Raw genomic sequence first — 115,343 nt, 5'->3', positions numbered from 1 at the left:
CTGTTCGGTGGACACTTGCGGCATCAGCAGACGCGCGCAGCTGCGTTGCATGCGCAGAGCGTTCTGATCCGGACGGAACAGGTTGATCGAACCGTCCTTGCAACGATAGGCCTTCATGCCTTCGAAGCATTGCTGGCCATAGTGAAGGGCAGTGGAGCCTTCGCTGATGTGCAGCACGTTGTCTTCGGTCAGGGTGCCTTTGTCCCACTCGCCATTACGCCAGTGCGACAGATAGCGCTTGTCTGTTTTGATGTAGTCAAAACCCAGCTTGTCCCAATTGATGCTTTCGTTACCCATGACACCCTCTATCACTTAACAACCGCCGAAACGGTTCAAGGCTTCTGACATTTTTCTGGATGGGGACAACAATACTTCATTCCGGGCCTAAATCGCAGCCCGGATTACGAACTCCGCGACCATCGATGCACCTCGTTGTAGCAGCTGTCGAGCACCGCGAGGCAGCGTTCGGCGACGAAGTCGTCGTAATCCGCCTGACGCGGTCTGCCTGAAAGAATGCGATGACCGGTTTTGCGACGGCTTCGCCGCCGAACGCTGCCTCGCGGTGCTCGACAGCTGCTACCAAGGGTTGCGTTAGTCTTTAAAGGTGCAGCGCGTGGCCCAACGCACGCAACGCCGCTTCCTGCACCGCCTCGCCGAGCGTCGGATGCGCGTGGATGGTGCCGGCGATGTCTTCCAGCCGGGCGCCCATTTCCAGGCTCTGACCGAACGCCGTCGACAACTCCGAAACACCCACGCCTACCGCCTGCCAGCCAACAATCAGATGATTGTCACGCCGCGCCACGACCCGCACGAAGCCGCTTTTCGACTCCAGCGTCATCGCCCGGCCATTGGCGGCGAACGGGAAGCTCGACACGATGCAGTCCAGCCCCGCAGCCTTGGCCTCGTCCGGGGTCTTGCCGACCACCACCAGTTCCGGGTCGGTGAAACACACGGCGGCAATGGCGGTCGGGTTGAATTCGCGGTGTTTGCCGCTGATCAGTTCGGCAACCATCTCGCCCTGGGCCATGGCCCGGTGGGCGAGCATCGGTTCGCCGCTGAGGTCGCCGATGGCGTAGACGTTGCGCATGCTGGTCTGGCAACGGTTGTCGATCTTGATCGCCGAACCGTTTATGTCCAGGTTCAAGGCTTCGAGGTTCCAGCCCTGGGTGTTGGGTTTGCGACCGACGGCCACCAGCACCTGATCGGTTGCAAGATTCAGGATGTCGCCGTTCGGGTCACGAACTTGTAGAGAATTTATATATGAATCAAAGCCTTCAACGCTGTGCTTCAAGTAAAGTTTCACGTCGAGTTGTTTGAGTGCTTCGTGCACCGGATGGGTCAGTTCGGCATCGTAGGCCGGCAGAATACGATCCTGCGCCTCGACCACGCTGACCTCGGCGCCGAGTTTGCGATAAGCAATCCCCAGCTCCAGACCGATGTAACCGCCACCGACCACGACCAGTCGTTTCGGCACGCTTTTCGGCGCCAGTGCTTCGGTGGAAGAGATGATCGGCCCGCCAATCGGCAGCATTGGCAGGTTGACGCTTGTCGAACCGGTGGCCAGCACCAGGTGCTCGCACTGAATCCGCGTGTCGCCGACTTCAACGGTTTTGCCGTCGATCACTTTCGCCCAGCCGTGGATGACCTGGACCTTGTGCTTCTTTAATAGTGCCGAGACGCCAGTGGTCAGGCGATCGACGATGCCGTCCTTCCACTCGACGCTTTTGCCGATGTCCAGGGTCGGCGCCGATACGCTGATGCCCAGCGCCGAGTATTGGCTGTGGTGCTGTGTCTGATGGAACTGTTCGGCGACGTGGATCAACGCCTTGGACGGAATGCAGCCGATGTTCAGGCAGGTGCCGCCCAACGATTGGCCTTCCACCAGAATGGTCGAAATGCCCAACTGACCGGCACGGATCGCTGTCACGTAACCGCCAGGGCCGCCGCCAATGATCAGCAGCGTGGTGTTTAAAGTTTGCATGCCTGACTTACTCCACAAACAGGGTAGCGGGTTGTTCGAGCAAGCCACGAACGGCCTGGATGAATTGCGCCGCGTCCATGCCATCGACCACGCGGTGATCGAAGGAGCTGGAGAGGTTCATCATCTTGCGGATCACGATCTGGCCTTTGATCACCATTGGTCGTTCGACGATTTTGTTCACGCCGACGATCGCCACTTCTGGCAGGTTCAGCACCGGCGTGCTGACGATGCCGCCCAGGGCGCCGAGGCTGGTCAGGGTGATGGTCGAGCCGGACAGCTCATCGCGGCTGGCCTTGCCAGTGCGTGCAGCCGTGGCCAAACGGGAGATCTCCGCGGCGTTGTCCCACAGGCTGCGGGCTTCGGCGTGACGCACCACCGGCACCATCAAACCGATGTCGGCTTGCGTGGCGACGCCCACATGCACCGCGCCGAGGCGGGTGATGACCTGGGCCTCGTCGTCGTAACGGGCGTTGATCTGCGGGAAGTCGCGCAGGGCCACGACCAAGGCGCGCACCAGGAACGGTAGCAACGTCAGTTTGCCGCGGGTCGCACCGTGTTTTTCGTTCAGGTGTGCGCGTAGCTCTTCGACGGCCGTGACGTCGATTTCTTCGACGTAACTGAAGTGGGCGGCACGCTGGGTGGCGTCCTGCATGCGTTGGGCGATCTTGCGGCGCATGCCGATCACCGGGATTTGCTGTTCGTCGTTACGCTGGGCGTAAGCGGAGCTGGCGGTCGATGCGTTCGACTGACCCTGAGCCAGATAAGCCTCGAGGTCTTCGTGCAGAATCCGCCCGGCAGGGCCGCTGCCACGCACCAGACGCAATTGAATGCCGAGGTCCAGCGCATGTTTGCGCACGGCCGGGGAGGCCAGCGGACGTTCATCGGCTTCACGCGCGACCATCGGTCCTTGGCAAGCGGCAGCCGGACGCGGGGCCGCTGCAGCCGGTGTGCTTTCTACGACGGCTTCAACTTTCGGCGCCGCCACAGGTGCTTCTTTAATAACAGCCGCTGGCGCAGTCGATTCCTTAACGTTGCCCGCGCCTTCGACTTCAATGCTGATCAACACGCTGCCGACCGCCATGACTTCGCCTGGCTGTCCGCCCAGTGCAATCACCTTGCCGTTCACCGGCGAGGGGATGTCGACCATCGCCTTGTCGGTCATGACATCGGCCAGCACCTGATCTTCGACGACCATGTCGCCGACCTTGACGTGCCACTGAGACAATTCAACTTCTGCAATGCCTTCGCCAATGTCCGGCATTTTAATAACGTGCGTGCCCATTCAGACCTCCATAACCCGATGCAAAGCCGCGCCCACACGGGACGGACCAGGGAAATACGCCCACTCTTGCGCGTGCGGGTAGGGGGTGTCCCAACCGGTCACGCGCTCGATTGGCGCTTCCAGGTAGTGGAAGCAATGCTCTTGCACCAGCGCGACCAGCTCGGCGCCGAATCCGCAGGTACGGGTCGCTTCGTGAACAACTACGCAGCGTCCGGTTTTCTTCACCGACTTGACGATGGTTTCCAGATCCAGCGGCCACAGGCTGCGCAGGTCGATGACTTCGGCGTCGATGCCGGTTTCTTCAGCGGCGACTTGCGACACATAAACCGTGGTGCCGTAGGTCAGGATGGTCACATCCTTGCCCGGACGGGTGATGGCGGCAACATCCAGCGGCACGGTGTAGTAACCGTCCGGCACTTGCGCGGCCGGGTGCTTCGACCATGGGGTCACCGGGCGCTCGTGGTGACCGTCGAACGGGCCGTTGTACAGACGTTTTGGCTCGAGGAAGATCACCGGGTCATCGTTTTCGATGGAGGCGATCAGCAGGCCTTTGGCGTCGTAAGGGTTGGATGGCATGACGGTGCGCAAGCCGCAGACTTGGGTGAACATCGCCTCGATGCTCTGGCTGTGAGTCTGGCCGCCATAGATGCCGCCGCCGCAGGGCATGCGCAGGGTCATCGGCGCGGTGAACTCGCCGGCCGAGCGATAACGCAAGCGCGCCGCTTCGGAAATGATCTGGTCCGACGCCGGGTACACGTAGTCGGCGAACTGGATCTCGGCCACCGGCCGCAAACCGTAAGCACCCATGCCCACGGCGACGCCGACGATGCCGCTTTCGGAAATCGGCGCATCGAATACGCGGGAGGTGCCGTACTTGGTCTGCAGGCCTTCGGTGCAACGGAACACACCACCGAAATAGCCCACGTCCTGGCCGAACACCACGACGTTGTCGTCACGCTCAAGCATCACATCCATGGCCGAGCGCAGGGCCTGGATCATGGTCATGGTGGTCGTGGTCATGGCGGTTTCCAACTGAATATTATTGTTGTGATCGTTCATGTCAGATCCCCAACTCCTGACGCTGGCGCTTCAAATGCTCCGGCATCTCTTTGTAGACGTCTTCGAACATGGTCGCGGCGCTCGGAATCTGACCGCCGGCGAGGGTGCCGTACTGCTCGGCTTCTTTCTGCGCGGCGATCACTTCGGCTTCCAGTTCGGCGCTGACGGCGGCGTGTTCCTCTTCGGACCACTGACCGATTTTGATCAGGTGCTGCTTGAGGCGTGCAATCGGGTCACCCAACGGGAAGTGACTCCAGTCGTCGGCAGGACGGTATTTGGAAGGATCATCGGAGGTCGAGTGCGGGCCGGCACGGTAGGTGACCCATTCGATCATGGTCGGACCGAGGTTGCGCCGCGCGCGTTCGGCAGCCCAGGCGGATGCAGCGTAGACCGCGTAGAAATCGTTGCCATCGACCCGCAGGGAGGCGATGCCGCAACCGACGCCGCGTCCGGCAAAGGTGGTGGCTTCACCGCCGGCAATCGCCTGGAACGTCGAGATCGCCCACTGGTTGTTGACCACATTGAGGATCACCGGCGCACGGTACACATGGGCGAAGGTGAGGGCGGTGTGGAAGTCCGATTCAGCAGTGGCACCGTCGCCGATCCACGCCGAGGCGATTTTGGTGTCGCCCTTGATCGCCGAGGCCATGCCCCAGCCCACCGCCTGGACGAATTGGGTGGCGAGGTTGCCGGAAATGGTGAAGAAACCGGCCTCTTTGACCGAGTACATGATCGGCAACTGACGGCCCTTGAGCGGATCGCGCTCGTTGGACAGCAGTTGGCAGATCAGGTCCACCAGCGGTACTTCGCGAGCCATCAGGATGCTTTGCTGACGGTAGGTGGGGAAACACATGTCGTCGATGTTCAGGGCCAGGGCCTGGGCGCTGCCGATGGCTTCTTCGCCGAGGCTCTGCATGTAGAACGACATTTTTTTCTGGCGCTGGGCGACCACCATGCGGTTGTCATAGATCCGCGTCTTGAGCATGGCGCGCATGCCTTTACGCAGGATCTCGACGGGTACGCCTTCAGCCCATGGGCCGAGGGCATTGCCCTGGTCGTCGAGCACGCGAATCAGGCCTTTGGCCAGATCAGCGGTATCGGCCGGTTCTACGTCGATTGGGGGTTTGCGCACCGTGCCGGCATCGGTCAGATGCAGGTAGGAGAAGTCGGTTTTGCAGCCGGGACGGCCCGAAGGTTCGGGAACGTGCAGGCGCAGCGGTTCGTACGCTTGGTTCATGGCTTCTACGCTCGATCTTGTGAATTTCTTGTAGTGAGCTGGCAGTCATTCTTCGGTAAAAGAATTCTTGTCCTACAACAATCATAGGCCGGGCCAAGAAGAATATTTCTCTGTGTTTCGTTGCACTGAAGGTCATTTGAGGATAAAAAATCTGCATAAACATAAAAAACAGGTGTTTTTATCTCATGCGCAAACTGGACCGTACCGACATCGGCATTCTCAACAGCCTTCAGGAGAACGCGCGCATCACCAACGCCGACCTCGCGCGCTCGGTGAACCTGTCGCCCACGCCGTGCTTCAATCGGGTCAAGGCGATGGAAGAATTAGGGCTGATTCGCGAGCAGGTGACGTTGCTGGATGCCGACTTGCTGGGGCTGCATGTGAATGTGTTCATTCACGTCAGCCTGGAGAAGCAGGTGGAAGAGGCGCTGCAGCATTTCGAAGAGGCGATTTCGGATCGCCCTGAAGTGATGGAGTGCTATTTGATGGCCGGCGACCCGGACTATTTGATCCGCGTGCTGGTGCCGACCATCCAGTCGCTGGAGCGCTTCATGATGGACTTCCTGACCAAGGTGCCGGGGGTGGCGAACATTCGTTCGAGCTTTGCGCTCAAGCAGGTCAGGTACAAAACGGCGCTGCCGTTGCCGGCGAATGGCCTGACCCTGGCCAATTGAAGATCAAAAGATCGCAGGCTTCGCCAGCTCCTACATTGACCGTGTGCACCGTGATCTTGCGGATGCACCCGACCCCGTAGGAGCTGCCGAAGGCTGCGATCTTTTGATCTTGATTTACAGCTTATTAATCGGGATTTTCAGGTAGGTCACGCCATTATCTTCCGCCGGCGGCAGATTCCCCGCCCGCACATTCACCTGAATCGCCGGCAGCAACAGCGTCGGCATGCACAAACCGGCGTCACGCTGGGTGCGCATCGCGACGAAGGAGGCTTCGTCGACGCCGTCGTGAATATGAATGTTGCTTTTGCGCTGCTCGCCAACCGTACTCTGGCATTGCGGGGCGCGGCCCTCGGGCGGGTAATCGTGGCAGACGAAGAGGCGCACGCTGGCGGGGAAGGCCAGCAGCTTACGGATCGAGGCAAACATCTGGTTGGCGTTGCCACCGGGGAAGTCGCAACGCGCGGTGCCGACGTCCGGCATGAACAACGTGTCGCCCACCAGAATCACATCGCCGTCGATCAAATAAGCCATGTCTGCCGGAGTATGCCCTGGCACATGCAGGGCCGTGGCCTTGAGGTTGCCGATGCGGAATGACTCGTCCGGCGCGAACAGGTGATCGAACTGCGAACCGTCGACCCTGAATCCCGGTTCAAGATTGAACAGCGTTTTGAACACGCCCTGAACCTGGCTGATCGACTGACCAATCGCAATCTTGCCCCCCAGTTCCTGACGCAGGTACGGCGCGGCCGACAAGTGGTCGGCATGCGCATGGGTTTCCAGCAGCCATTGCACCTGCAACTGGTGTTGGCGAACGAAGTCGATAATCTTGTCGGCCTGGACGGTCGAAGTGCGCCCGGCGGCGGCGTTGTAATCGAGCACCGGGTCGACAATCGCGCATTGCCCGCCGTCGTGCTCGTAGATCACGTAGCTGTAGGTCTTGGATGCGGGGTCGAGGAAGGCTTCAATCAAGGCGAGCATGGTGGCCGTTTCTTCTTGGACAGGTCTTGAGGGTAGTTTCATTTTCCCTGCATTGGCCAGCCCCGCATCCATTCAGTTGATGAAAAAAACTGTGCGGGCTCTATCCTGTCACTCAATCGATACCGGGCGTACCCGGCCTTTTTTCGCGGATCATGAGTGTTTTATGTTGTTGGCAAGTTTTTTTGGCCTGGTCATGGGCCTGGTGCTCGGCTTGACCGGAGCCGGTGGCGGTATTCTTGCGGTGCCGGCCTTGGTGCTTGGGCTGGGTCTGACCATGACCCAAGCGGCGCCCGTCGCCTTGTTCGCGGTGGGCAGTGCGGCGGCGGTTGGTGCGATCGACGGTTTGCGCCATGGCCTGGTGCGCTATCGCGCGGCGTTGTTGATTGCTTTGCTCGGCGCGGTGTTTTCGCCGGTGGGCATCTACTTCGCGCATCAGTTACCGGAAAAGATCCTGATGATTCTGTTCAGCCTGCTGATGGTCATGGTGGCCTGGCGGATGCTGCGCCCGGAAAAGCTCGACGCCGGCCCGAGCGATCACGGCCACGCCAACTGGGGCCAGAAAAACTGCATGCTCGATCAACAGACCGGGCGTTTCTCCTGGACCGCCAAATGCACTGCGACCCTTGCAACGCTTGGCGCGGTGACCGGTGTGGTCTCGGGGCTGCTCGGGGTCGGTGGCGGTTTTCTGATAGTGCCTGCGTTCAAACAACTGACCGATGTGCAGATGCGCGGGATCGTCGCCACGTCGTTGATGGTGATCAGCCTGATCTCGGTGATCGGGGTGATTGGCGCGTTTCACGCCGGGGTGCGGATCGATGGTTTGGGCGTGTCGTTCATCGTCGCCAGCATCGTCGGGATGATCCTCGGTCGAAAACTCTGCGCGCGGGTGCCGGCCCGGGGGCTGCAGATGGGCTTTGCCAGCGTCTGTGTGGTGATCGCCGTTTACATGCTGTTTAGAGCGCTCGCCTAGCGGCCACCAGTTCCTGTGGACGCCAGTCGGGTCCACAGGCTTACGTCCTAAGTTCCGGGCCTGGCCGACGGGCGGTCTTACGCCGAATTTGCCGCGCGCTACCGGCCAGCCCAAAGCACCTGACAACCGCCCCCAAGGCAGCGTATGACGCCGCCTGTCCGCTTTCGATAATCGCCTCCGACATCAAGTCCCCGTAGCGGAGCGCGTCATGCACAACAATAAGAATTTCAAGCATCGTTTCTTGCCGGCTTTCATCGTTAGTCTGTCATCCCTGGGCCTGAGCTCAATGGCCCAGGCCGAGATCATGCTGTACGACAAGGACCAGACCACATTCTCCACCGATGGCTACATCAACGCCTTCTACGTCAACAGCAACGTGGACCGGGCCGGCGATCAGTACGACCGGCGCCAGGCGCGGGTGAAGATGGGCTTTTTACCTAACTATCTGGGTTTCAACATGGGCAAGCAGGTCGATGACCTCAAGCTCGGCGCCCGGGCCTCGTTCTGGGTGACCATCAACGACAGCGAAACCAACGGCACCGACACCGCCATCGACGTGCGGCAGTTCTACGGTACGGTGGCCAACCTGGAGTGGGGCGAGGTGCTGATCGGCAAGGATTTCGGCCTGTTTGCCCGCTCCAACATCCTGCTCGACGAACTGCTCGCCGGTTACGGTCAGGTCAGCGATACGTTGGGCCTGGTGGACGGCGGCGGGGTGTCGTTCGGCAATATCGGCAGCGGCTATCCGTACCCGTTCCCGACGTCGCAGATTACCTATCGCACCCCAATGATGGACGGCTTGCGGGTCGCGGTGGGGATCATGGACCCGGTCGACACCAACGACAGTAGTGCAACCGGCAAGGCCTACCAGAAGAACCCGCGCACCGAGAGCGAGATCACCTATCAGTTCGACGTTGGCGGAGCGAAGATTTACAGCTGGCTCAACGGCAGCTACCAGACCTCGGACAACACCGACTCCAACGTCGAGTCCGTCACTTCCAAAGGTGTCGGTTACGGTGTGCAGGCGAAGATGGGCGGGCTGTCGCTGACCGGTTCCGGTTTCCAGGCCAAAGGCATCAACCCGTTCTTCACCAACAACGCCGGCGAACCGACCCTGCGCAATGTCGACAGCAACGGTTACTTGTTGCAGGGCTCCTACAAACTGGGCAAAAACCGCCTGGCCTTGTCTTACGGCAAGACCAAGGACGACGGTAACGGCGTGGTCGGCAGCGGCGCTGATTACGAAACCCGCGGCGTTGCGCTGTTCCATGACGTCAACGACAACCTCAAGCTGGTGGCCGAGTACAACCAGTTCGAAATCAACGGCCACGACACCAGCGCCCAGAATGAGAACACCGATACGTTTGCGGTGGGGGCGGTGTTGACCTGGTAACTGGCTGACTGAGCACCACTTGTGGCGAGGGAGCTTGCCTGTGGCTAGAGGGCTTGCCTGTGGCGAGGGGGCTTGCCCCCGTTGGGTCGCGAAGCGACCCCCGATTCTGGTCGCGCATCGGCCAATTTTGGGGACTGCTGCGCAGTCCAACGGGGGGCAAGCCCCCTCGCCACACGCAAATCCCCCTCTCATCCCATCGAACCACCCACCCGCTACCCAAGTAGCATTCGTCACCACCCGCAGGCTTCGTACACTCGAAGCTCATACAGGCGAGGGGCGACGATGCAGCAGGTTCAGAGCGACGGTGTGGTCAGTGCCATGTCCCAGGCCATCGATGCCCAGCAAGCGGCGCAGGATCTGGCGCGACAACTCTTGCACCCGCATTTGGGCTTCGTGCTGTTCTTCTGTTCCGCCGAGTACGACTTGCAGGCACTGGGGCAGGCGTTGCAGCAGAGCTTCGGCGGCATTCGGCTGGTGGGTTGCACCAGTGCCGGCGAAATCACCCCCCAAGGTTATGGCCGCAGCTGCGTGACCGCGGTGGGCTTCGATCATCGGCACTTTTCCATCTCTACCGAACTGATCGATGAGATGGAGCATTTCAGCCTGATCGATGCCCAGCAAATGGTCGAGCGCCTGGTCAGTGGCTGTCGTAGCAACACCCTGGCGCCGATCAAAGGCAACAGCTTTGCCCTGACCCTGCTCGATGGCTTGTCCAGCCGTGAAGAAATGGTGCTCGCCGCCTTGAGCGCGGCATTGGGCGATATTCCGCATTTCGGTGGTTCGGCCGGCGACGACAATTACCTGACCCACACCCACGTGTATTTCGGCGGCGAGTTTCACAGCGGTGCGGCGGTGGTGGTGCTGGTCAATACCTGGCTGGACTTCGAAGTCTTCACCACCCACCACATCCTGCCCAGGGCTGAAAAACTGGTGGTCACCGCCGCCGACAGCACTTCGCGCCGGGTATTCGAGCTCAACGCCGAACCGGCCGCCGAGGAGTACGCCCGGCATATCGGCGTGGCGGTGGCCGACCTCGATTACCGGACCTTTGCCGCACACCCGTTGGCGGTGCGGATCAACGATCAGTATTACGTGCGGGCGATCCAGCAGGTTCACCCAGACCTGAGCCTGAGTTTCTACTGTGCGGTGGAAAACGGCATCGTCCTCACCGTCATGAAACCCGGCCCCATGTTGCCGAATCTGCAAGGCCTGTTCGAGGGTTTGCGCGAGCGTCTCGGGGACTTGTTGCTGACCATCGGCTGCGACTGTTTTCTCCGGCGCCTGGAACTGGAAGACGCCGGCAGTCTCGAGCAAATCGGCGCGTTTTTGCGGGACCAGCGGGTGATGGGTTTCAACACCTACGGAGAACAGTTCAATGGCATGCACATCAACCAGACCTTCACCGGGGTTGCCATTGCCCGAGGACGCGCCCCTGGACAGCGCTGACCTTCAGGCGCAAATCGCCAGCCTGCGGCACGAAAACCAAAAATTGCAGCGCATCAATGACGCGCTGATCGAACGCATCGAGTCCGGCATCACCCGGGGCAACGACCCGTATGCGGCGTTCCAGCATTCGGTGGTGCTGGCCGAACAGGTGCGTGAGCGCACCGACGCCCTGAACCAGGCCATGGCCGAACTCAAGGCTGGCAACCATTTGCTCAGCGAAGCGCGGCTACGAGCCGAAACCGCCCATCAACACTTGATCGACGCCATCGAAAGCATCTCCGACGCTTTTGTGCTGTTCGACGCCGAGCAGCGGATCGTGCTGTTCAACAGCCGTTTCAAGGCGTTTTGGGGTAACAGCCGGGTACGGATCAACGCAGGCATGCGCCTGAGTGAGGTCAAACGGTTGATGACTTCTACCGGGTTGTTCAGTGAAGAACCCCGGTCGCCTGTCGACGAAAGCCTGCTCTATCGCCTGCACAATGGCCGCTGGCTGCAAGTCAGCGAGCGGCCGACCCAGGAAGGCGGGCGGGTGATTCTGTTCACCGACATTACCGACGTCAAACTCAGCGAAACCCTGCGCCGCGAGCAGGCCGTGGCGCAAAAGTCGCACCTGTTGCAACGGGCGGTCGACAACCTGTCCCAAGGGGTGGCGATGGTCAACGCCGAGGGCATTCTGGAGTTGTGGAACCGGCGCTTCCTGGAACTCAGCGGCCTGGCCCCGGTGGCGGCTCATCGGCCGTTCGCCGAAGTGATCGCCGACAGCGAATTGAACCTGCTGACCCCGGCCAGTCGTGATGCCAACGGGCGATACGTGCAGGAATGCGAGCAGCGCCTCTACGATGGCCGGGTCCTGGAAATCCGCACCCATCCGTTGCCCACCGGCGGCTTCGTCAACACCTTCACCGACATCACCGAACGCTACCAGCACGCCGAAGCCCTCAGCGAAAGCGAGCGCTGGATTCGCTTGATCACTGACCACGTGCCGGCGCTGATCGCCTACCTGAATGCCGATCTGGTCTATGAATTCACCAACAAAGTCTACGAAGAATGGTACTGCTGGCCCCGGGGCGTAATGCTCGGGCAGAGCCTGCGCGAAGTGCACAGCGAGCAGCACTATCAGCGCCTCGAGGCCTATGTGGCTCGTGCCTTGGCCGGCGAGAGCGTGACGTTCGAGTTCGCCGAAACCAACATCAACAATCAGGAGCGCTACATGCTGCGCTCCTACGTGCCCAACCGCCTGGCCAGCGGGGAAGTGGTGGGGATTTTCGTGTTGATCCGCGACATCACCGAGCGCCGCCGTACCGCCGAGGCGCTGCATCAGGCCTATCAGAACCTTGAGTTGCGGGTACGCGAACGCACCACCGAACTGACCACCCTCAATGACCAATTGCTGCGTGAAATCGACGAGCGTCGGCGCGTGGAATCACGCTTGCGCGAGGCCAAGCTGGAGGCCGAGCAGGCCAACCTGTCGAAGACCAAATTTCTCGCCGCCGTCAGCCACGACCTGCTGCAACCGCTGAACGCCGCGCGGCTGTTTACCAGCGCGTTGCTGGAGCGCCGGGAGCCAGTGGCCAACGAGAATTTGGTGCGCAACGTCAGCAATTCCCTGGAGGACGTGGAAAACCTGTTGGGCACACTGGTGGACATTTCCAAACTGGATGCCGGGGTGATCAAGGCCGACATTGCGCCGTTCGCCCTCAGCGAATTGCTGGAAAACCTCGCCGCCGAATACACCCAAGTAGCCCGCAGTGAAGGCCTCGAGCTGCATTTCATCCCGTGTTCGGCGCTGGTGCGCAGTGACATTCAATTGCTCGCACGGATCCTGCGCAACCTGCTGAGCAACGCCATTCGCTATACCTACAGCGGGCGGGTGGTGCTCGGTTGCCGGCGCCATCACCAGCGGCTGACCATCGAAGTCTGGGACAGCGGCATGGGCATTGCCGAGAACCGTCTGGAGGAGATTTTTCAGGAGTTCAAACGCGGTGACGTACAGCGTCCGGATCAAGATCGCGGCTTGGGGCTGGGCCTGGCGATCGTCGAGAAAATCGCGCGTATTCTTGGCCACCGGATTCACGTGCGTTCATGGCCGGGCAAGGGCTCAATGTTTTCCGTCGAAGTGCCTTTGAGCGCCACGGCGCCGAAGGCATTGCCGAGTTTGTTGATGAGTGAACCGATGCTCGAGCGCCTGCGCGGTGCACGGGTGTGGGTGCTGGACAACGACGCGGCAATTTGTGCCGGGATGCGCACCTTGCTCGAAGGTTGGGGCTGCCGGGTGGTCACGGCACTCTCGGAGGAGGACCTGGCGCGGCAAGTGGATAATTATCACGCCGAAGCCGACCTGCTGATCGCCGACTATCACTTGGATGACGAGCAGAACGGCGTCGACGCTGTGGCCCGCATCAACGCCCGTCGCGCCTCGGCGATCCCGGCGATGATGATCACCGCCAACTACAGCAACGAACTCAAACAGCAGATCCGCGAACTGGGCCACACCCTGATGCACAAACCGGTGCGGCCGATGAAGCTCAAGACGGCGATGAGTTATTTGCTCGGCCCATCCAGATAACACCTAACCTGTGGCGAGGGAGCTTGTCGGAACGCCGCACCGCCCCGTTCGGCTGCGAAGCAGTCGTAAATCCAGGCGACTCGGTGCATCTGAGAATTTGCAGGGGGCCGCTTCGCGACCCAACGGGGGCAAGCCCCCTCGCCACAGGTCAGCTTTCAGACCGGGCAGTTACCGCCGAAGATACGACCCGAAATCAATATCCCCGGCACTCAATATTGCCTGCACCCGGTTGTGCACATTGAGTTTGCGCAAGATCGCCGAGACGTGGGCCTTGACCGTGGTTTCGGCGATTTCCAGGGTGTAGGCGATCTGTTTGTTCGACTCGCCCTTGGTCATGCGCTCAAGCACCAGCAGCTGTTTGCGGGTCAGCGCCTGGAGCAGCTCCGGCGGGAAGCTCGGGGTCTCGCTCAGGCGCCGGCTGGCGCCACTTTTTTGCGTGCGGATGATGTCTGGCGGCAGGTACACATTGCCATTGAGAATCTGCTGGATGGCCTCGGTCATCTGCACCCGTGGCGAGGACTTGGTGATGAACCCCACCGCGCCATAGGTGATGGCTTGCAGCACGATCTGCTTGTCCTGTTCGGCCGAGACGATCACCACCGGAATGGTCGGCGCCTCGTTGCGCAGGTTGATCAGGCCATTGAGGCCATGCATGCCGGGCATGTTCAGGTCGAGCAGGATCAGGTCCAGGTCGTCGTGTTCCTGGGTCAAGGCCAGGGCGCTGTCGAGGTCGGCGGTTTCCATGACCTCGCTGCCGGGGAAACCGTCGCTGATGACGTTATGAATGGCTTCGCGAAACAGCGGGTGATCGTCGGCAATCAGAATTTTGTACATGGCCTTTCACCTCATTATTTTTTTTCAGGGTGTGGCAACAACACGCAAGTGCTCAAGTCAGGGAAAAGGCTCGGGCTTCGCCTGCGTCACGGGCAGATTCGCCGCTTGCCAGGCATCCAGTCCGTCGCGGTACCAATACAGTGTTTTATAGCCCATGGAAGCAGCGCGTTTTACCGCGTTCCAGCTCAACCAGCAATCGGAGCGGCAGTAAAAGACCAACGGTTGCGTGTGATCGCCAGCGGTCAATGTGTTCAGGTTACGTGCAAAATAGTCTTGCCAGTCGGGCGTCAGATCGCCGTCACCGGTATTGGCCAACCAATGGCTGCCGGGCAGGTTTTCGTGGGGCTGGTCTTCGATGAAACGGCCCTGTAGCCATTGCCGACGGTAGACATCGATCAGCACCGGCCGGGGCGTCTGCTTGAGCAGGTCTTGCAGGGCGGGCGTGTCGATGATGTTCGCGCCCTGGAGCTGAGTCGGGGTCGGGCTGCGGTACAGGCCGATGCGATAACCGTCGGCGGAGAACAGCGCTGTTTCGGCCTGCGCGGTGCCCAGCAACAGGCTCAGCGACAGCGCAGCGAGAGAAGGGCGCAACAGAACACGTCGGGCACGCGGCATGGGGGTCAGTCCTTATAGTTATGGACCCATTACATGCCAGTAGCGGTGCGTTGTGAATGCGACGATAGACAGGTAAACCAGTACCAAAGTAGTAATTTTGTCCTGTTGATCGTTCCCACGCTCTGCGTGAGAACGTTCCGGAGTAGTCAGCCGGTTTTGCGCAAGGCCGCATGTTGCGGGTTGAAGGTGAGCACGGCGAGCAGGGCGAACACCAGCGTCAGCCCCGCGCACACCGCCAGCGCCAACGGGTTGAAGCGTTCGTACAGCGCGAATCGCACCAGCTCCACCGCATGGGTGAACGGGTTCAAGGCGCACAGCCAATACAGCCACTCGCTGGAGTCGCGCATTTTCCACAGCGGATACAGCGCCGACGACAGGAAAAACAGCGGGAAGATCACGAAATTCATCACCCCGGCAAAGTTCTCCAGTTGGCGAATCGCATTGGACAGCAGCAGGCCCAGCGCACTGAGCATCAACGCCACCAGCAGCAACGCCGGCAACGCCAGCAACAGGCCCATGGCCGGCGGTTGCACGCCGTACAGCCAGGCAATCGCGAGGAAGGCGTACACCTGCAACAGCGAAATCAGCGACGTCGCCAGTAATTTGCTGCACAGCAGAAAGGTCCGGGGCAGGGGGCTGGTCAGCAGCACGCGCATGCTGCCCATCTCCCGGTCATACACCATCGACAGCGAACCTTGCATGCCGTTGAACAGCAGGATCATGCAGGCAAGGCCCGGGATGATGTAAACCTCATAGGGAATGTAGGTGTCGTAGGGCTCGATGATGGCGATGCCCAGTGCCGCGCGGAACCCGGCAGCGAACACCAGCAGCCACAGCAACGGCCGCACCAGCGCACTGAGAAACCGCGTGCGCTGCAACACGAAGCGCAGCCATTCGCGCAGCACGATACCGCTGAAACATTGCCAGTAAGCGTTCATCGGATGACTGCCTCTGAAGAGACCGAGGTGGTCAGGCGAGCGAAGGCCGAATCGAGGTCGCCGCCATGTTCCAGGCTCAGCGCATCAGCTTGTCCGCTGGCGACCAAACGGCCTTGATGCAGGATCAGCAAGTCGTCGTTGGGTTGCACTTCATCCAGCAAATGAGTGGTCCAGAGTACGCTGATGGTTTGCTCGCGGCACAGGCTGCGGATGTGCTGGTTGAGCGCCAGGCGACTGGCCGGGTCAAGGCCGACACTCGCCTCGTCAAGCAACAACAGGCGTGGTTCGTGCAGCAACGCGCGGGCGATTTCCACCCGCCGGCGATGGCCGCCATTGAGTTCGCGGACCCGCTCGCGACGGCGCTCGGTCAGGGCCTGACGCGCCAGCTCAGCGTCGACCCGCAGCCCGGTCTGGCGTCGGGACAGACCATGCAGCGCCGCGTGATAACGCAGGTTCTGCTCGACACTGAGGTCCAGATCCAGCGTGCTTTGCTGAAACACCACCCCTAATTGCTTGAGCGCCGGGCGTGCCGCGTCGCGCAACGAGCAGCCGCCGACCCGGATATCACCGCGTTGCAGATCATAGAGGCGGGTGAGCAGGGCGATCAGGGTTGATTTGCCCGCGCCATTAGGCCCAAGCAGTGCCGCAAAACGCCCCGGTGCCAGGCTGAAACTCAACTTGCGCAAGGCCTCGCGCGGGCCGTAGGCGAAACTCAGGTCGCTGACCTCGAGGGCGTTCATGGCGTCACCACCACGCCCCACGGATAGCGCCCGACCTTCACCGATTTGCTGACTTTGAGGGTGTCGACATCGATCACCGACACATCGCCACTGACACCATTGGTGGCCAGCAGTTGCCGTTGATCCGGGGTGAACGCCATCTGCCAGACCCGTCGGCCCACCAGCAGGTAATCAACAATCTCGAAGGTCTTGGCGTCGATCACTGCCACATGGTTGGCCGGACCGAGGGCGACGAAGCCGTACTTGCCGTCGGCGCTGAGTTTGATGCCGACAGGCTGGACTTTGTCCGGGTGCACGCCTTTGATCTGAAAGCTCAGGGTCTTGAGGATTTTGCGGCTGGCGACATCGAGAATCGTCACCGTGCCACCGATTTCCGCCGAGGCCCAGAGCTGCGAGCCATCGGGATTGAACTCGACAAAACGCGGTCGTTGATCCACCAGCGTATTGTCGGCCAGGGTCTGGGTGCCGGTGTCGATCCAGTGCAGCATGTTGGTGGTTTCGCTGGTGTTCACCGCCCATTTGCCATCGGGGCTGACGGCCATGCCTTCGGGCTCGACGCCAACGTTGATCTGCCCGAGCACTTTGGAGGTTTCGGTGTCGATCACGGTTACCAGCGCATCGTCTTCGTTGGAGACATACAACCAGCGATTATTAGGGTGCAGGGCGAATTGTTCAGGGTCTTTGCCCGAGGGCAGTTCCTTGATGATCTTGCGCGTGGCGACGTCCATCACCTGGACCCGGTCCGAATCACTGGCGCAGATGTACAGCAGCTTGTTGTCGTGGGACAGCAACAGGCCGCGTGGACGCTGGCCGACGGGCAGGGTTTCGGTGACCTGCAGGGTCTGCATGTCGATCAGGCTCAGGCTGTTGTCCTTTTCGTTGGAGACCCAGGCGGTGCTGGCCGCCGCATGCCCGGCGGCGAGCAGTAGAGCGCATGAAAGCAGGGTGCGGCGCATGGCAGATTCCTTCTTATTGTGGTGGTAGGGCTGTCAGGGAAAGCGGCAGCTGACCTCGGCTTTGTCGTAACCCAGGCTGTCCATTTCGTTGAAGGGGTGCAGGAAACCGTCTTGCGGCGAGGTGCTGACCAGCGCCCGGGGCTGCACGATGGGGATCGGCTGGCGCAACTGACCGTTCCACGGCCGATAACTGAGCTTGCGGCCCTTGAAGCCGTCCAGCGGCAATTGCTCGCTGATTTCAAGCGTACGAATCGCCATGGCATCGGCCTGACGCAATTTGCCCACCGCGCTGGCAATGCTGCGCACCGCCATCCATGCGGCGAAATCCCGATCGTTCATCCAGCGCCCGGCCAGGGCTTCAAAGCGTTTTTGCAACTGCGCGGCGCCATAGGTTTCCACGGTCTTGTGCCAGCCCACCGGGGTCAGGCCCTGGGTGCCGGCGACCGGGCGTGGGTACCAGGTCTGGTAGGGCACGTACTCGCCGAAGTCGCCGCGTTCATCGGCGACCAGCACCACGTCGTATTCGGCGGTTTGGGTGAACAGCGGCATGTCGGCCTGGGCGCTGCGCCGTTGATCGTTATCGAAGCTCCAGGCTTTCTCCGCCACCAGTTGCAGGCCGAAGCGTTTTGCGGCCCGGCGCAGGGCGGCGGCATAGGCTTGATCGTCGGCGGTGGGGCCGACGATCAGCAGCGCCCGTTGCCATTTGCGCAGCACCAGAAATTGCGCGAGTGCATCGGCCAGCATCGCCCGGCTCGGCAGGCTGTGCAGCACGTTCGGCAGGCAATCGGTAGTGCGCAGGCTGTCGTCGGGGCTGCCGGCATTGAACAGCAGGCTGTCGGGGAGCACGGTGCTGAGTCGGCGCAGGTTTTCCGCCGGTGCATTCACCACAAACAGGCGCAGGCCTTGTTCGTGTTGGGCTTTGGCCGCGTCGATCAGCGCATCCGGATTGTCGACGCTGGCGCTGACCAGGCTGTAGCTGTGGTTGAGGAAACGCCCGGTACTGTTGCTGTCGATGATCGCCAGTTCCGCGCCACGCAAGCCGGCATCGGTTGGCTCGGGAATGACGTTTGACAGCAACGGCCCGGGATCGGGGCGATACCCCAGATAGCCGATCCGCACCTGCAACGGCGCATCCGCCGCCTGACTCTGGGTCGCCAGCCCGGCGGCGCAGGCAATCGCCAGCAGGTAGATCAAGGCATAAGGGGCGAGCTGGCGCATAAGGCACTCCATCACAGGTAGCGCCAGCATAGGAACCCATGACGGGTGGGGAAATATGCAGAAAGTATCGATGGGCCAGTACCAAGGTAGTAACGGCGTGTGAAACGCACCTGGGTGGTTCACCACAAGCCCTACTACCAAGGAAGTAGGCCGCGGCCACCAAAGCAGCATAGGGCTGGTACGACGGGGTTCCTAAGATGGCTGCCATAGCCTCTGCAAAGAGGTTTTGCGTGCAATCTTGAGGGCATAACAATGACAACAAAACGCAACGCCTTGCTCGTCGCCGGACTGCTGGCCGGCTTCCTCAGCGCAGGTTCTGTCTGGGCTCACGGCAACGTGGTACCCCAGGCCGTCGAAACCAAGGGGTTGACCCCGATCAAGGATGCCGGCGTGCAGGTCAATGCCGATGGTTGGGCGGCGGTGAACCCGTATCGTTCTTCTCCAGAACACGATAAAGCGTTGGAGATCGGTTCTTCGGCCTACAACCAGAACTGCGCGGCCTGTCATGGCCTGGAAGCCAAGTCCGGCGGCATTGCCCCTGACTTGCGCATGCTCGATGTCGGCGAGGCTGGTGATGAGTGGTTCGTCGAACGGGTGCGTAATGGTGCCGTGCGTGATGGCCGGGTGTACATGCCGAAGATGGCCGACTACTTGAGCCAGGAAGCCTTGTGGGCGGTACGCACCTACCTGGACAGCGTGCACGTCGAGGAGTGACCCATGCGCCTGCTCGCGGTGTTGATCAGCGCTGTGTGGTTGTGCTGCCAGGCAGCGCAGGCACAGGTCCGAACCTATGACGAAATGATCGCCGCCGCCGAGCTGAAAGTCGCGGTCTACAAGGACTTCGCGCCCTACAGTTTCGAGGACGCCGGCCAGCCTCGCGGAGTCGATGTCGAACTCGCCCAGGCCTTGGCCAAGGCCATGGGGGTAAACCTGAAACTGATCTGGGCACCCGCCGGGGAGAAGCTCGACGACGACCTACGCGATTACATCTGGCGGGCCAGTCAGCTGCACAACCAGCAACTGGCCGACCTGATGATGCGCGTGCCCTACGACCGCGATTACTCACAGAAACGCAATGAGCTGGGCGAACTGGAGAACGGCCATGTGGTGATGTTCGGGCCGTACCAGACCGAACAATGGCAAGTGGCGTATGACCGTCGCCGACTGGACTCGGTGGCCAGCGTCGCGGTGTTCCAGCAGCACCCGATCGGCGTCGAAGTCGACAGTGTGCCCTCGTTTTACCTGACCTCGGTGTTCAACGGCATGCTAGCCGCCAAGACCCACCATTACCCCGGCGTGCCCCAGGCGTTTGCCGCGATGAAGGCCGGTGAAGTCGACGCGGTGATGGCGATGCGCGGCGAGATCGACTGGCAGGTTCATCAGGCCGCCGACCCGCAAGTGGCGCTGGCGGAAAACGCCTATCCGAACATGGGCAAGCAACGCTGGGAGATCGGCATGGCGGTGCATGAAAGCAACCGGCAACTGGCCTATGCCGTGGAAGAGGCGCTGGAAACGTTGATTCGCGAGGGCACGGTCAAAAGCATTTATGCCCGTTACGGCCTGCGCTATGACGTGCCCGAGATGTATCAACAATGAACTGGCGCGCGCGTTGGCTGTTGGCCTGTTGGTTGCCCTTGGCCGCGCAGGCGATTGAGGTCGATCCGGTGCCGTCGGTGATGTGGGCGTTCTATCACAAGCAGATGCTTGGCGACGCACCGTTCGTGTTCGACGAGCGGGTCAAGCTGCTGGCACCGCCGTTCGCCGAAGACGCCCGGCAAGTGCCGTTGGAAATCGACGCTCGGGCGTTCAAGGGCGAAGTGGTGCGAATCCTTGCCTGGGCCGAACTCAACCCGCTGCCGAAAATCGTCGACTTCGAGCCTTTGACCGGTGTGCTGCCCTGGCTGTCGATCCGCATCCGCGTTGAACAGGCCACGCCATTGCGCGCGGCGGTGTTGACCCGCGACGGGCTGTGGCATGTCGGTTCGACCCTGATCGACGCGGCCGGCGGCGGTTGCACGGCGCCGAGCGTGGTGCGCACCCAGCCGGGCTGGGAAGAACACATCGGCGAAGTGCTCGGCGGTCGTTATCCCCGTGGCGAATTCAGCCGCGTGCGTTTGCAGGTGGCGCATCCGATGGACAACGGCATGGTCAGCGGCATCCCGGAATTTTTCCTCAACCAGGCCGAGCTGCGGGACTCAGACAACCGGGTACTGGCGCGTCTGGAGCTGTTCCCGGCGGTCAGCGAGAACCCCAACCTGGCTTTCGACATCGAAGGTGCGGGGCGGACGCGCCTGATATTGCGCGACAACAGCGGCAATCAATTCGATGCGGCCATACCCTGACCCAAGGAGCGTGTGATGCGCTGGATGCTGTTGTTGTTCATCTGTGTGAGCCTGCCGACCCTGGCCGATCCCGATTACGCACTCAAGCCTCGACAGATTGCCGAAGACACTTGGCTGCTGGAGGGCAGCACCGATAACTTCGCCAAGAACAACGGCGGCAACATCGTCAACACCGCGTTCATCGTCACCGGGCAAGGGGTGGTGGTGATCGACACCGGGCCATCGAAGCGCTATGGCGAAGCCCTGCGCCAAGCGATTGCCGCAACCACCGATAAGCCGGTGATCCAGGTGTTGCTGACCCATCACCATCCCGACCATGTGCTGGGCAGTCAGGCCTTCACCGACGTGCCGATCGGCGCACTGGCCGGCACCACCGAGCTGTTGCATCAACAGGGTGATGCGATGGCCGAGAACATGTATCGGCTGGTGGGTGACTGGATGCGCGGCACCGAAGTGGTGTTGCCGACGCAGACGCTGACGCCTGGCGTGCAAAGTTTTGGGAACCACGATCTGCGGCTGCTGAGTCTGGGTGGGCACACCGGCGCGGATCTGGCTATTCTCGACCAGAAAACCGGCGTGCTGTTTGCCGGGGATCTGGTGTTTTATCAACGGGCCCTGACCACGCCGAACAGCCCGGGGTTGTCGGTGTGGCTGGCGGATATCGCCACGCTTCAGGGCCTGCCGTGGACGCTGATCGTCCCCGGTCATGGCCCCGTGGCAACGGACAGCAAACCGTTCGAGCAGATGCGCGATTACCTCTCCTGGCTTGATCAACTCATGCGCGACGGTGCGGCGAACGGCAGCGACATGGCCGAGATGATCCGCAGCCCCATTCCTGAACGTTTCGCCGGGATCAGCCTGAGCCGCTATGAGCTGATCCGTAGCGTCAGCCATTTGTACCCGCGCTATGAGCGCGCGCTGATGACGCGGGTGGATTCCGGCAAGGATCAGTAATCCATTTCAGATGCGACGCATCTTTTGTAGCAGCTGGCGGAGCCTGCGTTCGGCTGCGTAGCAGTCGTGAATCCGGCCGACACGTTCTGCCTGATGTACTGCAAGCTTCGGTTTTACGACTGCTGCGCAGCCGAACGCAGCCTCGCGGGCTCGGCAGCTGCTACAGCCGAACGCAGGCTCCGCCAGCTGCTACAAATGGTGAGCCTTCGTTGGTTGGCATCATCCGACCCGCTACCAAGGAACTAGAAATCTCCGCATTGCGGGCAATTGTTGCAAGGGCGGCGGCGCCCAAGAATCTGCACCAGACCGGGAAAATTTCCCGGGTATAACAAAAACCGCAGAGGTAGCCGTCATGACCCAACCCGCACGTCGCCAACCCTTCGTCTTGAGCGTGCTGCTCAGTGCCATGCTGTTGTCCGGCCAGGCAATGGCCGCAGTCTCCGATCAAGACATCCTCCAGGATCCGAAGAATCCGGAACAGGTCGTCACCAATGGCCTGGGCGTCCAGGGTCAGCGCTACAGCCCGCTGGATACGCTCAACGTCGACAACGTGAAGGAGCTGCGTCCAGTCTGGGCGTTCTCCTTCGGCGGTGAAAAACAGCGCGGTCAGCAAGCGCAGCCGATGATCAAGGACGGCGTGATGTACATGACCGGCTCCTACTCACGGGTGTTCGCGGTGGATGCGCGCACCGGGCGCAAGCTTTGGCAATACGATGCGCGCCTGCCGGATGACATCCGTCCGTGCTGTGACGTGATCAACCGTGGCGTGGCGCTGTATGGCGACCTGGTGATCTTCGGCACCCTCGACGCCAAGCTCGTGGCCCTGAATAAAGACACCGGTAAAGTGGTGTGGAGCAAGAAAGTCGCCGACCACAAGGAAGGCTATTCCATCAGCGCCGCGCCATTGGTCATCAACGGCAAACTAATCACAGGCGTGGCCGGCGGCGAGTTCGGGGTGGTGGGCAAGATCGAAGCCTACGACCCTAAAAACGGCGATCTGCTGTGGACCCGGCCAACGGTCGAAGGCCACATGGGTTACGTCTACAAAGACGGCAAGGCCGTAGAGAACGGTATCTCCGGCGGCGAAGCGGGCAAGACCTGGCCGGGCGATCTGTGGAAAACCGGCGGCGCGGCGCCGTGGCTGGGCGGCTACTACGACCCGGAAACCAATCTGCTGCTGTTCGGCACCGGCAACCCGGCACCGTGGAACTCGCACCTGCGTCCGGGCGACAACCTTTACTCGTCCTCGCGCCTGGCGCTGAACCCGGACGACGGCACGATCAAATGGCACTTCCAGAGCACCCCTCACGACGGCTGGGACTATGACGGCGTGAACGAACTGGTGTCGTTCAACTACAACGAAGGCGGCAAGGAAATCAAAGCCGCAGCCACCGCGGACCGTAACGGTTTCTTCTACGTGCTGGATCGCACCAACGGCAAATTCATCCGCGGCTTCCCGTTCGTGGACAAGATCACCTGGGCCAGTGGCCTGGATAAAAACGGCCGGCCGATCTACAACGAGGCCAGCCGTCCGGGGGCGCCGGGTTCCGAGGCCAAAGGCAGTTCGGTGTTTGTAGCGCCAGCGTTCCTCGGCGCGAAAAACTGGATGCCGATGGCCTACAACCGCGACACCGGCCTGTTCTATGTGCCGTCCAACGAGTGGGGCATGGACATCTGGAACGAAGGCATCGCCTACAAAAAAGGCGCGGCGTTCCTCGGCGCCGGTTTCACCATCAAACCATTGAACGAAGATTACATCGGCGTGCTGCGCGCCATCGACCCGAAAACCGGCAAGGAAGTCTGGCGCCACAAGAACTTCGCGCCGCTGTGGGGCGGGGTACTGACCACCAAGGGCAACCTGGTATTCACCGGTACGCCTGAAGGCTTCCTGCAGGCGTTCAATGCCAAGACCGGCGAGAAAGTCTGGGAATTCCAGACCGGCTCCGGTGTGCTCGGCTCGCCCATCACCTGGGAAATGGACGGCGAACAATACGTTTCGGTGCTCTCCGGCTGGGGCGGCGCGGTACCGCTGTGGGGCGGCGAAGTGGCCAAGCGCGTCAAGGACTTCAACCAGGGCGGGATGCTGTGGACCTTCAAGCTGCCGAAGGACCTGGTTGCCAAGCACTAACCCTGGCAACCACAACCTGAGTGGCGATGAATGAACTGTGGCGAGAGAGCTTGCTCCCGCTGGGCTGCGAAGCAGCCCCCAACGTTCCCGGCCCCAACCGAGTCGTTTGGATTTACGACTGCTTCGCAGCCGAACGGGAGCAAGCTCCCTCGCCACAAAAGCCTGCTGACACAGCGGCGCCTTCTACTACCAAATAACGAGAGTCCCCCTGCCAACGGCGCATTCGTCTGGCAGGCGGGGCTCTCTACTATCGGTTCATCGCCTGTTGGCCTGACAGGCATCGACCCAGACAGAGGCCCATCATGATCTACGCACAACCTGGAACACCCGGCGCCATCGTTTCCTTCAAACCACGCTACGGCAACTTCATCGGCGGCGAGTTCGTCGCCCCGGTCAATGGCGAGTACTTCACCAATACCTCACCGGTCACCGGTGAAGTGATTGCCGAGTTCCCGCGCTCCAGCGCCGCCGACATCGAAAAGGCCCTCGACGCCGCCCATGCCGCCGCTGATGCCTGGGGCAAAACCTCGGCGCAGGACCGCTCGCTGGTGCTGCTGAAAATAGCTGACCGCATCGAACAGAACCTGGAAATCCTCGCCGTCACCGAAACCTGGGACAACGGCAAGGCCGTGCGCGAAACCCTCAACGCCGACGTGCCGCTGGCCGCCGACCACTTCCGTTACTTCGCCGGTTGCATCCGCGCTCAAGAGGGCGGTGCCGCTGAAATCAACGAACTGACCACTGCCTATCATTTCCACGAACCGCTGGGTGTGGTCGGGCAGATCATTCCGTGGAACTTCCCGCTGCTGATGGCCGCGTGGAAACTCGCCCCGGCTCTGGCGGCCGGCAACTGCATCGTGCTCAAACCGGCGGAACAAACGCCGCTGTCGATCATGGTGTTCGCCGAGCTGATCGCCGACTTGTTGCCAGCCGGTGTGCTGAACATCGTCCAGGGTTTCGGTCGCGAAGCCGGCGAGGCCTTGGCCACCAGCAAGCGCATCGCCAAGATCGCCTTCACCGGTTCCACCCCGGTGGGCGCGCATATCATGCATTGCGCCGCCGAGAACATCATTCCAAGCACCGTTGAACTGGGCGGCAAGTCGCCGAACATCTTCTTCGAAGACATCATGAACGCCGAACCTGCGTTCATCGAAAAAGCCGCCGAAGGCCTGGTGCTGGCGTTCTTCAACCAGGGCGAAGTCTGCACGTGTCCGTCCCGGGCACTGGTGCAGGAATCGATCTACGAACCGTTCATGGCCGAGGTGATGAAGAAGATCGTCAAGATCAAGCGCGGCAACCCGCTGGACACCGAAACCATGGTCGGCGCCCAGGCGTCCGAGCAGCAATACGACAAGATCCTCTCGTACCTGAAAATCGCCCAGGAGGAGGGCGCCGAGCTGCTCACCGGCGGTGCGGCCGAGCGTCTGGAAGGCGACTTGTCCAGCGGCTATTACATCCAGCCGACGCTGCTCAAGGGCCACAACAAAATGCGCGTGTTCCAGGAAGAAATCTTCGGCCCGGTGGTGGGTGTCACCACCTTCAAGGACGAAGCCGAAGCCCTGGCAATCGCCAACGACAGCGAGTTCGGCCTCGGCGCCGGCCTGTGGACCCGCGACATCAACCGCGCCTATCGCATGGGCCGGGCGATCAAGGCCGGGCGCGTCTGGACCAACTGCTACCACCTGTACCCGGCCCACGCCGCGTTCGGTGGCTACAAGAAGTCCGGTGTCGGCCGTGAGAACCACAAGATGATGCTCGACCATTACCAACAGACCAAAAACCTGCTGGTGAGCTACGACATCAATCCGCTGGGGTTCTTCTAACCCCGTAAACACACCACAAACCCTGTGGGAGCGAGCCTTTGTAGCCAGGGGGCTTGCCTGTGCTGAGGGAGCAAGCTCCCTCAGCACAGGCAAGCCCCCTGGCCACATCAGCCCGTTCCCGCATTGGTTCTGTGTGTGCTTGAAGGCCTTGCGACACCCCCTACCAACGCACGCCGCCGCCTCCTTCGAAAGTAGCATTCGGGCAGTTGGCGCCCCGTGCATTAATGACGTTACCGGAATCGTCCGGCACAAGAAGAGGAATGACCCATGTGGCATAAACCCGCGTTTACCGATCTGCGCATTGGCTTCGAAGTGACGATGTATTTCGCCAACCGTTGATTGATCGCCCGGTCAGCCGTCGCGTTGGCCGGGCCTGCTTTCTGGAGCCTGCCATGCACATCCGCGTTCTCGGTTCCGCCGCCGGCGGTGGTTTTCCGCAATGGAACTGCAACTGCCGCCAGTGCGCGGCGATGCGTCACGGCAGCCTGCACGCACAACGCCGCACGCAGTCGTCCATTGCCCTGAGCGACGACGGAGTGGAATGGATACTCTGCAATGCTTCACCAGACATCCGCGCCCAACTCGAAAGCTTCCCGACGCTGCAACCGGCCCGACGCCTGCGTGACACGGCGATTGCCGGCGTGGTCCTGCTGGACAGTCAGATCGACCATTGCACCGGCCTGTTGAGCCTGCGCGAAGGCTGCCCGCATTCGGTCTGGTGTACCGAGCGGGTGCATGAAGACCTGAGCAGCGGCTTCCCGTTGTTCACCATGCTCAAGCACTGGAACGGTGGTTTGCAGTGGCAACCGATCGAACTGGACCGTGAGCCGTTCAGCATCGCAGCCTGCCAACACCTGCAGTTTCGCGCCATTCCATTGGTCAGCAACGCGCCGCCGTATTCCCCCAATCGTGGCAACCCGCAGCCGGGGGACACCATCGGCCTGTTCATCGAAGACCTGCGCAACGGTGCATCGGTGTTCTATGCGCCGGGTCTGGGGCAGGTCGATGCCGAGGTATTGAGCTGGATGCAGCGCGCCGATTGCCTGCTGCTGGACGGCACGCTGTGGCGCGACGATGAAATGCGCGTATGTGAAGTCGGCCAGAGCCTGGGCCGCGAAATGGGCCACCTGCCGCAAAGCGGCCCCGGTGGGATGCTCGAAGTGCTGGAGGGCTTCAATCGCCAGCGCAAGGTGCTGATCCACATCAACAACACCAACCCGATCCTCGACGAAGACTCGGCCGAGCGGGCGTTGCTGGAGCGACGCGGGATTGAAGTGGCTTATGACGGCATGAGTATTGAGCTGTAGCGGATTGCCTCATCGCAGAACCCAACGGTTATTCCCCGGAGAACCGCAATGACTGACACCCCCATGACCCCCACCGAATTCGAAGCGGCCCTGCGCGCCAAAGGCGCCTATTACCACATTCATCATCCATTCCACCAAGCCATGTACGCCGGGCGCGCCACTCGCGAGCAGATCCAGGGCTGGGTCGCCAATCGCTTCTACTATCAGGTGAATATCCCCCTGAAGGACGCGGCAATCCTCGCCAACTGCCCGGACCGCGACGTGCGCCGGGAATGGCTGCAACGGATTCTCGACCATGACGGCGTCCCCGGCAGCGAAGGCGGTATCGAAGCCTGGTTGCGTCTGGGCGAAGCGGTGGGCCTGGATCGTGAGCAGATTCTGTCTCAGGAACTGGTACTCCCCGGCGTGCGTTTTGCCGTGGACGCCTACGTCAATTTCGCCCGCCGCGCTTGCTGGCAGGAAGCGGCGAGCAGTTCGCTGACCGAACTGTTCGCGCCGCAGATCCATCAGTCTCGGCTCGACGCCTGGCCCAGCCATTACCCATGGATCGACCCGGCCGGTTACGACTATTTCCGTACGCGCCTGAGCCAGGCCCGGCGCGATGTCGAGCATGGTTTGCGCATCACCCTGGCGCATTACGTCACGGTCGAGGGCCAGCAACGCATGCTGGAGATTTTGCAGTTCAAGCTTGATGTGCTGTGGAGCATGCTCGACGCGATGAGCATGGCCTATGAGCTGGACCGCCCGCCGTATCACACCGTCACCGCCGAGCGGGTCTGGCACCGGGGGATCGCCCTGTGAACGCGATCGAGCAGCAACCCGGCCCACCGTTGTGGCTGTTGGCGGAGCTGACCTATCGCTGCCCGCTGCAATGCCCGTATTGCTCCAACCCATTGGATTTCGCCCAACAGGGTGAGGAGTTGAGCACGGAAGAGTGGATCCGGGTATTTCGCGAGGCCAGGGAGATGGGTGCCGCACAACTGGGCTTTTCCGGTGGCGAGCCGCTGGTGCGCCAGGACCTGGCCGAGCTGATCAAGGCCGCGCGGGACATGGGTTACTACACCAACCTGATCACCTCGGGTATCGGCCTGACCGAGCAGAAGGTCCGCGACTTCAAGGTCGCCGGGCTGGACCACATCCAGATCAGCTTTCAGGCCGCCGACGAAGCGGTCAACAACATGCTCGCCGGCTCGCGCAAGGCCTTCGCCCAGAAACTGGCCATGGCCCGAGCGGTAAAAGCCCAGGGCTACCCGATGGTGCTGAACTTCGTCACCCATCGGCACAACATCGACCAGATCGCGCAGATCATCGAGCTGTGCCTGGAGCTGGAGGCGGATTTCGTCGAGTTGGCGACCTGCCAGTTCTATGGCTGGGCCGAACTCAACCGCGTCGGCCTGTTGCCGACCCGCGAACAATTGCAGCGCGCCGAGCGCATCACCAACGAGTATCGCCAGCGGCTTGAGGCCGAGGGCCACCCGTGCAAGCTGATTTTCGTCACCCCGGACTACTACGAAGAACGCCCCAAAACCTGCATGAATGGCTGGGCCAACCTGTTTCTCGACATCACCCCGGACGGCACGGCGTTGCCTTGTCATAGTGCGCGTCAGCTGCCGGTGCAGTTCCCCAATGTGCGCGAGCACAGCGTCGAACACATCTGGAACGACTCCTTTGGCTTCAATCGTTTTCGCGGCGATGACTGGATGAAAGAACCATGCCGCTCCTGCGATGAAAAACATAAGGACCTGGGCGGCTGCCGCTGCCAGGCGTTCATGCTAACGGGGGACGCGAGCAACGCCGACCCGGTGTGCAGCAAGTCGCCGCACCATAACGTTATTCTCAAGGCCCGGGACGAAGCCGAAGCACCGGGGCAGGGCATGGAACACCTGACGTTGCGCAATGAAAAAGCTTCGCGGCTGATCTATCGCGGATAAATTGCGAACGCGAAGCCCCCACCCCAGGCAGTTGCTACCCATTGGTCTGATTGCATTCGCAGCCGGATGCTTTAGTGTTGGCTTTACCTTTCAAAACAATAAAAACAGGCTTTCCAATGAGCCAGAATCTCAGTCAACTGCGTAAATTCGTTTCGCCTGAAATCATCTTCGGTGCCGGCTGTCGGCATAACGTCGGCAACTACGCCAAGACCTTCGGCGCCCGCAAGGTGCTGGTGGTCAGCGACCCCGGTGTGATCGCCGCCGGTTGGGTCGCGGATGTCGAGGCCAGCCTGCAAGCCCAGGGCATCGATTACTTTGTGTACAGCGACGTTTCGCCCAACCCGCGGATCGAAGAAGTGATGCTCGGTGCCGAGTTGTACCGGGAGAATCACTGCGATGTGATCGTCGCGGTCGGCGGCGGCAGCCCGATGGATTGCGGCAAGGGCATCGGCATCGTCGTCGCCCACGGGCGCAACATTCTTGAATTCGAGGGCGTGGACACCCTGCGCATGCCCAGCCCGCCGCTGATCCTGATCCCGACCACCGCCGGCACGTCGGCCGATGTGTCGCAGTTCGTGATCATCTCCAATCAGCAAGAACGCATGAAATTCTCCATCGTCAGCAAGGCTGCGGTGCCGGACGTGTCGCTGATTGATCCGGAAACCACCCTGAGCATGGACCCGTTCCTGTCGGCCTGTACCGGCATCGACGCGTTGGTCCACGCCATCGAGGCTTTCGTTTCCACCGGCCACGGGCCGCTCACCGATCCCCATGCGCTGGAAGCGATGCGGCTGATCAACGGCAATCTGGTGCAGATGATCGCCAACCCGAACGACATCGCCCTGCGGGAAAAGATCATGCTCGGCAGCATGCAGGCCGGGCTGGCGTTCTCCAACGCGATTCTTGGCGCGGTGCACGCCATGTCCCATAGCCTCGGTGGATTCCTCGATCTGCCTCACGGCTTGTGCAACGCGGTGCTGGTGGAGCACGTGGTGGCCTTCAACTACAGCTCGGCGCCGGAGCGCTTCAAGGTGATTGCCGAGACCTTCGGCATCGATTGTCGCGGCCTGAACCACCGGCAGATCTGCGGGCGTCTGGTCGACCACTTGATCGCCCTCAAACACGCCATCGGCTTCCACGAAACCCTGGGCCTGCACGGGGTGAGTACGTCGGACATTCCGTTCCTGTCGCAACATGCCATGGATGACCCCTGCATCCTTACCAACCCGCGCGAGTCCAGTCAGCGCGACGTCGAGGTCGTCTATGGCGAAGCCCTCTGACGAACAGCAACGGGCGCTGACCGGGTTACTCGGGCTGGGCAATCACTCTGCGCGCAAGAGTCATTACCCGGAACTGGCCGCGCGCCTGGATGAACTGGAGGCCGAGCGCAATCGCTACAAGTGGCTGTTCGAAAACGCCGTGCACGGAATTTTCCAGGCCAGCCTGCAGGAAGGCATGCGCGCCGCCAACCCGGCGCTGGCGCGGATGCTTGGCTATCAGGACCCGCAGGAGGTGCTGTTTTCCCTGACGGACCTGGCGGTCACGCTGTTCGTCGGCGGCGCGCAAGAGCTGGAAGGCATCGGCGAAGCCCTCCAGCGTGAGCGCAGCCTGCTGGGCTATGAAACCCAGCTGCGGCGCAAGGACGGCACTGTCCTCGACGTGTTGATGAACCTGCTGCTCAAACCGGATCAGGAAGGCCTGGTGGAGGGGTTCGTCGCCGACATCACCGAACGAAAGCAGGCCCAGGAGCGCTTGCAACAGCTCAATGATCAACTGGAGCAACGGGTCACCGCGCGCACCAATGAGTTGCTGGACGCCAACCGCAATCTGCAACAACAGATCACCGAGCGTAAACAGATCGCCGAAGCCTTGCGCGACGCCCGTGATGCCGCCGAGGCGGCCAATCGCAGCAAGGACAAATACCTCGCCGCCGCCAGCCACGACCTGCTGCAACCGCTCAATGCCGCGCGTTTGTTGATCTCGACCTTGCGCGAACGGCATTTGCCCGACGTCGAACAGGTACTGGTGGAGCGCACCCATCAGGCACTGGAAGGGGCCGAAGACCTGCTCACCGACCTGCTGGATATTTCCCGGCTCGATCAGGCTGCGGTAAAGCCGGACATCGCCCTGTATCGCCTCGATGAATTATTCGCGCCACTGGTTTCGGAGTTTCAGTCGGTGGCCGCGGCGGCCGGGTTGAGCCTGCGGGTGCACATGGGCGATTACGCGATTCATACCGACTTGCGCCTGATGACGCGGATTCTGCGCAACTTCCTCAGCAATGCCTGCCGCTACACCGACGAAGGCTGCATTCTGCTGGGGGCAAGACGCCGGGGCGACGCGCTGCGAATTGAAGTCTGGGACACTGGACGCGGGATCCCGGCGGATCGTCTCGACTCGATTTTCCTTGAATTCAACCAACTGGACGTTGGCCGCGCCGCCGACCGCAAGGGCGTGGGCCTGGGACTGGCGATTGTCGAACGCATCGCCAAGATCCTCGATTACCGGATTCAGGTGCATTCCCGGCCAGGACGCGGTTCGATGTTCAGCATCGAGGTGCCGATTTCCCGTGAGATTCCACTGCCGATCAGCCAGGTCGCGCCGCAGCCGAGCACCGGCAATCCGCTGCCGGGTCGACGCCTGTTGGTGCTGGACAATGAAGTCAGCATCCTTGAAAGCATGAGCGCACTGCTCGGGCAGTGGGGCTGCGAGGTGGTCACCGCCACCGATGAGGCCTCCGCGCTGGCGGCCTTGCAAGGGCAGGCGCCGGAACTGATTCTGGCGGATTACCACCTCGATCACGGGGTGGTGGGCTGTGAAGTGGTCCGGCATTTGCGCGAGCATTTCAGCCGGACGATACCGGCGGTGATCATCACTGCCGACCGCACCGATCAGTGTCGACGCTCGTTGCAGCGACTCGACGCGCCACTGCTGAATAAACCGGTGAAGCCTGGCAAGTTGCGTGCGGTGTTGAGTCAGTTGTTGGCGTAGTGATGGTTGCAAAGATCGCAGCCTGCGGCAGCTCCTACAGGGATTCGCATACTCCCGTGAAATATCGGCGAACACGAATCCCGTAGGAGCTGCCGCAGGTTGCGATCTTTTGATTCTGGCCTCGGCGAAAATTTGGCTCAGTGGTTGTACGCTGCCTCGGTGTTATCGATCAGCGGGTTCTTTTCGGTCAGCACGATCTGGGCAATCTGATCCTTGCGCATGAAGCTGACCTTCGGATGGGACTTGGCGTAACGGATAAAACGCTCCACCGCCTCGACCATCGCCGGGGTGCCACCGATACGATCATGCAGGCTCACCGACATCATCCGCCGCCGGTTGGCGCCTTCGGCGTACAGGCGATCGAATTCCAGCACCAATTGCCGGTAGAACTGTTGCGCCGAGAAGTGCCGGCCTTCGATCAGCACGATGTCATTGTTGCGCAGGGTGTATGGCACTACGGCGAATTTCTTGCCACGGACCAGCGTCACAAACGGCTCATCACGGCTGACGTCGTCGATGTGGTAGGTGAAGTTCAGATCCTGCAGCACTTTCAGGGTATTGGGGCTGCGCCGCAGCCAATTGGCGTTGTAGCCCACGGAGCGCTGGCCGGTGAGTTTCTGCACCGCGTCGACGCCGTCGCCGATGAAGGCCTTCTCTTGTTCGTAGCTCATGTTGTAAGAGTCGGCCCAGCGCATGCCGTGGGCGGCGACTTCATGGCCACGGTCGGCGATCGCCCGCACCAGTTCGGGGTGTTTCAACGCCGCTTCGCCCACCACATGGGACGTGACCTTGATGCCGTTGCGGTCCCACAAGTCGAGCATCCGCCACAGGCCTTCCTTGTAGCCGTAGTCGAACCAGGTCTGTGCCGGCATGTCCGGGTAACCCTTGGGCAATGGAGTGCCGGAGAACGGACTTTCGGCACCGTCAGGCTGGCCGCCGGTTTCGAATTGCATGGAGAACGAAATCACCAGTTGCGAGCCATCCGGCCACGGGCGTTCCTGGGCGAACGCGAGGGATGGCAGCAGCAGGGCGGCGGCCAGCAGATTTTTCAGCAGGCGGGGGGAGCGTTGCCAGCGGGCAGTGGTCATAGGGGGCACCTTTTGAGTTGAACAGTGCCGTGAGGGTGTCATTTGGATTGCCCCGGAAAAATCCGCTGCGGGCGAGAAGACTTTTAAACAGAATTTACGAATCCCGCCGAATACACAGTCCAGTGTGGGAGAAGTCCTGTGGCGAGGGGGCTTGCCCCCGTTGGGGCGCGAAGCGGCCCCTATTTTTTCCTGCATGTCGAGTTGTCTGAATTGCGACTGCTTCGCAGCCGAACGGGGGCAAGCCCCCTCGCCACAGGCTCGTGTTTGCAAGGGTGTGTTCTCCCCGTGATTTTGCGGCAAACTGACAACACTCCTTGAACCAAGGCTACTGAATGAATCACTACACCCCGCGCGACTGGCAGCCCCACGAGCGACCCAGCCTGCCCGGATCGCCATCGACGCCGTTGCACTCCAACCCCAGGCGGCTGGCCTACGCGCTGGTGGGTGTGTTGGTGGCATTGACCGGTGGTCTCGGCAACTCGCTGGTGGTCGCCAACCTGCCTTACCTGCAAGGCGCGTTGGGGGCGACCACCGCCGAGATGGCCTGGCTGCCGGCGGCCTTTGTCATGACCAACGTGTCGATGAACCTGCTGCTGGTGAAGTTTCGTCAGCAGTTTGGCCTGCGGGCTTTCACCGAAGTGTTCCTGATGCTTTACGCGCTGGTGACCTTCGGCCATTTGTTCGTCAACGACCTGAGTTCGGCGATCGCCGTGCGCGCGGCCCACGGCATGGTCGGCGCGGCGCTGAGTTCATTGGGCCTGTATTACATGATCCAGGCTTTCCCGGCGAAATGGCGGATGAAGGCGCTGGTATTGGGCCTCGGCACCTCGCAATTGGCTTTGCCCATGGCGCGGTTGTTTTCCGAAGACCTGCTGCAGATCGCCGAATGGCGCGGGCTGTACCTGTTCGAACTGGGCATGGCGCTGTTGTCCCTGGGCTGCGTGTTTCTGCTGAAACTGCCGCCGGGTGATCGCTTCAAGACCTTCGAAAAACTCGACTTCCTGACTTTCGCCATCCTTGCCAGCGGCGTGGCCTTGCTCTGCGCGGTGCTGTCCCTGGGGCGTATCGACTGGTGGCTGGAAGCGCAGTGGATCGGCGTGGCTTCGGCGGCTTCGATCGTGTTGATCCTCACGGGCCTGGCCATCGAGCACAATCGCAGCAACCCGATGCTGATGACCCGCTGGCTCGGCAGCGGGGCGATGATTCGCCTGGCCCTGGCGGTGATCCTGATCCGCATGGTGACGTCGGAGCAGTCCACCGGCGCGGTGGGGTTCATGCAGGCGCTGAACATGAGCAGTCAGCAGCTGCACAGCCTGTATGTGGTGATGTTGATCGGCAGTATCGCCGGCCTTGCCACCAGCGCCCTGACCATCGACCCCAAGCACCTGATCATGCCGCTGAACATCTCCTTGGCACTGATGGCGGTCGGTTCGGTGATGGACAGTTATTCGAACAACCTGACCCGCCCGGAAAACCTGTATATCAGTCAGTTTCTGCTGGCTTTTGGTGGGACGTTTTTCCTCGGGCCGACCATGGTCTACGGCATGCGTAACGTGCTGTCCAGCCCGCGCAACCTGGTGAGTTTCTCGGTGCTGTTCGGTATCTGCCAGAACCTCGGTGGCCTGATTGGCGCGGCACTGCTGGGGACGTTCCAGATCGCGCGCGAGAAGTTTCATTCCAGCCACATCGTCGAGCAACTGACGTTGCTTGACCCGCGTGTGGCGGCGCGGGTCCAGAGCGGCGGCAATGCGGTCGGCTCAATGATTGCCGACCCGAGCCTGCGCAACCTGCAGGGCATTCGCAGCCTGGCCGCCGCCGCCACCCGCGAGGCTAATGTCCTGGCCTATAACGATGTGTTCATGCTGATTGCCGTGATCGCGGTGCTGACCATGATCTGGATTTCCATTCGCGCCCTGTGGCTGATGAGCACTACCCAAGCCGTTGCCCCGGCGCCTGCCACTCCAACCAAACAATCCAGCGGTGCCACTTCTTCATGACCGAACCGACCACCACGACCACCAACACTATTGCCGCCACCCCCGAAGGCGTGACGCCGCCATCCTCGCCGGGCTCTGAACCGCGCTCGCTGGGGGTGCGGATCATCTCGTCCCTGGGCTTTGCGGCGATTGCTCTCGTCGGTGTACTGATCGTGTTGTACGCCTGGCAACTGCCACCGTTCAGTAGCGCGGTCGAGACCACGGAAAACGCCCTGGTGCGCGGGCAGGTGACGATCATCGGCCCGCAGCTCAGCGGTTACGTGTACGAAGTGCCGGTGCAGGATTTCCAGTTCGTGAAGGCCGGCGATTTGTTGGTGCGCCTCGACGACCGCATCTACAAGCAGCGTCTCGATCAATCCCTGGCGCAACTGGCGGTGCAGAAAGCCGCGCTGGCCAACGTGGTGCAGCAACGCAACAGCGCCGAAGCGACCATCAAATTGCGTCAGGCCGCAGTCGCCGACGCCCAGGCACAGTTGCGCAAAAGTGAAGCGGATTTGCGCCGCAACAAAGAACTGGTCGGTGATGGCTCGGTGTCGAAACGCGAGCTGGACGTGACCCTGGCCGCCAATGCCCAGACCGTTGCCGCCGTGGCGCAAGCCCAGGCCAATCTGGACATCGCCCGCCAGGATCTGCAAACGGTGATCGTTAATCGCGGCTCGCTGGAAGCGGCGGTGGCCAGTGCTGAGGCGGCGGTGCAACTGGCGCGGATCGACCTGTCGAACACCCGCGTGGTGGCGCCGCGCGACGGTCAACTCGGGCAGATTGGCGTGCGCCTCGGCGCCTACGTCAACTCCGGGGCGCAGCTGATGGCGTTGGTGCCGAACCAGTTGTGGGTGATCGCCAACATGAAGGAAACCCAGATGGACAACGTGCGGGTCGGCCAGCCGGTGAGCTTCACCGTCGATGCGCTGAACCACCAGAAATTCCACGGGCGGGTGCAGCGGATTTCACCGGCCACAGGCTCCGAGTTCAGTCTGCTGCAGGCTGACAATGCCACTGGCAACTTCGTCAAGATCGCCCAGCGGGTGCCGGTGCGGATCAGCGTCGATGCCGATCAGGAACAGAGCGAACGGCTGCGGCCGGGGATGTCGGTGGTGGTGAGTATTGATACCGCTGCCGAAGGGGATCCCAGTACCCCTGACTGACGCATACCTCTTGTTGGGGGTGACCTGTGGTGAGGGGGCTTGTCGGAACGCCGCACCGCCCCGTTTGAGTGCGTAGCACTCACAGGATTTTTGGTACAACAGAAACTTTGGGGCTGCTTCGCAACCCAACGGGGGCAAGCCCCCTCGCCACAGGGGGCTCCTACAGGTGGGGTGTGTTTCAGTTGGCGATCATTGGGGGCAGGGTGCCGAGCAGTGAAACCGCCGCCACTGCGCCGATCCCCAGTATCCATTCCAGCATGACGCTGGTGCGCAACAGCCCCGGACGCTGCTGGCAATCCTTGACCCGCAGCCGATTGAACAGCGCCAACCCCAGCATCGCGATCACCAGAACAACCTTGATCAACAGAATCAGCGCAAACCCGGACAGCAACGGCGTTGGCCAGAACACGCCGGTCAGTACGCGCACGTTGATCAGGCCGGTCATCACCAACCCCGCCACCAACGCGTAACCGATCCCGCTGAAGCGTTGCAGTATTGCGCTCAAGGGATGAGCGTCCGGTTGGCGCAGGATCATCACCAGCAACATCAACCCACCGAGCCAGGCGCCGACGCACGTCAGGTGAACAATCTGGTTGAGGATTAACAGTTGGCCTTGCAGGCCATCGAGCATGGCGCCATGACCGACCGGGGCCAGCGTCGCCAGCAGCAGGCTGGAAAGGCCGATGCGCAAGGGCATGCTGGAGCGCCAGGGCGTCAGCAGCAGAGTCACGAGCAACAGATTGAGCAGCAGATGCCAGCGCCATACCTGACCGAAAAAGGTATTGCTCAGCACCAGGCTCAGCATCGCCGGGTCGAATGCCGCCTCCGGGGAACTGGCCATGCTGGCGGTGATCAGCAGCAACCAGCCGACGCCGCTAAGCAACGCCACCACGCTGAGCCAGCGGGTCACCCGCGCCAGTGCCGGATCCAGCAGCGCCGTTTCACGGCCCAACAGCAAAGGCCTGAATACCCAGGCTCCGAACAGCATCAGCACCACGGTGAAATGCAGGAAGCGGCACAGCACCAGCGCCTCGGTCATGAATTACTGACCCACCTTGAAGCGGTAGGCACCTTCACTTTTATGGGTGTCGACCGACACGGCGTGCCACTCGACTTTGTAATCGCCTGCGGCCAACGGCGTTGCCGGGGTGACGACCAGAGTTTTCTTGTCGCTGCCTTCGGTGGCGAGGCTTTTTACCGGTACGTCGGCACCGTCCTTGCTGATTTTCACTTTGGTGAACGTTGCTTCAACCCCTTCGGAAAACACCAGGCGCAGTTCCGTTGGCGCCTGCACGGTGCTGTCGGCCGCCGGGGTCTGGCTTTTCAGATGGGCGTGGGCAAATACCGATGAGGCGGCGAGAAGCGAGCCGAGCAGGGCAGCGGTGGTCAGGGCGTTCTTGAGCAGCATCGTGAAGACCTCGCAGGCAGGTTCAAAGTGGCGGGCAGTTTACCTGCCGCAGGGCCGCTGTACGAAGTTTCGTTTTCCCCTGTCGCCGCGACGTAGAGCGGATGCTAGTCTTGACCAACGCTGTTGTCAGGGAGCCCTCATGGGCAATCACAAGATCGAGATTCGTCGCAGTAACGTCGAAAAAATCCTGTTGGCGGCCGAAAAGGTCTTCGCCGAAAAAGGCTTCGGCAGCACCGCCATGGCCGACATCGCCGCCGAAGTGCAACTGCCGCGCTCCAACCTGCATTACTACTTCAGCACCAAGAGCGAGCTGTACAGCGCGGTGCTCCTGGGGTTGCTGGAGGTCTGGAAGCAAGACGCCCTGTGCTTCGAGATGTTCGACGACCCGCGCGTGGTGCTCAGTAGCTACATCCGCGCCAAGATGAACCATTCCCGCAGCCGGCCGTACGGTTCGAAAGTCTGGGCCAACGAAATCATCCACGGCGCGCCGACCCTCGGTGAGAAGCTGGACGCGAGTCTGTACGACTGGGCCAAGATGAAGGAAGCGAAAATTCGCCAGTGGGTGGAAGACAAACGCATCCTGCCGGTGGAGCCTTCCAGCCTGTTGTACATGATCTGGGCCTCGACCCAGCACTATGCCGACTTCGATCATCAGGTGAACATTCTTAATGATCATCAGCCGTTGTCGGACATGCAGTTCGAACGGGCGGTGCAGACGGTGACCAGTGTGATCTTGCGCGGGATCGGTTTGGAGCCATAGATCAAAAGATCGCAGCCTCGTTTCACTCCGTAGGAGCTGTCGAGTGAAACGAGGCTGCGATCTCTTGATCTTTAACTCTCAAACCACAACGTGATACGGATTGCGGGGATCATGGTTCCAATCCAGAAACGGCTTGCCCGTATCCACCGGCACCATCTCGATGCAATCCTGCACCGGGCAGGTGATCTGGCACAGGTTGCAGCCCACGCACTCCTCATCGATCACTTCATATTTATGCGTGCCGTCTGCCTGTTTGAGGCTGGCAATCGCCTGGTGCGAGGTGTCTTCGCAAGCGATGTGGCAGCGACCGCAACCGATGCACGCCTCCTGATCGATTTTCGCAATCACCTGATAGTTGATGTCCAGGTACTTCCAGTCCGTGGTATTGCCCACCGCGCGCCCGGAAAAATCCGACACGCTGGCGTAGCCCTGACTGTCCATCCAGCGTGACAAACCGTCCTTCATCTCCTCGACAATCCGGAAGCCTTGCAGCATCGCCGCCGTGCACACCTGCACCGAACCGCTGCCCAGGGCTATGAATTCCGCCGCATCGCGCCAACTGCCGATGCCGCCAATGCCGCTGATCGGCAAGCCCTGGGTCTGCGGGTCGCGGGCGATCTCGGCGACCATGTTCAACGCGATCGGCTTCACCGCCGAGCCGCAATAACCGCCGTGGGTGCTTTGGCTGCCGACGGCGGGATTGGCAACCATGCGCTCCAGATTGACGCTGGTGATCGAGTTGATGGTGTTGATCAACGACACCGCATCGGCGCCACCACGGTGTGCGGCACGGGCGGCGACGCGGATGTCGGTGATGTTCGGCGTGAGTTTGACGATCACCGGCAACGAGCAATAGGTCTTGCACCAGCGAGTAACCTGTTCGACGTATTCCGGCACCTGGCCAACCGCTGCGCCCATGCCTCGTTCCGGCATGCCGTGGGGGCAGCCGAAATTCAGCTCGATGCCATCGGTGCCGGTGGCTTCCACCAGCGGCAGGATGTTTTTCCACGACTCCTCGACGCAGGGCACCATCAGCGACACGATCAGTGCGCGATCCGGCCAGTCCTTTTTGACCTGGGTGATTTCCCGCAGGTTGATCTCCAGCGAACGGTCGGTGATCAACTCGATGTTGTTGAAGCCCATGACTTCACGGTTGGCCCCGAAGTGCGCCGAGTAGCGTGAGGACACGTTGACCGCCGCCGGGTCTTCCCCCAGGGTTTTCCAGACCACGCCACCCCAGCCAGCCTCGAACGCACGGACCACGTTGTAGGCTTTGTCGGTCGGCGGCGCGGAAGCCAGCCAGAACGGGTTGGGGGCCTTGATGCCGGCGAAGACAATCGAGAGATCGGCCATTTACGCAGCCTCCACGTTGAGCATGAGTTGAGCGTTGATCGCCTCGGCGGCCAGCTTGCCGTGCTGCACGGCTTGCACGGTGAGGTCCTGATCGAGGCTGGTGCAGTCGCCACCGGCATACACGCCGGGAATGCTGGTGCGCAGCTGTTCGTCGACGAGGATTCGATCGCCCTGACGCTTGAGTTCACGGGCCAGCGGATCGGCGAGGGCGCCGGCGTCGAAGGCCTGGCCGATGGCTTTGAAGATCGCGTCGGCAACCAGTTCAAAGGTTTCGCCGGTGGTTTGCAGGCGACCTTCCACCAATCGGGTGCGGGCGAAGCGCATGCCGCGCACGTTGCCTTGGTCGTCGAGCAATACCTCTTCGGGTTGCGCCCAGGTCAACAGCCGCACCTGATTGGCCTTGGCGATGTCCTGTTCGTGACTGGTGGCGCCCATGTCCGCGACACCACGGCGGTACACCAGGTTCACGTCCCGGGCACCGAGGCGAGCCATTTGCACGGCCATGTCGATGGCGGTGTTGCCGGCGCCAAGGACGATGCAGCGTTCGGCCAGCGGCAGTTGTGTCAGGTCATCGGCCTGACGCAGTTCGCGGATGTAGTCGGTGGCAGGGAGCAGGCCGGGGGCATCCTCGTTGGACAGGCCCAGTTGTTTGCTGGCGGCCAGGCCCAGGCCGAGAAACACCGCGTCGAATTGCTGATGCAGTTCGCTGAGGGTCAGGTTGTCGCCGAGTTTCTGCCCGTGACGAATCTCGATCCCGCCAATCCCCATCAGGAACTCAAGCTCCTTCTGCGCGTAGTCGTCCACCAGTTTGTACTTGGCGATCCCGTATTCGTTGAGACCGCCGGCCTTTTCCCTGGCCTCGAAAATCACTACGTCATGGCCGTGCATGGCGCTGCGGTGCGCGCAGGACAAACCGGCCGGGCCGGCACCCACCACGGCGATGCGCTTGCCGGTTGCGGCGGCGCGCTGGAACGGGTGTTCGCTGAAGTGTGCGTTGTCCACGGCATAGCGTTGCAGCAGGCCGATCAGTACCGGCGCGCATTCCTGGGCGTTGTTGCGCACGCAGGCTTGCTCGCAGAGGATTTCCGTCGGACAGACCCGGGCACAACTGCCACCGAGGATGTTGGCCGAGAGGATCTTCTGCGCCGCACCCTGCACGTTTTCCTGATGGATATTGCGGATGAACGATGGAATGTCGATGTCGCTCGGGCACGCGTTCACGCACGGCGCGTCGTAGCAATACAGGCAGCGCGAGGCTTCCAGATGCGCTTGACGCTCGTTGAGCGGCGGCGCCAGGTCGGTGAAATGGCCGGCGAGGGCGGCCGCGTCCTCATGGGGATGCGGGAGGTGGTTCAGGGTCTTGATCACGGTGTTGGCCTCACGGTTAATTGAGGTACTGCCTCTGATGGGCATTGGTTTTTTTCGCATCATCCTGTGGCGAGGGAGCTTGCTCCCGCTGGGTGGCGAAGCCGCCCCACATCCTGCCAAATCGGTTGTCCTGCCCCCCCGAGTCGACTGGCTTTGGGCCTGCTGCGCAGTCCAGCGGGAGCAAGCTCCCTCGCCACAGAGGGCAGATCAACGTTTCACTGCTGTCGGCTTGTGCAACTCAGCCCGCTTGCTCAGCAAATCAAACACCGCCGGATACGCCGGCCGTTCGATATACCGGCCCGCGCCACGCTCGGCGCGCAAATCACCATCGGCCCACACCACTCGGCCCTGGCTGACGGTGTGGCTCGGCACGCCGCGCACGGTCTTGCCTTCGAAGATGTTGAAGTCGACCTGCTGGTGGTGAGTCTTGGCTGAAATCGTCCGCGTGCCTTCCGGGTCCCACAGCACCAGATCGGCATCGGCACCGACACGGATCGCACCTTTGCGCGGGTAGAGGTTGAAGATCTTCGCGGTGTTGGTGGAGGTGAGCGCTACGAAGTGCTGCATCGACAAACGCCCGGTGTTCACCCCTTCATCCCAAAGCACTGCCATGCGGTCTTCGATACCGGCGGTGCCGTTGGGGATCTTGCTGAAATCGTCACGGCCGGCGGCTTTTTGCTCGGCGCAGAAGCAGCAATGGTCGGTGGCGGTGGTGTGCAGGTTGCCCGCTTGCAGGCCATGCCAAAGGGCTTCTTGATGGCCGCGTGGGCGGAACGGCGGGCTCATCACGTAACCGGCGGCGGTTTGCCAGTCCGGGTGTTGGTAGACGCTGTCGTCCAAAAGCAGATGCCCGGCCAGCACTTCGCCGTAAACCGGTTGGCCCTTGGCGCGCGCATAGGTGATTTCGTCGAGGGCTTCCTTGGTCGAGACATGGACCAGATACAGCGGCGTGCCGAGGGTTTCGGCAATGCGGATCGCCCGGCTCGCGGCTTCACCTTCCACCTGCGAAGGCCGCGACAGCGGATGCGCTTCCGGCCCGGTGATGCCCTGGGCCATCAACTTGCGTTGCAGGTGATAGACCAGCTCGCCGTTTTCCGCGTGCACGGTCGGCACCGCGCCCAACTCCAGGCAACGCTCGAAACTCGCCACCAGGGTGTCGTCGGCAGCCATGATCGCGTTCTTGTAGGCCATGAAATGCTTGAAGCTGTTGACCCCGTGCTGGCTGACCAGCTCGGCCATTTCCTCGCGGACTTGCTCGCTCCACCAGGTGATGGCGACGTGAAAGCCGTAGTCAGACGCCGACTTCTCGGCCCAGCCGCGCCATTGATGAAAGGCCTCCATCAATGATTGCTGTGGGTTGGGTATCACGAAGTCGATGATCGACGTGGTGCCACCGGCCAATCCCGCCGCGGTGCCGCTGAAAAAATCTTCGCTGGCCACCGTGCCCATGAAGGGCAGTTGCATGTGGGTGTGCGGATCGATGCCGCCGGGCATCAGGTATTGGCCGCTGCCGTCGAGCACTTGCGCATCGGCGGGAACATCGAGGTTTTCACCGATGGCTTTGATCACGCCGTCGGCGCAATAGACGTCGGCGCGATAACTTTCATCATGGGTAATAACGGTGGCGCCACGGATCAACAGAGACATTCCGAGTTCCTCGCAGGCATGACCGACTATTGCCGGTTCTAGATGTTTTATATGAAGCAGACGCCAATCGGTGTATTCCTGTCAGCGCTGTCAAGAATAGACGCTAGCTGCAGTTTGTGGATTGAGCAAGAATATTTTTTATAAGCTTATTACTGTTTTAACTGTTTGATAAATAACGATAAAAAATGAAAATCACCAAAATGGTGAGACCGCTCACCATTTTGACGCACTTGACAGGTTGGAAATATGGTCAAGATTTTCTATGTGAAATCAGCCGGTTGAGGATGGTCTATGGTTGATGCGCAACCTTTCAAAAAAAGATCGACGCACCAGATTGAGTCTTGACTGTTCGGACAACTTGCCTGGCATTCGGCCTGAGTGACAGGCAACTGACCGGGGACTCGCAAGTTGGATAAATAAAGCTGATTAACATCAGTTGGTTAGCAAAGTTTTATGGCACTGCCCGAGGCACTAGCGGGGCACCCGGCACGTTTATTGATGCCGCCGCTGACACCGTGGCCGGTCCGTAAAAGTTGTCAGTTTCTCCGGCCATCGTCCGGCTCGCGCGCATTGCGCCAGCCTCTGATGAGCAAAAATAATCAAAAGAACAGTGGAGCGGCCATGCAACAGATCAGATCGCAAGTGACCGAGCGCGACGGCTTGTTTGAGCTCGAAGCCGGCAGCGATGTCCTCGACAGTCCCCGATACAACCACGACATGGCACCGACCAAGGTGCGCGAACGAACCTGGAACAAATGGCACATCACCGCGCTGTGGGTCGGCATGGCGATCTGCGTGCCGACTTACACCCTCGGCGGAGTGCTCACGGCCTACTTCGGCCTGACCGTGGGCGAAGCGCTGCTGGCGATTCTGTTCGCCAATATCATCGTGCTGATCCCGCTGACCCTGAATGCCTTCCCCGGCACCAAGTACGGCATTCCGTTTCCGGTATTGCTGCGCTCGTCCTTCGGCATTCTCGGTTCCAACATCCCGTGCCTGATCCGCGCCCTGGTGGCGTGTGGCTGGTTCGGCATCCAGACCATGTTCGGTGGGCTGGCGATTCACCTGTTTCTCGGCTCGGTGTTCGATGGCTGGAAGGCCCTTGGTGGTACCGGCGAGGTGATCGGCTTCATGCTGTTCTGGGCCTTGAACCTGTGGGTGGTGATTCGCGGCGCGGACTCGATCAAATGGCTGGAAACCCTCTCGGCGCCGTTGTTGGTGCTGGTGGGCGTGGGCCTGCTGGTGTGGGCTATGCCAAACGTGTCGATGACCGAGTTGCTGGCGATCCCGGCCAAACGTCCGGAAGGCGCCAGCGTGGTCAGTTACTTTGCCGCCGGGCTGACGGCCATGGTCGGCTTCTGGGCCACGCTGTCGCTGAACATCCCGGACTTCAGCCGCTACGCGAAAAGCCAGAAGGACCAGATCGTCGGGCAGATCATCGGTTTACCCCTGACCATGTTCCTGTTCGCCTCCCTCGGCGTGGTGATGACGGCCGCGTCGGTCAAACTGGTGGGTGTCACTGTCTCTGATCCGGTCACCCTGATCGGCCATATCCAGAGCCCGGTCTGGGTCGCACTGGCCATGGCGCTGATCATCATCGCCACCTTGTCCACCAACACTGCGGCCAACATCGTGTCGCCAACCAACGATTTCCAGAACGTCGCGCCCAAGTACATCAACCGCACCACGGCGGTGATGCTCACGGGGTTGGTCGGGTTGGCGCTGATGGCCCATGAACTGCTGAAAAAGCTCGGGCTGATTGTCTCGGATCTGAGCCTGGAGACGGTGTATTCCAACTGGTTGCTGGGCTATTCGAGCCTGCTGGGGCCGATCGCCGGGATCATGGTGGTGGACTATTTCCTGATCAAGAAACAGCAACTGGATTTGGCCGGCCTCTACCGTGACGACGTGTACCCGGCGTGGAACGGGTTTGGCTTCATCGCGTTCGGCGTGCCGGTGGTGTTGACGCTGCTGTCGCTGGGCAGCGATGCCTTCAGCTGGTTCTACAGCTACGGCTGGTTCACCGGCTCGGCCCTGGGAGGGCTGATTTATTACGGGTTGAGTTCGATGCGGCCGAGTCCGACTGTCGTGAAATCTGCGGTGTGAGAGGTGGCCCCGCTCTCACAGGGGATCGCATTTCCAATGTAGGAGCTGCCGAAGGCTGCGATCTTTTGATCTTGCTCTTGGGCGGCCCCGAAAAGATCGCAGCCTTCGGCAGCTCCTACAGGGGGAATGCATTCCAAATGTGGGCGCGGGCTTGCTCGCGAAGACAGCATCAAATACACCAAAAGTTCGCCTGAATGACCCAATAACAACTGCCTGAGGAGATCACCATGAACGCTGCCGTAGACGTTCTGCAATCCACCCATCAGCACATCAACCGCGACCGTTTGTGGCAGTCGCTCATGGAGCTGGCCAAGCTCGGTGCGACGGTCAAGGGCGGTGTCTGCCGGCTGGCCCTGACCGACCTCGACCGCCAGGCGCGCGATATCTTCGTGAAGTGGTGCGAGGAGGCCGGTTGCACGGTCAGCATCGACGCCGTCGGCAACATCTTCGCCCGTCGCCCGGGTCGCAATCCGAACCTGCCACCGGTGATGACCGGCAGCCACATCGACACCCAGCCCACCGGCGGCAAGTTCGACGGTTGCTTCGGCGTACTGGCCGGGGTCGAAGTCTTACGCACCCTCAACGACCTCGGTGTGGAAACCGAAGCGCCGCTGGAAGTGGTGGTCTGGACCAACGAGGAAGGCTCACGCTTCGCCCCGTGCATGATGGGCTCCGGCGTGTTCGCGGAAAAATTCACCCTTGAGGAAACCCTGGCCAAGGTCGATGCCGAGGGCGTGACCGTCGGCGAAGCCTTGAACGCCATCGGTTACGCCGGGCCGCGCAAGGTCAGTGGTCATGCCGTGGGAGCGTATTTCGAGGCGCACATCGAGCAAGGCCCGATTCTTGAGGACGAACACAAAACCATCGGCGTGGTGATGGGCGCGCTGGGGCAGAAATGGTTCGACCTGAAACTGCGCGGTGTCGAAGCCCACGCCGGCCCGACGCCAATGCACTTGCGCAAGGACGCGCTGGTCGGCGCCGCGGTGATCGTCGGCGCAGTCAATCGCGCCGCCCTCGGCCATCAACCCCACGCCTGCGGCACTGTCGGCTGCCTGCAAGCCTATCCCGGCTCGCGCAACGTGATTCCCGGCGAAGTGCGCATGACCCTGGACTTCCGTCATCTGGAACCGGCGCGACTCGATTCAATGATCGCCGAAGTCCGCGAGGTCATCGAAACCACCTGCGAGGAACACGGCCTGACCTTCGAACTGACACCCACCGCCGACTTCCCGCCGCTGTATTTCGACAAGGGCTGCGTCGAAGCGGTACGCGGTGCGGCTCAAGGGCTCGGTCTGTCGCACATGGACATCGTCAGTGGAGCAGGGCACGACGCAATCTTCCTCGCCGAACTCGGCCCGGCCGGGATGATCTTCGTGCCTTGTGAAGGTGGTATCAGCCATAACGAAATCGAAAACGCCGCGCCGGATGATCTGGCCGCCGGGTGCGCCGTGTTGTTGCGGGCGATGCTGGCAGCGTCGCAGGCGATTGCCAGTGGTGAATTGGGGGCCTGAAGATCAAAAGATCGCAGGCTTCGCCAGCTCCTACAGGGATCGTGTACACCCGAGGATGTACGCAATCCCTGTAGGAGCTGCCGCAGGCTGCGATCTTTTGACTTTGATCTTTCAAACCCAAATGGCATCCCACAAGGGGTAATCGCCGACTCGCTTGACCAATCCCGCACGCAACGGATTCATGACGATGTAGCGCGCGGCATCCTTCAAGTCTTCATCACGACGTAATGCCCGGTCGTAATATCCACGCTGCCACAGACGTCCTTGATCGCCACGCACAAGATTGATCGATCGGCTGCTTCTGGACTTGATGCGACACATCAGCTCGGCCAATGTGCCGTGCTTCAACTCCATCAACCAATGCAGGTGATCCGACATAACAACCCAGGCCATGGAGATAACGAGTGATGCTTCATCGGCACAACGAAGCTGATCAACCAAAAGCCGTCCCAACCGCCAATCCACGAACACCTGCTCGCGTTGATGAGCGACGGCGGTCAATAGATAAATACGACCAGATTCGGAAAATCGAGCTTTGCGCAGGTGACATCCATTTGCAGCGACAGGCATTCCTTTGCCTCCTTGAAGTGTGTTGTCGGATGAACGTTAGCCGCTAGCGCGAGTAGCGTGGATGAAAGCATTTTCGGAATATTTCGAATGCACCCCAAGACGGCGTACATCGGTGACATACGGATGCACGCAACCCCCGTAGGAGCTGGCGCAGCCTGCGATCTTTTGATCTTGATCTTTTGGGGGGCGCTGAAAATCAAAAAATCGCAGCCTTCGGCAGCTCCTACAGGAGGCCGAGTAAACTCGTGATCACGTGGATATACGCTACCAGTACACCGTGATCGCGCGGATGTATGCACTATCACAAACGCCTGCGGTCGTAATCTTCACTGGGCAGCGCGCAAAAGTGCCGCCGCAATTGTGGAGTTCCAATGAGCCAGGACGTCCTGAGCACTGAAACCAATCGCCGTCAGTTGCAGCAAATCATCGCTGGCCTGTCCGATGGGGTGATTCTGCTGGAGCTCGACCAGACCATTCTCTGGGCCAATGACGCCGCGCTGGCCATGCACGGTGTCAGCGAGATTGGCGAGTTGGGGGCCAATGCCGGGGAGTACGCCAAGCGTTTTGCCTTGCGTTATCGCAACAATCATCCGGTAGCGATCGAGAACTATCCGATCAGCCGCGTGGCCCGTGGCGAGACGTTCAGCGATGTGATGGTGGAGGTGACGCAGCTGGAAAATGAAGAGCGCACCTGGGTTCACAGCGTGCGCAGCATGGTGCTGGCGGACCGTGCCGGTGAGCCGGAATCGTTGGTGCTGATCATGAACGACGTCACCGACTGGGCCAGCGCCGAGCAGCGTTTCGAAAAGACCTTCAACGCCAACCCGGCCCCGGCAGTGATCTGCCGCCTCAGCGATTTACGCTACATCAAGGTCAACCAGGGCTTCGTGGAAATGACTGGCTATGCCCGTGATCAGGTGATCGGCGCTTCGGCTTATGAGCTGGATGTGCTGGAGCGCGCCGAGAACAAGGACTTGGCCAAGCAGCGTTTGCGTGACGGCGCCACCATTCCGCAGATGCAGGCCGAGCTGCGATTGGCCGACGGTGGCAGCAAGCAAGTGATCGTTGCCGGCCAACCGCTTGAGCTCAACGACGAAGCTTGCATGCTGTTTTCCTTCGTCGACATGGAGCTTCGGCACAAGGCCGAAATCGCCCTGCGCCAGAGCGAGGAACGGTTCGCCAAAGCGTTTCGCCTCACTCCGGTGCCGATCCTGGTGTGCCGCGCCGCCGACCAAGTGGTGATGGACGTCAACGAAGCCTTTCTCGAGTCTCTGGCGTACCCCAGTGATGAGGTGCTCGGCAAGACCGTGGCGCAACTCGGTTTCATTGATGAAGCGGGCGCTCGCACTCGACTGTTTACAGCTCTGGAGAAGACGGGGCGGGTGGATCGTGTCGATGTCAGGGTGCGCAGAAAGGATGCCGGGCTGATTGATTGTGCGGTCTCGGCGGACACCGTGAACATTCAGGACGGCTCTTGCTACCTGCTGGTGTTGATGGACATCACCGAGCGCAAACGTACCGAGCTGGAGTTGGTGTCGGCGATCGAAGAGGTGATGAAAGATGCGTCCTGGTTCAGCCGCACGCTGATCGAAAAACTGGCCAATGTGAAGAACGTCAACTCGCCGCAGTTGCCCAGTGTATCGTTCACCGACCTGACCACCCGGGAGCGCGATGTGCTCGGCCTGATCTGTGAAGGCCTGGCCGACAAGGAGATCGCCGCGCGCCTGAAACTCGCGCCCAATACAGTGCGAAATCATGTGTCGACGGTGTATTCCAAACTCGATGTGCATAGCCGTAGCGAGGCGATTGTCTGGGCTCGCGAGCGAGGTCTGTTCTCCGGCGTGAAGCGGATCAAGGGGCAACGTTAAGGTGCAAATGCACTAGTGCGGGTGGTGCAATTTCATGTATTGATCATATGGGGCTTTTTCTAGGCTGTCGGGGTGCGAGACGTGGCTTGGGCCCGGTATCGCGTCCTCTTCGATGCAGCTGAAGGAACAACCTCATGGGTGCGAAAAGAACAAGCGGGCAGTCGACTTTACGCTGTCGCCAAGGTGAGTCGGGATGAGTTACCTGGTGCAATTGCGTATGCAGTTGGAGCGGAGCTTTTTGCCGTTGGCCTGTGAGTGTGCGCTTGCCGGGGATAATTCGTTGACGGTGAAGCTTTACCATCCGGCGACAGGGCAGGTGGATCTGGTGGTCAGCGGGTTGAACGTGGCGACGCTCCGGACGCCGGAGGCAGTGGCGGCGTTGATTGAAGAGCTGCGCTATGAGCTTGAAAGCAGTGGCTTGAATCGATCCTCCGCTCTTTAGGCGTCATATCCCGCAGGCCTGCGGTAATGCAGTGGTTACTGTCTTTCTGGCATTGGCGGGTAGCTAAGCTATAAGGAATGCGAGGGTATTTCTTTTCTGTGACAGGGCCGCGGGTTCGCGGGGTGGTTTTCGAGTCGCGGAAAATGTCGATTACTTACCGCGGGTCAGCCTATGAACAGTTTTGGGAAATGTGCTTTTTCACCTCTGTCGCTCGCACTTTGCGTGGCGATTCTGGGTGGTTGCGCCAGTCCGCCGCCTCCACCCCCGGCCGTACCACCACCGACACCGGTTCGTACCTGTTCGACCACCGAAAGCACCGATGTACAGGGTGATATGAGGGCTGAAGGGCAGGTGACCCGAACCACGACCCTGACCCGTTGCGTCACTCAGTAAACCGGGTCCGGTGTACCGCCAGTAGCACGTGCAACTGGCGGTGTATGACCTGAGCGTCGGTTCAGACTTCCTCGATCCTGACCCACCGCGACTCCCGTGCCGCCAGACGAATTGCCGTCGCCAGGCGTTCGACTTCCCACGCCTGCTCGAAATCGGTCCCGTCCTGGCCGAGACCGGCCAGCGCCATCACCAACTCATGCACTTCAAGGGTCTTGAGTTCGTTGTAACCCAACTGGTGCCCCGGCGCCGGGCTGAAGGCGGCGTAACCCGGCAAATCCGGCCCCGCCAGCAGCCGTTGGAAACCGCCTTGCCCGGCACGATACAGCCGCAGTTCATTCAAGCGTTCCTGATCGAACGCCAGGGTGCCTTGGGTGCCGCTGATTTCAAAACTCAGGTGATTCTTGTAACCGTGTTTGAGCCAGCTACTGCTGAACGTCCCTCGTGCGCCGTTGGCGAACCGCAGCAACGCGTGGACCTGATCGTCGACCGCGACCTCGCGTCGTTCCTGACCACCCGCCGTCACGGGGCGTTGCGCATGCACGGTCTGGGTATCCGCGCACACCGCCTCGACGTCGCCCAGCAGATGACGGGCCATGGCCAGCAAGTGACTGCCCAGGTCCGCGAGGGCGCCGCCGGCGTAATTGGCGTCGCAGCGCCAGGACCAGGGTGAAACGGGATCGGCCATGAAGTCTTCGCTGAACTCGCCCTGGAAACTGATGATCTGCCCCAGCGCGCCGTTTTGAATCAAATCCCGAGCCAGGCCGATGATCGGGTTGTGCTGATAGTTGTAACCCACCCGCGTCACCACGCCTGCGGCTTTGGCTGCAAGGTGCATGGTACTGGCCTGCTCGAGGCTCACGGCCAGCGGCTTTTCGCAATACACCGGTTTACCGGCGGCGATGGCAGCCATGGCCATGGGGTAGTGCAGATGATTGGGGGTGGTGATGGCGATCAGGTTGACCTTGGGGTCATCGATCAGTTGTTGCCAGTCGCTGTGAGCAGCATCGAAGCCCCAGGCGTCGGCGCAGTGGCGGGCGCGCTGCGGGTCGGCGTCGGCAAGGGCGGTGAGTTTGAGCTTCAGCGGCAATTCAAAAACAGCGCTGACATTGCGAAAGGCCAGGGCGTGGGCGCGGCCCATGAAACCTGTGCCGATGAGTCCGATACCGAGTTCGCGCATAGCCGGGGTCCTTTGGATTTTTATTTTCAGGAGGGCTATTTATGGAATAAAAATTCTCAATATGCAATAAAGTGGAATAAATATTCTTTTTCTTGGCGAGGTCAGGAAGCGCTGAGAATGGCTACATCGCCTTGCGTCATTGCCTACAACAACGCCGGAATCTGCCGGCTTGTGCGTCTTGTTAGCGGCCTCTATCGTTTCCAGGTGTGCAGATCAGCCACAAATTGCGGGCATTAATGACGGGACAAACACCACAGACTATATTGGCCACTAATTAATCAAGTTTGAGCAATGCAACCAAGCTCGAATAGAGGTGGCTATGTCGAAGGATCTCGAAAAAACGGCCTATGTTTTTGTTGATGGTGACCGTCACGAAGCTAAGGTTGTACGTGATTCTGCAGGATTCCAGCACGGCGGCATTGTTCGGCTAACGAATGGCAAAATCGTTAGCGGTCGTACCGGTGCTGCCGGAATAAACGCCGAGAAGACATACGGACTTATCGCCGCAGCGGTTGCAAAGAGTGGATCAGGAGTAATGCTGGATATGGATAGAGAGGGACACAAAGCATCGACTGGGACTGGCTGGGTCATGGTTGGTTCTAACGGTAGCAGGCTATCAGCCGCCACTTGTGCTTCGGTACGTATCGATGAATACGCTACTGAAATGCTCAAGGATCCGGACAAGGTTCGGGAGTTCTTCAAACGTGTGAATGGCGAAACCAAGGCTCGCTGATGTATTGCATTTCTCCTTCTTTTGTTCTTGGTTTCCATGGGTGTGAGCGAGAAATTGGGGAGCGTGTGCTGGCTGGAGAAGCAACACTCCTTGATAGCACTAATGACTATGATTGGCTTGGTCGCGGCGCCTATTTTTGGGAAAACAACCCGCAGCGCGCGTTAAGTTTTGCGACCAATGCACAAAAACGGAGCTCTATCAAAAATCCATTCGTGATTGGGGCAGTGATTGACTTGGGGCGTTGCCTGGATTTCACAACTGAGAGTGCGTTGCGTGAAATCTGTCAGACCTACCTCTGGCTTGAAGCCGCCTCAAAAGAAGAAGGCGGTCAACCTCTTAAGAAAAATAGTCAGTATCTACGTCGTTTGGATTGTCAGGTCATTGATGCGTTGCATACCTTCCGGGAGCTTACAGAGGCACCTGCGTATGATTCCGTTCGTTCACCATTCTGGGAGGGCGAATGTCTTTATCCTGATACAGACTTTATGCATGAAACGCATGTTCAGCTGGCGATCCGTAACGTAAAGAGTATCAAGGGCTATTTTAGAGTTCTGGATTTGACAGGTAAGCCGGTTGAGTTTGTGCGGGGTGAATAGTGCCGTCTCTGGCCCAGTCCCATCTATCAAACGATTACCTGACACCCGATGCATCTCAGAAACAGGCGAGAGTCTTCCACGAGTCCTCCGGTAAAACATCAAAGGCAACCCTGAGGCTGCCTTTGGTTTATTCGCAAAACCGAATCAGGACAGAAACCCGCCATCCACATTCAGCGAAACCCCGGTCGTATAGCTCGAAGCATCACTCGCCAGGTACAACACCGCACCGGCCATTTCACTCGGATCCGCCACGCGCTTGAGTGGAATCTGCTGCAATGCGGTGTTCAAAATTGCCTCGTTCTTCACCAGCGCCGATGCAAACTTGGTGTCGGTCAAACCCGGCAGCAAGGCGTTGCAGCGAATGCCGAACTGCGCGCATTCCTTGGCGAACACCTTGGTCATGTTGATCACCGCTGCCTTGGTCACCGAGTAGATGCCCTGGAAGATCCCCGGCGAGATGCCGTTGATCGAGGCGACGTTGATGATGCTGCCGCCACCGTGTTCGCGCATCAGCTTGCCGGCTTCCACCGACATGAAGAAGTAGCCGCGAATGTTCACGTCGACGGTTTTCTGGAAGGCGCTGAGGTCGGTGTCCAGCACGTTGCAGAACTGCGGGTTGGTCGCGGCATTGTTGACCAGGATATCCAGGCGCCCGAATTGTTCGCGGATGGCGGCGAATACCTGGGTGATCTGTTCCATTTCACCAATGTGGCAGGCAATGGCGGTGGCCTTGCCGCCGGCGGCGATGATCGCGTCGGCGACGTGCTGGCAGCCGTCGAGCTTGCGGCTCGACACGATCACGTGGGCACCTTGCTGCGCCAGCAGTTTGGCGATGGCTTCACCGATGCCGCGACTGGCACCTGAGACGAAAGCGATCTTGCCGTCGAGGTCGAACAACTGAGTCTTGGACATGATTTTTCCTTGTTATGGGGCCTGATCAGAGGCTGGATTTCTGAATGACCTGCAAGCTCATCTGCTCCAGCAGTTTGTTCATGTGAATGAACTGTGCGAAGCGTTTGTCCTGGGTCTGACCATGGAAGAAGCGGTAGTAGATCTGCTGCACGATGCCGGCCAGACGGAACAGGCCATAGGTGTAGTAGAAGTCGAAATTGTCGATCTGGATGCCGGCGCGCTCGGCGTAGTAATCGACGAATTCGCGGCGGGTCAGCATGCCGGGGGCATGGCTTGGCTGGCGGCGCATCAGTTGCACCGGTGCCGGGTCGTCGGCTTCGATCCAGTAGGCGAGGGTGTTGCCCAGGTCCATCAGCGGGTCACCGAGGGTGGTCAGCTCCCAATCCAGCACACCGATGATCTGCATCGGGTTGTTCGGATCGAGGATCACGTTGTCGAAGCGGTAATCGTTGTGGACGATGCTCGACGTCGGGTGATCGGCTGGCATCTTGTCGTTGAGCCAGGCCTTCACCGTTTCCCACTTCGGCGCGTCCGGGGTCAGGGCTTTTTCGTAGCGCTCGCTCCAGCCTTTGATTTGCCGCGCGACATAACCTTCGGGTTTACCGAGGTCACCCAGGCCATAAGCCTTGTAGTCGACTCGGTGCAGTTCGACGAACTTGTCGATGAAGCTCTTGCACAGGGTTTCGGTCTTCGCTGAATCAAGGCCCAGTTCCGGCGGCAGTTCGGAGCGCAGGATGATGCCCTTGACCCGTTCCATCACATAGAACTCAGCGCCGATCACCGATTCGTCAGTGCAGTGCACATAGGCTTTGGGGCAATAGGGAAAACCGTCCCGCAGCTGATTGAGGATGCGAAATTCGCGGCCCATGTCGTGGGCGGACTTGGCTTTGTGGCCGAACGGCGGCCGACGCAGGACGAATTCCTGTTCGGGGTATTCCAGCAGGTAAGTCAGGTTCGACGCACCGCCCGGAAACTGGCTGATCACAGGCAAGCCACTCAGGCCCGGAATGTGCGCCTTGAGGTACGGATCGATCAGGCTGGCATCGAGTTCTTCGCCAGAGCGGATACGGGTGGACTGGTCAGTAAGCGCCATGCTTATCCCTTCTGCTTATTTTGGAGGCCAGACATCATTGGCTAATCTAATGGCGCGCTGGGGTGGCCACAAGCGCGGCACGGTCTTATAGGTTAGCGTGTTGCCGGATAATCAGCGTTCCTGATGTGCGCGAACAGGCGCGGCGGACTATGGTTCAGGGAGCGTCGCTTCCAGGAAGGAGATTCGACATGGGCTGTCCGCAAGTTTGCGCCACCGCGACCCTGCAATGCAGTTTCGGCGCGGCGCCGGCGGTACTCAACGTGCTGCCAGTGAACCGCACAATGACCGGGGGCATGCCGGCGGCGAACATCATGGACCACATTCCGTTGGTGAACGTCATGCCGTTCGGCACGTGCATGAGCATGGCCAACCCGATGGTCGCGGCCGCCACCGCCGCGGCACTCGGCGTGCTGACGCCGATGCCGTGCATCCCGGCCACCGCCACCCCGTGGATCCCCGGCGGCGCGCCGACCCTGCTGCTGGGCGGCATGCCGGCCATCGATGCCAACAGCACCTTGATGTGCAACTGGGCCGGAGTGATCAAAATCGTGATGCCGGGGCAAATGCAGATGCTGATTCCCTGATCCCACAATCTTTGTAACAGCTGGCGAAGCCTGCGTTCGGCCGTAGCAGCTGTCGAGCTTGCGAGGCTGCGTTCGGCTGCGAAGCAGTCGTAAAACCTGAGACTGCGGTACATCAGGCAGACTGCGTCAGCCGGACTTGCGACTGCTTCGCAGCCGAACGCGGCCTCGCGCTGCTCGGCAGCTGCTACAGAGCTCAGGCTTGCTCGGGATCGCTCCAGCGCCTGAACCACCAGCGCACTCGTGAGATCGGCTTGCCGTCGGCGTCCAATGGTCGTCCGTCGCTGGCGAAGCCCTGTTCCGGTTCCAGCAATTGACCGTTGAGATACCGGGCTTCGACGGCCGGCTTGCCGTTCGGATGAAAGCGTTGATAGCGCCCGTCGCGCACGCCGTCGCGGTAAAACTCGACCTCCGCCAGTCGCCCATCGGGAAAGTAATTGAACGCCTCGCCATGCAGCAGCCCTCGGCGGTAAGTCGCCTTGCGCTGCAGACTGCCTTCGGGGGCATAGAAACTGGCAACCCCCTGCAGCTTGTCATGCACAAACGGCAACTGCGCCGAGACCTTGCCATTGGGGTGGTAGAGCAGGGTGGTGCCTTGCAGCTCGCCCCGGTTGTAGTGCAAATCAGCCTGCGCGCGCCCGTCATCCTTGATGTGCAGCGCACCGTCGAGCTGGCCATCGAGCAGGCGCCCTTTGAGCTGTTTATCGTTCTGTTGCAAATCCAGCGGCGTGATGGCCATGGGTTCTCCTTGTCAGTTGACCTGCACCAGACCCCCCTTGATGGTTAGCATGCCGCCGCCATCCACGGTCTGCGAAGCGGCACCCTTGTTGGTCAGGCTGATCCCGGCATCGTTGGTCATGGTCGTGCCGGCCTTGTTTTCCAGTGAGGTACCAGCCTGATTGCTCAGAGAGGTCCCGGCCTTCTGACTGATCGAAGTACTGGCCTCGGCCGCCAGATCGGCGCCGCTCTTGATCGAAAAACTGCCGCCGCTTTGCAAGGTCAGGGTGCCGGTCACCTTGATGGTCAGGTTGCCGTCAACCGTCAGGCTGTAATCACCGGTGACCTTGTGCGCGTAATTGCCACCGGTACTGTGGGTCTGGTCGGCGCCCACGGTCACCGTGCGGCTGTCCTTCACATCGAGCGTGTCGCTGCCGGTCTGGATGGTCACGCTGCGTTTGCCTTTCTCCAGGGTCACGGTCTCGTCGCCGTCTTTCACCGTGCGCGTGCGAGCGTTCTGCACGGTCAGGGTTTCATCGTGGCCGACCGTGGCGGTGCTGTCGTTGAGCACGTTGATCTTCAGGTCTTTCTGCGCCTGCAAAAACACCTCTTCGGCGTCTTTCTTGTCCTCGAAGCGCAACTCGTTGAAACCGCCGCCGCCCTTGGACGATTGGGTCTTGATCCCGGACTGGGTCTGATTCGCCGGCAGCGCATAGGGCAGGGCGTTGTCACCGTTGTAGACGCAGCCGGTTACCAGCGGTCGATCCGGATCGCCATCGATAAAGGTCACGATCACTTCCTGGCCGATGCGCGGCACGAACTGCATGCCGAAGCCCTTGCCACTCCAGGGCAGTACAACTCGCACCCAACAGGAACTGGTTTCGTCGTTCTTGCCGTCGCGGTCCCAAGGGAACTGCAGCTTGATCCGGCCGTATTCGTCGGTCCAGATTTCTTCGCCCGACTTGCCGACGACAATTGCCGTTTGCGGGTGCATGCGCGGTTTGGGGGTGATGCGTTCCGGGCGGTACGGCGTGGCCTTGGGGATTGCCTCGAAGCGATTGCGATAGCTGTCGTGACTGGCGTCATGTGTCACCGCCGTCACTACCCAATCGATGTTCAACGTTGAATCATCGTGCCCGGCGAGGGTGAACCAATGCCCCGGCACCAACCAGCGGCAGTCGCTTTCTCCAACGAAACGCTTCTCCTGACTGCGCAAGCCGTCGACCCGCTGCTTGGTCAACTCATCACCCCGAGCCTTGGCGTTGTAGCCGCCCGGATGCTCGTACATCGAACGCGGCCCGGCCACCGCTTCGGCCTGGCCGTAAAGCGATGTGGTCGGCGTGGTGAACTCGTAATCCGTCGCCCGGTACACTCCGGCCACCGCCTGCACGCAGACCTGCCCGGAACGAATACCGTGTAGCTCACGTTCGCCCAACTGCTGGCCGAGATAGCTCACTTTGGGCCCATTGGGGATCGGCACAAACGCATCGTTACTGTCACCCAGCACCAGCGTGTGCTTGCCGTCCTCGTGGGTGAAGAACCAGAAAATTCCGTCTTCCTCCAGCAACCGCGAGACGAACGCGAAATCGGTTTCGCCGTACTGCACGCAGTATTCGCGCGGGGTGTAGCTGCCGCTGAGTGAGAGCTTGAAGTCGGTGAAGGCGTGGGCCTTGAATATCGTAGTGACGATGTCAGAGGTACTGAGGTTCTGGAACACCCGGTTATTGCTAGCCAGGGTCAGCCACCAGAGCCATGGCCGCAGTACAAGCTGATAGCGCTCGGCGGTGGCATCGGCGGGCAATTGACGGATTTCGGCGACCAGCGCGTCCAACGGGCGAGTCAGGGCGTCGTTGTGCAGGGTGGCGGTGACGTGGGTGGCGACGGCGGTGGTCAGGGAGAGAGTTGCGCCGTCGTTGAGGCCGTTCAGTGTGTGCCGACCCAATCGGTTGAGCGCTTCTTCGCCCGAAATGGATTCAGGGTAAAGCGCCGCCAAGGACGCAGCGATGAGCGACAGGCTGGTGTTGGTATCAATCGAGCGGGCCATGGAGCACCTTTGTCATCAGTAACATAGAATCAGCCGCCTCATGCAGCCAGCCTATAACGGACCTGAGTAAAGTGGCTGCATAAGCTTTTCGCTATTTCGATATTTTTTATAGATATTGATCTGTCCTGGATTCGTCTTCATCTTTTACTCCGTCAGCACTCTATCCCGTTAACTTTCCAGTATTGTTTCCACTCTTCGGGTGTGGTGATGTATTCGATGCATATCTCCAGGTATTTGTCAGGTCCCCACAGTTTGTCGTACACCAGGCGGGTGGCACCGTAATTGATGTGCGGATTTAGTTTTATCAGCGCTTGAGTGAAGCGTTCGGCAGTTGAGATGACGAAGTGGACTTGGGGGTCGCTTAAACCCAGAACGTTTCCGGGGCGTGTTCGTAAGTGCACGATCAGCGCCACCGCAAAGTTTGCAGAAAATGGCGAAAGGTCCGTGGATTGAGCGATATAGGCTGCCAGTTGTGTACGGTTGCTGGTGTTGAAGTTTATATCCCATTCAAAATCTATATCATGCAGGCGATCATGCCCGGCGTCTGGATTCGGTGAGCCTTTGGGGAGTACGCCAGCACTGGTTGTGAAGTCGGGTGTTGAATGCATGACGAGACGTCTTTGCGAGGAAACCGTGACAGGCATATATTCATTGAGTGCCTCAATACTTGCCATAACCATGGCGATTCCTTCTGTGGGTCTGGCAGCAGCAGGAAGTGTGTTGCTGATATCTTTATAGCTGGCCAGCTTGATGCTTCTGGTATTGTTTTCAATAAGTCTTTGCGGGTCACCTTGCAACCATAGTGTGTCCTTGCCGAACCCGGCTTCACTGCTCATTGCCGAGCCAACGATAATGAGAGAACGGTTTTCAGTGCCGATGGCCAGCAATGAGGGCTTTGAACTGATAGCAAAATTTTTGTCGTAAAAGGCAACCAGACTGGAGTGAATGCCAGGGTCTAGAATTGTTTTTATTCCTTTTGTCAGATGGTCTGCTCCTAGTGCATAGACGAATAGGTCGACAAGTTGTACTACGGATTGTCCATCTTTGTTTTTAAGTGTCAGTTTCAGTTTGCCTGTCTCTAGGTCGCGCACAACTTTCGTAAGTTTTAAAACGTCCCTGACTTTCTCGAAGTCTTTTTCTATCGCGCTGTTTCTGTTGCCGGCGGGAAAGGCTTCGCTAAAACGAGCTTCAGCGTCCCATGGATTCTCGCCGCTTCCGGGACGAGTGAACCATAAAAGAACTTGCATTTTTCTCATGGCGGCTAACTCTACCACCCATGATGCTGTCGCCGAACCACCGTAAACGGCAACAGTCGCATCAGCGATATTTGAGTCGTCAGGCATTGTCCAGTCCGGATCCATGAATTCATTGCCCCCGACTATCGAGCCCTTGAATGCCTCGACATTGACCTCGGAGGGCTTGCCGTCCTCTTCCATCAATGCGCGCGGGGTGCCAGGGCCCATTGCGATAATTACCTGGTCACAGGTAATTCGCCCACCCACGCGGCCGTCCAGTTTCAGTGAGTAAGCAGCCCCGGTTTTACTTATGTTGGTGACATAAGAGAAGGGGATCTGGACATGGCAATGTTGGTTTAGATAGTACTTTATAACGGTCGAGAATAGACCCGCCTTCATGAAATCGGCTCCCGGAACCGGCTGACTGGAAAAACCACGGTCTTCGCGACCAGTACCTAAAAGGTTACCCGTTAGTAATTGCTGTGGTTGTCCCATGGCATGGTGTGGTGACATTTTTTGCCACAGATCGGGGCCGCCCAGTAAATGGATATCCCCCAGCGTTTTGTTGATGGACTTTAAGTACTGTTGGATTGAGATGAGATAGGCTGCCGCCGAAATACCTGTTCCAATGACAATTGTACTGGGCATGATTCACATCCTTGATATTGTTATGGGCGCTCGGGTTGGTTCGCCTTTTGGGTCTGTGCTTTGGAAAGGGGACAGGTTTATTTTTAGTGTCGCCTAATTAAGCTGTGGTTTTAAAAATAAATAAGTCCCGTTTATACTTGGTTGTTCGTCATGGTTCACCTTGTTTGGTGTTGTCTTTTATTTTGGCTATGGCGCTTTCTTCTCCATTAGAAGACTTGATAAGGGTTTTGTTGTTAAGGGCATAGTAAGTATTGTTGTATTCAAGGCTACCAAACAGGTTGTTGGGTATGACAAAATTGCTGGAGCCCTCGAAATATAACGGAGTGGGGGCGGCATTCGTTCGGGCAGACGGAAACTTAATCGCAAGTGAGTTGCTCAGTAGCGTATTGCCAATGGGTTGAGAAAGATCGTAAGTAGGGCCTGAGAGAAAAAAATCCAATAATTCGTTCGGTTCATTGGCGTCGGGCAGATTGGGGATGTTGAAGTCCTTATAAAGATAGAGAAGCTCTTTCATGTGTTCTTTGTATATTTCCTGCATGGCTCGTCGGGTGGAAGGGTCTGCTGTGTTGATGTAATTGATTGGGCGGGTGACTTCTTGTTCCAGGATGTACCTGTCTTCCATAAGATTTTCCATGTCGAAGTACTCGCGCAATTTTCTTTTGTCTCCGCTCAAGAGTGCTTTATAAGTTTCGTTATCCCGGTAATACGCACGTTCTGCAGCCAGGCTGGCAAAAAGATTGTTGTTTCCTTTTGTAGCGACGTAAGTGCCAGGTTGGGGGTTAGGTAAAGAGATTTTTGAGTCGGTAAGTAATTGCTGTATGGGTGGGAATGAGTTTGGGGAGTTCCCGTTATATCGGTAAGGCTTCAGACTGTTGTCAAATACAGTTACTTTGCTTTTATCGGGCTTTCCGAAAGTGTCGACATGGCGTCTTTCTATAATTCTGGCAACCTTTACCCCAGAGGCTAGCCTCTGTACCGGCAACACTCCCTGATGTTGCAGTGTCGTTGAGACTATGCTTGCTCTGATCGGGCTATAGATGGCCATTAATTCCTGCGGGTCCACACGAGTGGTTAGTCGTCTCACGAGGATCTCCTTTGATTACTGGAAGTGCTCCATTAGTTGTGTCCGCTCGGTGAGTCAATAAGTAGAAGTTTCAGTCTGGTCGTCCTGGCATTACTCCAACACCCACTCCGCCAACTTCCCCGTCACCTGGGTCATCAACACATTCTCAACATCCCTTGCCCCGGCAGCACTGCACTTGGCCAACACCGCCTGCACAATTCCGGCGTCAAACTCAAACTGCTTGCCGGTCGCGGCCTTGTACCGGCCGCGCAATTTCTCCAGCTTCGCCAACACAATTCCTTCCAGCGTCGTTTCATCCAGCGGCCGATACGCCACCACCGTCATGCGCGCCAGAAACGCCGGGCGAAAGGCTTTCAGCAGCACGTGATGCAGCACTTCGTTGAAGGCATCGGTGCCCAGTTGAGCGGTCGGTGTGTCGAGCAGTAACTCAGCCCCGACGTTGCTGGTGGCCAGCATCACGGTGTTTTTGAAGTCCACCACCAGCCCGGTGCCGTCTTCCATCACGCCTTTGTCGAAGACGTTGTAGAAAGCTTCGAGCACGTCCGGGTGGGCCTTTTCGATTTCGTCGAGCAGCACCACCGAATAGGGTTTGCGCCGCACCGCTTCGGTGAGTACACCGCCGCTGCCGTAGCCGACGTAGCCGGGCGGGGCGCCTTTGAGTTGGCTGACGGTGTGGGCTTCCTGGTATTCGGAAAGGTTGATGCTGATCAGGTTGCGTTCGCCGCCATACAGTGCGTCGGCCAGGGCGTAAGCGGTTTCGGTTTTGCCGACGCCGGTGGGGCCGACCAGCAGGAACACGCCGACCGGTTTTTGCGGGTCGGTGAGGCCGGCGCGATAGGCTTGCAGGCGTTGGGCGATGGTGTTCAGCGCGGTGCTCTGGCCCATCACCCGCAGGCCCATGCGCTGGCCGAGGGTGCGCACGGCGTGGGCTTCGTCGGCGAGCATCTTGCCCACCGGGATGCCGGTCCAGCCGGCGATCACCGCGGCCACGGTTTTGCCGTCGACCTGTTCCGGTACCAGCGGATCGTCCTGGCGAATGGCGTCCAGACCGGCCTCCAGGCGCACCAGTTCGGCGGCCAGATGATCGATGCGGCTGTCGGTGGCTTCGTCCGGTTTATCGTTGTCGGCGCGTTCGCTCAAGGTGAGTAATTCGCGACGGGTTTCCAGCAGTTCGCGCACGGCGATCCGTTCTTCGTTCCAGCGGGTTTCCAGTTCGCGAATGGCCTGCACGTTACCCACGGATTCGGTTTCCAGCAGGGTGATGCGTTCACGGTGATCAAGCCCGGTGGCCTGTTCGCGGCGCAGGCGTTCGACTTCCTCCTTGAGACTTTGCTGGCGATGACGCAGGCTTTCCAGCGGTGGCGGCACGTCATGCTGGCCGAGGGCGACCCGGGCACACGCGGTGTCGAGCACGCTGATGGCCTTGTCCGGTAACTGGCGCCCGGAGATGTAGCGGTGGGACAGTTTCACCGCTTCGTGGATCGCCGCGTCCAGCACCTGCACACCGTGATGCTGTTCCAGTTTCGCGGCCATGCCCCGGAGCATTTCTACAGCGGTGATTTCGTCCGGCTCCTCGACTTGCACCAACTGAAATCGCCGGGCGAGGGCCGGGTCTTTCTCGAAGTATTTTTTGTACTCAAGCCAGGTGGTCGCGGCCAGGGTGCGCAGCTCGCCACGGGCCAGCGCCGGTTTGAGCAGATTGGCCGCGTCGCTGCCGCCTTCCGCGCCGCCAGCGCCAATCAGGGTGTGGGCTTCGTCGATGAACAGAATGATCGGTTTGTCGGCGCTGCGCACCGCGTCGATCACGCCTTTGAGCCGCTGCTCGAACTCGCCCTTGACCCCGGCGCCAGCTTGCAACAGACCGAGGTCGAGTACCCGCAGGCTGACCTCTTGCAGCGACGGCGGTACATCACCGGCGGCAATGCGCAACGCCAGGCCTTCGACCACCGCCGTCTTGCCGACCCCCGGTGCGCCGACCAGGATCGGGTTGTTCTGCCGACGTCTGAGCAGGATATCGATGCACTGTCGAATCTCGCCGTCGCGGCCGACGATGGGGTCGATGCGCCCGGCGTGGGCATCGGCGGTCAGGTCCTGGGTGAACTGGTCGAGCACCGAATCCTGTTTCGGTTGCGGATGGCCGGTACTGACCGGCCGCGTGCCGCCAACGTGTTCGCGCGAGTTTTCGGTCCACTCCAGCAAATTGCTGCGCAAGGCTTCCCGTGGAATTTTCAACAGCGACGAGGCGCTATTGAGCAGCAGGCTGCGACGTTCATCACGGTCGAGCAGGGCCAGTAGCAGCAAACCCGAGCGAATGCTCTCCAGGCCAAGCACACTGGCCTGAACCACCGCGTCTTCAAGCAGGCCGATGGTGTGCGCCGAGAGCGCCGGGGTGCGGGTGCTGCCGGATTTGAACAGTTCCAGGGCCTTGTTGATTTCCGCCGTCAGGGCATCGCGCTCCAGCCCGAAGCGCGGCAGCAGCCAGGCGAAGTCACCGCCCTCGATGTCCAGCAACTCCAACAGCAAGTGTTCGATTTCGACGTAATGATGACCCCGTTGCAGGCAGCGCTGCGCGGCCCGTTCGAGGGCACGGCGGTTGTCCGGGTTGAGGCGTCCGATCAGACTGGCCAGTTCCATGTTCAGGTGATCTCCAGCTGACGAAGGCGGGTTTCGATCCGTTGCACGGCAAGGCTGGTCTGGCGTTGCAGGCCGCCGTTCCAACTGAGCAAGGGCGGGGCCTGGCGACCGAGTTTCATCGGACTGGCACCGCGCACCAACAGCACCAGTGTGCAATCCAGGTCGGGGCCGAAATACAGCGCGCTGAGACTGGCCAGTGCCGGATGGGCTTCACCGTCCGGCAGAAACCGCGCCGCCTGCGCCGAGGTCAGCGGGCCGAGGGTCAGACGGATGCCGGCGTGTTCATCCCAGACCCGAGTGCCGGCCACCGCGTTGCGGCCCAGCTGCAGATTGCGCCCGCCCGGTTGCAGTCGACTGCGACTGGCCGGCGGAATCTCCCGCCAGGCACCTTCATAGGCGCTGAGTTCTACTGGCAGTTCGAAGTGCTCGCGCACGATCGCGGCGAAGCCGGCCAGGGAACGACGACCGTCGGCAAATAGCGCGCTGCACGCCAGTACCGCAGAGTCGGGTACGGCCTGGCGTTCCTGCAAGGCTTTGGGCAACAGCCCGGTCAGCGCCCGCAGTTGCGCCTGCACCGGCGACGCGCCGGGGGCTGTGAAGCCGACGGCGATCCGGTGTTTGCGCATCACCTTGTACAGCAGGCTGAGCAAGCGATGCTGGAACAGGTCGAGGAATTCGGCCGGGGCATAGTCCTTGGCGCGGGCCCGTTGTTGCAGCCATTCCTGATAGGCGTAGGGCAGGGGGCCGTCCGGCCCGCCGAGGCCAAACACTGGGGTCGTGAGCGTCGGGGGCTGGTCAGCTTCCTGAGTCAGGCTTTCGATTTCACTGGCGGAAAACAGCGGCGTAAGCGGCCCGCGCAGGCGCAAGGCTTCCGCTTGGGGGGCGGTGCCGCTGCCCAGGGATTCGGCTTGCGGGTGTTCGCGCTCCAGCAGCAACAATGCTTGCAGCAACTGGAACGCCTGCGGATCGCGCCGCAGCTTCTGACTCAGGCTCAGAGGGAGAGCGGCATGCCGGCTTGGGGTTGCCATGTCTTGACCTCCTTGTCTGACTGGACCAGAACCGTGCGCACGAAGCGATTGGCCGTGGCATAGAGTGAAAAGAACTGCGCCAGCACCGCGGAAAACAACACCGCGCTGCTGCCGACGAAATGCTGCGGATCGAGTTGCAGCTGAACCTCCAGCCCATTGCGCCAGCCGCGCCACGCGTCTTCGCCGACGTGGGCGATCACTCGTTCGCAGCCGAGGCTTAACAAGCCGTCGATTTGCCGCAAGGCGCTGGCCTCGTCACGCAGGTTGTGCAACTGGAGGATTTCCTTGAGGGCGTCCAGCGCCTGCGGCCCCTCGACCAGTGACAAATGATTGAGGGTCAGTTGCGACACCAGCCGCCAACGGGATTCGCCATCCAGTCGCGGCAAACTCTGCGGGCTCGGCGGGTTGCGCAAACGGGCCCAGGCCACCGGCCCCGGTCGTTCGAAACCCAGGGGCGTGCGGGCCGGCAGGCTCTGGGCCAGATGCCGGTTGGTGCACAGCAGTTCGGCGGTGAGGCTGTATTCGCTGGCCTCGGTCAGCGGATCGAGTCGGGTGTCCACCAGGCTCACCATCAGGTCGGTGCCCAGCCGATTCGGGGTCATGCCGCTGACCCGTCGCGCATGCCAATAGCACTGTTTGTCGCCGCCGATATGCTGGCTGCCGTAATACGCTGGCACCCGCTGCACGCCCTGGCTTGAGCTGGCGCGCATGGCGCGGATGCTGTGGATCTCGACGCTGTTTTCCCGGTGACTGTCGGCGACCAGGCGATACTCGCTGCGGGTGCCGTCCGGGCGCAATGGTTCCGAGGTACGTGGAAACAGGTTGATCACCGGTGCGCAGCCCAGGGCGAAGTCGCTGGCCTGAAGGTGCAGGCGGTTGGCCGGGGCGCGGTCGAACACGATGTACAGGTACAGCGGCTGGCTGTCGCTGGCGGCGCCGGCCAATGGAATGTCGAAGAAGTTGAATTTGTCCGGGAACGCAAAGTACTCGGCGAGCAGGCGCATGCCCGGATGCACACCATCCTCGTCCGGCAACAGCACTTCGTCGCTGGCAAAACCGACGATTTGCGGCAACCCGGCCAGCATGACCGGCACGCTGCCGACCGGTCCGGCCAGCACCTTCACCGCGTGGGCGCCGAGCAGGTCATACAGGCAGGCGTTGATCACCGGCGAGGCGGCCAGGTGCACGCGTAATTGTTTGATGGCCAGCGTCGACCACTGGCTCTCACCCAGGCAACGCAGGCTCAGGCGCAAGGCCGAGCGTGCTTGCGCCACACCGGTCAGGGCCTGGGCTTCATCGCTGCCCAGCAGCAGCGCTTCGTTGATTTCCACCGGCCACAATCGAACCGCGGCGCTGGTGCGAAAGTGGATGCTCTCGCCTTTGCTGGTGGTGACGAATAGCGGTGTGTCGCGGGGCAATGGATAACCATCGTTCAAGTTGCCCTTGCTCGGGTCCGGCTCGAACTGCACGATCGCGCAGGACGGCAACGGCCGCATGGCCAACGGGTAAAGCTGTTCGAGCAAGGCGTCGCTGAACTCGGCATAGTCGTCATCGAGCCGCCGTTGCAGGCGTGCCGCGAGCAGGGCGAAACCTTCAAGTAGCCGCTCGACATGTGGGTCGGGGCATTCACCGGGGGACAGTTCCAGGCGTCTGGCGACCTTGGGATATCGCTCGGCAAAAATGCTCCCGGCGTGGCGCAGCCAGGTCAGTTCGCGTTGGTAGTAATCGAGCAGTTGCGGGTCAATCGAGTCGCTCATGACGCACCTCAAGACCATGGCTGGCCTTCTCGATGACAAAGGCCACGGGCCAGTGCTGCTGGCCGCTGCGTAACTCGCCCACCAGCCGAATGCTCAGTTGCTGCGGATGGCCGGGGACCGGATTGACCTGGACCTCGCCCAGTTGCAGGCGCGGTTCGAAATGGCTGATGGCCTCGCGGATTTCCCGTGCCAACTGACGACGGTCATCGCTGCGCTGCTGTTGCAAGGCGGTCCAGTCAGCGATGCCGTAGTCGAGAATGCTCGGCGGAGAGGTCAGCGGACGTGAGCCGCGTCGGGTGTTGAACAGGCGCAGCAACTCCGTGTGCACCGAGTCGAGCAGCCCCTGGCGATCGAACACCTGCACGGTGTCGACCTCGCTGGCGGCGAGGCGCTCGAACAACGGTGGGAGCATGCCGGTGCCTGCCATGGCCGACGCGTCCGCTTACTTGACGAGCTTGTTGGCGGCCATGTCCCAGGTCGAGGCGGCCGTGCCTTCCTTGGTGCCGTCGTCTTTCTGGGCGGTGAGCTCCCACTTGATCTTGGTGAAGTTCAGGGAAATGGTTTCCACCGGTTTGCCACCCGTGCCGCCGCTGACGCTGACGTTGGACAGCACCACGTTGGTCAGGGTGTAGATGATGAACGGCATCAACTGACCGCTGCCTTCGGCGGCGTTACGGCCGATGGTGATCTTGGCTTCGGGGATCGGTTTGCCGGCGCAGCAATATTCGTTGAGGGAAGGCGTCGAGCTGTCGACGAATTTGGTCAGGGTGAACTCGCCGATGTGCGGCTTGCCGGAGGTGCGCTCCGAGTTGCTGACGTCGTTGGTCACCTGCATGGCCACGTTGTGGCTGTAGGACATGACTTCGATCTTGTCCTTGTAACCCTCAAGCAAGCTATCGCCTTTGATGTCGCCGCCGAGGTCGAGAATGATTGCATCCATCGCATGAAACTCCTGAAGATTATCGCGATAAGTGGGGGTGAATGCCCAATCCAATCAATTAAGCCAAACACTGAGCCTGTTAAGCCGAACACCGAACCTGTAAGGCCACACACCGAACCTGTGGCGAGGGAGCTTGCTCCCGCTGGACTGCGTAGCAGTCCCATTTTTTGGGGCCGCTTCGCACCCCAGCGGGAGCAAGCTCCCTCGCCACAAGTTTTAGTGGAACCACAGACCTCAATGGGGCCACAGGTTGCAGTGGTCAGGCGGCTACCGGTGGCGGCAGGGTCGCGACCAGGCGGATCGACGCGGTCAGTTCCTCAAGCTGGAAGTGCGGCCGCAGGAACACCGTGGCCTTGTAGGCTCCCGGCTTGCCGGCGACCTCGGTCACATCCACCCGGGCTTCACGCAACGGGTACTGCGCCTTGATCTCTTGCGGCGCGTTGTCGTTGATCAGCACGTAGTCGGCGATCCAGTTGTTGAGGTAGGTCTGCACATTGTCGCGGGTCATGAAGCTGCCGACTTTGTCGCGCATGATCACCTTCAGGTAGTGCGCGAAACGCGAGGCCGCGAGCACGTACGGCAGCATCGCCGAAATCCGCGCGTTGGCGTTCGCCTCGTTGGTGTTGTAGACCTTGGACTTGTTGGTGGTCTGGCCGCCGAAGAACACCGCCACGTCGCTGTTTTTCTTGTGGCACAGGGCGATGAAGCCGAGGTCGTTGAGTTCTTTCTCGCGACGGTCGGTGATCGCCACTTCGGTCGGGCATTTGAGCGACAGGTCGCCGGAGGTTGTACGGAAGGTATGGGCCGGCAGGCCTTCCACCGCACCACCGCCTTCGGCACCGCGAATCGCCGCGCACCAGCCGTATTTGGCGAAGGCTTCGGTGATCCGTTGCGACAAGGCCCACGCGGCGTTGCCCCACAGGTATTTGCCGTGGTCGCTGCCGTTGACGTCTTCGACGTAGTTGATGCCTTCCACCGGCGACGTGTCAGGACCGTAAGGCAGGCGCAGCAGGAAGTGCGGCAGCACCAACGATACGTAGCGCGAATCTTCGCTTTCACGGAACGAGCGCCACTTGATCAGCTCCTGGCTCTCGAACACTTTCGACAGATCCCGTGGCACGGCCAGTTCGGTGAAGCTGTTCATGTCGAACAACCGAGGGCTGGCGGCGGCAATGAATGGCGCATGGGCGGCCGCCGCGACGTTCGACAGTTTCTCCAGCAGGCCGATGTCCTGCGGGTGCCGACCGAAGGTGTAGTCACCCACCAGCAGGCTGAACGGATGGCCACCGAAGGTGCCGTATTCCTCTTCGTAGATCTTCTTGAACAGCGCGCTCTGGTCGAACTCGACGGCTTTTTCCAGGTCGTTCTGCAGCTCTTTTTGAGTCACGTTGAGCAGGCGCAATTTCAGTCGGGAACTGGTTTCGGTGTTCTTTACCAACAAGTGCAGGCCGCGCCAGGAGGCTTCAAGTTTCTGCAGGTCCGGGTGGTGCAGCACTTCGTTCAGTTGAGCGCTGATCAGCTCGTCGATCTGGCTGATGCGGTCGTTGATCATCGCCACGGTGTCCTTGTCGACGGCCATGCCTTCATCGAGGACCTGGGTGGCGAATTCCGCGAGCATGTCGCGGGCGTAATCCTGTTGGCTGTCGTCATGGGCCATGCGGCCTTTGGCGATTATTTCATCGAGCAAGGACAAGGTCTCGCTTGCACTGTCACTGGCTTGGGTCTGGGCGGCGGATGAGGCGGGCATGGCAAAATTCTCCCTGGGTGGATGAGCGATCAGGCTTGCGGTTCAGCCGGTGCTTCGCTGTCGCCAGCAGGAGCGGGAGCGGCGGTGTCCGGACGAGCCGACTTGATCTCTTGCAGTCCCTCGGTGTTGGCAATGACGTCACGCAGCAGCTTGTCCAGATCATCGTTGCCATCGAGTTTGGTCAGCAGGTCGCGCAGACGTTGACGCGCTTCGAACAGGCGCCGCAGCGGAGTGACTTGCTCGACCACCTTGACCGGATCGAAGTCATCGATGTGTTTGAAGTTGAGCTCGATGTTGAGCTTGCTGTCGTCGCCGCTGAGGGTGTTGTTGACCTGCAAGGTGGCGCGCGGGCCGATCGAGGCGAGGACTTCATTGAAGTTGTCGCGGTCGATTTCGGTGAAACGCCGTTCATTCAATTTCGGGAGTGGTTCGAGAGGCTTGCCGGAGAGGTCGGCAAGAATACCGACAACCAATGGCAATTCTTTCTTCTCGATCGCGTTGCCGATTTCGACGTCGTAGGTGATTTGCACCCGGGGTGGGCGAACCCTGTCTAGCTTGTGCTGAGTACTTTCTGCCATGGTGGCTGACTCCGATGCATGAGGCGGGAGCAATGCATCGGGAGGCCCGTTTCATCGCATTCCCTTACTGGACCGTAGGTTAGAAAGGGAGGGCAGAGGACCTGTCATTCCTTTGACGAACCTTCCACATTCGTCGTGCCGACCGAACTACCCAAGACGCTAGAACAGGTCTATAAAAAAGCAAACGAAAAACGTTTTTGGACCGTGTCGAGAAAAGGAAAATTCATTTTGTACGCACGTCTTTTTTCTTTGCTTGTGCTCCTGTCGTTCGCCGGGTGTTCGTTGTTCGGGCCTCGCGTCGATCTCGATAACCTGACGCTGGACGTCGCGCCCCGCGCCAACGATGACACCCCGATTGCGGTGGACTTCATTGCGGTGAACGACGCGGATCTGCTCAAGCAATTGTCGGGCATCACCGCTCGCCAGTGGTTCGCCGAACGCGAGCAGTATCAGCGCGACTACCGGCAGCTGATGTCGGTCTGGGGACTGGAGCTGGTGCCCGGTCAATTCATCGACAAACAACCCTTCCCGTTGGGGGGCAAGCGGGCGGCTGGACTTTTAGTCTTCGCCAGCTATACCACTCCCGGAGCACACCGGTTGCGGCTGGACGATCAAAGCAACGCCTGGCTCAAGTTCGACAGTCGCGAGATGACACTGGTCAGCGACCACCCGAACTGAACACAGGATTGCTCCCACAAGGGCTGATGTTCAAGCCAGGCACCACAAGAGGTCGAAGGGAATCGTATGAGTCTGCTTCCTGACGCGGTTTGCTGGCATGAGGGCATGCAGTTGCTGCCCCAGCATTTTCAGTTGCAAGGGCTGCGGGCCGAGGCGTTGGTAGCGCATTTCGCCCAGGCGTGTAATCCATGGTTCTGGGGCGTGACCCGCGTTGAATTCGATCCCTCGGCACTGAGTGCCGGGCTGGTGCGCCTGCTCAATTTGCAGGCGACGTTGCCGGATGGTTTGCCGGTCAATCTGCAGGCCGGTGTCGGGCCGATGCTGGAGCTCGACGTCAGTGAGGCGATCGACGCCACGGACAATGCCACCGTCACCGTTTACCTGGCGGTCAGCCCGCTGTGGCGTGCCGGTCAGTTGCTGCCGCTCAAGGGGCGATTGCAGTCGGTGGTCGGCGATGCACTGCCGGACCTCACCAGTGGCGAGTACCCCGAATCGATCACGGTGTGGCGTCCGAATCCGCGTTTGTGCACGCAACTGAACAAGGCGGATTCCGTCTGCCTGCCGCTGTTGAGAATTCGCAAGGAAGGTGGCGGCTTTCTAGCGTTGCCTTACACACCGCCAACGCCGTGCCTGTTGCCCGAATCGGTGGTGGGCCGGCGCGTGGCGGGACTGTGTGCCAGGGCGCGGGAGAAATGCATGTTCCTCGCCGGTCGTTTGCGCCAGGCGCAGCAGGCCGGCAATCAGGATGATTCGATGGAAATCCGGCGTCAGTTGACGGCGCTGTGGGCGCGATTGCCGGAAGTCGAAGGTCTGCTGAACAGTCGCGTGGCCGCGCCGCAGGCGCTGTATGGCTCGTTGCTCGGGCTGGCCGGCGCGTGGTCGGCGCTCGATCCATTAGCCGGGGTTCCGGCATTCGCGCCGCTGGATTTTCTGGAGTTGCAGCGCGGCTATGAAACGGTGCTCGACTGGCTGGAAAAGACCCTCGAACTGATCCGCGCCGGCTATCGCAGCCTGGCGTTCGAACGCAACGAACAATCCTTCTCGATTCAATTGCCCGACGACCAACCGAGCCAACGGCTGGTCATCGGTTTGCGCATGCCCAATGGCGCCAGCGAGCAGGCCGCCAGCGAATGGCTGAGCGGAGCGATCATCGCCTCGCAGCCGCACATCCCGTTGCTCAGCCGTCAGCGCATGAGCGGTTTGTCCCATGAGGCCATGAGCCGCAATGAGCAAGTGGCCTACGGCGTCGGCGACGATACGCGGTTGTTCGTGGTGACGGCCGAAGGCCAATGGTTCGACGGGCAGTTGCCGTTGCTGATTGCCGCACCGGCTTCCAGGCTGGCCAGCAGTCCATGGCAAGTGGTGTTGTTTGTGGCCCAGGCGAGTGAAAGTGCTTGATCAAGGAAGGAACGTCATATGTCTGAGGGGAATGCCGGGACAGGTACACGAGGCCTGAACGAAGCGCCGCTGAGCAGTGCTTTTCGCCAGGCCTGGCAGCAATGGTCCCAGGACTGGAGCCAGTTGCCCAAGGACAGCGAAGACGAAGCGCTGGTGGAAGCGGTGGTCGAACTCTCCACGCAAATCTCCCAGCGACTCTGGCGAACCGCTTTTGCCAAAGTCGGTGATGCCGCCACCGAACAAGTCAAAGCGCTGGTTTATGCCTTTGTCGCGCTGGTCGATGAAACCTTGCTGTTCACGCCGTGGCCGGGCCAGTCGGCCTGGCAGGATAAACCCCTGGAATCGCGGATGTACGCCAGTCGTCAGGCCGGCGAGCGGATACCGTTGGCGATCAAGGAGCTGCTGGATGAGCAAATCCCTACCACTCGCGATCTGGCCAATGTCTATTTGCAGTGCCTGGTGCTGGGCTTTCAGGGGCGTCTGCGGGGCGAACAGAATCAGGCCCAGCATGAAAAATGGCGCCTGGCGCTGTTCACCTTTGCCTGGCAGCACGAGGCGGATTATGCCGATGTCAGCGCCCGGCTCGAACAACCTTCGGCGGTGACGCCGCTGCAATTGCCGGTGCGTCTTTCGTTGCCCGATGGCTTTCGCCTGGGGTTGGGAATTCTTGCCGTGGTCCTGTTGCTGACCGGTTTGGGGCAGTTGTTCTGGCGTGACATTCGCCAGGAGCTCGAACCGGTCTTGCAACTGACCGATTCGGTGGCCACCTCGGAGCAAGACTCATGAGCACGCTGGGGATTATCGGTCTGATCATCGTCGTGCTGTTGGTGCTGGCGATTGTCGCCGTGGCGGTCTGGTGGTTGCGCACGCAAAGCGGCGCGGCGATCCGCAGTTTTTACCTGGCGGTGCGGCAGATGGAGCAGGAGCAAGGCACCCGGGATCGTTACCAGATTCCCTGGCTGCTGATGCTCGGCAACGAGACTCAGGGCACGCAGTTGTGCACCCAGTGGCGCTTGCAGCCCACCGACAAACCGAGCTGGTTCGGTCGCTGGTGGTCGGACCCCGAAGGTGCCGTATTGGTGGTGCCCCAGGCGCTGTTTTTGCCGGATGAAGGCATGCACCTGCAACGGGGTGGCTGGTGGCGCTTGCTGGGGTTGATCCTGCGCTTGCGCAGTCAGCGTCCGCTGGACGGCGTGATCTGGACGGTGCCGATCAGTCGGCTGGGCAATGCCGAGCAGGCGGCGGCCCTCGGCCTGGCGGCGCGTCGACGTTTTATCGATCTGTTGCAGCGCTTCGGTTTGAGTCTGCCGGTGTACGTGGTCGTTACCGGCATGGAAGAGTTGCCGGGTTTTCAGGAGTTGATTAGCGCGCTGCCGGTCGAGGCTCGCGAACGCACACTCGGCTGGTCTTCGCCCCACGGGCCCGATGCGGTGTGGCAAGCGCAATGGAGCGATCAGGCGCTGGATCAGGTCAACCGGGCCCTGGCGGAATCGATCATCGAAATCGGCGCCTTGTCCGGGCAGTTGAGCGTCGATTTGTATGGCTTGCCGGAACGTTTCGAAGCCTTGCGGCGGCATCTGCAATCCTTGCTGGAACCGGTTTTCCAGGGTAATGCGCAAGGCGAGGCGCCACGTTTTCGCGGTGTCTATTTCACCGCCAACCAGCCCTCGGACGACAGCGCCGACGGGTTTTCGGCCTACGACACCGGCTTGCAGCAGAGCGCTTTCGCCCGGCAACTGTGGCAGCGGCGGGTGGTCGCCGAGCGCGGTCTGGCTCAGGTGGTGCCGCGTCTGTTACGCCTGCGTCAGCGCTGGCAGCGCGTGACCGGTGGGGTGGCGCTGGTGGTCGCGCTGCTCTGGGGCGCTGGCATGCTGTGGGTGTGGCAGGACTCGGAAAAGGATGCCCATGAGTTGTCGCGCCTGATGCAAGGGGCGCAGAAAAATTACGTGGCGGTCACGGATGAATCTCATCGGCGGGAGGCGACCCGGCGTAACGTCCAGGGTTTCTGGCGGGTGCTGGAGAAGGCGCAGCGCTGGCGCTTCACCTCGGTGGTGTTTCCGACCTCCTGGTTCTCCTCGCTGGATGCGCAGTTGGAGAACGAATTGCGCCTGACCGCACATAGTCACTTGTTGTTGCCGCTGCGCGATCTGTTGAGCGCGGATCTGGCGCAACTCAAGACCATTCGCAACACCGAACGACGGGGCAACGTCGAAAGCGAAGACCCGGCCCAATGGCAAAACTACGTCAAGGCCACGGAGCTGGTCGAGCGTGCGGTGAGTCTGGAGCAGCAGAACCAGTGGTTCAGTCAGGCGCTGAACAACACCAAGGCGCCGCTCGAAGACCTTGTGTTGCTGAGCAACAACGCCCTGTCGCTGAACCTCAACGCTGGCACGTTGCACCGCGCCGGTTTTTACAACCGGGCGCTGCTGGATGTCGACAACAGTGAGTTGAAACCACTTGACCTGACCGTCGAGCGCGCGCAGATCGAGGAAAACTTCCTCGGGCTCATGGAGCGCTGGCTGGACCAGTATTTCCTTGCCGATAACTTTGTCCGCCAGGCCGGTTATCTGAGATTGCACCTGGAGCGACTGGAGGCCGGCAGCGGCAATTCCCTCACCGAGCTGGAAGATCTGCGGGCGTTGATCGACGACCTGCAAGCGCTGGTCGGCTTGACCAACTCGGCGTGGAGCCGGGGCAAGGGACAGGATCTGGTGCCCGGTTACCGGGCGATGATGGACAAGGTGCGCCAAAGCACATTGCTTGGCCCGCAGGTCGAACAGCAACTGGATCAACAGGCGTCGAAGTTGCAGCAGAGCTTTCGTGACCAGTGGATCACCCAGGCCGGGGCCAGGGACAATTTGCTGATTCAGCAAGGCAGCGGGCAACTGGTCTTGCAGGAGCATGTGGTGCAGTTGAACAACGCCGTGCAGGCACTGTTCAAGCGTGATTTTGTCGCCATCGCCTTGCAGGCGGATCAGTCCGACGTCCCGGATGGGCAGGGGCGCGGTGTTGATGGCGACGACCTCGACAGTGCGCTGAACTACTTCGCCAGTTACAAGAGTTATGCCGCCGAAGAGCTGCCGCGCATTCCCCCGGCGTATCGTGGCGCGTTGCTGCAAGCGGCCGAAGGCGCGGTGGTCAAGGCCATGTTGTCGAGCCTGCGCGAGCACAATGCGCAGGTCCACAGTGGTGTCTTCAATGTGCAGGCATCTCAGGCGATTGCCTTGCAAAAGGCCTTTGTCGAGGTGCGCCGCAGCGATCTGGCCACGCGTTTGCAAACCGCTTTGAACCGCCGCGCCCTGGCCGACATCGTCAGTGGCCTCGATGAAATCGTCGCCCAGCCGCTGTTCAGCGGGCGCACCGAAATCAGCCAGTGGGACGGCTCGAAAAACTTCGGCCTGCAACTGTACGGCGCCAATGACGTGCAGGATCTGAAACTGAGCCTCAAGCAGCAGTTCAACACCATGCTCGGCATCACCGAACGCCGCACTTCGGCGCTGGAATGGCTGAAAGTCCAGCAACAGAACCTCTCGGCACTGGATTACGAACGGGTGACGCAGTTCAGTGCGCTCAACGATGAACTGCTCAAATACAAAGAACAGAACCCTGCCAGTTCGCCAGCGCAGATCGAGCAGTTGGTGAGCCGCGACTTCATCGAAATGGACGTCGCGTCCTGCGGGCAGATTCTGCAAACCGCCAATCTGTCGGGTGGGCGCGGAACCTTGGCATTGCGCGCCGTGGAACTGCAACAAACCGCCATGCAGCGCTGCCAGTCCCTGCAACAGCAACAGGCTGCGGCGGCCTGGAATGAGCTGGCCAATTATTTCAACCAGTACCTGGCAGAGCGCTTTCCGTTTGCCAATGGCTTGCAGGCCAGCGACGCCGACCCGGCCCGGGTCCAGCATTTGCTGGAGCTGATCGACAAGCGTTTGCCGGTGGCGCAGGCTGGGTTGGCCCTGAGCCAGACCCCGGAACGTTTAGCCGCCGAGGACTTTCTCAATCGTCTGAAGCAAGCCAGTACCTGGCTGGGGCCGATGTTCGTGCGCGACAAGAGCGGCGTGCTGGGGGTGGAGATGGATGTGCGCTGGCGCACCGATCGGGAGGAAGAGCGCGGTGCCGACCAGGTGATTGCCTGGGGCTTGAATGCCGGGAATCAACAGATCAGCTATCCCGGCGAGGCTCAGCAGAACCTGCGCTGGATGGTCGGCCAACCTGTCCGGCTGACCTTGCGTTGGGCCAGAAATGGCTATCAGCGTCCGGCCAACGATCCGTTACAGCCGAGCCTGGTGGTGCGGGATCTGGAAGCAGGTTGGGAGTACAGCGGTCCATGGTCGCTGTTGCGCTTGATGCGTTCGCACATGTCGGTGCAACGCCAACCCAGCATGGACTACACGGATTTTCCGTTGACCTTGCGCCTGCCCGTGACCACGCAGGCCAGCGCAGCGGAGCAAACCCTGATGTTTGTGCGCCTGTCGTTGATGACCCAGGGCTCGAAATTGCCGTTGTCCATTCAGCCCTTGCCGACCCGGGCTCCGCGTTCACCGTTCCTGGTGACGCGCTCGACCGCGGCGATTGAATCCCATGAGGAGGAGGGCCTGTGAATCAACCATCAACACCGTTGCCGGAACTGATTGCGCAACTGCTCGAACCGATCAGCAAGGAGGCGCCTTGTGGTCAGGATTTGCGTTATGAACCCGAGTTCGACCGGTTGCGCGAACTGCGCCGCGAGGATGACACCAGTTTGCCGACGGGGGTGTGGCAGTCGTCGATCAAGCGCGCCCAGTGGCCGGAGCTGGAAAAACTGGCCACGAGCCTGCTGCTCGAGCGCAGCAAGGATTTGATGCTAAGCGCTTGGCTGGGGGAGGCCTGGCTGCATCAGGACGGGCTTGAAGGGTTGCCGGGCAGCCTGGCGCTGGTGGCCGGGTTATGCGAGCGCTATCCCGAACACTTGCACCCGCAGGCTGAGGACGGCGACCAGTCGTGGCGAGTGATACCGCTGGAATGGCTGGCTCGACGCTACGCTGAAGTGTTGCTGACCCGAGTGCCGCTGTTCGAGCCGCACAACCACGAATTCGATGGTTTCTGCCTGGACGCCTGGCGCCGGTTGCAGTTGCAACAGGTGCAGGGCAGCGACAGTAAAGCGGCCAAGACCTCGGCCGAGAACGCGCGCAACGAACAGAAAAAAATCACCGAACAGATTCGCGCCACACCGTTGTCATTCTGGTTGCGCAGCCAGGGCAGTCTGCTGCTCAGCCAGCAGCACTTGCAGCGCCTGGAGGTGTGGAGCGACGCTTTTCTCGGAAATCAGGCCCCAGGCTTCAAGGTGCTGCAGGACGTGATCGACGCGTTGTTGACGCTGGTTCAGGAGTTTATCGCCATGCATCCACGAAAACCGACCCCGGCGCCTCCGGTCGAAACGCCAGTGGTGGCTGCATCGAGCCCCAGCCCGACCGCCGCGCCTGAAGTCCTTGCCGTGCCCCAGGTGTTCAGCGAACCGGCGAATCGTGAAGAGGCGTACCGGCAATTGCTGCTGATCGCCGAGTACCTGGCGCGCACCGAACCCCACAGTCCGGTGCCCTATCTGATCAAGCGGGGCGTGGAGTGGGGCAACAAGCCCCTGAGCGAGCTGCTGGGCGAACTGATCAGCGCCGATGCCGAATCCCGACGACTCTGGACGCTGTTGGGCGTTCTTTAGTGATTGAGTCGGGTGGTTGTCGACGGTGGCGGTAACGCAATGGGCGTCAGTACCGGCTGACCGGAAAAAAAAGCCGTCAGGTTTTTGCCGGCCAGTTCGACGGTGCCTTGGGTGGCCTCCGGGGACAATCCGGCGACATGCGGAGTCAGAATCACGTTGGCCAACCCCTTGAGGGCGTCCGGTACCTGGGGTTCGTGGTCGAAGACATCCAGCGCGGCACCGGCGATCCGCCGCTGTTCGAGCGCGGTGATCAGGTCTGCCGTGACGACCACGCTGGCTCGGGCGATGTTGACGAGGAAACCGTTAGGCCCCAGGGCGTCGAGCACTTGCCGGTTGATCAGGTGTTGGGTGCCGATCCCGCCCGGGGTGGCAACTATCAGAAAGTCTGATTGGCGTGCCAGCTCGGTAGGCGTCGAGCAATAGCTATACGGCACATCGCTGCGATGCTGACGGTTGTGGTAACTCACTCTCATATCGAAGCCGTTGGCGGCACGTTTGGCGATAGCAAGGCCAACGGCACCGAGGCCGAGGATGCCTATGTGTTTGCCGGACAGCGAAGGACGCATGATTTTCGGCCACTCGCCCCGACGGACGGCAGCATCGGCCCGAGGGATGTCACGAACCAGTGCCAGCAGCAACGCCATGGCGTGATCGGCAACGGAGGAGGCATTGACGCCGGCACCGTTGGTGACAGTGATGCCCCGGTTGACGGCGGCCTGCAGGTCGACGTGTTCGTAACCGGCGCCGATCACGCAGATGATCTTGAGGTTGGGCAGGGCGGCGATTTCATTGGCATACAGGCCCAACGGGCCACGCGTCAGCACCGCATCGATCTGGCTGCCCTGGCGGGCAATGGCGGCAGCGCGCTCGGCCGGGGTTGGGGCCAGGATCAAATGAAACCCCTGATGTTCGAGAATCGGCAGGTATTCATTGATGGTTTCAACCAGTACCAGAACGGTTGCGGTCATGCTGGGCTCCTGTGGGCAGCGGAGTGTCGGGGCTCGAACGTCGCGTCAGATTGCTGACTCCAGAGCAGATTGGCAATGGTCCGAGATCATAGGCTATTGGTTGGCAAGCACCTGTGCAGGCGTTGGCGATACCGGCGAGCTTCTTAGATACAACACTAGATCAGTGCGCGGCAGGTGGAGAGGATTTGTCCGCGATGAAATTGCCGTAGCAGCTGTCGAGTCTGCGAGGCTGCGTTCGGCTGCGCATCAGTCGTAAAATCAGGCGCTGCGGTCCGTCAGGCACACCGTACATTAGGGCTTACTAAAGCGTGTCAGAAAACGACACATCGCATACCCGCTGCCGACAGTTATTTTTCTAAAAGCGACAGGCCTTTGATCTGCTCCGCACAACCATTGCTCAGCTAAGCCTTTGCTTCTGCTCGTTTATCGCGGAGAATCCCGCCCCTGTTTCGGCCGGAGCATGTCTGTCGGTTTTTTCCGACGCGTCCTGACCGAGTGGCAAGTGACCGGAAAGCGGAGATCCGACCGGATGAATGATCAGGCCAATAGCGTCGACGAACGCTACGTAGCGGCGACACCAGCGAGCCTCGAAAGCTGGAATCGCCATGACACCACCTGGATGCTGGGCCTGTTTGGCACGGCAATCGGGGCCGGTACCCTGTTTTTACCCATCAACGCGGGGCTGGGCGGCTTTTGGCCGTTGCTGATCCTGGCGTTGCTGGCGTTCCCCATGACGTTTTACGCGCACCGTGGCCTGACCCGCTTTGTGCTGTCCGGTCGTGAAGGTGCAGACATCACCGAAGTGGTGGAAGAACATTTCGGCATTAAGGCCGGCGCGCTGATCACCTTGCTGTATTTCTTCGCGATCTTCCCGATCCTGCTGATCTACAGCGTGGCCCTGACCAACACCGTGGGCAGTTTCCTCGAACATCAGCTGCACATCATGCCGCCACCGCGCGCCGTGCTGTCGTTCGTGCTGATTCTCGGCCTGCTGGCGGTGGTGCGTTGCGGTGAGCAGGTGATCGTCAAGGCCATGAGCCTGATGGTGTATCCGTTCATCGTCGCGCTGCTGTTCCTGGCGGTGTTCCTGATTCCTCACTGGAATGGCGGCATCCTCAGCACCGCGTCCACGCTGCCTGAGTCGTCGGCGCTGCTGCACACCCTGTGGCTGGCGATTCCGGTGATGGTGTTCTCGTTCAACCATTCGCCGATCATTTCGGCGTTCGCGGTGGACCAGAAACGTCGCTACGGCACTCATGCCCAAGAGCGCAGCTCGCAGATCCTGTCCCGCGCCCACCTCTTGATGGTGGTGATGGTGCTGTTCTTCGTCTTCAGCTGCGTGCTGACCCTGTCGCCGGCGCAACTGGCGGAAGCCAAGGCGCAGAACCTGTCGATCCTGTCGTACCTGGCCAACCACTTCAGCAACCCGACCATCGCCTTCGCGGCGCCGTTGATTGCCTTCGTGGCCATTTCCAAGTCATTCCTGGGCCACTACATCGGCGCCAGCGAAGGCTTGAAGGGCTTGATCGTCAAGAGCGGCAAACGCCCGGCGCCGAAGACCCTGGACCGTATCGTCGCCGCGTTCATGCTGGTGGTCTGCTGGATCGTCGCGACCCTGAACCCGAGCATTCTTGGCATGATCGAAACCCTCGGTGGCCCGGTCATCGCGGCGATCCTGTTCCTGATGCCGATGTACGCGATCCGCAAAGTGCCGGCCATGGCGCGTTACCGTGGCCAAGCCTCCAACGTCTTCGTGACGCTGGTGGGCCTGGTGGCCATTTCGGCGTTGATCTACTCGCTCAGCGCCTGAAACAGCGGGCGATCAATCGGGGTTGCCCCGGTTGATCGCCCCCTTCGAATGCCCGGCCAGACGACCTTTGGTTCGCTGGCGGCAATGCTCGATAGCCGCAACGGCTTTTTCGCAGGCCTTGCACAGTGTGGCGGGCGCTGCGGCTTGCTGCGGTGCGAACCACTCGGGGCAGAAGCTGATCACGCCGTCCGGCGAATGCATCCATTGGCTGATAACGTGTTGAACCGTCCCACCCAGGCCCTTTCTGGCGCGCAAGGCGTTAAGCGATGGCGCACAGAGCTGGTCCAGCGCCAGCCGATGGGCCTCGCGCAAGAACGGTGAAATCTGTACCGAAAGGTAGGCAATGCCAAACTTCTCCTGGGCCACACGTGCGCCCAACGCCCAAAACGAGCCCACCACCACGATATCCTCATGGCGCCGCGCTGCGATGTAGTCAAAGGTCGGTTCGAGCAGGTGCGAGACCGCGTTCCACTGCTCTGCCAAAGCGCTTTTCGAGTCTCGCGGGCGGGGTGTGTCGTCGCAGGTTTGCTGACCTAACGGCTCGAATTCCAGCCCGTACTGTTCGACGGTGGCTTTGAACGCCGGCAGGCTGCACAAGGTCGCGCGATGACCGCGCAGGTTCAGCGCATTGGCCAGGCCAATGAAGGGGAAAACGTCACCGGGCGAACCGATGGCGATCAGGATGACCCGCATGACTCCTCCTTGAGATAAGGCCCGTGGGGCCTCGTGGCACGCCGTCCTGGTGCCGACATCAGGCAAAGATAGCTGGGTAATTGGCGTCAGGCATAAAAAAACGCCGCTCATCTCACGATGGGCGGCGTTTTTTATGGCTTTGTAGCGTTAGGCTTGAACGACCGGGATGTTGGCGTTCGCGGCAGCTTCACGGAACTCGGCGATCTGGTCGAAGGACAGGTAGCGGTAAACGTCGGCCGCCATGCTGTCGATCTTGCCAGCGTATTCCATGTACTCCTCGACGGTCGGCAGGCGACCCAGGATGGACGCAACGGACGCCAGCTCGGCCGAAGCCAGGTAGACGTTCGCGCCGTCACCCAGACGGTTCGGGAAGTTACGGGTCGACGTCGACACCACGGTGGAGTTCGGCTCTACACGTGCCTGGTTACCCATGCACAGCGAGCAGCCTGGCATTTCCATGCGTGCGCCGGCCTTGCCGTAGATGCCGTAGTAGCCTTCTTCGGTCAGCTGGTGAGCGTCCATTTTGGTCGGCGGCGACAGCCACAGACGGGTTGGCAGCTGACCTTTGACCTGTTCCAGCAACTTGCCGGCAGCGCGGAAGTGACCGATGTTGGTCATGCACGAACCGATGAACACTTCGTCGATCTTCTCGCCAGCAACGCTGGAGAGCAGACGGGCGTCGTCCGGATCGTTCGGTGCGCAGAGCACAGGCTCGTTGATGTCGGCCAGATCGATTTCGATGACTTCGGCGTATTCGGCGTCGGCATCGGCTTCCATCAGTTGCGGGTTGGCGATCCAGGCTTCCATCGCTTGAGCACGACGCTCCAGGGTACGTGCATCGCCGTAGCCTTCGCCGATCATCCAGCGCAGCAGGGTGATGTTGGATTGCAGGTACTCGGTGATCGACTCTTTCGACAGCTTGATGGTGCAACCGGCAGCCGAACGTTCGGCCGACGCGTCGGACAGCTCGAAAGCCTGTTCCAGCGTCAGGCCTTCCAGGCCTTCGATTTCCAGGATGCGGCCGGAGAAGGCGTTTTTCTTGCCTTTCTTCTCGACGGTCAGCAGACCGTTCTGGATGGCGAAGTAAGGAATGGCATGAACCAGGTCACGCAGGGTGATGCCAGGTTTCATTTTGCCTTTGAAGCGCACCAGGATCGATTCCGGCATGTCCAGCGGCATGACGCCGGTGGCAGCGGCGAACGCGACCAGACCGGAACCGGCCGGGAACGAGATGCCCATCGGGAAACGGGTGTGCGAGTCGCCACCGGTACCCACGGTGTCTGGCAGCAGCATGCGGTTCAGCCACGAGTGGATGATGCCGTCGCCCGGACGCAGGGAAACGCCGCCGCGGGTCATGATGAAGTCAGGCAGGGTGTGGTGGGTGGTCACGTCGATCGGCTTCGGATACGCCGCGGTGTGGCAGAAGGACTGCATCACCAGATCAGCGGAGAAGCCCAGGCACGCCAGGTCTTTCAGTTCGTCACGGGTCATTGGACCGGTGGTGTCCTGGGAACCTACGGTGGTCATCTTCGGTTCGCAGTAGGTGCCAGGACGAACGCCTTTGCCTTCTGCCAGGCCGCAAGCCTTGCCGACCATTTTCTGCGCCAGGGTGAAACCCTTGGTGCTTTCGGCCGGAGCTTCAGGCTTCTTGAACAGGTCGAACGGCGGCAGACCCAGCTCGGCGCGAGCCTTCTCGGTCAGGCCACGGCCGATGATCAGCGGAATACGGCCGCCGGCGCGGACTTCGTCCAGCAGCACCGGGGTCTTCATTTCGAAGGTGGTCAGGACTTCGTCGCTGTTGTGCTTGGTGACTTTGCCAGCATGCGGGTACAGGTCGATCACGTCGCCCATGTTCATGTTGGAAACGTCGAACTCGATTGGCAGTGCGCCGGCATCTTCCATGGTGTTGTAGAAGATCGGAGCGATTTTGCTGCCGAAGCAGAAACCGCCAGCGCGCTTGTTCGGCACGTAAGGAATGTCGTCGCCGAAGAACCACAGTACCGAGTTGGTAGCGGATTTACGCGAGGAACCTGTACCGACCACGTCACCGACGTAGGCGATAGGGAAACCCTGGCCGCGCATTTCTTCGATCTGCTTCATCGGGCCGGTTTTGCCTTGCTCGTCCGGAACGATGCCGTCACGGGCCATTTTCAGCATGGCCAGGGCGTGCAGCGGGATGTCTGGACGCGACCAGGCGTCTGGAGCAGGGGACAGGTCGTCGGTGTTGGTTTCGCCGGTCACCTTGAAGACGCGCAGGCTGATCTTGTCGGCCAGTACCGGGCGCTTCTTGAACCACTCGCCGTCGGCCCAGGATTGCAGGACGCCTTTGGCGTGAACGTTGCCGTTCTTGGCTTTTTCAGCCACGTCGTGGAAGGCATCGAACATCAGCAGGGTGTGCTTGAGTTCTTCGGCAGCTACTGGTGCCAGTTCGGCGTCGTCCAGCAGGTTTACCAGGGTCACGATGTTGTAGCCGCCCTGCATGGTGCCGAGCAGTTCAACAGCGCGCTTCTTGTCGATCAGAGGGGATTTTGCTTCGCCTTTGGCGAGGGCAGACAGGAAACCGGCCTTTACATAGGCGGCTTCGTCCACTCCTGGCGGAACGCGATTGGTGATCAGGTCAACGAGGAAAGCTTCTTCGCCAGCCGGGGGATTCTTCAGCAGCTCGACCAGGCCTGCAGTTTGTTCGGCGTTAAGCGGCTGGGGAACGATACCCAGTGCTGCACGCTCTTCGATATGTTTGCGGTAGGCTTCAAGCACAGTTATTACCCTCATCAGTGGTCCCAAATGGGTGTCCGGGACGCTCATCCCGAAATTGCCGTACTCATGCGCTGCGTGGCGTTGTGGGCCGCTTAGCCAGAATTACCGGCAATTCCTTACAGAAGCTGCTTTCAAAGTTTTACGCCTGCAGAACGGGGAGCTGATGAGGGTTGGCGTTGGGCTTTTCCCCGCTGGAAAAACCCTTCGCCAACACCGCTCTGAAGGAACGACTGTGCTCGTGACGCTTTGAAAACAGCTTCTTAACGGACATTGGCGCCTTAAAAGGCTGGCTGATTCTACGGCAAAAAAATTTGAAAGGTAAGTTAGGTCCAAAACTTTGAGGGGTGATGAATGTTAGACAAAGGGCTAACATGCCGACCTGTTCTGCTTTCCCGTGTTTTGTCTACCTATGCCCAATCAGACCATCAAGACCCCCTGCGTCGGCCTCTGCTCCACTGTTTACGGTGATTTGGTGTGCCGTGGCTGCAAGCGTTTCCACCACGAAGTGATCCATTGGAACGGTTACAACGAGGAAGAAAAACGCGCGGTATGGTTGCGTCTTGAGCAGTTGTTGTCCCAGGTGATGGCCGCCAAGGTAGAAATTTTCGATCCGGCGTTGCTAAGAATGCAGCTGGAACAGCGCAAGATCCGCTTTGTGCCGCATCAGTCGGAGTATTGCTGGGCTTATCAGTTGATCGCACGGGGCGCGCGGGTCATCAATAATCTGGAAGCCTACGGAATGGTGCTGCTGCCGGAGTTCCGCGACTGGAACCTGCCGGAACTGAGGGATGCCATTGATCGGGAGTTTTTCCTGCTCTCGGAAGCGCATTACCAGCGCTACATTGCGCCGGGGTTCCTAAAAGACGCCTTCGGCGGATAGTCTTTGAAGGCAAAAGATCGCAGCCTCGTTTCACTCGACAGCTCCTACAGGGGAACACGATTCATGTAGGAGCTGTCGAGTGAAACGAGGCTGCGATCTTTTGATCTTGCTCAATGCCGGGTCACGATCTCTTCCAGATGATCCATGATGTCGTCCGGCTTGAGCACCAGCACATCGCTCTCCAGCGCATCAAGCACCACTTCCGCCGTATTCCCGATCAACGCCCCGGACAACCCGGTCCGCGCCACCGTGCCGATCACCGTCAAAGAGGCCCCCAGCTTATGGGCCATGAACGGAATCAATACATCCGCCGGGCCTTCCTCGATGTGCAGGTGGTCGTCGTCGATGTCGAACTCGGCCTGGAACGCCTTGCATTGCTCGCGGTAGCGGGCCTCGATGGTTTCCTTGAGCTGCAACGTCGGGTCGGCCGCTGACAGCATCGGCGACGGATGGGCGCTGATCACGTGCAGATGGGCCTTGGCCAAGCTGGCAATGTCGTAGCCATGATCGATGATGCTGGCATGCAAGGTGCGGTGTTCGCCGTCCATGTTGCCGACATCGATGGCCGCGAGGATCACGCCGCCGGCCCAGGATTTGGCGGTTTTCACCAGCAGCACCGGAGTCGGGCAGTAGCGCAGCAGTTTCCAGTCCGCCGGGGTCAGCAGGGCCTTTTTCAGTGGGCTGTCGGGATAATGCTGCTTGACCACCAGCCCGCAACCTTCAGCCTGCTGCACATCGATAATGGTGTCGTGCAGGCTTTCGTTCCAGGCTTGCTCGGTGGTGACGTTGTACCCGTCCGCCAGCAGAGCCGCCTTGAGCACGCCGAGCATCGCGCTGTGATCATGCTTTTTATCGCAGACCAGCAGGTGCAGATGAGCCTGGGTCACGCCAGCGATCAATTTGGCCCGTTTGAGCGCCAGGCTTTCCGAGTGTTCGGGTTCAATGACCACCAGAATGCTGCGAATGGCTTGCATGATCGGGATCTCCTGAAAATGAAAAAGCACGGCGTTGCACAACTATAGTTGCTGCCGGCGATTCGGGGACTTGATGCATATCAACGGTGGCGACTGGTGGTCTGTCGGCAGGCCGGTATAATCGGCGCCCTTCGTTTTGAACCTTTTATCCGTGAGCCCCATGATCCTTCCCGAAATTCACGAGTTCCTTGGCTGCCGCACGCCCGACGGTTGGGTCCAGGCCGCGCTGGCCGATCAGGAAACGCTGCTGATCGACCACAAAAACTGCGAATTCAAGGCGGCCAGCACGGCGTTGAGCCTGATCGCCAAGTATCACTCCCACGTCGATCTGATCAACCTGATGTCGCGTCTGGCCCGGGAAGAGCTGGTGCACCACGAGCAGGTCATGCGCCTGATGAAAAAGCGCAAGATTGAACTGCGTCAGCTGTCCGCCGGGCGTTATGCCTCGGGGCTGCGCAAAGTGGTGCGCAGCCACGAGCCGGTGAAACTGGTGGATACGCTGGTGGTCGGCGCGTTCATCGAAGCTCGCAGTTGCGAGCGTTTCGAGGCATTGGTGCCGCATCTGGATGAGGAACTGGGCAAGTTCTACTTCGGCCTGCTGAAAAGCGAGGCCCGGCATTTCCAGGGGTATCTGAAACTGGCTTATCAATACGGTGACGCCAAGGACATCGCCCAAGTGATCGACAAGGTGCGTGATGCCGAACAGGCGTTGATCGAGTCGCCGGATGTGGAGTTCAGGTTTCACAGTGGCGTGCCGGTCGCGGCGTGACAACGTTTCATCTTCAATAATTGTTAAAAACTCTTAAAAGAATGAAACATCGCCAAAAACCGGCCCCCGCGGCCGGTTTTTGCTGTCTGCGATAACCGTCCCTTCATCGATTGGCGCCATAATGCCGGCCATTTCATTCAAGGGTTGGCAGACGGTCATCATGGAGAGACTGGGTTTTGGCAAAGTATTGCTGGTGGAAGACGACGAGAAGCTCGCCGGGCTGATTGCGCATTTCCTGGCCCAACACGGTTTTGAAGTTCGACAGGTGCACCGCGGTGACCTCGCGGTAGCCGCTTTCCTTGAATTCAAACCGAAAGTCGTTGTGCTCGACCTGATGTTGCCGGGGCAGAGCGGCCTGCACGTGTGCCGCGAAATCCGCAGTGTGTCCGACACACCCATCGTCATCCTCACCGCCAAGGAAGACGACCTCGATCACATTCTCGGCCTGGAATCCGGTGCCGACGACTACGTGATCAAGCCCATCAAGCCCCCTGTGCTGCTCGCTCGTCTGCGTGCCTTGCAACGCCGTCAGCTGCCGGACAGCAGTGTGTGCAGCTCACTGGAATTCGGTCATCTGAGCATCGATCGCAGTTGCCGCGAAGTGCGCCTGGCGGGCGAGGGCATCGAGCTCACCACCATGGAATTCGAACTGCTGTGGTTGCTGGCCAGCGCCGCCGGCAAGACGCTGTCCCGCGACGACATCCTCAACCGCATGCGCGGTATCGCCTTCGACGGCCTCAACCGCAGTGTCGACGTGTACATCAGCAAATTGCGCGGCAAACTCAAGGACAACCCGCGCGAACCGATGTGCATCAAGACCGTGTGGGGCAAGGGTTATCTGTTCAATCCGTTTGCGTGGGAGCTGTAAATGCTGCGGTTATTTTTGGGACTGTTTCTGGTGATGACGGTTGGCCTGGTACTGGGGCTGCAAACCGTCGAGCGCACGTTTGATGCGCTGCTCGACGGCCAGATGCGCAGCTACAACCAAGAGGCGGTGCGTGGTCAGGCCTGGTCGCTGGTCGAGCAATTGCGCGGCCTGGACAGTCCGGCCCGGGAGCGACAGCTGGAAGCCATACGCCCTCACTACGGCTTGGGCCTGGCTCTGATCGAGACCGATCAATTGTCTCTGACCGATCAGGAACAAGCCGAGTTGGCCCAGGGCCTGCTGGTAATGCGCGACAAGTACACGCAGTTCATCTCGCGCATTGACGACGGTTCGCAGCTGCTCAGCATCAAGCTGCCGGCCGAGCCGAGTCTGATGCCGTTCTACATTGCCGCGGCCTATCTGATGATCGCGGTGATGATCGGTTTCGTGCTGTATTTCTGGGTACGCCCGCACTGGCGCGATCTGGAGACACTGCGCCTGGCCGCCGAACGTTTTGGCGACAACGACCTGTCGGCGCGCATCCAGCTGTCCAAGCGCTCGAACATTCGTGACCTGGCTGAACACTTCAACCTGATGGCCGCGCGCATCGAGGGGCTGATCGCCAATCAGCGCGAGCTGACTAACGCGGTGTCCCACGAATTGCGCACGCCGATTGCACGGTTGTCGTTCGAACTCGATCAACTCAAGCAACAACCGGATCCGACCCAGAACCGCGAGTTGATTGCCGACATGTACGCCGACCTCGGCGAACTGGAAGAAATGGTTTCCGAGTTGCTGACGTACGCCAGCCTTGAGCGTGGCGCTACGGTAATTTCGCGGGAGAACATTCAGGCCAGCCATTGGCTCGACAGTGTGGTGGGTAGCGTGGCGCTGGAGGGCGAAGCCGCCGGGGTGCAATTGCTGATTGTCGAATGTCAGGTTGACGAGGTTCGCATCGAACCGCGTTTCATGGCCCGGGCGGTGATCAATTTGCTGCGTAATGCCATTCGCTATGCCAACGAGCGGGTAGAAGTGTCGTTGGTGCGCACCGGTGATCATTACGTAGTGCAGGTCAACGATGATGGGCCGGGCGTGCCGCTGGACGGACGGGAGAAAATCTTCGAACCGTTCTCGCGCCTCGATGCCAGCCGCGACCGTCGCACCGGTGGTTTCGGCTTGGGCCTGGCGCTGGTGCGGCGGGTGTCTCAATCCCATGGCGGGCAAGTGGAAGTGGCGGATTCGCCGTGGGGCGGGGCGTCGTTTCGCATGACCTGGGCGCATTTGGATTAGCGGCTCAAACCCAGGCGTTCATGCCACTGGGCAATGGATTCTACCGGGTAGACCTCGAATTGCTGGTCCCCCGGATGCACCTCGACTTCCACCCACGGCGCCTTGGAACCGAGCATCAGATGCGTGTGCTCGGGCGGCACCGGCAACGGGGTGTCGATGGCCGAGGCAAACGGGTGAATCAGCTCCGGCCATTCAGGGCTGAACAGCCATAATCCCGAGCCGCACAGGGAACAGAAATGCCGCTCGGCGGTGCTGCGCCGGGCGCGCTTATCGCCTTTGTCCTTGAGCCGCGCATGGTAAATCGATATGTGTTTGCGACCGCGCACCTTGAGGCTCTGGGCGTCGCCCGCCAGGTTGATCGCATAACCGCCACCGCCCTGGGTCTTGCGACAGATCGAGCAGTAGCAACGTTGATAAGGGTAGGGGTGGGCGCTGGTCAGGCTGAACGACACCGCGCCGCAATGGCAGGAGCCTTCGAGCTGCATGGGAGCCTCCGATGGGGGGGATGACTCAAGACAGACTAGACCGTAAGCGTTTCTGCACTTGAATTTATGGTGGCCGTTCGGGCGCCTTCGCGGGCAAGCCAAATGTGGGAGCAGGCTTGCTCGCGAAGAACGATGACGCGGTCTCAGTTACGAGCACTGCCCCTGCGGCACCCTCAGGCAATGAGCCTCGCGACCCTCCCACTTGGCGATCACCAGTGGCGCCAGTGCATTGCCAAGCACATTCAGGGCGGTGGTCGGCATCTCCATCAACCGATAAACCCCGGCAATGAACGCGATGCCTTCCAGCGGTAATCCGGCACTGGCCAGGGTGGCCGAGAGAATCACGAACATGAACCCCGGCACACCGGCAGCCCCCTTGGACGTCAGGACCATGGTCACCACCAGCAACGCCTGATCGCCCAGGCTCAGGTCGATGCCGTACAACTGGGCGACGAACAAGGTGCCGATGCCGAGAAACAGCGACGCACCGTCAAGGTTGAAGGAATAACCCACCGGTACCACGAAACTGACTAGCGACGGCGGCACACCATAGGTTTCGAGTTTCTTCATCAGTTGCGGCATCACCGCCGCCGAGCTGGCGCTGGAGAAGGCCAGGACCAGTTCATCCTTGATGTGGCGCATCAGCGCGAACAGGTTGATCCCGCACAGTCGCGCCACCAGGTTGAGCACCACCAGCACGAAGAACGCAATCGCCACGTAACTGACCATGATCAGCTTGGCCAGTGGCAGCAAAGAGCTGAAACCGAAGTTGGCCACGGTCACGGCAATCATCCCGAACACACCGATCGGTGAGTAGGCCATGATCATCGACGTGACCTTGAACATCGCTTCCGAGACACCGCGCAGCAACGCGATCAACGGCTCCTTGCGTTCGTTGCCAAGCTTCGAAACACCGAGGCCGAACATCACGGCGAAGAACAGCACCGACAGCAGACTGCCCTGGGCCATCGCGTTGATGACGTTGTCCGGAATAATACCGACGATGATCTGCCCCAGGCTGTGCCCTCCGGCTGCGCTGCTGGTCGGCAGGGTAACGGCGGCCGCCTTGAGGCTCGCCAGATCAGTGCCGGCACCGGGTTTGAGCAGGTTGCCGATTACCAGTCCGACAATGATTGCCAGGGTGGTGATGCTGAAGAAATACGTCAGCGACTTGACCCCGATCCGCCCCAGGGATTTGCCGTCACCGTGACCGGCAATGCCGACCACCATGCAGGAAAACACAATGGGTACGACGATCATCTTCATCAGCTTGATGAAGATGTCGCCGGCCGGTTGCAGCAGGTTGTTCACCAGCCACGGGCGAGACTCGGGAAAGCTGTGCAGCAGGGCGCCGATGGCAATGCCGGCGAGCAGACCGATCATGATTTGCCAGACCAGCGCGATGCGGGGCTTGTGCATGGGGGGATGCCTCATTTGATGACGATGATTATGAGTGTTGTTCTAGGCAGTCAATGGGCAGCCGTCCGATGGCTGTCGGGTGTTGCGATCAGCCGTCAGCGCAAGCGTTGGCACGCTTCTTTGAGACGACGGCAACCTTCTTCGATCACGTCCAGCGAACTGGCGAACGACAGACGGATATACGGCGACATGCCGTATGCGGCGCCGCTGACCGTGGCCAGGCCGTGCTCCTTGAGCAGGTAGGCGACCAGTTGCGTATCGCTGTCGATGCGCTCGCCACTGGTGGTGGTTTTGCCCATCAGCCCGCTGACGTTGGCGAACACATAGAACGCCCCGTCCGGAGGGGTGAAGCTCAGGCCGTTGATCGGTTGCAACAGTTCGAGCATGCGGTCACGGCGTTGTTGGTAAACCTCGCGCATGCCAGCAATCGGTGCCTGATCCCCGGCAAACGCCGCGACCGCAGCCGCCTGGCTGACCGAACTCGGACACGTGGTGGTCTGCGACAGCAGTTTGCCGATGGCCCCGATCAACCACGCCGGACCTGCGCCAAACCCAAGACGCCAACCGGTCATGGCGTAACCCTTGGACGCGCCGTTGACGATCAGCGTGCGCGGTTTCAGGTCCGGGGCGAGCAGGGTCAGCGACACATGCCGGGCGTCGCCATAAACGAACTGCTCGTAGATTTCGTCGGCCATGATCAATACATGAGGATGCCGACGCAGGACGTCCGCCAGTGCCAACAGCTCGGTTTCGCTGTAGACCGCACCACTCGGATTGTTCGGCGTGTTGAGGATCACCCATTTACTGCGCGGGGTGATTGCCTGCTCCAGCGCCGCTGGCGAGAGCTTGAAGCCGTTGGATTCATCGCCGGGAATGATCACCGGCGTGGCGTCGTTCAACCGGGCGATGTCCGGGTAAGACACCCAGTACGGCGTGTGCACGATCACTTCATCGCCCAGGTTCAGCGTTGCGGCCAGGGCGTGGTAAATGATGTGCTTGCCGCCGCAGCCGGTAACCACTTCGTCGAGCCCGTAATGCAGGCCGTTATCGCGTTCAAGCTTGAGGCAGATCGCTTTGCGCAAGGCAAGTGTGCCGTGGGTGGCCGTGTAGTGCGTGTCACCGCTGTGCATCGCGGTGCTGGCGGCGTCGAGGATATGTGCCGGAGTGTCGAAATCCGGTTCGCCCATGGTGAAGTTGACGATGTCCCGACCCTGGGCGCGCAGCTCGGTCACCAGTGCGTTGGCGGCGATGCTCGGCGAAGGTTGGATGCCCAGCACCCGATCAGACAAAAATGCAGTGCTCATTGTGTTCCCCCTTAATCGGCCAGGCCGGCCTGCTGCAAGACCTTGTCCATCCAGCTCTGACGCAGGGCGCCGGTGGCGATTTCGGCTTTGACTTGTTCTTCGTGGGCCGCATGTTGTGCGGCGCGACGCAGCACTTCGGCCGCATCGGCCTGGGAAAACGCCACCAATCCGTCTTCGTCGCCGACCAGCAAATCGCCCGGTTGAACCAGCATGCCGCCGATCGACACCGGCACGTTGATCTCGCCCGGACCGCTCTTGTAAGGGCCGCAGTGCACGACGCCGCGGGCGTAGCAGGGGGTATCGTCGAAACTGGCGACATCGCGAATCGCGCCGTCAATCACGAAACCGACGCAGCCACGCTGCTGGGCGTAGAGCTTGACCAGTTCGCCGATCACCGCGTTGTTGGTGTCGCCCTGGGCGTCCACCACCAACACATGGCCGGGTTGCAGCATGCTCATGGCCTTGTAGATCAGCAGGTTGTCGCCTGGACGGGTTTTGACGGTCAGGGCGGTGCCGACCAATTTGCCGCTGCGGTTGTAGCGGGTCAGGCCGCGAGCACCAATGTGCCGGCCGAGGTTGTCGCTGATGTGCGGCGTGACCACATTGGCGAACGCTTCGAGCACTTCGGCAGCGGCCAGCGGTGGGTTGGGAAGAATGCGTGAACCGGGCAAGGACATGGCTGATCTCCTGAAGAATGAGTTAGCAGCCGATCAGGGCTGTGGCTCGATCTTAGGAGTGATAAACAAACAGTTTTAGCGATATTTTATTATGCGGTAGTATCGCTTTTTTTCATGTGGCGTTTGCAATGATCACCTTCAAGCAGATTGACGCGTTGTTCTGGATTGCCGAGTTGGGCAGCTTCGAAGCGGCAGCGAACAAGCTGAACATGTCTCAGTCGGCGATTTCCAAACGTATCCAGGAGCTGGAAGAAACCTTCGACGTGGAGATTTTCGACCGCAGCAAGCGCAACGCACGGCTGACCGAGAAGGGCGGCGAACTGCTGGATTACGCCAAGGATTTGCTGGAACGCCGTGACTATTTGCTGGAGCGGGTCAGCGCCCGTGAAGTATTGGTGCGCAGGTTTCGCCTCGGGGTCACCGAACTGACGGCGTTGACCTGGTTGCCGGCGCTGGTCGAGTCGCTACGGCAGGCTTACCCCAAGGTGCAAATCGAGCCTTCGGTGGAACTGAGCAGCGAACTGTTTCGCAAACTGGAAAACGATCAACTCGATCTGGTCATCGTCCCGGATGTCTACAACGATGCGCGGTTCGTCAGTACCCCACTGAAGTCCGTCGAAAACGCCTGGATGTGCGCGCCAGGTCTGATTACCGACCCGGATCCGGTGAGTATCGAGCGCCTGGCCGGTTGCACGGTGTTGACCCAGGGATCCCAGTCCGGGACAGGCTTGATCTACGAGCGCTGGATGGCTTCCCACAATGTGCAGATGCCTAAAACCATCACCAGCCATAACTTGCTGGTGCAGGTCGGATTGACCTTGTCCGGGGTTGGTGTGAGTTATTTGCCCAAGGCCTGCCTGTCGCATTTGATCGAACGAGGCGCGTTGCGCGCACTGGTGACGACGCCGGGCCTGCCGCGGATTCGCTACGCCGCGCTGCACCGCACCGATCGTCAATTCGGTCTGAACCAGGATGTCGCGCAACTGGCGCTGCAGTGTTGCGACTTTTCGCGGTTGTTGCTCTGAACGTCAGATGTCGGGCTTGCCCGCGATGAACGATTACACGGTCTACCGGTTAGGTACCCGCCACAAATACCACGACGCCACCGTCCGATAAGGGCTCCACGCCAACCCGATATCCACCATCTGCTTGCGACTCGGCTGTTGTTCCAGCCCCTTTAACCGGCGATAACCCTCACGCACCCCGAAGTCATCGGCCGGCAAAACGTCTGGCCGCTCCAGGCTGTAGATCAGCAGCATTTCCACGGTCCAGCGGCCCACACCGCGCAAGGTGATCAAACGCTCGATCAATGCTTCATCGTCCATCGCCAGCGCCGTGGCGTAGTCCGGCACCACGCCGTCCAGAGCCGCCTGAGCGATGCCCTGAATGGTTGCGATCTTGCTGGCGGAAAAGCCGCAACCGCGCATCTGCTCGAAGTCAGTCGCCAGGATCTGCTCGGGTCTGGGGAAGGTGTTCGCGGGAAACAACGCCAGCAGCCGGCCGACAATCGCATCGCCGGCCTTTGCATGTAGTTGCTGATAGGCAATCGCCCGCACCAGCGATTCATAAGGATCGCGCGCCGCGTGGGGCTGATGCAGGCAGGGGCCGATGGCGCTGATGTGGCGCTGCCAGTCGGCATCGAGGGCCGAGAGGAATTCGCTGGCCAGTTGATAGGTGTCGGGCATGGAGCATCCTGAGGGGCGGGTGGCTGCGGGAAGACTAGTCGTCCCCCCGCAGCGCCGCACTCCATTGCTTGCGGTCAAACTTTCCCGGTCGGGGCCAGCAGGGCGTTCACTTGGCTGTAGGTGAAGGCCTTGAGGTGACTGCTGTCGAGCGTGCCGGTTTGCAGAAAGCTTTTGGCCAGGCCGGCCATGGCGCCGTAGAGGAATTCGGCGATGCCGGAGCCTGCGCTCAAACGGCGCACGCCAAGGGCTTGCAGTTCCTCGGGCGAAGGCAGGCCCGGGAAGCCGAGCACGTTCAGCGGCAGCGTTGTGCCGTGGCACAGGGCGTCGATCTCGTACGCCGCCGTGACGCCAGCGGCGAACAATCCGTCGGCACCGGCGGCCTGATACAACGCGGCGCGTTTGAGCGTCTCGGCGACACGATCTTCGGCCGGCACCAGGCCCCTGAGGTATACGTCGGTGCGGGCATTGATGAACAGCTTCACATCCCGGCGATTGGCAACCTGGCGCGCAATTTCGATCTTGCGGGCCAGCAGGTCGGGCGGGGCAGCGCCGTCCTCGATATTGATCCCCACGGCACCGGCGGCGATCACTGCGTCGACCACTTGCGCAACTCGCCCCAGGTCATCGGAATAACCCGCCTCAATGTCCACGCTCAACGGCACGCTGATGACCCGGGCGATGGATTCGACGGTGGAAACCAGCCGCTCAAGCGGCAAGGTGTTGCCATCCGGATAACCATGCACCCAGGCCACTGCTGCGCTGCTGGTGGCCACGGCTTTGCTGCCCAGCTGTTCCACCAGTCGCGCCCCGGTGGCATCGGCGACGTTGGTCAGAATCAACAGCCCGCTCTGGTGCAGTTGATGGAATTGAGTGTCGAGTGTGTCCATTGAATGTCCCTCCTTATGACTTTTTATTGGAAAACCTTTTTTTGAAAAGCCGTGGAGCGATCAGAATGCCAGTTGTTGGGTGATTTGCACCGCGGCGCTTTCCAGCCTGAGCAGAAACGCTTTGCGCGGTTGTCCACCACCATAGCCGGTCAACGAGCCGTCTGCGCCGATCACCCGATGACAGGGCAGCACAATCGCCAGACGGTTTTGCCCGTTGGCCATGCCCACGGCGCGACTGGCGCCGGGCTTGCCCAGTTGCGCGGCAATCGCGCCATAGGTGCTGGTCTGGCCGTAGGGGATCTTCATCAATTCGTTCCACACCTGCTTGGCGAAAGCGCTGCCGGGCAGGTGCAGGGGCACGTTGAATTCGCTCCGTTTGCCGGCGAAGTATTGCGCCAGTTGTTCTTCAATCTGCTGCAAATGCCTGTTGTGTCCGGGGGCCACGGCGTAGCCATAATGGTTCTGCAGTTCTTCGATTTCCTTGGTCAATGCCGGTCGGTCGAGAAACTCCAATAGCACCAGCCCACGCCGTTCGGCCATGGCGATCATCGGCCCCAGCGGCGTGGTCAATCGGGTGAACAGCAGCGGCTCGCTGTGGACGGCGCGACCGGGGGTGATGTGGAATGACTTTTGAAACGCATCGCGAAAACCGCTCAAGGATTCATAGCCGGAATCGAACGCCGCGTTGTCGATGGATTCGCCTTGCTTGATGCCACCGAGGGCGATGCCCAACCGTCGGCTGCGCAGCCAGGCGTGAAAAGTCATGCCGAAATGCTGCTTGAACCAGCGCCGCAGTTTCAGCGGCTCGATGCCCTCGGCGAGCAATTGGGCATCGGTCCAGCGCTGGTCGGGGTCGGCGTCGACGGATTTCAGCAGTTGCTGCACCCAGTCCGGCGCAATGGCTGCGGCGTCCAGCGGTTTGCACCGCAGACAGGCCCGATAGCCCGCCGACATCGCCTCATCGGCATGAGCGAAGAACTCGACGTTTTCCGGCTTCGGTTTGCGCGCCGTGCAACTGGGGCGGCAGAAGATGCCGGTGGTTTTGACCGCGGTAAAGAACACCCCCTCGTAGGCGGTGTCGCGTTCGAGCATGGCGCGAACCATCTCGGCGTGGGGCGGAAGCACAGCGTTTTGTAGGTTCATGGGCTGAGCATAAGCCGCGTTGCCTGGTGCCTCCACCGGAAAATCGACAGAGAATTTTTGTACCCTGAGCTACAGTCATCGGGTCACCGGCAATGCTGTAAACGCTATTTTCAGGAATCCATCCCAATGCAAGCATTCACGATTAAACACATCGATCACATCGTCCTGCGCGTCGAGAACCTCGAACGCAGCATCGCGTTTTATGGCGAGGTACTCGGCGCCGAACTGGTCAAGCGCCGCGACGATCTGGGCCTGGTGCATCTGCGTGCGGGCACCTCGATGATCGATCTCGTCGACATCCAGGGCGAAATCGGCCGCACGGGCGGTGCTGCCGCTGGTCGCGAACGGCGCAACGTCGACCACTTCTGCCTGCGCATCGAACCGTTTGACGAGGAAGCACTGGTCAGGCACTTGCAGTCCTTTGGCCTGAAACCCGAGAAAGCCGCCGTGCGTTTCGGCGCCGAAGGCAACGGGCTGTCTATCTATTGCTTCGATCCGGACGGCAACCAGGTCGAACTGAAAGGACCGTCCCAAGCGTAAAGGTCAGGCCCGTTTCGCCATCAACAGCACCGAAGCCGCCGCCGACAACAATCCCGCGCAGCAACGGTTGAACATCCGTTTGCCCCGTGGTTCAGCGAACCAGCGGCGCATGTGCAGGCCCATGTAGGCGTAGGCGCTGATGGCGATCCATTCCAGCAGCAGGAACAACGCGCCGAGCACCGCGAATTGTGGCGCCACCGCCTGGGTCGGGTCGACGAACTGCGGCAGGAAGGCGGTGAACAGCAAAATGGCCTTGGGATTACCCGCTGCCACCAGAAACTCCTGCCGCGCCAGGGCCAGGATCCCCACCGGCGTGCCGGTGATGTGCTGCTCGGCCTCGGGATTGGCGCGCCACAGTTGCCATGCCAGGTACAACAGGTAAGCGGCGCCGATGATCTTGATCGCGTAGAACAGCCATTCCGAGGTTTTCAGCACCACCGACAACCCGGCGGCGGCCAGAGCGATCATCCCGGCAAACGCCAGCAAACGCCCGACGCCGGCCACACAGGCGCGACGATAGCCATAACGGGTGGCATTGCTGACTGACAGCAGATTGTTCGGGCCGGGGGCCATGTTCAGGGCAAAGCAGGCCGGCAAAAACAGGAAGAGGGTGGCGAGGTCCATGAACGGGCTCCAGGAACGAGAGCGGTATTTTTATCACGGGTGGTTGGTGATTTGGCCCATACAGCGGTGGATGCAAATAGCCGTACAGAGAAAAACACGGGACAGACCACGATTGTTCGGCATTTGCCTTGAATCGTGGTCCGTCCCTTTTTACGGGGAAATCAAAAGATCGCAGCCTTCGGCAGCTCCTACGCCGGACGTGGTGCTTCTACGGGCGGGGTGCCGTCGTGGAACATTGTCTTCAGTTGAGCACGCAGTTCTGGTGAATCGGTGTGCTTGTGAACACTGACCGCATGCTGTGCCGCGGCCTCCAGCAGTTCGTTTTCAGAGTCTGCGGACAGGGCGACCGAGCATTTGGAAGCGCTTGGGAACTCGCGGCAGTCGATGTATTTACGCGCCATGATCTTCTCCTCCCTACGATGAAGGCAGGCCGTGGCCTGCGTGAACGATCACTCGACGCGCCCCGCATCGAGTGTGCCGACTCTTGAAGTATAGGCCCGCCATAAGGTGCCTCGTGACAGTCTTGCAACCTACAGGGCGCGACATGCATCGCGGAACAGGCAAGGGTTGTTTTCTTCAATACAGCATTTCCCTGGCTCTTTACCTTGAGCCCTGGTTCAACTGAATTGAAGAAGGTATGCAATGAGTCTGATTCTTTCGATGGCGGCGTTTGCCTTGGTCGCTTCCATTACACCGGGGCCGGTGAACATTGTGGCGTTGAGTTCGGGGGCGCAGTTCGGTTTTCGCGCCAGTCAGCGGCATGTGGCCGGGGCGACTCTGGGGTTTGTGTTGCTGTTGGTGCTGATGGGCCTGGGGTTGCATGAGGTATTGCGGCTGTGGCCGGCGCTGACGCAGGTGGTGCAGCTGGCGGGTGTAGCGTTTCTGCTGTTCATGGCCTGGAAGCTGGCGGCGGACGATGGTCGCATCGATGCAAAAGAGTCGCGCCGGGCACCGTCGATGCTGTATGGCGCGGTGATGCAATGGCTCAATCCGAAAGCCTGGCTGGCGTGTGTAGCGGGCATGGGCGCGTTCGTCGCGGACGGCGAGGCGCGGCTGGTCTGGCAGTTTGCGGCGGTGTATCTGGTGATTTGCTATGTGTCTGTCGGCTGTTGGGCATATGCCGGGACATGCCTGCAGGGTTATCTGAATAATCCTGCAAGCATGCGTTTGTTCAACCGGGTGATGGCGGGATTGCTGGGGGGGAGTGCAGCGTATTTGCTGTTTTCCTAGCACCATCCCCCAGACAATCATTTCATTCGAGGCCGTGTAGCAAGCTGAACTCGTTTTTTGTCAGCGGTGTGAACCGGTTGTTTCGTAGCTGGCTGATGGCATACAGCGCACGACCGGTTCGGCCGTTACCGTTGCCCAGACCGTGGAAGCCCACGACGGTGGCGAGCAAATGTTTATCGAAATGCTCATGGCTGGTGTTGAGTAATTTCAGGTGCTCCTTCATCGCAGCGAACCCACTGATATTGCTAGGGTATGTCGTTTCAAAATGTAGTCCGATGCGCTCGATGCCTGCGGCATCTGGTGCAATCCGGACGTTCAGCTCTCTGATCAATGCCGGATCGGTCAGCGACTTTTTATTCCCGGCATACTCACGCAATACCGCAACGATGTTGTCGAGGTCGTTAGTTGGAGTGGTTGAACCGTTCACGATCCAGGCTCCCGCCCTTTGCGAATTATCTGTAAAGCCGCTTGGGTTGAAAGCCGATTCCGGCATGATTTGGCCAAAAGGCGCCTTGCCCAGATCTTGTTTCAACACATTTTGCTGGTAATTTTTTACATAGGTGACATTTTTCGTGTCGAGCTGGGCCAGGACTTTCAGCGCCTCGCCATAATTATCGGCTCCTGATCCTGGTCGGGCGGAGATGTAGTCGTGTGGTAAATTTTTGAGGTAGGTCTTGAACAGATCATCTACGGCCGCTCGGCCAATCAAAGCCTCCAAATCTTGTGCTGACTTGAGTTTTGTTGTCGATTCAACAACTGCATTGTTGAACAGATGTTCTAGTTCAATGTTGGTTACGTTACTCGGCAAACGACTGTCTTTGTTCCCCAAAAGGGTCACAATCTGTTCGACGGTCTCAATGCTGTCGTCCTTGAACAGCGCACGCCCATGGGCAACCGTGTCCAGCGACATGCGGATCCGAGAAGCCGAGCCGGTATGATCGATGGCCTTGATCAAGTCGTAGCCGTTTGCACCGGACATAAAACGCAATTGCTGTCTTGCCAGGTGAGAAGCGGAGCGGGCGTGGCCGCTCAACTTCATTACACCTCGAGCCAGCAGCTGGCTGCCACCGGTGAGTAACTTTGTAGGATTGTCGATGGGAGCGAAGAGGCTGATGACGGTACTGCCAACCACTTTGGAAGTGGAAAGCAGTTTCGAGACCAGGGTTGTGGCCTTCGCGCTGATAGCGGCCACTTTAATGCCGATGACGGCAACGGAAACAGCGAGGGCCGCGGCATCCATGACACAGCCGAAAATGGCGCGGTTTTGTCGGGAAGGCACCCCCGAGGAAAGCTCCTCGACGCATTCCTTGAACGGGATGATCAGGTTCACAATGAAAGTGAAGATGGCTTCGGTCTTTTCAATCGCTTTTTCACGTTTGGTCTGGTCGAGGCCCAGTTGCATCAGTTCATCTTCAGTGAAATAGGGGTTTTCTTTTGCAATAAGGTTACTGATTGCTTCTTTTCGCGTTGAACGAAAGTAGGGGTTCGGCGTGGTGGTGTCTGCACTTGCTGATGGGTTGAATTCACCGATTTTGCGGATGAAAAAAGCGGATTTTGCATAGCTGCGGGGGGCCGTGTTCGCTTGATAAGCCTGTATATCCAGACGGCCTTCCAAATGTTGTTTGTGGTTCACAAATGTCGCGGCAGCGGACCCACTGGCCATGAAGAGAGGGCGAAACACTTCACTAAGCTCCTCGCTGTATACGCATTCCGTCCTCATCGGAAATAGTTGATAACAACGAAGCTCTGAATCAAGTACCGCACAAATGATAACGCCATAACGACCGGTCTTTCCGGGGGTGGGCGTTGCCGGTCTTACAGCACCCGTCGGGTTGGGGATATTAGTAAATCGGGTGGTGGTATATTCCTGAACACAATAGAGACCCAGGTGGCCGTCCTCAATGAACGACCTGTCCGTCAGGCTTAGTTGCGAAAATGTAACTTTGATAATGGCCGACAACGCTTCGGTCATTGAGTTGTAATGATTGTGGATCGCTTGTTCAAATAGACCTGCAATGGGGTACAGGTCAGTCAGATCAGGGAATGCCTCGTAAATACTGCTCCCTTTGGTTCGGTCCCAATCCTGGGTGTGAAGCTCGTCGCCCAGGTAAAGATCGACAACCGATACCCGCCTTCCTGCACCACCGCCCGTTCCGCGATGTTTGACCAACAGTTCCTCAGGGTCACAATCCGGCACCTGGGATTTGAGTTCTTTAAGTGCGAGCGCCTTGCGATGGGGCAGCGGTTTGCCCAGATCAATCAAGGAGCTCGTCATCATGTCAGCATGTTGCTTGTACTCATCCTTCGCCACCGTAACGGCTTGCAGGTTGAGGTTGTCCTCTGAATCCCGGGCGATCAGATCGTTCATCAGCGCCCAGGTTATCACCGGGTCAGCCGAGTGCGTGGCAAACACTGTTTTGAGTTCAGGGGTCAACTGCGATGCGCGGGCGAACCCCAGCAGGTGTTGGTAGGTCATGCTCCGGGAAACACCGGGGACGATCGCTTCGGCAAAGTGTACGGCTTGCGTGAAGACGACCCAGGCCGGTGTGCCAATACGCAGGTTTGACGGCAGCTCATCGGCAAGATATTCCGGCGCCATGCCTCCCAGGACCAGTTCCGCGACGAGCGGGGCAATCATGGCGTCGAGCTTGAGTTGGCTGACCAGATGCTGTTCAAGTCGCGTGCGGACCGCTGAGGGGGGAAGCAGCAAATAGCGTTTCGAGTAGAGGTCAAAACCTGCAAATGAGGTATTGGCGCTGTCCAGTTCCGGATCAAGGTCAAGCAGCATCACCGCAATCATCAGCTGTTCGATGAACTGTGCGGTTGGCTTGGGGCCGTTTTCATCAGAGAACCAGCCTAATGCCGTCATGAACGCATGCCCATTATTCGCGCTCGACACTGCAATATCGATCAGCCGTGTCAGCCGGTAACCTTGGCTGGTGGGCAGTTTGTCGGCGGAAAAGCTTTCAAGTTTCAGCGAATGGCCATAGAGCGAAACCAAAGGAAGTTCGCCTCCGGTTTCTTCCTCGATCACATCGCGAATGAGGGCGCGATTTTTCTCCGTGAGTTCGAATGGTGAGTCTTTGGGGGAAATCAGCAACTGCCAGTAGTTCCCATAGGGCGACGGTACTGGAAGTGTGGTGGCATTCAGTAGATCAATTAACTCTTTCGCACTTTCCACGCTGGCCGGAAGTGGCAGGCCGTGAAAACGCAACCACTGGCTTATTGTGATTTTTTCGGTGGACGTCACCCATCCGCCGGTCAGCTTGGCACTGCTTGAAAGGAGGCGCAGCTGTTCATCGATGTCGGCAACGCCAGTGAAGTGACGGGCGATGTCGTTACGCTCAGAGAAGAAACCAACGGTGACCAGCTCGCCGTTGACTTCACGGGTACTGATGTTGTTATAGGAGTAAAAGAGTTGACCGTGTTCGTTGACATGAAAGATGTTTGTTTGGGGGATGCCTTGTTCGGCCCCGATTTTTTTGAAGTCGGGTTGCCGGATGAGCCTCGCCAGGCAGGTAGTAGCTGGACGATGTAGTTGGGAGAAGTCGGAATCCGGGTCGCAGATAACTGATACACGGTCCCATAACCACCCAACGGCTGCCATGACGTCTTCATCGCTGAGGAAGTTGGTAATGGCTTCAATGACTGATTGTTTCTCGCGTTGGTTGCTGGAATGAAATACGTAGTTATTTTGCGTGTTCAAGTAAGAAGCTCCATCTTCTGATGTTGGGTTGTAGCGTGGGAAGGGAGCTTAAATAAGAGTTCGGCGCGTTGTCATTTTATTTATATGACTTCATATGACTTTTGCAGGCAAGGGTCGTGAGTTGGTTTTAACTAACCTGTTCTTGATAGGGGAACTTGTCGATGTATTAACTTATCCGCGATATTGCCCAGGCGTCGCCGCCAGATGCTGTTTGAACACCCGCTGAAAATGCGCCTGATCAGCAAAACCCGCCTCTAACGCCACATCGGCAATTAATCGCCCATTGCGCAGTCGATCCCGGGCGAACTGGATGCGCCGGTTGACCAGAAATGCATGGGGCGTCATGCCGTAATGCTGTTTGAAGGCGCGAATAAGGTAGGACGGCGACAGTTGCGCCGCTTCGCAAATGTCTTCGAGCTTGAGCTGGTGCGTGCAGTTATCGCGGATGTAGTCGGCGGCCCGCTCCAGCTTGAAGTTAGGCTCGCGCAACGGTTGATCTATAGGGTTGAGCCGCTGTTGCACCTCGGTGAAAAACTCCACCGCCGCGCTGTGCTTGTGCAGCACATCCTGCTGCCGATCGACCAACACCTCGTACAAGTTCTTCAGGCCGGCGAACAGCTCGACATCGCGATTGTGGGTGATGGAAAACCGGCGAAACGCCGAATCCTGGCTGAAGCCGAGCTGATGCTGCAAGTCAGTCAGCCAAGGCGTCTCGACGTACAGCATCAGGTACGACCAAGGCTGGTCATCGATCGGATTGCAGGCATGCACATCGCCGGGGTTCATCAACACCACGGTGCCGGCGCTGACCTGAAACTCCGATTGCTCATGGATGTAGGTGCTGCGCCCAGCGGTGATAGCACCGATGGAAAAGTGTTCGTGGGAATGCCGGGCGTAGCAGACCTCGCGGCCGTCGGCGATGGAGCGGGCTTCGATGAAGGGCAGGGCGTCGTCGCGCCAGAAACGCGGGGCTTTGTCTGCATCTTTGGCGACGATGTGCTTCATCTCGGTGTCCTTGGCGGGCCAGTACCTCAGTGTATTAGCTCTGGCCGGCAAAGGCTCGTTCCAGTTCGGCGATGTCGAGTTTTTTCATCTGCAACATCGCTTGCATGGCACGCTGGGATTTTGCCGTGTCGGGGTCTTGCATCATGTGCATCAGCGCCACCGGCACGATTTGCCACGACACGCCGAATTTATCCTTGAGCCAGCCACATTGCTGCGCCTGCACAGGCCCGCCGGCGGTCAGGTTGCCCCAGAAGTGGTCGACTTCCTCCTGATTCTGACAATTGACCTGGAACGACACCGCTTCGTTGAAGGTGAACACTGGCCCACCATTGAGACCGGTGAAGGTCTGGCCATCAAGCTCGAAGCTGACCGTCATCACCGAACCTTCCGGGCGGCCGTGGATTTCCTGACCGGCCTTGCCGTAATGGGTGATGGCGGTGATTTTCGAGTGATCGAAGATCGAGCAATAAAACTTCGCCGCCGCTTCGGCCTGATCGTCGAACCACAGGCAGGGTGTAAGCTTTGGAAAGCGTTGCATGGCGGTTGTCCTCGGCAGGTTGTACACGCTGGACTATCAGATTAGCCAGCCTGTAGGCGATTGGACGGACCGTAGATCGACAAGTCCGTAGCAGCTGCTACGGGACGGGAGCGACCGGTGGTCGATGAACATGGCTTGTGGGTCAAATTGCGCTTAGCTGTAGGGATGACCCAAGGCGCCGCGTAGGTATTTCGCTGCCACAGCGGCGCCCCTTCAGAACACTGTGAGTCTGAGGAAATCCGCCATGCTGACCCTGAACATCAATGGCAAGGACCAGGAACTGGATGTCCCCGCGGACATGCCGTTGCTCTGGGTTCTGCGCGATGTCGCGCACCTGACGGGCACCAAATTCGGTTGCGGCATGGCCCAGTGTGGTGCCTGCACCGTACACGTCGACGGCGCGCCGCTGCGCTCCTGCATCACGCCCGCCACGGCGGTGGCCCACGGGCAGAAAATTCTCACCATCGAAGGTCTGTCCAGCGACGGCTTGCACCCGGTGCAGCAGGCCTGGGCCGAACTCGACGTGGTTCAGTGCGGTTATTGCCAGTCCGGGCAGATCATGTCGGCGGCCGCGTTGCTGGCGAAGATCCCCAAGCCTACCGACAGCGACATCGACCAGGCGTTGTCCGGCAACATTTGCCGCTGCGGCACCTACCCAAGAATCCGCGCGGCGGTCAAACGCGCCGCCGAGATCGGTTGAGGTTGAAGCCACGTTGAAGGGAGTCTGAGCCATGCACAGCATCAACTCTGTCTCGCGTCGCGGTTTTCTCAAGAGCAGTGCCGTGTTGGGTGGCGGTCTGGTGGTGGGGTTTGTCATCCCTGGCAGCCATCGCTTTGCCCTCGGCGCCGAGAATCAAGGAGAGGTGTTCGCGCCCAATGCCTTTTTACGCATCGGCAACGACAACAGCGTCACTGTGCTGCTCGGCCATTCGGAAATGGGCCAGGGCATGTGGACCGGCCTGACCATGTTGATCGCCGAAGAACTGGACGCCGATTGGTCGAAAATTCGCGTCGAACACGCGCCAGCCTCGGCCGCCGAGTATGGCCTGCCGGCGTTTGGCGGAATGCAGATCACCGGCGGTTCGACCTCGACCTGGATGGAGTTCGATCGCTATCGTCAGGCCGGCGCAACGGCGCGCCTGATGCTGATCGACGCGGCGGCCAAGCGATTCGACATGGCGCCTTCGCAGATCCGCACCGAGTCGGGCGTGGTGATTGCTGGCGACAAGCGCGCTACTTACGGCGAACTGGCGGATGACGCCGGCAAGTTGCCGGTGCCGGATCCGGCCTCGATCAAGTTCAAGGAGGCCAAGGACTGGAAGGTCATCGGCAAACCCACCAAGCGTCTCGACACCCCGGAGAAAATCACCGGGCAGGCGAAGTTCGGCATGGACGTGCAATTCGACGGGCTCATGACCGCGGTGGTCGCTCGGCCGCCAGTGTTCGGTGGCAGCGTCAAATCCTTCGAAGGCGCCGAAGCGCTGGCGGTGCCGGGCGTGCACAAAGTGGTGCAGGTGCCCACGGGAGTCGCGGTGATTGCCGATCATTATTGGGCGGCGAAGTTGGGGCGCGATGCGCTGAAGGTTGTATGGGAACCGGGGCCGAACGCCGGGCTCGACAGCCAGCAACTGCTGGAAAGCTTCCGTAAACTCGCCGCCACCCCCGGGACCTCGGTCAGCCAGGCCGGGGACGCGACGGTGATGTTGGGCAGAGCGGCGAAGACTATCGAGGCCGAATACAGCGTGCCGTACCTGGCCCACGCACCGATGGAACCGCTCAATTGCACGGTGAAAATCACCAAGGACAAATGCGAAATCTGGACCGGCACGCAGTTCCAGACCCTGGATCAGATGATCGCGGGGAAGATCACCGGGCTCAAACCCGAACAGGTCGAGATCCACACCCAATTCCTCGGTGGCGGCTTCGGGCGTCGGGCCAACCCGACCTCGGATTTTGTCAGCGAGGCGGTGTACGTCGCCAAAGCGGCGGGCGAACCGGTGAAAACCGTCTGGTCCCGAGAGGATGACATTCGCGGCGGTTACTATCGCTCGGCATTCCTGCATCAGGCACGCATCGGGCTGGACGCCGACGGTATGCCGATCGCCTGGAAGCATGTGCTGGTCGGACAGTCGATCATGGCCGGCACGTCGTTCGAGGCGACCATGGTCAAGGACGGTGTCGACAAAACCTCCGTCGAAGGTGTGGCCGGCAGTCCCTATTTTGAGGGGCTGGCCAATCACCTGATCGACCTGCATTCCCCGCAAACCGGCATCAGCGTGTTGTGGTTGCGGTCGGTGGGGCATACCCATACGGCATTCGTCATGGAGTCGTTGATCGATGAGCTGGCAGAGGCGGCCGGCAAGGATCCGGTGGAATACCGACGAACCTTGCTCAAGGCGCATCCACGGCATCTGGGGGTGCTGAATCTGGCGGTGGAGAAAGCCGACTGGAAAGCGCCGTTGCCGGACGGCCACGCATTGGGCGTGGCGGTGCATGAGTCTTTCGGCAGCTACGTCGCCCATGTGGCGGAGGTGTCGCAGGACAACCTGGCGATTCGCGTACACCGGGTGGTGTGTGCGGTGGATTGCGGCATTGCGGTCAACCCGCAGAGCATCGCCGCGCAGATGGAGTCAGGCATCACCTTCGGCCTCGGATTTACCTTGCACAGCAAACTGACGTTCAAGAACGGTCAGGTGCAGCAGTCCAATTTTCACGACTATCAGGTGCTGCGCCTGAACGAAATGCCCGTGGTCGAAGTGCATATCGTCCCCAGCACCGACAAACCCGGCGGCATCGGCGAAGTCGGTGTACCGCCCGTGGCGCCGGCCGTGGCGAACGCGGTGTTTGCCTTGACCGGGCAGCGTCTGCGGGAACTGCCGCTGCAATTGTCGGGGGTGTGACATGAAACGACATCTGTTGCTGGGCGCGGTGGTGCTGATCGGGCTGACTGGCTATGCCTCAGACCTGTTCGCTGATGAAAAAGAGGCGCTGAAGGCGTTTGACACGGTACAGAAGGTGTTCCAGAGCCCGCGCTGTCAGAACTGTCATATCCCCGGCGATTCGCCTTTACAGTTCGACGCCGGCAATCCTCACGCGATGAGGGTGGTTCGCGGGATGGATGGCAAAGGGGCGGCCGGTCTGCCGTGTGCCAGTTGCCATGCCGAAAGCAATCCGCCCGCCAGTTATGGGCCTCACGCACCGCCCGGAGCGCCGCATTGGAGCCTGCCGCCGGCCGCGCACAAAATGGCCTGGATCGGTCTGCCGCCCGACAGGTTGTGCGCGATGATCAAGGACCGTTCCAGTAATGGTGATCGTGATTTTGCGGCACTGATCAAACATGTCAGCGAGGACAAACTGGTGCTCTGGGGCTGGCATCCAGGTGAGGGACGGACGCCAGTGCCGGTGCCCCACGACATTTTCGTCACCCAGTTCAAACTCTGGGCGGACGCTGGAGGGCCGTGTCCGGTGGCGGGTAGCTGACCAGCGGCGCGTTTATAAGGAGTCAAACCGGGTGTGAACGACTCTAACGTTTATATCCATCAAGGGAGTGAGTAATGCTAACCCCAGACAAACCGCTCAAACCCGGCGCGGGCACGCCGAACGTCCTCGACGGCGCCGTGCAGGACCGCGATGTACTGCGCGACCTGGCGCGCAAGGCCGAGCAAGAACTGATGGGCGTGCAGATGGCGAGCATGGATGAGTTGACGCTGCTGTCCAATCGTCATGGCTTCGAGGCTCTGGCCCAATTGGCGCTGGAGGCCTGTCGGCAGTTGGGCCAACCTGCGACCCTGTTGTTTTTCGACCTTGATGACTTCAAGCACATCAACCGGTTGTATGGGCGTGCCGAGGGCGACAACGCCCTGAAAACCTTTGCCGACGTGTTGCGCATCGCTTTTCGTGAAAGCGATGTGATCGGTCGGCTGGGCAGCGATGAGTTTGCTGCCTTGTTGACCGGTGCCAACACGGTGGAGATTGCCGCAATCAGGGCGCGCCTCGAAGAAATACTCGATGAGCGTAATGCCACGGTGCATCGTGGCTATGACATTCGCTTCAGTGTCGGGCAGATCGAGTTTGATGCCCAGCTAACCCAAACGGCGCAAGACCTGCTGGCTCTGGTCGATAAGGCGTTGCGTGCCCGACAGTTCGAAGCTCGTCATTCTTGAATGGCGCCTTGCAAAACCGCTGCAACGTGCTCGGCCGTTCGTAACAGCTGACCATCCTCTCTGAACCTTCCGATCATCTGTAGCCCGACAGGCAACATGGCTTGGCCGGGCCTCAGCGGGATGTTCAGTTGCGGCAAGCCAAACGCCCCCCAAAACTTGATGAAGTCCGACGGCCCGGTGCTTTCCAGGCCGACCGGCGCGACCATCCCGCAAGAGGCGCCGAGCATGGCGTCGAAAGGGCGGCAAAGCTCGCTCAAGCGTGGGGCAAGATCAGCCAGGCGCGCCTTGGCAGCGGATTCCTGTTGCCAGGTTGTGGTCGCCGCCCGCTCGAACATGGCCAGGGTCGAAGGGCTCAATTGTGTTCGGTGTTGTTGAAACTCCTTTGCCAGCGAGCGGGCACCTTCGCAATCGTTAATCAACTGATGATCGTCGAATACACCGGCAAACTCATCCGGCAGCCGTACTTCGCTCACGTGATGGCCGGCGCTGCGCAACTGATCCACCGCCTGTTCCAGGGCAAGGACCACGTCGGAGTCCACTTGATCCCAGCGTGACGTGCGGCAGAACCCCAATTGCAGTGGACGCCGCTCGATGCCAGGCATCACGAACCCGGGAATCAACACGCGCGCTACCAGGTGCAGGTCGCGCACTGACTGGCCATACCAACCCACGGTGTCGAAGCTCGGCGCCAACGGTTTTACCCCTTCCAGCGACACCAGCCCCAGCGACGGTTTGAAGGCGAAGAGGCCGCAGTAGGATGCCGGCTTGAGCAACGAGCCTGCGGTCTGGGTGCCCAGCGCCAGGGCAAAGAACCCTGCAGCCATCCCGGCCGCCGAGCCCGCGCTGGAGCTGCCCGGCGTTCGCGTAAGGTCGTGGGGATTGCGGGTTGGACCGGTGTGCATGTACGCAAACTCGGTGGTATGGGTCTTGCCCATGATCAGCGCCCCGGCCTGGCGCAGCAGCGTCACGACGTGGGCGTCCCGGGAGGGTTGATGGTCGGTATAAATGGGTGAATAGAACTGTGTGGGGTAGGCAGCGGTGTCGAAAATGTCTTTGATGCCCACGGGGACGCCGGCCAGCAGGCCCTGGCCGTTGTGCTGCGCCGCATCGGCGCGGACCTGCCGGGCGTCGAACGAGACAAAAGCCTGGATCTCCGGCTCCCGCGCCTGAATGCGCTGAAGAAAGGTTTCGGCGATGATGGCGGCGGTAGTTTCGCCATTGACCACCGCTTGACTGAGGGTGGTGGCGTCAAGGGGCGAGCGGGTCATTTGGCGAACAACTGATTGATATTTTTGAACGCCTTGAACTCCAGAGCATTGCCGCAGGGATCGAAAAGAAACATCGTGGCTTGTTCGCCCACCAATCCCTGAAACCGGATGCCCGGCTCGATCACGAAGTGTGTGCCCAGGGCTTTCAGGCGTTCGGCCAGCGCCTCCCATTCTTCCATCGGCAATACCACACCGAAATGCGGCACCGGTACGTCGTGGCCATCCACGACGTTGGTATGGGCGGCTTCCTGAGAAGCGTTTTTCGGGGCCAGATGAATCACCAGTTGATGGCCGAAAAAGTTGAAATCGACCCAGTGATCGCTGGAGCGACCTTCTTCCAGGCCGAACACCTCGCCATAGAAACGCCGGGTAGCGTCCAGATCGTAAACCGGGATGGCCAAATGAAAAGGGGACAGTTGCATCGGATGTGCCTCGACGGGTTGAGCGTTGAGGCTGAGTTTAGTCCTGTGCTTTTTGATTAAAAGACGATAGTTTTTGCAGCGAGCTCAAATTATTTCGATCAATTGGGGAGCCGTATGCTGCGGGAACTGAAAACCTTCATTGCCGTGACGCGCCATGGCACGTTCGCAGCGGCAGGCATGCACATCGGCCTGACTCAGTCGGCGGTCAGCGCGCAGATCCGCAATCTGGAGCAGGCGTTGGGCATACGTCTGTTCGATCGCACCGGGCGTCAGGCGCTCCTCAATGCCGCAGGGCAACGAGCGTTGCCGATGGCTCAGGAAATGCTCGAGATCTTCAGTCGCATGGCCGTTAGTGATGACATCAGCGAGTTTCGTGGCGAATTGAAGATCGGCGCGGTGGCTACCGTCCAGACCGGTTTGTTGCCACGGGCGCTGTTGCGACTCCGGCAACAGGCGCCATTGCTGGAGGCGAAACTGGTGCCGGGGGTATCCCTGAACCTGCTGAGCCAGGTGGACACTGGCGAAGTGGACCTGGCAATTCTGATCAAGCCGCCGTTTGAATTACCCAAGGAATTATCGGTGCAAGTCATTCGCCGGGAGCCGTTTGTGCTGATCGTGCCGGCCGACCTCGAGGGGGATGACCCGCTGCAGTTACTCGCCAGCCATCCCCACGTACGCTACGACCGCAATTCATTCGGTGGGCGATTGGTGACGCGTTTTTTGCGCGAGAAGCAGATTGACGTGCAAGTAGCGCTGGAGCTCGACGAGCTGGAAGCGATCGTGAAGATGGTTGAGTGCGGACTCGGCGTTTCACTGCTGCCCGAGGCAGGGCTGTGGCTGGAGCATGGGGCGAAGGTCCGGATCATCCCGCTGGGAGAGCTGACGTTCTACCGGGAGATCGTGCTGTTGCAGCGTTATAGCCAGCGCACACAGCCGATCCAGCAGTTGTTTGCCCAGTGTTTGTTGTGAAGATCTTTTGAATTTGAGGGCACAAAAAACCCGCCTGAAGAGGCGGGTTTTTTAACGGCTAACCGAAGATCACTCTTCGATGTTACCCATGGCGGTGGTGTTGAAGCCGCCGTCTACGTACATGATTTCGCCGCTGATGCCGGACGCCAGGTCCGAGCACAGGAAGGCGCCGGCGTTGCCGACTTCTTCGATGGTGACGTTACGACGCAGCGGGGTTTGCGCTTCGTTGGCGGCCAGCATTTTGCGGAAGTTCTTGATGCCGGAAGCGGCGAGGGTGCGGATCGGGCCAGCCGATACGCAGTTGACGCGGGTGCCGTCCGGGCCCAGGGAGCCGGCCAGGTAACGTACGCCAGCTTCCAGGGAAGCCTTGGCCATGCCCATTACGTTGTAGTTCGGCATGGTGCGCTCGGCGCCCAGGTACGACAGGGTCAGCAGGCTGCCATTGCGGCCTTTCATCATTTCGCGACCAGCCTTGGCCAGGGCCACGAAGCTGTAGGCGCTGATGTCGTGAGCGATGCGGAAACCTTCACGGGTGGTGGCTTCGGTGAAGTCGCCGTCCAGTTGGTCGCCCGGGGCGAAGCCGACGGAGTGCACGATGCAGTCCAGGCCGTCCCACTTCTTGCTCAACTCTTCGAAGACCTTGGCGATTTCGGCATCGCTGGCCACGTCGCACGGGAAGCACAGCTCAGGGCTCGACCCCCAGCCTTGTGCGAATTCTTCGACACGACCCTTGAGTTTGTCGTTCTGATAAGTGAAGGCAAGCTCAGCGCCCTCGCGATGCATGGCGGCAGCGATGCCGGATGCGATGGACAGCTTGCTGGCGACACCGACGATCAGTACGCGCTTACCGGCGAGAAAACCCATGTGTTGCTCCTCTCTTTCAGGTTTATTGCGCAGTGGCTGGTGCCAGAAAAGCGGCTTCCAGCAACTGCTGTGTATACGGATGTTGGGGGGCGGCAAAAATACTTTGCGCGTCTCCCTGTTCGACCACTTGGCCATGCTTGACCACCATCAGTTGGTGGCTCAGCGCTTTGACGACAGCCAGGTCATGGCTGATAAACAAATACGTCAGGTTGTACTTGGTTTGCAGTGAACGTAGCAGCTCCACCACTTGGCGTTGCACGGTGCGGTCGAGGGCCGAAGTCGGCTCGTCCAGCAGAATCAACGCCGGTTTTAGCACTAAAGCCCGGGCAATGGCGATTCTCTGCCGCTGCCCACCGGAAAATTCATGGGGGTAGCGGTGCCGGGTTTCCGGATCCAGGCCTACCTCCTTGAGTGCCGCAATAATCGCTTGTTCCTGCTCGGCCTCGGTGCCCATCTTGTGGATCCGCAGGCCTTCACCGACGATCTGGCTCACGCACATCCGTGGGCTCAGGCTGCCGAAAGGGTCCTGGAACACCACCTGCATTTCCCGCCGCAGCGGCCGAACCTGTTGCTGCGTCAGGCAGTCTAGCTGCTTGCCTTCAAAACGGATTGCCCCTTTGCTGCCGATCAGCCGCAAAATCGCCAAACCGAGCGTCGACTTGCCGGAACCGCTTTCTCCCACAATCCCCAGGGTCTGTCCCTGGGGCAGGCTGAAATTGATGCCGTCCACCGCCTTGATGTGGTCGACGGTCTTTTTCAGAAAGCCTTTCTTGATCGGGAACCAGACTTTCAGGTCCTCGACTTGCAGCAAGGGCGGGCCAATCAAATTGGTCGCAGGCTTGCCGCTGGGCTCTGCTGCCAGCAGTTCCCGGGTGTATGGATGCTGCGGCGCGCGGAACAATTCTTCGCACGATGCCTGTTCGACGATGCAACCGCGCTGCATGACACATACGCGATGCGCAATTCTTCGTACAAGGTTCAAATCGTGACTGATCAGTAACAGCGCCATGCCCAGGCGGGCCTGCAATTCCTTGAGCAATTCGAGGATTTTCAGCTGAACAGTCACGTCCAGCGCGGTGGTCGGTTCGTCGGCGATCAGCAGTTCCGGCTCGTTGGCCAGGGCCATGGCGATCATGACCCGCTGGCGCTGGCCACCGGACAATTCGTGGGGCAGGGCCTTGAGACGTTTCTCGGGTTCCGGGATGCCGACCATCTCCAGCAGCTCCAGCGTGCGCCTGGTCGCGACTTTGCCGGTCAGGCCCTTGTGGATGCCCAATACCTCGTTGATCTGCTTCTCGATCGAGTGCAGCGGGTTGAGCGAGGTCATCGGCTCTTGAAAGATCATCGCGATCCGGTTGCCGCGGATGTGGCGGATGGTTTTCTCTTTCAGCTCCAACAGGTTCCGGTCTGAATAGGTGATGGTGCCGGACGGATGCCGGGCCAGCGGGTAGGGCAACAGCCGCAGGATCGAGTGGGCGGTCACCGATTTGCCGGAGCCGCTTTCACCTACCAGCGCCAGGGTTTCGCCGCGCTTGATGTCGAAGCTGACGCCTTCGACCACCCGCTGAACGTGCTCGCCAACGACAAATTCGACGGCCAGGTCGCGCACTTCGATCAGATTGTCCTGATTCATTTCACTTCCTCGGGTCGAAGGCATCGCGAGCGGACTCGCCTATAAACACCAGCAGACTCAACATCAACGCCAGCACCGCAAACGCACTCATACCGAGCCACGGCGCTTGCAGGTTGGATTTGCCCTGCGCCACCAACTCACCCAGCGACGGGGCGCCCGGCGGCAAACCGAAGCCAAGGAAGTCGAGGGCGGTCAGCGTACCGATGGCGCCGGTCAGGATGAACGGCATGAAGGTCATGGTCGAGACCATGGCGTTGGGCAAAATGTGGCGGAACATGATCGCACCATTCTGCATGCCCAGCGCCCGGGCCGCGCGCACGTATTCCAGATTCCGCCCGCGCAGGAACTCGGCGCGTACCACATCCACCAGGCTCATCCACGAAAACAGCAACATGATCCCCAGCAGCCACCAGAAGTTCGGCTGCACGAAACTGGCGAGGATGATCAGCAGGTACAGCACCGGCAGCCCGGACCAGATCTCCAGGAAACGCTGCCCGGCCAGGTCGACCCAGCCGCCATAAAAGCCCTGCAAGGCGCCGGCGATCACGCCGATGATCGAGCTGAGAATGGTCAGCGTCAAAGCGAACAGCACCGAAATCCGGAAACCGTAAATCACCCGGGCCAACACGTCGCGGCCCTGATCGTCGGTGCCCAGCAGGTTGTCGGCGGACGGCGGCGCGGGGGCCGGGACTTTCAGGTCGTAGTTGATGCTCTGGTAGCTGTAGGGGATTGGCGCCCACACCACCCAGGCGTCCTTGGCCTTGAGCAGTTCGCGGATGTACGGGCTCTTGTAGTTGGCTTCCAGCGGGAATTCGCCGCCGAACGCGGTTTCCGGATAGCGCTTGAGCGCCGGGAAGTACCAGGCGTTGTCGTAATGCACCACCAGCGGTTTGTCGTTGGCGATCAGCTCGGCGCCGAGGCTTGCGCCGAACAGAATCAGAAACAGCCACAACGACCACCAGCCTCGCTTGTTGGCCTTGAACAGCTCGAAACGTCGGCGATTGAGAGGGGACAGGTTCATCTCAATGCTCCCGGCTTTCGAAGTCGATGCGCGGATCGACAAGGGTGTACGTGAGGTCGCCGATCAGCTTCAGCACCAGCCCCAGCAGCGTGAAGATGAACAGCGTGCCGAAGACGATCGGGTAGTCGCGGTTGATCGCTGCTTCGAAACTCATCAGGCCGAGGCCGTCGAGGGAGAAGATCACTTCCACCAGCAATGAGCCGGTGAAGAAGATCCCGATGAGCGCTGAAGGGAAACCGGCGATCACCAACAGCATCGCGTTGCGAAACACATGGCCGTAGAGCACGCGGTGACGGGTCAGGCCCTTGGCCTTGGCGGTGACCACGTATTGCTTGTTGATTTCGTCGAGGAAGCTGTTTTTGGTCAGCAGCGTCATGGTCGCGAAGTGGCCGATCACCAGTGCAGTGACCGGCAGAGCCAGGTGCCAGAAATAATCGAGGATCTTGCCGCCGGTGCTGAGCTCATCAAAGTTGTTCGAGGTCAGGCCCCGTAGCGGGAACCAGTCGAAATAGCTGCCGCCGGCAAACACCACAATCAGCAGGATGGCGAACAGGAACGCCGGGATCGCGTAGCCGACAACGATCGCTGAACTGGTCCACACATCGAAGTGGCTGCCGTGTCGCGTCGCCTTGGCGATCCCCAGCGGGATCGACACCAGGTACATGATCAGCGTGCTCCATAGCCCGAGAGAGATCGACACCGGCATCTTTTCCTTGATCAGGTCGATGACCTTGGCGTCGCGGAAGAAGCTGTCGCCGAAATCCAGGGTGGCGTAGTTCTTGATCATGATCCACAAGCGTTCCGGCGCCGATTTGTCGAAGCCGTACATGTGCTCGATTTCCTTGACCAGCGCCGGGTCCAGGCCTTGCGCCCCACGATAGGCCGAGCCGGCCACCGACACTTCGGCACCGCCGCCGGCAATGCGGCTGGTGGCGCCTTCGAAGCCTTCGAGCTTGGCGATCATCTGTTCCACCGGCCCACCGGGGGCGGCCTGGATGATCACGAAGTTGATCAGCAAAATGCCAAACAGGGTCGGGATGATCAGCAGCAGTCGCCGAAAAATATACGCCAGCATCTGATTACTCCGTGCCCGCAGGGTCGGCTTGCAGTTTGGTTTCGACTTCTATCGCAGGTGTCGCGTCGGGCTTGACCCACCAGGTGTTGATGCCGATGTCATATTTGGGCGAAACCTTCGGGTGGCCGATGTGGTTCCAGTACGCCACGCGCCAGGTCTTGATGTGCCAGTTGGGGATCACGTAATAGCCCCATTGCAGCACCCGGTCCAGCGCCCGGGCGTGGGCCACCAGGCTTTTGCGTGAATCGGCGTTGATCAGTTGCTCGACCAGTTGGTCCACCACCGGGTCTTTCAGGCCCATGGAGTTGCGGCTGCCGGGTTTGTCGGCGGCGGCGGTCATCCAGAACTCGCGCTGTTCGTTACCCGGCGAGTTGGATTGCGGGAA

The 115,343-nt window shown here is 60.2% G+C and carries 101 protein-coding genes (2 of these 101 only partly in view); 45 read left to right on the top strand and 56 right to left on the bottom strand.

Annotated elements, in window-relative coordinates; translation table 11 throughout:
* The 5 genes from LOY36_RS16010 to LOY36_RS15990 all read right to left on the bottom strand — a co-directional run.
* A protein-coding gene (locus LOY36_RS16010; protein ID WP_258668770.1) for a branched-chain amino acid aminotransferase crosses the window boundary here: on the bottom strand, positions 1–297 show its 5' portion. Its footprint begins 723 nt before the window's first position; 297 of the gene's 1,020 nt are visible here — the first part of the coding sequence; the start codon lies at positions 295–297; its stop codon lies beyond the left edge, outside the window.
* Positions 298–598: 301 nt separating this feature from the next.
* Positions 599–1,981: a dihydrolipoyl dehydrogenase gene (gene lpdA, locus LOY36_RS16005; protein ID WP_258668769.1), complete on the bottom strand. Its 1,383-nt coding sequence runs from the start codon at positions 1,979–1,981 to the stop codon at positions 599–601.
* Positions 1,982–1,988: 7 nt separating this feature from the next.
* Entirely contained in the window at positions 1,989–3,263 is a 1,275-nt protein-coding gene (locus LOY36_RS16000; RefSeq protein WP_258668767.1) for a dihydrolipoamide acetyltransferase family protein, read from the bottom strand.
* Entirely contained in the window at positions 3,264–4,322 is a 1,059-nt protein-coding gene (locus tag LOY36_RS15995; RefSeq protein ID WP_019648882.1) for an alpha-ketoacid dehydrogenase subunit beta, read from the bottom strand.
* Position 4,323: 1 nt separating this feature from the next.
* The gene (locus LOY36_RS15990; protein WP_018929723.1) at positions 4,324–5,559 is read right to left on the bottom strand and encodes a 3-methyl-2-oxobutanoate dehydrogenase (2-methylpropanoyl-transferring) subunit alpha; all 1,236 of its coding nucleotides are present in this window, start codon (positions 5,557–5,559) and stop codon (positions 4,324–4,326) included.
* Positions 5,560–5,744: 185 nt separating this feature from the next.
* On the opposite strand from LOY36_RS15990, the gene bkdR reads away from it, so the two are divergent.
* Positions 5,745–6,233, top strand: coding sequence for a Bkd operon transcriptional regulator BkdR (gene bkdR / locus LOY36_RS15985; RefSeq protein ID WP_017339472.1), 489 nt, complete (start codon positions 5,745–5,747; stop codon positions 6,231–6,233).
* A gap of 114 nt (positions 6,234–6,347) precedes the next feature.
* On the opposite strand, the gene LOY36_RS15980 is transcribed toward bkdR, so the two are convergent.
* Positions 6,348–7,211 (bottom strand): MBL fold metallo-hydrolase, encoded by an 864-nt coding sequence (locus tag LOY36_RS15980; protein WP_258668766.1) that lies wholly within the window; start codon positions 7,209–7,211, stop codon positions 6,348–6,350.
* Positions 7,212–7,374: 163 nt separating this feature from the next.
* On the opposite strand from LOY36_RS15980, the gene LOY36_RS15975 reads away from it, so the two are divergent.
* From LOY36_RS15975 to nahK, 4 genes are all read left to right on the top strand, one after another.
* On the top strand, positions 7,375–8,181 hold the full coding sequence (locus tag LOY36_RS15975; RefSeq protein WP_258668764.1) for a sulfite exporter TauE/SafE family protein: 807 nt from the start codon (positions 7,375–7,377) through the stop codon (positions 8,179–8,181).
* A 208-nt stretch (positions 8,182–8,389) separates the two neighbouring features.
* Positions 8,390–9,574 (top strand): porin, encoded by a 1,185-nt coding sequence (locus LOY36_RS15970; protein WP_258668762.1) that lies wholly within the window; start codon positions 8,390–8,392, stop codon positions 9,572–9,574.
* Between the two features lie 282 nt (positions 9,575–9,856).
* The gene (gene nosP / locus LOY36_RS15965; RefSeq protein ID WP_096480056.1) at positions 9,857–11,020 is read left to right on the top strand and encodes a nitric oxide-sensing protein NosP; all 1,164 of its coding nucleotides are present in this window, start codon (positions 9,857–9,859) and stop codon (positions 11,018–11,020) included.
* A complete protein-coding gene (gene nahK / locus LOY36_RS15960; RefSeq protein WP_111453488.1) occupies positions 10,989–13,586 on the top strand; it encodes a hybrid sensor histidine kinase/response regulator NahK/ErcS' in 2,598 nt (865 codons plus the stop codon). Before nosP ends, nahK begins: the two co-directional genes overlap by 32 nt.
* 168 nt (positions 13,587–13,754) lie before the next feature.
* Here the strand turns inward: nahK and LOY36_RS15955 are convergent, their stop codons facing one another.
* The 6 genes from LOY36_RS15955 to LOY36_RS15930 form a co-directional block, all read right to left on the bottom strand.
* A complete protein-coding gene (locus LOY36_RS15955) occupies positions 13,755–14,420 on the bottom strand; it encodes a response regulator transcription factor (RefSeq protein WP_258668760.1) in 666 nt (221 codons plus the stop codon).
* A gap of 57 nt (positions 14,421–14,477) precedes the next feature.
* A complete protein-coding gene (locus LOY36_RS15950) occupies positions 14,478–15,035 on the bottom strand; it encodes a PQQ-dependent catabolism-associated CXXCW motif protein (RefSeq protein WP_258668759.1) in 558 nt (185 codons plus the stop codon).
* Positions 15,036–15,181: 146 nt separating this feature from the next.
* On the bottom strand, positions 15,182–15,973 hold the full coding sequence (locus LOY36_RS15945) for an ABC transporter permease (RefSeq protein WP_096480057.1): 792 nt from the start codon (positions 15,971–15,973) through the stop codon (positions 15,182–15,184).
* On the bottom strand, positions 15,970–16,713 hold the full coding sequence (locus tag LOY36_RS15940; RefSeq protein ID WP_258668756.1) for an ABC transporter ATP-binding protein: 744 nt from the start codon (positions 16,711–16,713) through the stop codon (positions 15,970–15,972). The genes LOY36_RS15945 and LOY36_RS15940 overlap by 4 nt, the downstream gene beginning before the upstream one ends.
* The gene (locus LOY36_RS15935) at positions 16,710–17,669 is read right to left on the bottom strand and encodes a YVTN family beta-propeller repeat protein (protein WP_258668754.1); all 960 of its coding nucleotides are present in this window, start codon (positions 17,667–17,669) and stop codon (positions 16,710–16,712) included. The genes LOY36_RS15940 and LOY36_RS15935 overlap by 4 nt, the downstream gene beginning before the upstream one ends.
* Positions 17,670–17,702: 33 nt before the next feature.
* Entirely contained in the window at positions 17,703–18,887 is a 1,185-nt protein-coding gene (locus tag LOY36_RS15930; protein WP_258668753.1) for an ABC transporter substrate-binding protein, read from the bottom strand.
* A 252-nt stretch (positions 18,888–19,139) separates the two neighbouring features.
* On the opposite strand from LOY36_RS15930, the gene pedF reads away from it, so the two are divergent.
* The 12 genes from pedF to LOY36_RS15870 all read left to right on the top strand — a co-directional run bounded on the left by pedF (position 19,140) and on the right by LOY36_RS15870 (position 32,363).
* The gene (pedF, locus tag LOY36_RS15925) at positions 19,140–19,601 is read left to right on the top strand and encodes a cytochrome c-550 PedF (RefSeq protein WP_028940253.1); all 462 of its coding nucleotides are present in this window, start codon (positions 19,140–19,142) and stop codon (positions 19,599–19,601) included.
* A 3-nt stretch (positions 19,602–19,604) separates the two neighbouring features.
* On the top strand, positions 19,605–20,483 hold the full coding sequence (locus LOY36_RS15920) for an ABC transporter substrate-binding protein (RefSeq protein WP_258668752.1): 879 nt from the start codon (positions 19,605–19,607) through the stop codon (positions 20,481–20,483).
* A complete protein-coding gene (locus LOY36_RS15915) occupies positions 20,480–21,229 on the top strand; it encodes a quinoprotein dehydrogenase-associated SoxYZ-like carrier (RefSeq protein ID WP_258668751.1) in 750 nt (249 codons plus the stop codon). The genes LOY36_RS15920 and LOY36_RS15915 overlap by 4 nt, the downstream gene beginning before the upstream one ends.
* Positions 21,230–21,244: 15 nt before the next feature.
* Positions 21,245–22,183: a quinoprotein relay system zinc metallohydrolase 1 gene (locus LOY36_RS15910; protein WP_258668750.1), complete on the top strand. Its 939-nt coding sequence runs from the start codon at positions 21,245–21,247 to the stop codon at positions 22,181–22,183.
* Positions 22,184–22,535: 352 nt separating this feature from the next.
* Complete coding sequence (locus LOY36_RS15905; RefSeq protein WP_258668749.1) at positions 22,536–24,311, top strand: PQQ-dependent methanol/ethanol family dehydrogenase; 1,776 nt, start codon at positions 22,536–22,538, stop codon at positions 24,309–24,311.
* A gap of 302 nt (positions 24,312–24,613) precedes the next feature.
* Positions 24,614–26,134, top strand: a complete 1,521-nt coding sequence (locus tag LOY36_RS15900) for an aldehyde dehydrogenase family protein (protein ID WP_258668748.1) — start codon at positions 24,614–24,616, stop codon at positions 26,132–26,134.
* 267 nt (positions 26,135–26,401) lie between these two features.
* A complete protein-coding gene (pqqA, locus tag LOY36_RS15895; protein ID WP_081499480.1) occupies positions 26,402–26,473 on the top strand; it encodes a pyrroloquinoline quinone precursor peptide PqqA in 72 nt (23 codons plus the stop codon).
* 53 nt (positions 26,474–26,526) lie between these two features.
* A complete protein-coding gene (gene pqqB, locus LOY36_RS15890; RefSeq protein WP_258668747.1) occupies positions 26,527–27,441 on the top strand; it encodes a pyrroloquinoline quinone biosynthesis protein PqqB in 915 nt (304 codons plus the stop codon).
* Between the two features lie 48 nt (positions 27,442–27,489).
* Positions 27,490–28,242 (top strand): pyrroloquinoline-quinone synthase PqqC, encoded by a 753-nt coding sequence (pqqC, locus tag LOY36_RS15885; RefSeq protein WP_018929700.1) that lies wholly within the window; start codon positions 27,490–27,492, stop codon positions 28,240–28,242.
* Positions 28,239–29,372: a pyrroloquinoline quinone biosynthesis protein PqqE gene (gene pqqE, locus LOY36_RS15880; protein WP_258668745.1), complete on the top strand. Its 1,134-nt coding sequence runs from the start codon at positions 28,239–28,241 to the stop codon at positions 29,370–29,372. Before pqqC ends, pqqE begins: the two co-directional genes overlap by 4 nt.
* Before the next feature lie 116 nt (positions 29,373–29,488).
* Complete coding sequence (gene ercA, locus LOY36_RS15875; protein WP_018929698.1) at positions 29,489–30,652, top strand: alcohol dehydrogenase-like regulatory protein ErcA; 1,164 nt, start codon at positions 29,489–29,491, stop codon at positions 30,650–30,652.
* Positions 30,636–32,363 (top strand): NahK/ErcS family hybrid sensor histidine kinase/response regulator, encoded by a 1,728-nt coding sequence (locus LOY36_RS15870; RefSeq protein ID WP_258668743.1) that lies wholly within the window; start codon positions 30,636–30,638, stop codon positions 32,361–32,363. Before ercA ends, LOY36_RS15870 begins: the two co-directional genes overlap by 17 nt.
* A gap of 137 nt (positions 32,364–32,500) precedes the next feature.
* Here the strand turns inward: LOY36_RS15870 and LOY36_RS15865 are convergent, their stop codons facing one another.
* Positions 32,501–33,451 (bottom strand): polysaccharide deacetylase family protein, encoded by a 951-nt coding sequence (locus LOY36_RS15865; RefSeq protein ID WP_258668741.1) that lies wholly within the window; start codon positions 33,449–33,451, stop codon positions 32,501–32,503.
* Positions 33,452–33,783: 332 nt separating this feature from the next.
* On the opposite strand from LOY36_RS15865, the gene LOY36_RS15860 reads away from it, so the two are divergent.
* Both LOY36_RS15860 and LOY36_RS15855 read left to right on the top strand, forming a co-directional pair.
* Positions 33,784–35,448, top strand: coding sequence for an MFS transporter (locus tag LOY36_RS15860; protein WP_258668739.1), 1,665 nt, complete (start codon positions 33,784–33,786; stop codon positions 35,446–35,448).
* Positions 35,445–36,593, top strand: a complete 1,149-nt coding sequence (locus LOY36_RS15855; protein WP_019579387.1) for an HlyD family secretion protein — start codon at positions 35,445–35,447, stop codon at positions 36,591–36,593. The genes LOY36_RS15860 and LOY36_RS15855 overlap by 4 nt, the downstream gene beginning before the upstream one ends.
* A gap of 178 nt (positions 36,594–36,771) precedes the next feature.
* On the opposite strand, the gene copD is transcribed toward LOY36_RS15855, so the two are convergent.
* Positions 36,772–37,632 (bottom strand): copper homeostasis membrane protein CopD, encoded by an 861-nt coding sequence (gene copD / locus LOY36_RS15850; RefSeq protein WP_258668737.1) that lies wholly within the window; start codon positions 37,630–37,632, stop codon positions 36,772–36,774.
* Between the two features lie 3 nt (positions 37,633–37,635).
* The gene (copC, locus tag LOY36_RS15845) at positions 37,636–38,001 is read right to left on the bottom strand and encodes a copper homeostasis periplasmic binding protein CopC (RefSeq protein WP_258668735.1); all 366 of its coding nucleotides are present in this window, start codon (positions 37,999–38,001) and stop codon (positions 37,636–37,638) included.
* A 139-nt stretch (positions 38,002–38,140) separates the two neighbouring features.
* Between copC and LOY36_RS15840 the strand changes: the two genes are divergently transcribed.
* Positions 38,141–38,761, top strand: a complete 621-nt coding sequence (locus LOY36_RS15840; protein ID WP_007937670.1) for a TetR/AcrR family transcriptional regulator — start codon at positions 38,141–38,143, stop codon at positions 38,759–38,761.
* Between the two features lie 78 nt (positions 38,762–38,839).
* Here LOY36_RS15840 and preA read toward each other — a convergent pair whose 3' ends face one another.
* From preA to hydA, 3 genes are all read right to left on the bottom strand, one after another.
* Positions 38,840–40,114, bottom strand: coding sequence for an NAD-dependent dihydropyrimidine dehydrogenase subunit PreA (gene preA / locus LOY36_RS15835; protein WP_258668733.1), 1,275 nt, complete (start codon positions 40,112–40,114; stop codon positions 38,840–38,842).
* The gene (locus LOY36_RS15830; protein WP_258674190.1) at positions 40,115–41,482 is read right to left on the bottom strand and encodes an NAD(P)-dependent oxidoreductase; all 1,368 of its coding nucleotides are present in this window, start codon (positions 41,480–41,482) and stop codon (positions 40,115–40,117) included.
* A gap of 207 nt (positions 41,483–41,689) precedes the next feature.
* Positions 41,690–43,129 carry a dihydropyrimidinase gene (gene hydA / locus LOY36_RS15825; RefSeq protein WP_018929684.1) on the bottom strand — a complete coding sequence of 480 codons (1,440 nt, stop codon included), beginning with the start codon at positions 43,127–43,129 and terminating at the stop codon, positions 41,690–41,692.
* A gap of 621 nt (positions 43,130–43,750) precedes the next feature.
* Here hydA and LOY36_RS15820 point away from each other — a divergent pair.
* The gene (locus tag LOY36_RS15820; RefSeq protein ID WP_258668730.1) at positions 43,751–45,235 is read left to right on the top strand and encodes an NCS1 family nucleobase:cation symporter-1; all 1,485 of its coding nucleotides are present in this window, start codon (positions 43,751–43,753) and stop codon (positions 45,233–45,235) included.
* A gap of 227 nt (positions 45,236–45,462) precedes the next feature.
* Positions 45,463–46,746 carry a Zn-dependent hydrolase gene (locus LOY36_RS15815; protein ID WP_258668727.1) on the top strand — a complete coding sequence of 428 codons (1,284 nt, stop codon included), beginning with the start codon at positions 45,463–45,465 and terminating at the stop codon, positions 46,744–46,746.
* A 111-nt stretch (positions 46,747–46,857) separates the two neighbouring features.
* On the opposite strand, the gene LOY36_RS15810 is transcribed toward LOY36_RS15815, so the two are convergent.
* Complete coding sequence (locus LOY36_RS15810; RefSeq protein WP_258668725.1) at positions 46,858–47,316, bottom strand: REP-associated tyrosine transposase; 459 nt, start codon at positions 47,314–47,316, stop codon at positions 46,858–46,860.
* Between the two features lie 371 nt (positions 47,317–47,687).
* Between LOY36_RS15810 and LOY36_RS15805 the strand changes: the two genes are divergently transcribed.
* Positions 47,688–49,184, top strand: a complete 1,497-nt coding sequence (locus LOY36_RS15805; RefSeq protein WP_258668723.1) for a helix-turn-helix transcriptional regulator — start codon at positions 47,688–47,690, stop codon at positions 49,182–49,184.
* A gap of 193 nt (positions 49,185–49,377) precedes the next feature.
* Complete coding sequence (locus LOY36_RS15800; protein ID WP_019579377.1) at positions 49,378–49,626, top strand: DUF1652 domain-containing protein; 249 nt, start codon at positions 49,378–49,380, stop codon at positions 49,624–49,626.
* Between the two features lie 454 nt (positions 49,627–50,080).
* Here LOY36_RS15800 and LOY36_RS15795 read toward each other — a convergent pair whose 3' ends face one another.
* A complete protein-coding gene (locus tag LOY36_RS15795) occupies positions 50,081–51,196 on the bottom strand; it encodes a Gfo/Idh/MocA family protein (RefSeq protein WP_258668720.1) in 1,116 nt (371 codons plus the stop codon).
* A 319-nt stretch (positions 51,197–51,515) separates the two neighbouring features.
* On the opposite strand from LOY36_RS15795, the gene LOY36_RS15790 reads away from it, so the two are divergent.
* Entirely contained in the window at positions 51,516–51,929 is a 414-nt protein-coding gene (locus tag LOY36_RS15790) for a hypothetical protein (RefSeq protein ID WP_019648913.1), read from the top strand.
* Complete coding sequence (locus LOY36_RS15785; RefSeq protein WP_258668718.1) at positions 51,929–52,525, top strand: hypothetical protein; 597 nt, start codon at positions 51,929–51,931, stop codon at positions 52,523–52,525. Before LOY36_RS15790 ends, LOY36_RS15785 begins: the two co-directional genes overlap by 1 nt.
* Positions 52,526–52,669: 144 nt before the next feature.
* Here the strand turns inward: LOY36_RS15785 and LOY36_RS15780 are convergent, their stop codons facing one another.
* Both LOY36_RS15780 and LOY36_RS15775 read right to left on the bottom strand, forming a co-directional pair.
* Complete coding sequence (locus LOY36_RS15780; RefSeq protein ID WP_018929676.1) at positions 52,670–53,437, bottom strand: SDR family oxidoreductase; 768 nt, start codon at positions 53,435–53,437, stop codon at positions 52,670–52,672.
* Between the two features lie 25 nt (positions 53,438–53,462).
* Entirely contained in the window at positions 53,463–54,530 is a 1,068-nt protein-coding gene (locus tag LOY36_RS15775; RefSeq protein ID WP_019648915.1) for a phosphotransferase family protein, read from the bottom strand.
* A gap of 188 nt (positions 54,531–54,718) precedes the next feature.
* Here LOY36_RS15775 and LOY36_RS15770 point away from each other — a divergent pair, with 188 nt between their 5' ends.
* Positions 54,719–55,114 carry a DUF4280 domain-containing protein gene (locus LOY36_RS15770; protein WP_018929674.1) on the top strand — a complete coding sequence of 132 codons (396 nt, stop codon included), beginning with the start codon at positions 54,719–54,721 and terminating at the stop codon, positions 55,112–55,114.
* Positions 55,115–55,307: 193 nt separating this feature from the next.
* On the opposite strand, the gene LOY36_RS15765 is transcribed toward LOY36_RS15770, so the two are convergent.
* The 11 genes from LOY36_RS15765 to tssB all read right to left on the bottom strand — a co-directional run bounded on the left by LOY36_RS15765 (position 55,308) and on the right by tssB (position 69,523).
* Positions 55,308–55,850 (bottom strand): toxin-antitoxin system YwqK family antitoxin, encoded by a 543-nt coding sequence (locus LOY36_RS15765; RefSeq protein ID WP_258668716.1) that lies wholly within the window; start codon positions 55,848–55,850, stop codon positions 55,308–55,310.
* A 12-nt stretch (positions 55,851–55,862) separates the two neighbouring features.
* Positions 55,863–57,872 (bottom strand): type VI secretion system tip protein VgrG, encoded by a 2,010-nt coding sequence (gene tssI, locus LOY36_RS15760; protein WP_258668714.1) that lies wholly within the window; start codon positions 57,870–57,872, stop codon positions 55,863–55,865.
* 152 nt (positions 57,873–58,024) lie between these two features.
* Complete coding sequence (locus LOY36_RS15755; RefSeq protein ID WP_258668712.1) at positions 58,025–59,755, bottom strand: hypothetical protein; 1,731 nt, start codon at positions 59,753–59,755, stop codon at positions 58,025–58,027.
* Between the two features lie 148 nt (positions 59,756–59,903).
* Positions 59,904–60,839 (bottom strand): hypothetical protein, encoded by a 936-nt coding sequence (locus tag LOY36_RS15750; RefSeq protein ID WP_258668710.1) that lies wholly within the window; start codon positions 60,837–60,839, stop codon positions 59,904–59,906.
* A 90-nt stretch (positions 60,840–60,929) separates the two neighbouring features.
* Complete coding sequence (tssH, locus tag LOY36_RS15745; protein ID WP_258668709.1) at positions 60,930–63,473, bottom strand: type VI secretion system ATPase TssH; 2,544 nt, start codon at positions 63,471–63,473, stop codon at positions 60,930–60,932.
* A gap of 2 nt (positions 63,474–63,475) precedes the next feature.
* Positions 63,476–64,501 (bottom strand): type VI secretion system baseplate subunit TssG, encoded by a 1,026-nt coding sequence (tssG, locus tag LOY36_RS15740; RefSeq protein ID WP_019648921.1) that lies wholly within the window; start codon positions 64,499–64,501, stop codon positions 63,476–63,478.
* Positions 64,465–66,258 (bottom strand): type VI secretion system baseplate subunit TssF, encoded by a 1,794-nt coding sequence (gene tssF / locus LOY36_RS15735; RefSeq protein WP_258668706.1) that lies wholly within the window; start codon positions 66,256–66,258, stop codon positions 64,465–64,467. The genes tssG and tssF overlap by 37 nt, the downstream gene beginning before the upstream one ends.
* The gene (gene tssE, locus LOY36_RS15730; protein ID WP_258668705.1) at positions 66,242–66,685 is read right to left on the bottom strand and encodes a type VI secretion system baseplate subunit TssE; all 444 of its coding nucleotides are present in this window, start codon (positions 66,683–66,685) and stop codon (positions 66,242–66,244) included. The genes tssF and tssE overlap by 17 nt, the downstream gene beginning before the upstream one ends.
* Before the next feature lie 15 nt (positions 66,686–66,700).
* The gene (locus LOY36_RS15725) at positions 66,701–67,198 is read right to left on the bottom strand and encodes an Hcp family type VI secretion system effector (RefSeq protein WP_007937704.1); all 498 of its coding nucleotides are present in this window, start codon (positions 67,196–67,198) and stop codon (positions 66,701–66,703) included.
* Positions 67,199–67,457: 259 nt separating this feature from the next.
* Positions 67,458–68,945, bottom strand: coding sequence for a type VI secretion system contractile sheath large subunit (tssC, locus tag LOY36_RS15720; RefSeq protein ID WP_019648924.1), 1,488 nt, complete (start codon positions 68,943–68,945; stop codon positions 67,458–67,460).
* A 29-nt stretch (positions 68,946–68,974) separates the two neighbouring features.
* Positions 68,975–69,523, bottom strand: coding sequence for a type VI secretion system contractile sheath small subunit (tssB, locus tag LOY36_RS15715; protein WP_026331704.1), 549 nt, complete (start codon positions 69,521–69,523; stop codon positions 68,975–68,977).
* 228 nt (positions 69,524–69,751) lie between these two features.
* On the opposite strand from tssB, the gene LOY36_RS15710 reads away from it, so the two are divergent.
* The 5 genes from LOY36_RS15710 to tssA all read left to right on the top strand — a co-directional run bounded on the left by LOY36_RS15710 (position 69,752) and on the right by tssA (position 77,294).
* Positions 69,752–70,201, top strand: coding sequence for a type VI secretion protein (locus LOY36_RS15710; protein WP_258668701.1), 450 nt, complete (start codon positions 69,752–69,754; stop codon positions 70,199–70,201).
* A 66-nt stretch (positions 70,202–70,267) separates the two neighbouring features.
* Complete coding sequence (tssK, locus tag LOY36_RS15705; protein ID WP_258668700.1) at positions 70,268–71,599, top strand: type VI secretion system baseplate subunit TssK; 1,332 nt, start codon at positions 70,268–70,270, stop codon at positions 71,597–71,599.
* Between the two features lie 18 nt (positions 71,600–71,617).
* Positions 71,618–72,385, top strand: coding sequence for a DotU family type IV/VI secretion system protein (locus LOY36_RS15700; RefSeq protein WP_258668698.1), 768 nt, complete (start codon positions 71,618–71,620; stop codon positions 72,383–72,385).
* Positions 72,382–76,200, top strand: coding sequence for a type VI secretion protein IcmF/TssM N-terminal domain-containing protein (locus LOY36_RS15695; RefSeq protein WP_258668696.1), 3,819 nt, complete (start codon positions 72,382–72,384; stop codon positions 76,198–76,200). The genes LOY36_RS15700 and LOY36_RS15695 overlap by 4 nt, the downstream gene beginning before the upstream one ends.
* The gene (tssA, locus tag LOY36_RS15690; RefSeq protein WP_258668695.1) at positions 76,197–77,294 is read left to right on the top strand and encodes a type VI secretion system protein TssA; all 1,098 of its coding nucleotides are present in this window, start codon (positions 76,197–76,199) and stop codon (positions 77,292–77,294) included. The genes LOY36_RS15695 and tssA overlap by 4 nt, the downstream gene beginning before the upstream one ends.
* Here the strand turns inward: tssA and LOY36_RS15685 are convergent.
* On the bottom strand, positions 77,291–78,262 hold the full coding sequence (locus LOY36_RS15685; protein ID WP_258668694.1) for a 2-hydroxyacid dehydrogenase: 972 nt from the start codon (positions 78,260–78,262) through the stop codon (positions 77,291–77,293). The two genes, tssA and LOY36_RS15685, sit on opposite strands and share 4 nt — an antisense overlap.
* A gap of 529 nt (positions 78,263–78,791) precedes the next feature.
* On the opposite strand from LOY36_RS15685, the gene LOY36_RS15680 reads away from it, so the two are divergent.
* Positions 78,792–80,072, top strand: coding sequence for a serine/threonine transporter (locus tag LOY36_RS15680; protein WP_258668693.1), 1,281 nt, complete (start codon positions 78,792–78,794; stop codon positions 80,070–80,072).
* 12 nt (positions 80,073–80,084) lie between these two features.
* Here LOY36_RS15680 and LOY36_RS15675 read toward each other — a convergent pair whose 3' ends face one another.
* Positions 80,085–80,765: a glycosyltransferase gene (locus LOY36_RS15675; protein ID WP_258668692.1), complete on the bottom strand. Its 681-nt coding sequence runs from the start codon at positions 80,763–80,765 to the stop codon at positions 80,085–80,087.
* Between the two features lie 147 nt (positions 80,766–80,912).
* Positions 80,913–83,522 (bottom strand): bifunctional aconitate hydratase 2/2-methylisocitrate dehydratase, encoded by a 2,610-nt coding sequence (gene acnB, locus LOY36_RS15670; RefSeq protein WP_019648931.1) that lies wholly within the window; start codon positions 83,520–83,522, stop codon positions 80,913–80,915.
* A gap of 409 nt (positions 83,523–83,931) precedes the next feature.
* Between acnB and LOY36_RS15665 the strand changes: the two genes are divergently transcribed.
* The gene (locus LOY36_RS15665; protein WP_007937731.1) at positions 83,932–84,402 is read left to right on the top strand and encodes a DUF1289 domain-containing protein; all 471 of its coding nucleotides are present in this window, start codon (positions 83,932–83,934) and stop codon (positions 84,400–84,402) included.
* 110 nt (positions 84,403–84,512) lie between these two features.
* Here LOY36_RS15665 and LOY36_RS15660 read toward each other — a convergent pair whose 3' ends face one another.
* The gene (locus LOY36_RS15660; RefSeq protein WP_258668691.1) at positions 84,513–85,376 is read right to left on the bottom strand and encodes a universal stress protein; all 864 of its coding nucleotides are present in this window, start codon (positions 85,374–85,376) and stop codon (positions 84,513–84,515) included.
* A gap of 160 nt (positions 85,377–85,536) precedes the next feature.
* Here LOY36_RS15660 and LOY36_RS15655 point away from each other — a divergent pair, with 160 nt between their 5' ends.
* From LOY36_RS15655 to LOY36_RS15645, 3 genes are all read left to right on the top strand, one after another.
* Complete coding sequence (locus tag LOY36_RS15655) at positions 85,537–86,145, top strand: tRNA-(ms[2]io[6]A)-hydroxylase (RefSeq protein WP_008010271.1); 609 nt, start codon at positions 85,537–85,539, stop codon at positions 86,143–86,145.
* A gap of 160 nt (positions 86,146–86,305) precedes the next feature.
* The gene (locus LOY36_RS15650; protein WP_258674188.1) at positions 86,306–87,013 is read left to right on the top strand and encodes a winged helix-turn-helix domain-containing protein; all 708 of its coding nucleotides are present in this window, start codon (positions 86,306–86,308) and stop codon (positions 87,011–87,013) included.
* Entirely contained in the window at positions 87,014–88,300 is a 1,287-nt protein-coding gene (locus tag LOY36_RS15645) for an ATP-binding protein (protein WP_258668690.1), read from the top strand.
* Here the strand turns inward: LOY36_RS15645 and LOY36_RS15640 are convergent.
* The 4 genes from LOY36_RS15640 to LOY36_RS15625 all read right to left on the bottom strand — a co-directional run bounded on the left by LOY36_RS15640 (position 88,297) and on the right by LOY36_RS15625 (position 92,185).
* Positions 88,297–88,785: a GFA family protein gene (locus LOY36_RS15640; RefSeq protein WP_258668689.1), complete on the bottom strand. Its 489-nt coding sequence runs from the start codon at positions 88,783–88,785 to the stop codon at positions 88,297–88,299. The two genes, LOY36_RS15645 and LOY36_RS15640, sit on opposite strands and share 4 nt — an antisense overlap.
* Positions 88,786–88,932: 147 nt before the next feature.
* Positions 88,933–90,204 carry a cation:dicarboxylate symporter family transporter gene (locus tag LOY36_RS15635; RefSeq protein ID WP_018929647.1) on the bottom strand — a complete coding sequence of 424 codons (1,272 nt, stop codon included), beginning with the start codon at positions 90,202–90,204 and terminating at the stop codon, positions 88,933–88,935.
* 95 nt (positions 90,205–90,299) lie between these two features.
* Positions 90,300–91,508, bottom strand: a complete 1,209-nt coding sequence (locus tag LOY36_RS15630; protein ID WP_258668687.1) for a pyridoxal phosphate-dependent aminotransferase — start codon at positions 91,506–91,508, stop codon at positions 90,300–90,302.
* Between the two features lie 11 nt (positions 91,509–91,519).
* Positions 91,520–92,185: an RraA family protein gene (locus LOY36_RS15625; RefSeq protein WP_018929645.1), complete on the bottom strand. Its 666-nt coding sequence runs from the start codon at positions 92,183–92,185 to the stop codon at positions 91,520–91,522.
* Between the two features lie 128 nt (positions 92,186–92,313).
* On the opposite strand from LOY36_RS15625, the gene LOY36_RS15620 reads away from it, so the two are divergent.
* A complete protein-coding gene (locus LOY36_RS15620; RefSeq protein WP_018929644.1) occupies positions 92,314–93,210 on the top strand; it encodes a LysR family transcriptional regulator in 897 nt (298 codons plus the stop codon).
* A 42-nt stretch (positions 93,211–93,252) separates the two neighbouring features.
* On the opposite strand, the gene LOY36_RS15615 is transcribed toward LOY36_RS15620, so the two are convergent.
* From LOY36_RS15615 to LOY36_RS15605, 3 genes are all read right to left on the bottom strand, one after another.
* Complete coding sequence (locus tag LOY36_RS15615) at positions 93,253–93,870, bottom strand: DNA-3-methyladenine glycosylase (protein ID WP_258668685.1); 618 nt, start codon at positions 93,868–93,870, stop codon at positions 93,253–93,255.
* Positions 93,871–93,944: 74 nt separating this feature from the next.
* The gene (locus LOY36_RS15610; protein WP_019579343.1) at positions 93,945–94,757 is read right to left on the bottom strand and encodes an isocitrate lyase/phosphoenolpyruvate mutase family protein; all 813 of its coding nucleotides are present in this window, start codon (positions 94,755–94,757) and stop codon (positions 93,945–93,947) included.
* Positions 94,758–94,817: 60 nt separating this feature from the next.
* A complete protein-coding gene (locus LOY36_RS15605) occupies positions 94,818–95,900 on the bottom strand; it encodes a bifunctional transcriptional activator/DNA repair enzyme AdaA (RefSeq protein WP_258668684.1) in 1,083 nt (360 codons plus the stop codon).
* 126 nt (positions 95,901–96,026) lie between these two features.
* Between LOY36_RS15605 and LOY36_RS15600 the strand changes: the two genes are divergently transcribed.
* Complete coding sequence (locus LOY36_RS15600; protein WP_258668683.1) at positions 96,027–96,440, top strand: VOC family protein; 414 nt, start codon at positions 96,027–96,029, stop codon at positions 96,438–96,440.
* Positions 96,441–96,443: 3 nt separating this feature from the next.
* On the opposite strand, the gene LOY36_RS15595 is transcribed toward LOY36_RS15600, so the two are convergent.
* Positions 96,444–97,064 (bottom strand): LysE family translocator, encoded by a 621-nt coding sequence (locus LOY36_RS15595; protein WP_258668682.1) that lies wholly within the window; start codon positions 97,062–97,064, stop codon positions 96,444–96,446.
* Between the two features lie 188 nt (positions 97,065–97,252).
* Positions 97,253–97,465, bottom strand: a complete 213-nt coding sequence (locus LOY36_RS15590) for a DUF1059 domain-containing protein (protein ID WP_007937743.1) — start codon at positions 97,463–97,465, stop codon at positions 97,253–97,255.
* A gap of 241 nt (positions 97,466–97,706) precedes the next feature.
* On the opposite strand from LOY36_RS15590, the gene LOY36_RS15585 reads away from it, so the two are divergent.
* Entirely contained in the window at positions 97,707–98,294 is a 588-nt protein-coding gene (locus LOY36_RS15585; RefSeq protein ID WP_258668681.1) for a LysE family translocator, read from the top strand.
* A gap of 22 nt (positions 98,295–98,316) precedes the next feature.
* Here LOY36_RS15585 and LOY36_RS15580 read toward each other — a convergent pair whose 3' ends face one another.
* The 3 genes from LOY36_RS15580 to LOY36_RS15570 form a co-directional block, all read right to left on the bottom strand.
* Positions 98,317–102,000, bottom strand: coding sequence for a hypothetical protein (locus tag LOY36_RS15580; RefSeq protein ID WP_258668680.1), 3,684 nt, complete (start codon positions 101,998–102,000; stop codon positions 98,317–98,319).
* A gap of 171 nt (positions 102,001–102,171) precedes the next feature.
* Positions 102,172–103,005: an AraC family transcriptional regulator gene (locus tag LOY36_RS15575; RefSeq protein WP_019648945.1), complete on the bottom strand. Its 834-nt coding sequence runs from the start codon at positions 103,003–103,005 to the stop codon at positions 102,172–102,174.
* 34 nt (positions 103,006–103,039) lie between these two features.
* A complete protein-coding gene (locus LOY36_RS15570) occupies positions 103,040–103,543 on the bottom strand; it encodes a VOC family protein (RefSeq protein ID WP_019648946.1) in 504 nt (167 codons plus the stop codon).
* A 244-nt stretch (positions 103,544–103,787) separates the two neighbouring features.
* On the opposite strand from LOY36_RS15570, the gene LOY36_RS15565 reads away from it, so the two are divergent.
* From LOY36_RS15565 to LOY36_RS15550, 4 genes are all read left to right on the top strand, one after another.
* A complete protein-coding gene (locus tag LOY36_RS15565) occupies positions 103,788–104,243 on the top strand; it encodes a (2Fe-2S)-binding protein (protein ID WP_258668677.1) in 456 nt (151 codons plus the stop codon).
* Positions 104,244–104,274: 31 nt separating this feature from the next.
* Entirely contained in the window at positions 104,275–106,443 is a 2,169-nt protein-coding gene (locus tag LOY36_RS15560) for a xanthine dehydrogenase family protein molybdopterin-binding subunit (RefSeq protein ID WP_258668676.1), read from the top strand.
* Between the two features lies 1 nt (position 106,444).
* Positions 106,445–107,023 carry a hypothetical protein gene (locus LOY36_RS15555; protein WP_019648949.1) on the top strand — a complete coding sequence of 193 codons (579 nt, stop codon included), beginning with the start codon at positions 106,445–106,447 and terminating at the stop codon, positions 107,021–107,023.
* A gap of 74 nt (positions 107,024–107,097) precedes the next feature.
* Positions 107,098–107,706 carry a GGDEF domain-containing protein gene (locus LOY36_RS15550; protein WP_258668675.1) on the top strand — a complete coding sequence of 203 codons (609 nt, stop codon included), beginning with the start codon at positions 107,098–107,100 and terminating at the stop codon, positions 107,704–107,706.
* On the opposite strand, the gene LOY36_RS15545 is transcribed toward LOY36_RS15550, so the two are convergent.
* Together LOY36_RS15545 and LOY36_RS15540 are read right to left on the bottom strand one after the other, a co-directional pair.
* A complete protein-coding gene (locus LOY36_RS15545; RefSeq protein ID WP_258668674.1) occupies positions 107,697–108,974 on the bottom strand; it encodes an amidase in 1,278 nt (425 codons plus the stop codon). The two genes, LOY36_RS15550 and LOY36_RS15545, sit on opposite strands and share 10 nt — an antisense overlap.
* Positions 108,971–109,396 (bottom strand): VOC family protein, encoded by a 426-nt coding sequence (locus LOY36_RS15540; RefSeq protein ID WP_258668673.1) that lies wholly within the window; start codon positions 109,394–109,396, stop codon positions 108,971–108,973. Before LOY36_RS15540 ends, LOY36_RS15545 begins: the two co-directional genes overlap by 4 nt.
* Before the next feature lie 114 nt (positions 109,397–109,510).
* On the opposite strand from LOY36_RS15540, the gene LOY36_RS15535 reads away from it, so the two are divergent.
* On the top strand, positions 109,511–110,365 hold the full coding sequence (locus LOY36_RS15535; protein WP_258668672.1) for a LysR family transcriptional regulator: 855 nt from the start codon (positions 109,511–109,513) through the stop codon (positions 110,363–110,365).
* A 69-nt stretch (positions 110,366–110,434) separates the two neighbouring features.
* On the opposite strand, the gene fabI is transcribed toward LOY36_RS15535, so the two are convergent.
* The 5 genes in view from fabI to LOY36_RS15510 are tightly spaced (at most 22 nt apart) and all read right to left on the bottom strand, a layout consistent with a single transcriptional unit that may run on beyond the window.
* A complete protein-coding gene (gene fabI / locus LOY36_RS15530) occupies positions 110,435–111,229 on the bottom strand; it encodes an enoyl-ACP reductase FabI (protein WP_007937760.1) in 795 nt (264 codons plus the stop codon).
* 22 nt (positions 111,230–111,251) lie between these two features.
* Positions 111,252–112,862: an ABC transporter ATP-binding protein gene (locus LOY36_RS15525; protein ID WP_019648952.1), complete on the bottom strand. Its 1,611-nt coding sequence runs from the start codon at positions 112,860–112,862 to the stop codon at positions 111,252–111,254.
* A gap of 1 nt (position 112,863) precedes the next feature.
* The gene (locus LOY36_RS15520) at positions 112,864–113,883 is read right to left on the bottom strand and encodes an ABC transporter permease (protein WP_007906755.1); all 1,020 of its coding nucleotides are present in this window, start codon (positions 113,881–113,883) and stop codon (positions 112,864–112,866) included.
* A gap of 1 nt (position 113,884) precedes the next feature.
* Positions 113,885–114,958: a microcin C ABC transporter permease YejB gene (locus LOY36_RS15515; protein ID WP_258668670.1), complete on the bottom strand. Its 1,074-nt coding sequence runs from the start codon at positions 114,956–114,958 to the stop codon at positions 113,885–113,887.
* Between the two features lie 4 nt (positions 114,959–114,962).
* Positions 114,963–115,343 carry the 3' portion of an extracellular solute-binding protein gene (locus LOY36_RS15510; RefSeq protein ID WP_258668669.1) on the bottom strand. It continues 1,461 nt past the right edge of the window, so only the last 381 of its 1,842 coding nucleotides appear in the window; the start codon falls outside the window, past its right edge; it ends in the stop codon at positions 114,963–114,965.

Origin of the sequence: Pseudomonas sp. B21-019 (assembly GCF_024749225.1) — a bacterium.
Classification (GTDB): domain Bacteria; phylum Pseudomonadota; class Gammaproteobacteria; order Pseudomonadales; family Pseudomonadaceae; genus Aquipseudomonas.
This window is presented reverse-complemented; position numbering and strand designations above follow the sequence as displayed.

Excerpts from the sequence above, each read along its gene's own strand:
- lpdA (WP_258668769.1), bottom strand. The coding sequence starts at position 1,981 with ATGCAAACTTTAAACACCACGCTGCTGATCATTGGCGGCGGCCCTGGC.
- LOY36_RS16000 (WP_258668767.1), bottom strand. The coding sequence starts at position 3,263 with ATGGGCACGCACGTTATTAAAATGCCGGACATTGGCGAAGGCATTGCA.
- LOY36_RS15995 (WP_019648882.1), bottom strand. The coding sequence starts at position 4,322 with ATGAACGATCACAACAATAATATTCAGTTGGAAACCGCCATGACCACG.
- LOY36_RS15990 (WP_018929723.1), bottom strand. The coding sequence starts at position 5,559 with ATGAACCAAGCGTACGAACCGCTGCGCCTGCACGTTCCCGAACCTTCG.
- bkdR (WP_017339472.1), top strand. The coding sequence starts at position 5,745 with ATGCGCAAACTGGACCGTACCGACATCGGCATTCTCAACAGCCTTCAG.
- LOY36_RS15980 (WP_258668766.1), bottom strand. The coding sequence starts at position 7,211 with ATGCTCGCCTTGATTGAAGCCTTCCTCGACCCCGCATCCAAGACCTAC.
- LOY36_RS15975 (WP_258668764.1), top strand. The coding sequence starts at position 7,375 with ATGTTGTTGGCAAGTTTTTTTGGCCTGGTCATGGGCCTGGTGCTCGGC.
- LOY36_RS15970 (WP_258668762.1), top strand. The coding sequence starts at position 8,390 with ATGCACAACAATAAGAATTTCAAGCATCGTTTCTTGCCGGCTTTCATC.
- nosP (WP_096480056.1), top strand. The coding sequence starts at position 9,857 with ATGCAGCAGGTTCAGAGCGACGGTGTGGTCAGTGCCATGTCCCAGGCC.
- LOY36_RS15955 (WP_258668760.1), bottom strand. The coding sequence starts at position 14,420 with ATGTACAAAATTCTGATTGCCGACGATCACCCGCTGTTTCGCGAAGCC.
- LOY36_RS15950 (WP_258668759.1), bottom strand. The coding sequence starts at position 15,035 with ATGCCGCGTGCCCGACGTGTTCTGTTGCGCCCTTCTCTCGCTGCGCTG.
- LOY36_RS15945 (WP_096480057.1), bottom strand. The coding sequence starts at position 15,973 with ATGAACGCTTACTGGCAATGTTTCAGCGGTATCGTGCTGCGCGAATGG.
- LOY36_RS15940 (WP_258668756.1), bottom strand. The coding sequence starts at position 16,713 with ATGAACGCCCTCGAGGTCAGCGACCTGAGTTTCGCCTACGGCCCGCGC.
- LOY36_RS15935 (WP_258668754.1), bottom strand. The coding sequence starts at position 17,669 with ATGCGCCGCACCCTGCTTTCATGCGCTCTACTGCTCGCCGCCGGGCAT.
- LOY36_RS15930 (WP_258668753.1), bottom strand. The coding sequence starts at position 18,887 with ATGCGCCAGCTCGCCCCTTATGCCTTGATCTACCTGCTGGCGATTGCC.
- pedF (WP_028940253.1), top strand. The coding sequence starts at position 19,140 with ATGACAACAAAACGCAACGCCTTGCTCGTCGCCGGACTGCTGGCCGGC.
- LOY36_RS15920 (WP_258668752.1), top strand. The coding sequence starts at position 19,605 with ATGCGCCTGCTCGCGGTGTTGATCAGCGCTGTGTGGTTGTGCTGCCAG.
- LOY36_RS15915 (WP_258668751.1), top strand. The coding sequence starts at position 20,480 with ATGAACTGGCGCGCGCGTTGGCTGTTGGCCTGTTGGTTGCCCTTGGCC.
- LOY36_RS15910 (WP_258668750.1), top strand. The coding sequence starts at position 21,245 with ATGCGCTGGATGCTGTTGTTGTTCATCTGTGTGAGCCTGCCGACCCTG.
- LOY36_RS15905 (WP_258668749.1), top strand. The coding sequence starts at position 22,536 with ATGACCCAACCCGCACGTCGCCAACCCTTCGTCTTGAGCGTGCTGCTC.
- LOY36_RS15900 (WP_258668748.1), top strand. The coding sequence starts at position 24,614 with ATGATCTACGCACAACCTGGAACACCCGGCGCCATCGTTTCCTTCAAA.
- pqqB (WP_258668747.1), top strand. The coding sequence starts at position 26,527 with ATGCACATCCGCGTTCTCGGTTCCGCCGCCGGCGGTGGTTTTCCGCAA.
- pqqC (WP_018929700.1), top strand. The coding sequence starts at position 27,490 with ATGACTGACACCCCCATGACCCCCACCGAATTCGAAGCGGCCCTGCGC.
- ercA (WP_018929698.1), top strand. The coding sequence starts at position 29,489 with ATGAGCCAGAATCTCAGTCAACTGCGTAAATTCGTTTCGCCTGAAATC.
- LOY36_RS15870 (WP_258668743.1), top strand. The coding sequence starts at position 30,636 with ATGGCGAAGCCCTCTGACGAACAGCAACGGGCGCTGACCGGGTTACTC.
- LOY36_RS15865 (WP_258668741.1), bottom strand. The coding sequence starts at position 33,451 with ATGACCACTGCCCGCTGGCAACGCTCCCCCCGCCTGCTGAAAAATCTG.
- LOY36_RS15860 (WP_258668739.1), top strand. The coding sequence starts at position 33,784 with ATGAATCACTACACCCCGCGCGACTGGCAGCCCCACGAGCGACCCAGC.
- LOY36_RS15855 (WP_019579387.1), top strand. The coding sequence starts at position 35,445 with ATGACCGAACCGACCACCACGACCACCAACACTATTGCCGCCACCCCC.
- copD (WP_258668737.1), bottom strand. The coding sequence starts at position 37,632 with ATGACCGAGGCGCTGGTGCTGTGCCGCTTCCTGCATTTCACCGTGGTG.
- copC (WP_258668735.1), bottom strand. The coding sequence starts at position 38,001 with ATGCTGCTCAAGAACGCCCTGACCACCGCTGCCCTGCTCGGCTCGCTT.
- LOY36_RS15840 (WP_007937670.1), top strand. The coding sequence starts at position 38,141 with ATGGGCAATCACAAGATCGAGATTCGTCGCAGTAACGTCGAAAAAATC.
- preA (WP_258668733.1), bottom strand. The coding sequence starts at position 40,114 with ATGGCCGATCTCTCGATTGTCTTCGCCGGCATCAAGGCCCCCAACCCG.
- hydA (WP_018929684.1), bottom strand. The coding sequence starts at position 43,129 with ATGTCTCTGTTGATCCGTGGCGCCACCGTTATTACCCATGATGAAAGT.
- LOY36_RS15820 (WP_258668730.1), top strand. The coding sequence starts at position 43,751 with ATGCAACAGATCAGATCGCAAGTGACCGAGCGCGACGGCTTGTTTGAG.
- LOY36_RS15815 (WP_258668727.1), top strand. The coding sequence starts at position 45,463 with ATGAACGCTGCCGTAGACGTTCTGCAATCCACCCATCAGCACATCAAC.
- LOY36_RS15810 (WP_258668725.1), bottom strand. The coding sequence starts at position 47,316 with ATGCCTGTCGCTGCAAATGGATGTCACCTGCGCAAAGCTCGATTTTCC.
- LOY36_RS15805 (WP_258668723.1), top strand. The coding sequence starts at position 47,688 with ATGAGCCAGGACGTCCTGAGCACTGAAACCAATCGCCGTCAGTTGCAG.
- LOY36_RS15800 (WP_019579377.1), top strand. The coding sequence starts at position 49,378 with ATGAGTTACCTGGTGCAATTGCGTATGCAGTTGGAGCGGAGCTTTTTG.
- LOY36_RS15795 (WP_258668720.1), bottom strand. The coding sequence starts at position 51,196 with ATGCGCGAACTCGGTATCGGACTCATCGGCACAGGTTTCATGGGCCGC.
- LOY36_RS15790 (WP_019648913.1), top strand. The coding sequence starts at position 51,516 with ATGTCGAAGGATCTCGAAAAAACGGCCTATGTTTTTGTTGATGGTGAC.
- LOY36_RS15785 (WP_258668718.1), top strand. The coding sequence starts at position 51,929 with ATGTATTGCATTTCTCCTTCTTTTGTTCTTGGTTTCCATGGGTGTGAG.
- LOY36_RS15780 (WP_018929676.1), bottom strand. The coding sequence starts at position 53,437 with ATGTCCAAGACTCAGTTGTTCGACCTCGACGGCAAGATCGCTTTCGTC.
- LOY36_RS15775 (WP_019648915.1), bottom strand. The coding sequence starts at position 54,530 with ATGGCGCTTACTGACCAGTCCACCCGTATCCGCTCTGGCGAAGAACTC.
- LOY36_RS15770 (WP_018929674.1), top strand. The coding sequence starts at position 54,719 with ATGGGCTGTCCGCAAGTTTGCGCCACCGCGACCCTGCAATGCAGTTTC.
- LOY36_RS15765 (WP_258668716.1), bottom strand. The coding sequence starts at position 55,850 with ATGGCCATCACGCCGCTGGATTTGCAACAGAACGATAAACAGCTCAAA.
- tssI (WP_258668714.1), bottom strand. The coding sequence starts at position 57,872 with ATGGCCCGCTCGATTGATACCAACACCAGCCTGTCGCTCATCGCTGCG.
- LOY36_RS15755 (WP_258668712.1), bottom strand. The coding sequence starts at position 59,755 with ATGCCCAGTACAATTGTCATTGGAACAGGTATTTCGGCGGCAGCCTAT.
- tssH (WP_258668709.1), bottom strand. The coding sequence starts at position 63,473 with ATGGAACTGGCCAGTCTGATCGGACGCCTCAACCCGGACAACCGCCGT.
- tssG (WP_019648921.1), bottom strand. The coding sequence starts at position 64,501 with ATGGCAACCCCAAGCCGGCATGCCGCTCTCCCTCTGAGCCTGAGTCAG.
- tssF (WP_258668706.1), bottom strand. The coding sequence starts at position 66,258 with ATGAGCGACTCGATTGACCCGCAACTGCTCGATTACTACCAACGCGAA.
- tssE (WP_258668705.1), bottom strand. The coding sequence starts at position 66,685 with ATGGCAGGCACCGGCATGCTCCCACCGTTGTTCGAGCGCCTCGCCGCC.
- LOY36_RS15725 (WP_007937704.1), bottom strand. The coding sequence starts at position 67,198 with ATGGATGCAATCATTCTCGACCTCGGCGGCGACATCAAAGGCGATAGC.
- tssC (WP_019648924.1), bottom strand. The coding sequence starts at position 68,945 with ATGCCCGCCTCATCCGCCGCCCAGACCCAAGCCAGTGACAGTGCAAGC.
- tssB (WP_026331704.1), bottom strand. The coding sequence starts at position 69,523 with ATGGCAGAAAGTACTCAGCACAAGCTAGACAGGGTTCGCCCACCCCGG.
- tssK (WP_258668700.1), top strand. The coding sequence starts at position 70,268 with ATGAGTCTGCTTCCTGACGCGGTTTGCTGGCATGAGGGCATGCAGTTG.
- LOY36_RS15700 (WP_258668698.1), top strand. The coding sequence starts at position 71,618 with ATGTCTGAGGGGAATGCCGGGACAGGTACACGAGGCCTGAACGAAGCG.
- LOY36_RS15695 (WP_258668696.1), top strand. The coding sequence starts at position 72,382 with ATGAGCACGCTGGGGATTATCGGTCTGATCATCGTCGTGCTGTTGGTG.
- LOY36_RS15685 (WP_258668694.1), bottom strand. The coding sequence starts at position 78,262 with ATGACCGCAACCGTTCTGGTACTGGTTGAAACCATCAATGAATACCTG.
- LOY36_RS15680 (WP_258668693.1), top strand. The coding sequence starts at position 78,792 with ATGAATGATCAGGCCAATAGCGTCGACGAACGCTACGTAGCGGCGACA.
- LOY36_RS15675 (WP_258668692.1), bottom strand. The coding sequence starts at position 80,765 with ATGCGGGTCATCCTGATCGCCATCGGTTCGCCCGGTGACGTTTTCCCC.
- LOY36_RS15665 (WP_007937731.1), top strand. The coding sequence starts at position 83,932 with ATGCCCAATCAGACCATCAAGACCCCCTGCGTCGGCCTCTGCTCCACT.
- LOY36_RS15660 (WP_258668691.1), bottom strand. The coding sequence starts at position 85,376 with ATGCAAGCCATTCGCAGCATTCTGGTGGTCATTGAACCCGAACACTCG.
- LOY36_RS15655 (WP_008010271.1), top strand. The coding sequence starts at position 85,537 with ATGATCCTTCCCGAAATTCACGAGTTCCTTGGCTGCCGCACGCCCGAC.
- LOY36_RS15650 (WP_258674188.1), top strand. The coding sequence starts at position 86,306 with ATGGAGAGACTGGGTTTTGGCAAAGTATTGCTGGTGGAAGACGACGAG.
- LOY36_RS15645 (WP_258668690.1), top strand. The coding sequence starts at position 87,014 with ATGCTGCGGTTATTTTTGGGACTGTTTCTGGTGATGACGGTTGGCCTG.
- LOY36_RS15640 (WP_258668689.1), bottom strand. The coding sequence starts at position 88,785 with ATGCAGCTCGAAGGCTCCTGCCATTGCGGCGCGGTGTCGTTCAGCCTG.
- LOY36_RS15635 (WP_018929647.1), bottom strand. The coding sequence starts at position 90,204 with ATGCACAAGCCCCGCATCGCGCTGGTCTGGCAAATCATGATCGGTCTG.
- LOY36_RS15630 (WP_258668687.1), bottom strand. The coding sequence starts at position 91,508 with ATGAGCACTGCATTTTTGTCTGATCGGGTGCTGGGCATCCAACCTTCG.
- LOY36_RS15625 (WP_018929645.1), bottom strand. The coding sequence starts at position 92,185 with ATGTCCTTGCCCGGTTCACGCATTCTTCCCAACCCACCGCTGGCCGCT.
- LOY36_RS15620 (WP_018929644.1), top strand. The coding sequence starts at position 92,314 with ATGATCACCTTCAAGCAGATTGACGCGTTGTTCTGGATTGCCGAGTTG.
- LOY36_RS15615 (WP_258668685.1), bottom strand. The coding sequence starts at position 93,870 with ATGCCCGACACCTATCAACTGGCCAGCGAATTCCTCTCGGCCCTCGAT.
- LOY36_RS15610 (WP_019579343.1), bottom strand. The coding sequence starts at position 94,757 with ATGGACACACTCGACACTCAATTCCATCAACTGCACCAGAGCGGGCTG.
- LOY36_RS15605 (WP_258668684.1), bottom strand. The coding sequence starts at position 95,900 with ATGAACCTACAAAACGCTGTGCTTCCGCCCCACGCCGAGATGGTTCGC.
- LOY36_RS15600 (WP_258668683.1), top strand. The coding sequence starts at position 96,027 with ATGCAAGCATTCACGATTAAACACATCGATCACATCGTCCTGCGCGTC.
- LOY36_RS15595 (WP_258668682.1), bottom strand. The coding sequence starts at position 97,064 with ATGGACCTCGCCACCCTCTTCCTGTTTTTGCCGGCCTGCTTTGCCCTG.
- LOY36_RS15590 (WP_007937743.1), bottom strand. The coding sequence starts at position 97,465 with ATGGCGCGTAAATACATCGACTGCCGCGAGTTCCCAAGCGCTTCCAAA.
- LOY36_RS15585 (WP_258668681.1), top strand. The coding sequence starts at position 97,707 with ATGAGTCTGATTCTTTCGATGGCGGCGTTTGCCTTGGTCGCTTCCATT.
- LOY36_RS15575 (WP_019648945.1), bottom strand. The coding sequence starts at position 103,005 with ATGAAGCACATCGTCGCCAAAGATGCAGACAAAGCCCCGCGTTTCTGG.
- LOY36_RS15570 (WP_019648946.1), bottom strand. The coding sequence starts at position 103,543 with ATGCAACGCTTTCCAAAGCTTACACCCTGCCTGTGGTTCGACGATCAG.
- LOY36_RS15565 (WP_258668677.1), top strand. The coding sequence starts at position 103,788 with ATGCTGACCCTGAACATCAATGGCAAGGACCAGGAACTGGATGTCCCC.
- LOY36_RS15560 (WP_258668676.1), top strand. The coding sequence starts at position 104,275 with ATGCACAGCATCAACTCTGTCTCGCGTCGCGGTTTTCTCAAGAGCAGT.
- LOY36_RS15555 (WP_019648949.1), top strand. The coding sequence starts at position 106,445 with ATGAAACGACATCTGTTGCTGGGCGCGGTGGTGCTGATCGGGCTGACT.
- LOY36_RS15550 (WP_258668675.1), top strand. The coding sequence starts at position 107,098 with ATGCTAACCCCAGACAAACCGCTCAAACCCGGCGCGGGCACGCCGAAC.
- LOY36_RS15545 (WP_258668674.1), bottom strand. The coding sequence starts at position 108,974 with ATGACCCGCTCGCCCCTTGACGCCACCACCCTCAGTCAAGCGGTGGTC.
- LOY36_RS15540 (WP_258668673.1), bottom strand. The coding sequence starts at position 109,396 with ATGCAACTGTCCCCTTTTCATTTGGCCATCCCGGTTTACGATCTGGAC.
- LOY36_RS15535 (WP_258668672.1), top strand. The coding sequence starts at position 109,511 with ATGCTGCGGGAACTGAAAACCTTCATTGCCGTGACGCGCCATGGCACG.
- fabI (WP_007937760.1), bottom strand. The coding sequence starts at position 111,229 with ATGGGTTTTCTCGCCGGTAAGCGCGTACTGATCGTCGGTGTCGCCAGC.
- LOY36_RS15525 (WP_019648952.1), bottom strand. The coding sequence starts at position 112,862 with ATGAATCAGGACAATCTGATCGAAGTGCGCGACCTGGCCGTCGAATTT.
- LOY36_RS15520 (WP_007906755.1), bottom strand. The coding sequence starts at position 113,883 with ATGAACCTGTCCCCTCTCAATCGCCGACGTTTCGAGCTGTTCAAGGCC.
- LOY36_RS15515 (WP_258668670.1), bottom strand. The coding sequence starts at position 114,958 with ATGCTGGCGTATATTTTTCGGCGACTGCTGCTGATCATCCCGACCCTG.